The 115,343-nt window shown below is 73.9% G+C and carries 99 protein-coding genes, 1 pseudogene and 1 riboswitch (1 of these 101 running past the window's edge); of the genes and pseudogenes, 70 read left to right on the top strand and 30 right to left on the bottom strand.

The window, feature by feature from the left end:
- Window positions 1–968, top strand: the 3' portion of a protein-coding gene (gene rlmN, locus ABTW87_RS03790; RefSeq protein WP_350648222.1) for a dual-specificity RNA methyltransferase RlmN. Its footprint begins 178 nt before the window's first position; the window shows 968 of its 1,146 coding nt (coding positions 179–1,146); its start codon lies off the left edge, out of view; its stop codon occupies window positions 966–968.
- A 31-nt stretch (window positions 969–999) separates the two neighbouring features.
- Window positions 1,000–2,016 carry a DivIVA domain-containing protein gene (locus ABTW87_RS03785; RefSeq protein ID WP_350648221.1) on the top strand — a complete coding sequence of 339 codons (1,017 nt, stop codon included), beginning with the start codon at window positions 1,000–1,002 and terminating at the stop codon, window positions 2,014–2,016.
- A gap of 66 nt (window positions 2,017–2,082) precedes the next feature.
- Here ABTW87_RS03785 and ABTW87_RS03780 read toward each other — a convergent pair whose 3' ends face one another.
- Window positions 2,083–2,304, bottom strand: a complete 222-nt coding sequence (locus ABTW87_RS03780) for a DUF2631 domain-containing protein (RefSeq protein WP_350648219.1) — start codon at window positions 2,302–2,304, stop codon at window positions 2,083–2,085.
- 92 nt (window positions 2,305–2,396) lie between these two features.
- Here ABTW87_RS03780 and ABTW87_RS03775 point away from each other — a divergent pair, with 92 nt between their 5' ends.
- The 3 genes from ABTW87_RS03775 to ABTW87_RS03765 all read left to right on the top strand — a co-directional run bounded on the left by ABTW87_RS03775 (window position 2,397) and on the right by ABTW87_RS03765 (window position 5,667).
- Entirely contained in the window at window positions 2,397–3,284 is an 888-nt protein-coding gene (locus ABTW87_RS03775) for a hypothetical protein (RefSeq protein WP_350648217.1), read from the top strand.
- Between the two features lie 123 nt (window positions 3,285–3,407).
- A complete protein-coding gene (locus tag ABTW87_RS03770) occupies window positions 3,408–4,988 on the top strand; it encodes a Rieske 2Fe-2S domain-containing protein (RefSeq protein WP_350648215.1) in 1,581 nt (526 codons plus the stop codon).
- Between the two features lie 67 nt (window positions 4,989–5,055).
- Entirely contained in the window at window positions 5,056–5,667 is a 612-nt protein-coding gene (locus ABTW87_RS03765; protein WP_350648523.1) for a TMEM175 family protein, read from the top strand.
- A gap of 66 nt (window positions 5,668–5,733) precedes the next feature.
- On the opposite strand, the gene ABTW87_RS03760 is transcribed toward ABTW87_RS03765, so the two are convergent.
- Window positions 5,734–7,338, bottom strand: a complete 1,605-nt coding sequence (locus ABTW87_RS03760; protein WP_350648213.1) for a phytoene desaturase family protein — start codon at window positions 7,336–7,338, stop codon at window positions 5,734–5,736.
- Between the two features lie 230 nt (window positions 7,339–7,568).
- On the opposite strand from ABTW87_RS03760, the gene ABTW87_RS03755 reads away from it, so the two are divergent.
- The gene (locus ABTW87_RS03755; protein WP_350648211.1) at window positions 7,569–8,726 is read left to right on the top strand and encodes an alkaline phosphatase PhoX; all 1,158 of its coding nucleotides are present in this window, start codon (window positions 7,569–7,571) and stop codon (window positions 8,724–8,726) included.
- Here ABTW87_RS03755 and ABTW87_RS03750 read toward each other — a convergent pair.
- The gene (locus ABTW87_RS03750) at window positions 8,696–9,553 is read right to left on the bottom strand and encodes a YhjD/YihY/BrkB family envelope integrity protein (protein ID WP_350648209.1); all 858 of its coding nucleotides are present in this window, start codon (window positions 9,551–9,553) and stop codon (window positions 8,696–8,698) included. The two genes, ABTW87_RS03755 and ABTW87_RS03750, sit on opposite strands and share 31 nt — an antisense overlap.
- 50 nt (window positions 9,554–9,603) lie before the next feature.
- On the opposite strand from ABTW87_RS03750, the gene ABTW87_RS03745 reads away from it, so the two are divergent.
- The 4 genes from ABTW87_RS03745 to ispG all read left to right on the top strand — a co-directional run bounded on the left by ABTW87_RS03745 (window position 9,604) and on the right by ispG (window position 14,144).
- Window positions 9,604–10,152: a GNAT family N-acetyltransferase gene (locus tag ABTW87_RS03745; RefSeq protein WP_350648207.1), complete on the top strand. Its 549-nt coding sequence runs from the start codon at window positions 9,604–9,606 to the stop codon at window positions 10,150–10,152.
- 348 nt (window positions 10,153–10,500) lie between these two features.
- Complete coding sequence (gene dxr, locus ABTW87_RS03740) at window positions 10,501–11,712, top strand: 1-deoxy-D-xylulose-5-phosphate reductoisomerase (RefSeq protein WP_350648205.1); 1,212 nt, start codon at window positions 10,501–10,503, stop codon at window positions 11,710–11,712.
- Window positions 11,712–12,962 carry a M50 family metallopeptidase gene (locus ABTW87_RS03735; RefSeq protein ID WP_350648203.1) on the top strand — a complete coding sequence of 417 codons (1,251 nt, stop codon included), beginning with the start codon at window positions 11,712–11,714 and terminating at the stop codon, window positions 12,960–12,962. Before dxr ends, ABTW87_RS03735 begins: the two co-directional genes overlap by 1 nt.
- 9 nt (window positions 12,963–12,971) lie before the next feature.
- The gene (gene ispG, locus ABTW87_RS03730; protein WP_350648201.1) at window positions 12,972–14,144 is read left to right on the top strand and encodes a flavodoxin-dependent (E)-4-hydroxy-3-methylbut-2-enyl-diphosphate synthase; all 1,173 of its coding nucleotides are present in this window, start codon (window positions 12,972–12,974) and stop codon (window positions 14,142–14,144) included.
- Between the two features lie 64 nt (window positions 14,145–14,208).
- Here ispG and ABTW87_RS03725 read toward each other — a convergent pair whose 3' ends face one another.
- Window positions 14,209–14,769, bottom strand: coding sequence for a PadR family transcriptional regulator (locus ABTW87_RS03725; protein ID WP_350648199.1), 561 nt, complete (start codon window positions 14,767–14,769; stop codon window positions 14,209–14,211).
- Between the two features lie 162 nt (window positions 14,770–14,931).
- On the opposite strand from ABTW87_RS03725, the gene ABTW87_RS03720 reads away from it, so the two are divergent.
- A complete protein-coding gene (locus tag ABTW87_RS03720; RefSeq protein WP_350648197.1) occupies window positions 14,932–15,771 on the top strand; it encodes a GNAT family N-acetyltransferase in 840 nt (279 codons plus the stop codon).
- 166 nt (window positions 15,772–15,937) lie between these two features.
- Complete coding sequence (locus ABTW87_RS03715; protein ID WP_350648195.1) at window positions 15,938–19,441, top strand: ATP-binding cassette domain-containing protein; 3,504 nt, start codon at window positions 15,938–15,940, stop codon at window positions 19,439–19,441.
- A 26-nt stretch (window positions 19,442–19,467) separates the two neighbouring features.
- Here the strand turns inward: ABTW87_RS03715 and ABTW87_RS03710 are convergent, their stop codons facing one another.
- The 4 genes from ABTW87_RS03710 to ABTW87_RS03695 form a co-directional block, all read right to left on the bottom strand.
- Window positions 19,468–20,535 (bottom strand): NADH:flavin oxidoreductase/NADH oxidase, encoded by a 1,068-nt coding sequence (locus ABTW87_RS03710; RefSeq protein ID WP_350648193.1) that lies wholly within the window; start codon window positions 20,533–20,535, stop codon window positions 19,468–19,470.
- A 125-nt stretch (window positions 20,536–20,660) separates the two neighbouring features.
- Window positions 20,661–21,968 (bottom strand): dicarboxylate/amino acid:cation symporter, encoded by a 1,308-nt coding sequence (locus ABTW87_RS03705; protein WP_350648191.1) that lies wholly within the window; start codon window positions 21,966–21,968, stop codon window positions 20,661–20,663.
- Between the two features lie 314 nt (window positions 21,969–22,282).
- Window positions 22,283–23,020 (bottom strand): DUF998 domain-containing protein, encoded by a 738-nt coding sequence (locus tag ABTW87_RS03700; RefSeq protein WP_350648190.1) that lies wholly within the window; start codon window positions 23,018–23,020, stop codon window positions 22,283–22,285.
- Window positions 23,013–23,978: a glutathione S-transferase family protein gene (locus tag ABTW87_RS03695; protein WP_350648188.1), complete on the bottom strand. Its 966-nt coding sequence runs from the start codon at window positions 23,976–23,978 to the stop codon at window positions 23,013–23,015. Before ABTW87_RS03695 ends, ABTW87_RS03700 begins: the two co-directional genes overlap by 8 nt.
- Window positions 23,979–24,083: 105 nt before the next feature.
- Between ABTW87_RS03695 and pcaF the strand changes: the two genes are divergently transcribed.
- The 10 genes from pcaF (at window position 24,084) to ABTW87_RS03645 (ending at window position 39,570) form a co-directional block, all read left to right on the top strand.
- The gene (pcaF, locus tag ABTW87_RS03690) at window positions 24,084–25,289 is read left to right on the top strand and encodes a 3-oxoadipyl-CoA thiolase (protein WP_350648186.1); all 1,206 of its coding nucleotides are present in this window, start codon (window positions 24,084–24,086) and stop codon (window positions 25,287–25,289) included.
- 253 nt (window positions 25,290–25,542) lie between these two features.
- Entirely contained in the window at window positions 25,543–26,361 is an 819-nt protein-coding gene (locus tag ABTW87_RS03685) for an SAM-dependent methyltransferase (RefSeq protein WP_350648184.1), read from the top strand.
- A 5-nt stretch (window positions 26,362–26,366) separates the two neighbouring features.
- Window positions 26,367–28,523, top strand: coding sequence for a putative bifunctional diguanylate cyclase/phosphodiesterase (locus ABTW87_RS03680; protein ID WP_350648182.1), 2,157 nt, complete (start codon window positions 26,367–26,369; stop codon window positions 28,521–28,523).
- Window positions 28,524–28,611: 88 nt separating this feature from the next.
- Complete coding sequence (locus tag ABTW87_RS03675) at window positions 28,612–29,112, top strand: DUF456 domain-containing protein (RefSeq protein ID WP_350648180.1); 501 nt, start codon at window positions 28,612–28,614, stop codon at window positions 29,110–29,112.
- 355 nt (window positions 29,113–29,467) lie between these two features.
- Window positions 29,468–31,039, top strand: a complete 1,572-nt coding sequence (locus ABTW87_RS03670; RefSeq protein ID WP_350648178.1) for an amino acid permease — start codon at window positions 29,468–29,470, stop codon at window positions 31,037–31,039.
- Window positions 31,040–31,100: 61 nt separating this feature from the next.
- The gene (locus tag ABTW87_RS03665; RefSeq protein WP_350648176.1) at window positions 31,101–31,949 is read left to right on the top strand and encodes a FadR/GntR family transcriptional regulator; all 849 of its coding nucleotides are present in this window, start codon (window positions 31,101–31,103) and stop codon (window positions 31,947–31,949) included.
- A gap of 58 nt (window positions 31,950–32,007) precedes the next feature.
- On the top strand, window positions 32,008–33,372 hold the full coding sequence (locus ABTW87_RS03660; RefSeq protein ID WP_350648174.1) for a glutamine synthetase family protein: 1,365 nt from the start codon (window positions 32,008–32,010) through the stop codon (window positions 33,370–33,372).
- 101 nt (window positions 33,373–33,473) lie between these two features.
- Entirely contained in the window at window positions 33,474–34,829 is a 1,356-nt protein-coding gene (locus ABTW87_RS03655) for an aldehyde dehydrogenase family protein (RefSeq protein WP_350648172.1), read from the top strand.
- A 4-nt stretch (window positions 34,830–34,833) separates the two neighbouring features.
- Window positions 34,834–35,601: a 3-oxoacyl-ACP reductase gene (locus ABTW87_RS03650; protein ID WP_350648170.1), complete on the top strand. Its 768-nt coding sequence runs from the start codon at window positions 34,834–34,836 to the stop codon at window positions 35,599–35,601.
- A 294-nt stretch (window positions 35,602–35,895) separates the two neighbouring features.
- Entirely contained in the window at window positions 35,896–39,570 is a 3,675-nt protein-coding gene (locus ABTW87_RS03645; protein ID WP_350648169.1) for a SpoIIE family protein phosphatase, read from the top strand.
- 39 nt (window positions 39,571–39,609) lie between these two features.
- Here ABTW87_RS03645 and ABTW87_RS03640 read toward each other — a convergent pair whose 3' ends face one another.
- Entirely contained in the window at window positions 39,610–39,924 is a 315-nt protein-coding gene (locus ABTW87_RS03640; protein ID WP_350648167.1) for an STAS domain-containing protein, read from the bottom strand.
- Window positions 39,925–40,019: 95 nt separating this feature from the next.
- Here ABTW87_RS03640 and map point away from each other — a divergent pair, with 95 nt between their 5' ends.
- Both map and ABTW87_RS03630 read left to right on the top strand, forming a co-directional pair.
- Window positions 40,020–40,877, top strand: coding sequence for a type I methionyl aminopeptidase (gene map, locus ABTW87_RS03635; protein WP_350648165.1), 858 nt, complete (start codon window positions 40,020–40,022; stop codon window positions 40,875–40,877).
- Entirely contained in the window at window positions 40,874–41,587 is a 714-nt protein-coding gene (locus ABTW87_RS03630; RefSeq protein ID WP_350648163.1) for a VIT1/CCC1 transporter family protein, read from the top strand. The genes map and ABTW87_RS03630 overlap by 4 nt, the downstream gene beginning before the upstream one ends.
- Before the next feature lie 89 nt (window positions 41,588–41,676).
- On the opposite strand, the gene ABTW87_RS03625 is transcribed toward ABTW87_RS03630, so the two are convergent.
- Genes ABTW87_RS03625 through ABTW87_RS03595 form a run of 7 tightly spaced genes read right to left on the bottom strand, consistent with a single transcriptional unit; the run spans window position 41,677 to window position 48,028 of the window.
- Entirely contained in the window at window positions 41,677–42,405 is a 729-nt protein-coding gene (locus ABTW87_RS03625) for a nucleotidyltransferase domain-containing protein (RefSeq protein ID WP_350648161.1), read from the bottom strand.
- Window positions 42,406–42,446: 41 nt separating this feature from the next.
- Window positions 42,447–42,947 (bottom strand): nitroreductase family deazaflavin-dependent oxidoreductase, encoded by a 501-nt coding sequence (locus ABTW87_RS03620; RefSeq protein WP_350648159.1) that lies wholly within the window; start codon window positions 42,945–42,947, stop codon window positions 42,447–42,449.
- 50 nt (window positions 42,948–42,997) lie between these two features.
- On the bottom strand, window positions 42,998–45,751 hold the full coding sequence (locus tag ABTW87_RS03615; RefSeq protein WP_350648157.1) for an FtsX-like permease family protein: 2,754 nt from the start codon (window positions 45,749–45,751) through the stop codon (window positions 42,998–43,000).
- The gene (locus tag ABTW87_RS03610) at window positions 45,748–46,494 is read right to left on the bottom strand and encodes an ABC transporter ATP-binding protein (RefSeq protein WP_502891524.1); all 747 of its coding nucleotides are present in this window, start codon (window positions 46,492–46,494) and stop codon (window positions 45,748–45,750) included. Before ABTW87_RS03610 ends, ABTW87_RS03615 begins: the two co-directional genes overlap by 4 nt.
- A 14-nt stretch (window positions 46,495–46,508) precedes the next feature.
- Window positions 46,509–47,102 (bottom strand): PadR family transcriptional regulator, encoded by a 594-nt coding sequence (locus tag ABTW87_RS03605; protein WP_350648153.1) that lies wholly within the window; start codon window positions 47,100–47,102, stop codon window positions 46,509–46,511.
- Window positions 47,103–47,156: 54 nt separating this feature from the next.
- Window positions 47,157–47,621: a ferritin-like domain-containing protein gene (locus ABTW87_RS03600; protein ID WP_350648151.1), complete on the bottom strand. Its 465-nt coding sequence runs from the start codon at window positions 47,619–47,621 to the stop codon at window positions 47,157–47,159.
- Window positions 47,618–48,028 (bottom strand): hypothetical protein, encoded by a 411-nt coding sequence (locus tag ABTW87_RS03595; protein WP_350648521.1) that lies wholly within the window; start codon window positions 48,026–48,028, stop codon window positions 47,618–47,620. The genes ABTW87_RS03600 and ABTW87_RS03595 overlap by 4 nt, the downstream gene beginning before the upstream one ends.
- A 267-nt stretch (window positions 48,029–48,295) precedes the next feature.
- On the opposite strand from ABTW87_RS03595, the gene rimP reads away from it, so the two are divergent.
- From rimP to ABTW87_RS03545, 10 genes are all read left to right on the top strand, one after another.
- Complete coding sequence (gene rimP / locus ABTW87_RS03590; protein WP_350648150.1) at window positions 48,296–48,985, top strand: ribosome maturation factor RimP; 690 nt, start codon at window positions 48,296–48,298, stop codon at window positions 48,983–48,985.
- Window positions 48,982–50,025, top strand: coding sequence for a transcription termination factor NusA (gene nusA / locus ABTW87_RS03585; protein WP_350648148.1), 1,044 nt, complete (start codon window positions 48,982–48,984; stop codon window positions 50,023–50,025). Before rimP ends, nusA begins: the two co-directional genes overlap by 4 nt.
- Before the next feature lie 16 nt (window positions 50,026–50,041).
- Window positions 50,042–50,374: a YlxR family protein gene (locus ABTW87_RS03580; protein ID WP_350648146.1), complete on the top strand. Its 333-nt coding sequence runs from the start codon at window positions 50,042–50,044 to the stop codon at window positions 50,372–50,374.
- A gap of 93 nt (window positions 50,375–50,467) precedes the next feature.
- Window positions 50,468–53,458 carry a translation initiation factor IF-2 gene (infB, locus tag ABTW87_RS03575; RefSeq protein WP_350648144.1) on the top strand — a complete coding sequence of 997 codons (2,991 nt, stop codon included), beginning with the start codon at window positions 50,468–50,470 and terminating at the stop codon, window positions 53,456–53,458.
- Between the two features lie 85 nt (window positions 53,459–53,543).
- Window positions 53,544–53,837: a DUF503 domain-containing protein gene (locus tag ABTW87_RS03570; protein WP_350648142.1), complete on the top strand. Its 294-nt coding sequence runs from the start codon at window positions 53,544–53,546 to the stop codon at window positions 53,835–53,837.
- A gap of 144 nt (window positions 53,838–53,981) precedes the next feature.
- Window positions 53,982–54,479 (top strand): 30S ribosome-binding factor RbfA, encoded by a 498-nt coding sequence (gene rbfA / locus ABTW87_RS03565; protein WP_350648140.1) that lies wholly within the window; start codon window positions 53,982–53,984, stop codon window positions 54,477–54,479.
- Window positions 54,476–55,507 carry a DHH family phosphoesterase gene (locus ABTW87_RS03560; protein ID WP_350648139.1) on the top strand — a complete coding sequence of 344 codons (1,032 nt, stop codon included), beginning with the start codon at window positions 54,476–54,478 and terminating at the stop codon, window positions 55,505–55,507. The genes rbfA and ABTW87_RS03560 overlap by 4 nt, the downstream gene beginning before the upstream one ends.
- 74 nt (window positions 55,508–55,581) lie before the next feature.
- Window positions 55,582–55,989: a hypothetical protein gene (locus ABTW87_RS03555; RefSeq protein ID WP_350648137.1), complete on the top strand. Its 408-nt coding sequence runs from the start codon at window positions 55,582–55,584 to the stop codon at window positions 55,987–55,989.
- Window positions 55,989–56,198, top strand: a complete 210-nt coding sequence (locus tag ABTW87_RS03550) for a DUF6186 family protein (RefSeq protein WP_350648519.1) — start codon at window positions 55,989–55,991, stop codon at window positions 56,196–56,198. Before ABTW87_RS03555 ends, ABTW87_RS03550 begins: the two co-directional genes overlap by 1 nt.
- A 497-nt stretch (window positions 56,199–56,695) precedes the next feature.
- A complete protein-coding gene (locus ABTW87_RS03545) occupies window positions 56,696–58,024 on the top strand; it encodes an MATE family efflux transporter (protein ID WP_350648135.1) in 1,329 nt (442 codons plus the stop codon).
- A 32-nt stretch (window positions 58,025–58,056) separates the two neighbouring features.
- Here ABTW87_RS03545 and ABTW87_RS03540 read toward each other — a convergent pair whose 3' ends face one another.
- Window positions 58,057–58,368 carry a hypothetical protein gene (locus tag ABTW87_RS03540; protein ID WP_350648133.1) on the bottom strand — a complete coding sequence of 104 codons (312 nt, stop codon included), beginning with the start codon at window positions 58,366–58,368 and terminating at the stop codon, window positions 58,057–58,059.
- 126 nt (window positions 58,369–58,494) lie between these two features.
- On the opposite strand from ABTW87_RS03540, the gene truB reads away from it, so the two are divergent.
- From truB to ABTW87_RS03500, 8 genes are all read left to right on the top strand, one after another.
- Window positions 58,495–59,397 carry a tRNA pseudouridine(55) synthase TruB gene (truB, locus tag ABTW87_RS03535; RefSeq protein ID WP_350648517.1) on the top strand — a complete coding sequence of 301 codons (903 nt, stop codon included), beginning with the start codon at window positions 58,495–58,497 and terminating at the stop codon, window positions 59,395–59,397.
- A gap of 21 nt (window positions 59,398–59,418) precedes the next feature.
- Entirely contained in the window at window positions 59,419–60,348 is a 930-nt protein-coding gene (locus ABTW87_RS03530) for a bifunctional riboflavin kinase/FAD synthetase (protein ID WP_350648131.1), read from the top strand.
- A 250-nt stretch (window positions 60,349–60,598) separates the two neighbouring features.
- Window positions 60,599–60,868, top strand: coding sequence for a 30S ribosomal protein S15 (gene rpsO / locus ABTW87_RS03525; RefSeq protein ID WP_350648129.1), 270 nt, complete (start codon window positions 60,599–60,601; stop codon window positions 60,866–60,868).
- 233 nt (window positions 60,869–61,101) lie between these two features.
- Entirely contained in the window at window positions 61,102–63,471 is a 2,370-nt protein-coding gene (locus ABTW87_RS03520) for a polyribonucleotide nucleotidyltransferase (RefSeq protein WP_350648128.1), read from the top strand.
- Between the two features lie 89 nt (window positions 63,472–63,560).
- Window positions 63,561–64,904 carry a M16 family metallopeptidase gene (locus ABTW87_RS03515; RefSeq protein ID WP_350648515.1) on the top strand — a complete coding sequence of 448 codons (1,344 nt, stop codon included), beginning with the start codon at window positions 63,561–63,563 and terminating at the stop codon, window positions 64,902–64,904.
- A gap of 484 nt (window positions 64,905–65,388) precedes the next feature.
- Window positions 65,389–65,982, top strand: coding sequence for a hypothetical protein (locus ABTW87_RS03510; protein ID WP_350648126.1), 594 nt, complete (start codon window positions 65,389–65,391; stop codon window positions 65,980–65,982).
- A 147-nt stretch (window positions 65,983–66,129) separates the two neighbouring features.
- Complete coding sequence (dapB, locus tag ABTW87_RS03505; RefSeq protein WP_350648125.1) at window positions 66,130–66,903, top strand: 4-hydroxy-tetrahydrodipicolinate reductase; 774 nt, start codon at window positions 66,130–66,132, stop codon at window positions 66,901–66,903.
- Between the two features lie 41 nt (window positions 66,904–66,944).
- Window positions 66,945–67,421: a GNAT family N-acetyltransferase gene (locus ABTW87_RS03500; protein WP_350648124.1), complete on the top strand. Its 477-nt coding sequence runs from the start codon at window positions 66,945–66,947 to the stop codon at window positions 67,419–67,421.
- 42 nt (window positions 67,422–67,463) lie between these two features.
- Here ABTW87_RS03500 and ABTW87_RS03495 read toward each other — a convergent pair whose 3' ends face one another.
- On the bottom strand, window positions 67,464–69,575 hold the full coding sequence (locus tag ABTW87_RS03495) for an amylo-alpha-1,6-glucosidase (RefSeq protein ID WP_350648122.1): 2,112 nt from the start codon (window positions 69,573–69,575) through the stop codon (window positions 67,464–67,466).
- 172 nt (window positions 69,576–69,747) lie between these two features.
- Here ABTW87_RS03495 and ABTW87_RS03490 point away from each other — a divergent pair, with 172 nt between their 5' ends.
- From ABTW87_RS03490 to ABTW87_RS03475, 4 genes are all read left to right on the top strand, one after another.
- Entirely contained in the window at window positions 69,748–70,710 is a 963-nt protein-coding gene (locus ABTW87_RS03490; RefSeq protein ID WP_350648121.1) for a LacI family DNA-binding transcriptional regulator, read from the top strand.
- 26 nt (window positions 70,711–70,736) lie between these two features.
- The gene (locus tag ABTW87_RS03485; RefSeq protein ID WP_350648119.1) at window positions 70,737–71,984 is read left to right on the top strand and encodes a sugar ABC transporter substrate-binding protein; all 1,248 of its coding nucleotides are present in this window, start codon (window positions 70,737–70,739) and stop codon (window positions 71,982–71,984) included.
- A gap of 80 nt (window positions 71,985–72,064) precedes the next feature.
- Window positions 72,065–73,183 (top strand): carbohydrate ABC transporter permease, encoded by a 1,119-nt coding sequence (locus ABTW87_RS03480; RefSeq protein ID WP_350648117.1) that lies wholly within the window; start codon window positions 72,065–72,067, stop codon window positions 73,181–73,183.
- Entirely contained in the window at window positions 73,180–74,079 is a 900-nt protein-coding gene (locus tag ABTW87_RS03475; RefSeq protein WP_350648115.1) for a carbohydrate ABC transporter permease, read from the top strand. The genes ABTW87_RS03480 and ABTW87_RS03475 overlap by 4 nt, the downstream gene beginning before the upstream one ends.
- Before the next feature lie 12 nt (window positions 74,080–74,091).
- On the opposite strand, the gene ABTW87_RS03470 is transcribed toward ABTW87_RS03475, so the two are convergent.
- Both ABTW87_RS03470 and ABTW87_RS03465 read right to left on the bottom strand, forming a co-directional pair.
- Window positions 74,092–75,060, bottom strand: a complete 969-nt coding sequence (locus ABTW87_RS03470) for a sigma-70 family RNA polymerase sigma factor (protein ID WP_350648114.1) — start codon at window positions 75,058–75,060, stop codon at window positions 74,092–74,094.
- A 38-nt stretch (window positions 75,061–75,098) separates the two neighbouring features.
- Window positions 75,099–75,680 (bottom strand): GNAT family N-acetyltransferase, encoded by a 582-nt coding sequence (locus ABTW87_RS03465; protein WP_350648113.1) that lies wholly within the window; start codon window positions 75,678–75,680, stop codon window positions 75,099–75,101.
- Window positions 75,681–75,715: 35 nt separating this feature from the next.
- Between ABTW87_RS03465 and ABTW87_RS03460 the strand changes: the two genes are divergently transcribed.
- Window positions 75,716–76,996, top strand: a complete 1,281-nt coding sequence (locus ABTW87_RS03460) for a glycosyltransferase 87 family protein (RefSeq protein WP_350648112.1) — start codon at window positions 75,716–75,718, stop codon at window positions 76,994–76,996.
- Here the strand turns inward: ABTW87_RS03460 and ABTW87_RS03455 are convergent.
- Window positions 76,892–77,443, bottom strand: a complete 552-nt coding sequence (locus ABTW87_RS03455; protein WP_350648111.1) for a GNAT family N-acetyltransferase — start codon at window positions 77,441–77,443, stop codon at window positions 76,892–76,894. The two genes, ABTW87_RS03460 and ABTW87_RS03455, sit on opposite strands and share 105 nt — an antisense overlap.
- 77 nt (window positions 77,444–77,520) lie before the next feature.
- Here ABTW87_RS03455 and ABTW87_RS03450 point away from each other — a divergent pair, with 77 nt between their 5' ends.
- From ABTW87_RS03450 to ABTW87_RS03425, 6 genes are all read left to right on the top strand, one after another.
- A complete protein-coding gene (locus ABTW87_RS03450; protein WP_350648109.1) occupies window positions 77,521–78,750 on the top strand; it encodes a winged helix-turn-helix domain-containing protein in 1,230 nt (409 codons plus the stop codon).
- The gene (locus ABTW87_RS03445) at window positions 78,747–79,340 is read left to right on the top strand and encodes a DUF2752 domain-containing protein (RefSeq protein ID WP_502891520.1); all 594 of its coding nucleotides are present in this window, start codon (window positions 78,747–78,749) and stop codon (window positions 79,338–79,340) included. Before ABTW87_RS03450 ends, ABTW87_RS03445 begins: the two co-directional genes overlap by 4 nt.
- A gap of 87 nt (window positions 79,341–79,427) precedes the next feature.
- On the top strand, window positions 79,428–80,171 hold the full coding sequence (gene thyX, locus ABTW87_RS03440; RefSeq protein ID WP_350648512.1) for an FAD-dependent thymidylate synthase: 744 nt from the start codon (window positions 79,428–79,430) through the stop codon (window positions 80,169–80,171).
- Between the two features lie 46 nt (window positions 80,172–80,217).
- Entirely contained in the window at window positions 80,218–81,144 is a 927-nt protein-coding gene (gene dapA / locus ABTW87_RS03435; protein WP_350648108.1) for a 4-hydroxy-tetrahydrodipicolinate synthase, read from the top strand.
- A gap of 52 nt (window positions 81,145–81,196) precedes the next feature.
- A complete protein-coding gene (locus ABTW87_RS03430) occupies window positions 81,197–82,885 on the top strand; it encodes a ribonuclease J (RefSeq protein WP_350648107.1) in 1,689 nt (562 codons plus the stop codon).
- Between the two features lie 141 nt (window positions 82,886–83,026).
- Window positions 83,027–84,190, top strand: a complete 1,164-nt coding sequence (locus ABTW87_RS03425; protein ID WP_350648105.1) for a S1 family peptidase — start codon at window positions 83,027–83,029, stop codon at window positions 84,188–84,190.
- Between the two features lie 25 nt (window positions 84,191–84,215).
- Here the strand turns inward: ABTW87_RS03425 and ABTW87_RS03420 are convergent, their stop codons facing one another.
- Both ABTW87_RS03420 and ABTW87_RS03415 read right to left on the bottom strand, forming a co-directional pair.
- Window positions 84,216–85,856 carry a YbjN domain-containing protein gene (locus ABTW87_RS03420; RefSeq protein ID WP_350648103.1) on the bottom strand — a complete coding sequence of 547 codons (1,641 nt, stop codon included), beginning with the start codon at window positions 85,854–85,856 and terminating at the stop codon, window positions 84,216–84,218.
- Complete coding sequence (locus ABTW87_RS03415; protein ID WP_350648102.1) at window positions 85,853–86,329, bottom strand: type III secretion system chaperone family protein; 477 nt, start codon at window positions 86,327–86,329, stop codon at window positions 85,853–85,855. Before ABTW87_RS03415 ends, ABTW87_RS03420 begins: the two co-directional genes overlap by 4 nt.
- A gap of 111 nt (window positions 86,330–86,440) precedes the next feature.
- Here ABTW87_RS03415 and ABTW87_RS03410 point away from each other — a divergent pair, with 111 nt between their 5' ends.
- Window positions 86,441–88,894, top strand: coding sequence for a DNA translocase FtsK (locus ABTW87_RS03410; protein WP_350648100.1), 2,454 nt, complete (start codon window positions 86,441–86,443; stop codon window positions 88,892–88,894).
- A gap of 117 nt (window positions 88,895–89,011) precedes the next feature.
- Here the strand turns inward: ABTW87_RS03410 and ABTW87_RS03405 are convergent, their stop codons facing one another.
- Window positions 89,012–89,257: a hypothetical protein gene (locus tag ABTW87_RS03405; RefSeq protein WP_350648099.1), complete on the bottom strand. Its 246-nt coding sequence runs from the start codon at window positions 89,255–89,257 to the stop codon at window positions 89,012–89,014.
- A gap of 180 nt (window positions 89,258–89,437) precedes the next feature.
- On the bottom strand, window positions 89,438–89,752 hold the full coding sequence (locus ABTW87_RS03400; RefSeq protein WP_350648097.1) for a DMT family transporter: 315 nt from the start codon (window positions 89,750–89,752) through the stop codon (window positions 89,438–89,440).
- Window positions 89,753–89,815: 63 nt separating this feature from the next.
- Window positions 89,816–89,878: riboswitch (guanidine-III (ykkC-III) riboswitch) on the bottom strand.
- A gap of 82 nt (window positions 89,879–89,960) precedes the next feature.
- Here ABTW87_RS03400 and ABTW87_RS03395 point away from each other — a divergent pair.
- From ABTW87_RS03395 to pspM, 7 genes are all read left to right on the top strand, one after another.
- Entirely contained in the window at window positions 89,961–90,884 is a 924-nt protein-coding gene (locus ABTW87_RS03395; protein WP_350648096.1) for an ornithine cyclodeaminase family protein, read from the top strand.
- A gap of 48 nt (window positions 90,885–90,932) precedes the next feature.
- Window positions 90,933–92,426 carry a 30S ribosomal protein S12 methylthiotransferase RimO gene (rimO, locus tag ABTW87_RS03390; RefSeq protein ID WP_350648094.1) on the top strand — a complete coding sequence of 498 codons (1,494 nt, stop codon included), beginning with the start codon at window positions 90,933–90,935 and terminating at the stop codon, window positions 92,424–92,426.
- 77 nt (window positions 92,427–92,503) lie between these two features.
- Entirely contained in the window at window positions 92,504–93,097 is a 594-nt protein-coding gene (pgsA, locus tag ABTW87_RS03385) for a CDP-diacylglycerol--glycerol-3-phosphate 3-phosphatidyltransferase (RefSeq protein WP_350648092.1), read from the top strand.
- 61 nt (window positions 93,098–93,158) lie between these two features.
- Entirely contained in the window at window positions 93,159–93,704 is a 546-nt protein-coding gene (locus tag ABTW87_RS03380) for a CinA family protein (RefSeq protein WP_502891523.1), read from the top strand.
- Between the two features lie 135 nt (window positions 93,705–93,839).
- Entirely contained in the window at window positions 93,840–94,292 is a 453-nt protein-coding gene (locus ABTW87_RS03375) for a helix-turn-helix domain-containing protein (protein ID WP_350648089.1), read from the top strand.
- 229 nt (window positions 94,293–94,521) lie between these two features.
- Entirely contained in the window at window positions 94,522–95,406 is an 885-nt protein-coding gene (locus ABTW87_RS03370; RefSeq protein ID WP_350648087.1) for a PspA/IM30 family protein, read from the top strand.
- A gap of 23 nt (window positions 95,407–95,429) precedes the next feature.
- The gene (pspM, locus tag ABTW87_RS03365; protein ID WP_350648085.1) at window positions 95,430–96,209 is read left to right on the top strand and encodes a phage shock envelope stress response protein PspM; all 780 of its coding nucleotides are present in this window, start codon (window positions 95,430–95,432) and stop codon (window positions 96,207–96,209) included.
- Between the two features lies 1 nt (window position 96,210).
- Here pspM and ABTW87_RS03360 read toward each other — a convergent pair whose 3' ends face one another.
- Together ABTW87_RS03360 and ABTW87_RS03355 are read right to left on the bottom strand one after the other, a co-directional pair.
- The gene (locus ABTW87_RS03360) at window positions 96,211–99,840 is read right to left on the bottom strand and encodes a hypothetical protein (protein ID WP_350648511.1); all 3,630 of its coding nucleotides are present in this window, start codon (window positions 99,838–99,840) and stop codon (window positions 96,211–96,213) included.
- A gap of 322 nt (window positions 99,841–100,162) precedes the next feature.
- Entirely contained in the window at window positions 100,163–100,963 is an 801-nt protein-coding gene (locus tag ABTW87_RS03355; protein WP_350648083.1) for a DNA-formamidopyrimidine glycosylase family protein, read from the bottom strand.
- A 111-nt stretch (window positions 100,964–101,074) separates the two neighbouring features.
- On the opposite strand from ABTW87_RS03355, the gene ABTW87_RS03350 reads away from it, so the two are divergent.
- Window positions 101,075–102,292, top strand: coding sequence for a DUF8814 domain-containing protein (locus tag ABTW87_RS03350; protein ID WP_350648081.1), 1,218 nt, complete (start codon window positions 101,075–101,077; stop codon window positions 102,290–102,292).
- Window positions 102,293–102,373: 81 nt separating this feature from the next.
- Here ABTW87_RS03350 and ABTW87_RS03345 read toward each other — a convergent pair.
- Window positions 102,374–102,532, bottom strand: a pseudogene (locus ABTW87_RS03345) (SAM-dependent chlorinase/fluorinase); the annotation flags it as partial.
- Window positions 102,533–102,535: 3 nt separating this feature from the next.
- Complete coding sequence (locus tag ABTW87_RS03340) at window positions 102,536–103,033, bottom strand: GNAT family N-acetyltransferase (protein WP_350648080.1); 498 nt, start codon at window positions 103,031–103,033, stop codon at window positions 102,536–102,538.
- 141 nt (window positions 103,034–103,174) lie between these two features.
- On the opposite strand from ABTW87_RS03340, the gene ABTW87_RS03335 reads away from it, so the two are divergent.
- A complete protein-coding gene (locus ABTW87_RS03335; RefSeq protein ID WP_350648078.1) occupies window positions 103,175–103,723 on the top strand; it encodes a hypothetical protein in 549 nt (182 codons plus the stop codon).
- A 12-nt stretch (window positions 103,724–103,735) separates the two neighbouring features.
- Here the strand turns inward: ABTW87_RS03335 and ABTW87_RS03330 are convergent, their stop codons facing one another.
- On the bottom strand, window positions 103,736–108,337 hold the full coding sequence (locus ABTW87_RS03330; RefSeq protein WP_350648076.1) for an ATP-dependent helicase: 4,602 nt from the start codon (window positions 108,335–108,337) through the stop codon (window positions 103,736–103,738).
- Window positions 108,338–108,514: 177 nt separating this feature from the next.
- Here ABTW87_RS03330 and ABTW87_RS03325 point away from each other — a divergent pair, with 177 nt between their 5' ends.
- The 7 genes from ABTW87_RS03325 (at window position 108,515) to mnhG (ending at window position 115,240) form a co-directional block, all read left to right on the top strand.
- Complete coding sequence (locus ABTW87_RS03325) at window positions 108,515–108,913, top strand: hypothetical protein (RefSeq protein WP_350648074.1); 399 nt, start codon at window positions 108,515–108,517, stop codon at window positions 108,911–108,913.
- A 294-nt stretch (window positions 108,914–109,207) separates the two neighbouring features.
- A complete protein-coding gene (locus ABTW87_RS03320; protein ID WP_350648073.1) occupies window positions 109,208–112,042 on the top strand; it encodes a Na+/H+ antiporter subunit A in 2,835 nt (944 codons plus the stop codon).
- Window positions 112,039–112,509: a Na(+)/H(+) antiporter subunit C gene (locus ABTW87_RS03315; RefSeq protein ID WP_350648072.1), complete on the top strand. Its 471-nt coding sequence runs from the start codon at window positions 112,039–112,041 to the stop codon at window positions 112,507–112,509. Before ABTW87_RS03320 ends, ABTW87_RS03315 begins: the two co-directional genes overlap by 4 nt.
- A 22-nt stretch (window positions 112,510–112,531) precedes the next feature.
- Window positions 112,532–114,040 (top strand): Na+/H+ antiporter subunit D, encoded by a 1,509-nt coding sequence (locus tag ABTW87_RS03310; RefSeq protein ID WP_350648071.1) that lies wholly within the window; start codon window positions 112,532–112,534, stop codon window positions 114,038–114,040.
- Entirely contained in the window at window positions 114,037–114,636 is a 600-nt protein-coding gene (locus ABTW87_RS03305; protein ID WP_350648069.1) for a Na+/H+ antiporter subunit E, read from the top strand. Before ABTW87_RS03310 ends, ABTW87_RS03305 begins: the two co-directional genes overlap by 4 nt.
- On the top strand, window positions 114,636–114,899 hold the full coding sequence (locus tag ABTW87_RS03300) for an MrpF/PhaF family protein (RefSeq protein ID WP_350648067.1): 264 nt from the start codon (window positions 114,636–114,638) through the stop codon (window positions 114,897–114,899). The genes ABTW87_RS03305 and ABTW87_RS03300 overlap by 1 nt, the downstream gene beginning before the upstream one ends.
- Entirely contained in the window at window positions 114,899–115,240 is a 342-nt protein-coding gene (gene mnhG, locus ABTW87_RS03295; protein ID WP_350648065.1) for a monovalent cation/H(+) antiporter subunit G, read from the top strand. Before ABTW87_RS03300 ends, mnhG begins: the two co-directional genes overlap by 1 nt.
- Window positions 115,241–115,343 lie beyond the last annotated feature (103 nt).

Genomic DNA, 115,343 nt, shown 5'->3' with positions numbered 1-115,343 from the left:
GGGATCCCCGGCAGATGACCGACCTGCCGGCGGCCACCCGGGAGAAGCTCGCCGGGCAGCTGCTGCCCACGCTGCTGACCCCGGTGCGGGAGCTGGCGTGCGACGACGGCGCCACCCGCAAGGCCCTCTGGCGGCTGCACGACGGCTCCCTGGTCGAGAGCGTGCTGATGGGCTACCCGGACCGGGTCACGGTCTGCATCTCCAGCCAGGCGGGCTGCGGGATGGCGTGCCCGTTCTGCGCGACCGGCCAGGCCGGCCTGACCCGCAACCTCTCCACCGCGGAGATCGTCGACCAGGCGGTCTACCTGGCCGGCGTGGCCGCCTCCGGAGCGGTCGCGGGATCCCCGCCCCGCCTGTCGCACGTGGTGTTCATGGGCATGGGCGAGCCGCTTGCCAACTACAACCGGGTCCTGGCGGCCATCCGGCGGCTGGTCGCGCCGGCCCCCGAGGGACTGGGCCTCTCCCAGCGCCACATCACCGTTTCCACAGTCGGCCTGGTACCGGCCATCCGCCGACTGGCCAGCGAAGACCTCTCAGTGACCCTTGCGTTGTCGCTGCATGCCCCCGATGATGAGCTGCGCGACGAACTCGTGCCCGTCAACCAGCGGTGGAAGGTGTCCGAGGTGCTGGATGCGGCCTGGGAGTACGGGGCCCGCACGGGACGTCGTGTATCGATCGAATACGCGATGATCAAGGACGTGAACGACCAGCCGTGGAGAGCCGACCTGCTCGGGCGGCTGTTGGCCGGCAAGCTGGCCCACGTGAACCTGATCCCGCTCAACCCCACTCCGGGCAGCCGCTGGGACGCGAGCCCGAAGCCGGTCGAGCGGGAGTTCGTCCGGCGGTTGCGCGACGCCGGGGTGTCGACGACGGTGCGCGACACCCGGGGGCGCGAGATCGACGGGGCGTGTGGTCAGCTCGCCGCCACGGAGGGCAGTGAGACCGTTGGGACCGGGGAGACACCGTGACCCGGCGTAGCGAACGAGACCAGGAGACATAGTGGCGAGTCAGGGTCAGCGTTTCCGGCGCAAGGCGCTGCGCCGGGGATACAAGGTCGACGAGGTGGACGCCTTCCTCGACCGCGTCGAGGCCACGCTGGCCGGGCAGCCGGTGGGCGCGCCCGTGTCCTCGCAGGAGGTCCACGACGTCGTCTTCCGGGTCCGGTTCAACGGCTACGACGAGTGGCAGGTCGACCTGCACCTCGACCGGGTCGAGCGGCAGCTCGCCGAGCTGGAGGAGCGCAGTGGCATGGCCGGCCGCGACCCCAGGATGGCCGACCGGCTCGGCCCGCCGGAGCGCATGGGCCCGCCGATGCGCGACGAGCGCGGCATGTCGCCGGTGCCGCAGCCGATGCCGCCGCGGGTCATGCCGGCGCAGCCCGGCCCGCCCGACCGCTACGGCCGGTACGACGAGCCGACCGGCGCCTTCGCCGGTGGCTACGACGCACCCCGGGGCGGCTACGAGCCGCCGCGCGGCCCGGGTGGCCCGGGCGGCCCGGGTGCGCCGATGGGCCACGGCGGCCCGCCGCGCGGCCTGCCGGCCGGTCCCGGCGGCTACGGGGACGAGCAGCGGTTCGACGGCTTTGAGGCCGGCCGGCACGGACACGCAGACATGACGGCCGAGTTCCGGATGCCCGACCGGGGTCGCGGCATGGCTGGCCCGCCCTCCCAGCCGCAGGGCGGCTTCGGCGGTGGCCCGGTGGGTGGCCCGCCGGCCGTGCCCGGCCCGCCCGCGATGGCCGGTCCGCCCATGGCCGGACCGCCCGGCAGCGACCTGTACCGGGTCGACCAGATCCGGCGCAGCTTCCAGGTGCGGCGCTTCGGCAGCGGGTACGACCCGGACCAGGTCGACCGGTTCTTCGAGAGCCTGCTCGGCGGGATGCAGGGCCGCAACCAGATGCCGGTGAACCCTCGTGACCTGGACACGCTGCGCTTCGGCCTGGTGCAGGGCGGCTACTTCGAGGCGGAGGTCGACGCCGCTCTCAAGGACGTACAGGACATCCTGCTCGGCCGCTGACCGCGTACGTGGGAGGGCCCGCTCCCGGCCGGGAGCGGGCCCTCCTGCGTCGCCGGGGCCGCGGACCTACGACCGCAGCCCGTTGCGCCGCAGCACGACGTCGCCGATGACGATGGCCAGCAACAGGACGGCGAGGCCGACCAACCAGAGATCCTCGACCCTGCCCTCGTGGTTGCCGCAGAGCATCGCCAGCAGCGCCAGCGCGACGACAACCGCGCCGATCCGCCCGGACTTGCGGTGCCCCGGCTTGTGCTGGTCCGGAGCGGTAACGGGCTCGCTTCCTGCCACTGTCGGTCCTTCCCTCGCGATCGGATCTCCGGTTAGTCTGGCACGCCCCGCACCGGGCCCGGCGCTGGGTCCGACCACCTGAGGAACAGGCCATGCCGGACGCCGACGACCGCAACCTGCTCAAGCGTGCCTACGAGGCGTGGGACGCCCGGAACTGGCCGGTCGCCGCGGAGGCGCTGGAGGCGCTGGCCCGCCGGCACCCCGAGCACCGCCATGCCGGCGTCTGGTGGTACGACGCCGCCCTCGCCCACAAGTTCCTGCGGAACTGGGCCAGGGCGTACGAGCTTGGCCGGGAGGCGGCGGCCCGCGCCGAGCGCGGGACCGAGGACCCGGCGTTCTGGAACCTGGGCATCGCCGCGACGATCATGGGCGACTGGGCCACCGCGCGGGACGCCTGGCGGGGGTACGGGCTCCCGCTCGCCGACGGCGAGGGCGAGATCGTCGAGGACCTCGGGGTGACCCCGGTGCGGCTCGACCCGGCCGGTCGGGGCGAGGTTGTCTGGGCCCGCCGGTTGTGCCCCGCCCGGGCGGAGGTGCTCAACGTGCCCACGCCGGAGTCGGGCCGCCGGTTCAAGGAGATCGTCGTGCACGACGGCGCCCCGAACGGCGAGCGCGAGGTCGACGGCCGCAGCTTTCCCGTCTTCGACGAGCTGCTGCTGTGGCGGGAGTCCCCGCTGCCGACCACCAGCGTCCAGGTGCGGGCCGCCACCGCCGACGACGTGCACGCCCTCGTCGCCGTCTTCACCGAGCGGGGCTACGGGGCCGAGCCGGCGAGCGGCGTACGGGCGATCTGCGCCTGCTGCAGCGAGGGCAGCGTCGCCAGCGACCCCGACCACGTCGTGCACGGCGAGCAGCGGGTGAGCCTCGCCGCGCCGCCGGAGGAGATCCCCGGGCTGCTGGAGGCCTGGCGGGGCGGCGCGCCGGAGTGGCGTTCCTGGACCCCCGAGGTGCCCGACGGCGAGTCGCCGGCCGGCCGCTGAGCTGCGGCCGGCCACCTCCGGCGGGCTGGTGTGCCGGACTCCCGGCGTCGGCGGGCGGTGGTCCGACGGGCTCCGGTAGCGTTTCGGCGTACACCTTGTTCGTCGTTTTGAGGGGGAACTGCGGTGCGAGTGACCGGTACCGGGCACGCCAGCATGCGGATCGACACGCCCGCGGGCAGCATCCTGTGCGACCCGTGGGTCAATCCGGCGTACTTCGCCTCGTGGTTCCCGTTCCCCGACAACTCCCAGCTCGACTGGGACACCCTCGGCGACGTCGACTACCTCTACGTCTCGCACCTGCACCGGGACCACTTCGACGCGGCGCACCTCAAGCGGTACGTGTCGAAGAAGGCCACCGTGCTGCTGCCCGCCTTCCCCACCTCCGAGATGGAGGACGAGCTGCGGGAGCTGGGCTTCACGAAGTTCCTGAAGGCGCCGAACGAGGAGGTCGTCGAGCTCGACGGCGGCCTGAAGGTGATGATCCAGGCGCTGACCAGCCCGACCGACGGCCCGATCGGCGACTCGTCGCTGTGGGTGGAGCACGACGGCGTACGGCTGCTCAACCAGAACGACGCGCGCCCCACCGACCTGAGCGTCTTCGCCGAGCTGGGTCACGTGCACGCGCACATGCTGCAGTTCTCCGGCGCCATCTGGTACCCGATGGTGTACGAGCTGCCGCAGGCGGCGAAGACGGCGTTCGGCAAGCAGAAGCGGGAGCGGCAGTTCGACCGCACCTGGCGGTACATCAACGACCTGAAGGCCGACCACGTCTTTCCGATCGCCGGGCCGCCGTGCTTCCTCGACGACTCGCTGTGGCAGTTCAACGACATCCACGGCGACGAGGGCAACATCTTCCCCGACCAGTCGGTCTTCATCTCGGAGTACGCGAAGGTCGGCGGCACCAACGGCGTGGTGCTGCTGCCCGGCAGCGTCGCCGAGATCACCACGGAGTCGTGCGCGACCGTCCACCCCGTGCCGGTGGAGGAGTTCTTCGCGAACAAGGTCGCCCACCTGGAGGAGATGCGGGAGCGCAAGCGCCCGATCATCGAGGCCGAGAAGGCGTCCTGGCGGCACCCGGAGGTCGACGTCCTGAAGGAGATGCAGCGCCGCATCGAGCCGCTGCTGGACGAGTCGATCTACATCGCCAAGGGGGTCGGTGGCCCGGTCCGCTTCGACCTGGTGGGCTACGACGGCGAGAGCGTCGAGTCGATCGTGGTGGACTTCCCGGGCAAGCAGGTGCGCCCGTACGCGGACGAGAAGGTGCGCTACCGGTTCCGCACCGACCGGGCGCTGGTCGAGCACCTGCTGCACATCGGCGAGGTCGACTGGGTCAACTCGCTCTTCCTGTCCTGCCGCTTCTCGGCGGCGCGGATCGGTCAGTACAACGAGTTCGTCTACTCGTTCTTCAAGTGCCTGTCCGAGGAGCGCCTGCAGTACTCCGAGGGCTGGTACGACGAGCACGAGCGGGCCGTCGACGCCGAGGACATCACCATCGACGACTGGGTGGTGCAGCGGCGTTGCCCGCACCTGAAGGCGGACCTGAGCCGGTTCGGCATCGTGGAGGGTGACCAGCTCACCTGCCAGCTGCACGGCTGGCGGTTCGACCTGGCCAGCGGGCGCTGCCTGACCAGCGTGGGCCACAAGATCCGCGCCCACCGGGTCGACGAGCAGGCTCCCGCCCCGGCCGGCGAAGCGCTCAGCTGACGGCCGGGGTGTGACGGGGGCCGCGGGGGAGGGCGAGAGGGAGTACCGGTACGGGCCCGGCCGGGAGATGGACCGGGACGCGTCCCGCGTGGAGACCTTCAGCGACGGGATCTTCGCGGTCGTGGTGACCGTGATGGCCGTCGAGCTGCTTCAGAACGGCCCGGCCCGGGCGTCCGGACGGGAGCTGCCGGACGCCCTCGTCCACGCCTGGCCGGCCTACCTGGCGTACGTCATCACCTTCGGGATCGCCGGGCAGATCTGGCTCGGGCACCACAACATGTGGCGGTACGTGGTCCGGGTGGATCAGATGCTGCTCGTGTTCAACCTGCTCCAGCTGCTCTTCGTCGCCACGATCCCGTTCACCGCGGACATGCTCGCGGACAATCTGCGCGGCAGCCCCACCGAGCAGCGGCTGACCGCGGCCCTCTACTTCGGCACGGTGCTCGGCGAGTCGGTTTCCTTCAACCTGAGCTGGTGGTGGGCCCGGCGGCGTCGGCTGCTCCATGCCGAGCTGGATCCCCGGCTGGGCCGGGCGATCGCTTGGCGGCTGCGGCTGCGCCCGCTGCTCTACCTGATCGCGTTCGCCTTCGTCTTCGTCGACCCGATCCTCAGCCTCGTCCTGTACCTCGTTCTCATCGGCCTCACCCTGATCCGTCGGCCCGGCGACCTACCCCGCTAGGCGGCCCGACCGAAGTGTTAAGAGGGGGCCCTTCCTCTACCGGAGGCGTTAACAGGGGGCCCTTCCTTACCGGCCGAGGTCGGCGAGGATGCGTTGGGCGGCGTTGTGGCCCGCCGCGCCGATGACGCTGCCCGCGGGGTGGCAGCCGGCGCTGCCCGCGTACACGCCGTCGACGCCGGTGGCGTACGGCATCCGGTCGTCGAACGAGACCGTGTTGTCGACGTGGTGGATGTGCCCGCCGGTGATGCCGAAGTGCGCCTCGATGCCCGCCGGGGTCAGCGGCACGACGTCGGCGATCAGGTCGCCGGTGCCCGGCGCGTACCGTTCGCAGATCGCCACCAGCCGGTCCACGTACCCGGGCAGCGCCTCGTCCCAGGTGGTGCCGGTCAGCTCGTACGGCACCGACTGCACGAACAGCGCGGACGAGTGGTGCCCGGCGGCGTCGGAGAGCGACGGGTCCACGGTCGTGTGCAGGTACCACTCGATGGTCGGCTCCGCCGGCAGCCGCCCGGCCTGCACGTCGGCCCACATCGCCCGCAGCGCCGCCATCGGCGCCTCGCCGCCCCCGCCTTCGCAGAGGGACGCCGAGCCGGGCAGCAGGTGGATCGTCGACCCGAACGGGCTGGGCGCGTCCGCCGGCAGGCAGGAGAAGCGGGGCAGCCCGGTCAGCGCCAGGTTGACCTTCAGCGTGGTACCGGGACGACGGACCGCCGCCATCCGCTCGGTGAGCGGCGCCGGGAGCGCGCCGTCGGGCAGCAGCTCCATCAGCCGGTACGGGTCGCAGGCGCCCAGCACCACGGACGCTTCGACCTCCCGCCCGTCGGTGAGCACCACCCCGGACGCGGCGTCGCCGTCGAGGGTGATCGCGGTGACCGGCGTGCCGGCGAGGATGGTGGCGCCGGCGGCGCGCGCGGCGTCGGCGAAGGTCCGGGAGACGGTGCCCATCCCGCCCTCGGCGATCATCCAGGTGCCGTCCGAGCCGGGCAGCCGGCACATGTTGTGCACCAGGAAGTTGTGCCCGGTGCCGGGGTCGTCGGGGCCGGCGTTCAGCCCGGACAGCCCGTCGGTGACGGCGTACATGCTGACCAGCAGCTCGGAGCGGAACTCGAAGCGGGCCAGGTGGTCGGCGACCGAGCCGCGGACCAGGTCGACGAAGGCCTGCCGCAGCGCCGGCCGGACGTACCGCTCGGCGGTCTCCTCGACCGGCATCGGCTCGGCCAGCCAGGCGGGTGCCAGGTCCTCGCGCAGGGCGGCCAACTCGGCCTGGAGCGCGTCGTCGGCGGCCACGTCGGCGGGGGAGAAGAACTCCGCGAGCTGCTTGCGGGTCGCGGCCGTGTCGCTGCCGAAGAGCAGGTACGGCGAGCCGAGCCCGCCGGGGGTGGGCAGGAAGTAGTGCGGGTCGCGGCGCAGCACCGGGATCCGGACGTCGAGCGTGGCGAGCAGCTCCGGTGGCATCAGCCCGAGCAGGTACGACCCGGTGGAGTGCCGCAGCCCCGGCACCTTCGGGAACGGCGTCTCGGTGCGTGTCGCGCCGCCGATCACGTCGGCGGCCTCCAGCACGAGCACGTCCAGCCCGGCCCGCGCCAGCAGGATCGCCGACACCAGCCCGTTGTGTCCCGCACCCACCACGACCACGTCGGCCCGCGCGGGAACCCCCTGCTCAACACCCATACCGGAACCCTAACGTGCCCCGGTCCCACCGCCACCCCGTCGATCATGAAGTTGTCGGCGCGACCGCGCCGGGCCGGACCGCTGCGCCGTCCTGATCGACGACGGGGCGCGGCGGTGGGTGGCGGGGAGCGGTGCGTCATCCCGCGTTCACCGAATAGTGGCTTCCATCGATGCCTCGTCGGCCCTAACGTCGACGGGGCATCGACCGTGAAGCCCCGGGAGGTTGTCCGATGGACCGTCGTACCGTCCTGCGCGCCACCGTCGCCGGTGGCGCCGCCTTCGCCGGCAGCCTGTGGGCCGGCGCCGCACTGGCCGCCCCCGCCCAGCCCGGCCCCGGCCCGTACGGCGAGCTGCTCGCCGCCGACGCCAACGGCCTCCAGCTGCCCGCCGGCTTCACCAGCCGGGTGATCGCCCGCTCCGGCCAGCTCGTCGCCGGCTACCGGTGGCACTTCGCGCCGGACGGCGGGGCCTGCTTCCCGGCCGGAGACGGCTGGATCTACGTGTCCAACTCGGAGATCCCGCTGGTCGGAGGCGCGTCGGCGGTGCGCTTCCGGTCGGACGGCTCGATCGCCGCCGCGTACCGGATCCTCGGCGGCACGAACGTCAACTGTGCCGGCGGGGCGACGCCCTGGGGCACCTGGCTGTCCTGCGAGGAGGTGCCGCTCGGGCGGGTCTTCGAGACCTGGCCGGACGGCAGCCGGCCGGGGGAGGAGCGCACCCGGATGGGCCGCTTCACGCACGAGGCGGCCGCCTGCGACCCGGACCGGCGGGTGGTGTACCTGACCGAGGACGAGGACGACGGGTGCTTCTACCGGTTCATCCCGGACACCTGGGGCGACCTGCGTACCGGCCGGCTGCAGGTGCTCTGCGCCCCGGCCGACCAGACGGCCGGGCCGGTGACCTGGCGGGACGTCCCGGACCGGGACGGCTTCCCGATCTTCACCCGGTGGCAGGTCGGCGCCGCGAAGCACTTCGACGGCGGTGAGGGCTGCTGGTACGACCGGGGCACCTGCTGGTTCACCACCAAGGGTGACAACCGGGTCTGGGCGTACGACGCGGTCAACCAGCGCATCGACCTCGCGTACGACGACTCGCTGGTGCCCGCCGGGGCGGCCCCGCTGACCGGGGTGGACAACATCACCGGCACGCCGGGCGGGGATCTCTACGTCGCCGAGGACGGCGGCAACATGGAGATCTGCGTGATCACCCCGGCGGGTGTGGTCGCCCCGTTCCTCCGCCTGCACGGGCACCCCGAGTCCGAGATCACCGGCCCGGCGTTCTCCCCGGACGGCACCCGCCTCTACTTCAGCTCCCAGCGCGGCACGACCGGCGAGCGGACCGGCAGCGCCGGCGTGACCTACGAGGTCCGAGGCCCCTTCCGGCGCTGACCGTTCCGGCGGGTGCGCCAGCGGGACAGGGCCAGGGTGGCCGAGTAGCCGGCCAGGACGATCACGTGGAACAGATAGAGCCACAACAGGACGGCCACCCCGGCCCCGATCTCGGTGAAGCCGCCGAACGGCACCCCCAGGTCGATCGGGAGCGACGCGAAGAGCACGAAGCCGTGCAGGAACCCGGACAGGTTCGCCGCCGTGAACGACCCCACGGCGAGGGTGGACAGCCAGTCCGGCGAGGCCGGCCCGACCACCCGGAACACCCACACCAACACGGGGGTGAGCACCAGCCAGACCGCGAGGAAGGACAGCACCACGCCGAGGGCGCCCAGCCAGCCGCCCCGGCGCACCAGCCCGGTGGTGGTGGGGAGCGCGAGCAGGATCGACAGCAGCAGGGCGGGGGCGGGCGCCAGCAGCGGAAGCAGCAGCAGCCGCCCCCGCCAGCCGACAAGCGACTCGCCGTGGCGCGCGTAGGCCACCGACACGAACGCCCGGCGCAGCCCTTCGCCGTACAGCGACGCCGGCAGCAGCGACGCGAGCGCGAGCACCGGCGTGAGGTTCACCCCGGCCTCGACCAGCGCGGCCACCGCGTGGGGCGCGCCGATCTCGCCCGGCAGCGTCTGCACCGCGTACGACGTGAGCCGGCGCACCCGGTCGGCTCCCGCCACCAGCGAGGTGAGCCAGACGGCCAGCAGCGCCACGGGCACCACGGCGATCGCGCCGTAGAACGTGATCGCGGCGGCGTGCAGCGACAGGTCGCGTCCCCGTACCGGCCGGAAGGCGGCACGGGCGATCCGCTTCACCCGCTGCCATCCGCCGCCCATCGCGTTCCAGTTCCCCGCCGGCCCGCCGCTCAGTCATAGGATCGCCGACCATGACCGTAGTCACGACCGACCGCCTGGTGATCCGGGAGTGGAGCGACTCCCCGGCCGACCTGGCCCGGATCTACGACATCTACTCCCGCGACGAGGTCATGCGCTGGTTGGGTGGGGGCTCGGGCGTCCTGACCGACCCGGCGCAGGCCGCCGAGCGGGTGACCGCCTGGCGGGAGCGCTACGCCCGGTACGACGGCCGGTACGGCCTCTGGGCGATCGAGGTGCGCGGGAGCGGGGTGGTCGCCGGGAGCGTCCTGCTCAAGCCCCTGCCGGGTGCCGACGGCGTGACCCCGACCGAGGATATCGAGGTCGGCTGGCACCTGCACCCGGACTCCTGGGGCCACGGCTACGCCACCGAGGCGGCCCGGGCGGTGCTCGCCCGCGAGTTCGCGTCCGGCAGCCGGGAGATCTACGCGGTGGTGACGCCCGGCAACGACCGTTCGACGGCCGTGTGCCGCCGGCTCGGCATGACGTACGTGGGCCGGCGCACCGACTGGTACGGCGGCACCGAGGTGGAGACGTTCGTGCTGGCCACCCCGCCGAGCTGAGCGGTCGTCCGGCACCCTCGGTGGGCTCGCCGGCCCCGAGGAGGGCCTGCGGGGCGGGTCGTACATCCGACACCCGGTCGTCCGGCGGCCCACCGTCGACCCCGCCTGACCTGCGACGAGGGTGTCCCGGCCCCCGGTTCGGACCAGTCACCCGTCCCCCGGCCGGCCGGTTGCGCACCGCATCTCAAGAACCACTCCGCATCCTGGATGTCGGGTTGTCCGTCGATCGGTGACACCCCGCTTTCAAGGAACACGAGTTGACCTAGCGGGGCAGCACCTTCACGATGACCCAGCCGGTCGGCTGAGGCTCCCGGCGGGCGCAGCGCGCCCCTGGGGAAGAATGGCGGCGTGACTTCTCCCCGGGACCTTGTCCTGCTCGGCTCCACCGGCTCGATCGGTACGCAGGCCATCGACATCGTGCGGCGCAACCCGGACCGGTTCCGGGTGGCCGCGCTGGGCGCCGGCGGCGGCAACGTCGAGCTGCTCGCCGCGCAGGCCCTCGAACTCGGCGTCGAGGCGGTCGGCGTGGCGAAGGCGTCGGCGGCGCAGGACCTCCAGCTCGCCTTCTACGCGCAGGCGAGCCGCCGGGGCTGGGCCAGCGGCGACTTCAAGCTCCCGAAGATCATCGCCGGGCCGGACGCGATGACCGAGCTGGCGCAGTGGCCGTGCGACGTCGTACTCAACGGGGTGGTCGGTTCGCTCGGGCTCGCGCCGACGCTGGCCGCGCTGCGCGCCGGGCGTACCCTCGCGCTGGCCAACAAGGAGTCCCTGGTGGCCGGCGGCCCGCTGGTGCGGGCCGCGGCGGCGCGGCCGGGGCAGATCGTCCCGGTGGACTCCGAGCACTCGGCGCTCGCCCAGTGCCTGCGCGGCGGGGCCCGGGGCGAGGTACGGCGGCTGGTCGTCACCGCCAGTGGCGGCCCGTTCCGGGGGAGGCGCCGGGAGGAGCTGACGCGGGTGACGCCCGAGCAGGCGCTCGCGCACCCGACCTGGAACATGGGGCCGGTTGTCACGATCAACTCGGCGACCATGGTCAACAAGGCCCTGGAGGTGATCGAGGCGCACGAGCTGTTCGACGTGCCGTACGCCGACATCACCGTCATGGTGCACCCCCAGTCGGTGATCCACTCGATGGTGGAGTTCACCGACGGCTCCACGATCGCCCAGGCCAGCCCGCCGGACATGCGGCTGCCGATCGCCCTCGGCCTCGGCTGGCCGGACCGGGTGCCGGAGGCCGCCACGGCGGTCGACTGGACGGCCGGCCACACCTGGGAGTTCGCGCCGCTGGACGACGAGGCGTTCCCGGCGGTCGCGCTGGCCAAGGCGGCCGGCGAGGCCGGTCGCTGCCGGCCGGCGATCTACAACGCGGCAAACGAGGAGTGTGTCGCCGCGTTCGTGGCCGGGCGGCTGCCGTTCCTCGGCATCGTCGACACCCTGGAACGCGTGCTGGCCGACGCTCCCGACTTCACCGAACCAGGTACCGTCGAGGACGTGCTGACGGCCGAGTCGTGGGCCCGGCGGCACGCGCAGGCGATCATCGAGGCGGCGGTGGAAGGAGCTTGATGGCATACCTGCTCGGGGTGACCCTGTTCGCCCTCGCCATCCTGATCTCGGTGAGTCTGCACGAGGCGGGGCACCTGCTCACCGCCAAGGCTTTCAAGATGAAGGTGACGAAGTACTTCGTCGGCTTCGGCCCCACCCTGTGGTCGTTCAAGCGGGGCGAGACGGAGTACGGACTCAAGGGCATCCCGCTCGGCGGCTTCTGCAAGATCGTCGGGATGACCCCGCAGGACGACGACGTCGATCCGGCCGACGAGCCCCGCGCCATGTGGCGGTATCCGGTCTGGAAGCGGACGATCGTGATGTCCGCCGGCTCGGCCACCCACTTCGCGCTGGCGCTGATTGCGCTCTGGGTCATCGCGGTCACCGCCGGCCTGCCCAACCCGAACTTCCCGAGCACCGAGGCGCAGGTCCGGCAGGAGCCGGCGGTGATCCAGGTCGCCGACTGCGTCGTGCCGGAGAACGCCGCCCGGGCCTGCACGCCGGCAGACCCGGCCAGCCCGGCCGGCCAGGCCCAGCTGCGCGACGGCGACCGGATCACCGCGGTCAACGGCACGCCGGTCGCCAGCTACGGGGACCTGCTCGTCACGCTGCGCGCGCTCAAGCCGGGGGAGACGGCGCAGATCGCGTACGTCCGGGACGGCCAGCCGGGCAGCGCCACCGCCACCCTCGCGCAGACCCAGCGCCCGCCGCTGGACGACCCGCAGGGCGCCGTCGGGCCGGTCGCCGCGCTCGGCGTCGGGCTCGTCCCCAGCACGCCCACCCGCATCGAGTACGGCCCGGTCGCCGCGATCGGCGCGACCGGCGACTTCACCGGGATGATGGCGGTGAACACGTACGAGGCGATGAAGCGGATCCCGCAGAAGGTCCCGGCGCTGTGGACCGCGATCACCGGCGGCGAGCGCGACGTGGACACCCCGATCAGCGTGGTCGGCGCGAGCCGGCTCGGCGGCGAGGCGGTGGAGAACAACGCCTGGCTGCTGTTCTTCATGCTCTTCGTCTCGCTGAACTTCTTCATCGGCGTGTTCAACCTGCTGCCGCTGCTCCCGCTGGACGGCGGTCACATCGCCATCGCCTGGTTCGAGCGGGCCCGGTCCTGGGTGTACGCGCGGCTGCGCCGACCCGACCCGGGCCGGGTCGACTACTTCAAGCTCATGCCCTTCACGTACGCGGTGATCCTGATCGGTGGCGCGTTCACGTTGCTGACCATCACCGCGGACGTCGTCAACCCGATCACGCTCTTCTCAAGGTGAGTGCCTGAAGTGACCGCTGTCAGTCTCGGTATCCCCGCCGTACCGCCGCCGCCGCTCGCACCCCGCCGGGCGAGCCGCCAGATCATGGTCGGCTCGGTTCCGGTCGGCGGCGGCGCGCCGGTGTCCGTGCAGTCGATGACCACCACGCTCACCGCCGACGTCAACTCCACGCTCCAGCAGATCGCGGAGCTGACCGCGTCCGGCTGCCAGATCGTCCGGGTCGCCGTGCCCAGCCAGGACGACGTGGAGGCGTTGCCGGCGATCGCGCGCAAGTCGCAGATCCCGGTCATCGCCGACATCCACTTCCAGCCGAAGTACGTCTTCGCGGCGATCGACGCCGGGTGCGCGGCGGTCCGGGTGAACCCGGGCAACATCCGGCAGTTCGACGACAAGGTCAAGGAGATCGCCAAGGCCGCCGGCGATGCGGGCGTGCCCATCCGGATCGGCGTCAACGCCGGCTCGCTGGACAAGCGGCTGCTGGCCAAGTACGGCAAGGCCACCGCGGAGGCGCTTGTCGAATCGGCGCTGTGGGAGTGCTCGCTGTTCGAGGAGCACGGCTTCCGGGACATCAAGATCTCGGTCAAGCACAACGACCCGGTGGTCATGATCCGGGCGTACCGGCTGCTCGCCGAGAAGTGCGACTACCCGCTGCACCTCGGCGTCACCGAGGCGGGCCCGGCGTTCCAGGGCACGATCAAGTCGGCGGTGGCCTTCGGCGCCCTGCTCGCCGAGGGGATCGGCGACACGATCCGGGTGTCGCTGTCCGCCCCGCCGGTCGAGGAGATCAAGGTCGGCGCCGCGATCCTGGAGTCGCTGGGCCTGCGTGAGCGCGGCCTGGAGATCGTTTCCTGCCCGTCCTGCGGCCGCGCGCAGGTGGACGTCTACAAGCTCGCCGAGGAGGTCACCGCCGGCCTGGAAGGGCTGCCGGTGCCGCTGCGGGTCGCCGTGATGGGCTGCGTCGTGAACGGGCCCGGCGAGGCCCGCGAGGCGGACCTGGGGGTCGCCTCGGGCAACGGCAAGGGCCAGATCTTCGTGAAGGGCCAGGTCATCAAGACCGTCCCGGAGGGGCAGATCGTGGAGACGCTCATCGAGGAGGCGCTCCGCCTCGCCGAGGAGATGGGCGCCGAGTTGCCCGAGGAACTACGCGACCTGACCGGCGGCGCCACGGTGACGGTGCACTGAGCCACCCGTACCCGCACGGAGAAGGGGGCGTCCCACCCGGGGCGCCCCCTTTCCGCACGCCAACTCACTCGGACTCGGCGAGAATCGCGTACAGCTTGCGGCGGGTCTCGTCGAGCACCTGGGCGGCGCGTTCCCGCTGCTCGTCGCTGCCGGTCAGCATGACCTGCCGCAGTGCGTGCACCACCTGCGCGCCGGCCTCCCGCACGTCGTGCCAGTTGGTGACCGTGCTCTCGGCGACCTCCGCCCACGGCGGGGTCTGGGCGGCCTCGGCCGCCTCGGGCCGGCCCTGCTCGGTGAGCGCGAAGCGCTTGCGACCGCCGCCGGACTCACTGGCGGCGATGACGCCCTCGTCCTCCAGGAGCTGAAGCGTCGGGTAGATCGATCCGGGGCTGGGCCGCCACGCCCCGCCGGTGCGGGAGTCGATCTCCTGGATCATCTCGTAGCCGTGCATCGGCCGCTCGGTGAGCAGGGCCAGGACGGCGGCGCGGACGTTCGGCCGGCGGCCACGTCCCCGGCCGCCGCGTCCGCGCCCCCCGTGGCCGTGCGGCCCGGGCGGGAAGGGCGGGAATCCGAACCCGCGCATCCGACCCTCGTGCAGCGCGTGCATCCGTCGGTGGAATCCCATGGGTACTCCTCTGTCTGGTTCCTATCGTCGATGCATCAACGATATATCGGCAACACATCATCGACAAGTACCCCGAACGCCCGGTCCGGCGTCCGTACGGGCCGTCGGCCGACTGCGGCGGTCGACCGACGCGGCCCCCGCCGATCTGGCAGGCTGGTAGTCGTGCTGACGGCGCCGGTACGGCAACTGGGGGAATCGGAGCGCCGCGCGGTCGAGCGTCTGCTCGACCTCGACCCGTACGGCGGCGCGCAGGTCGCCGAGCGGGTCGCCGCGCGGGGGCTGGCCTGGTGGCGCGCCGAGGGACGGGTCCTCGGGTACGGGAGCCGCCGGCACCTGGAATCGGTCTGCTGGCTGGGCGGCAACCTCACCCCGGTGCTCGCCACCGAGCCGGCCGTCGCCGCCTTCGCCGACCTGCTCGCCGGTGAGGACCGGCTCTGCTCGTCGATCGTCGGGCGGGCCGACGCCGTGCTCGGGCTGTGGGACCGGCTCTCGCCGACCTGGGGCCCGGCCCGCGACGTACGGCCCAACCAGCCCCTGCTCGCCACCGACGCGATCCCCGCCGTGGCCCCCGACCCGCAGGTGCGCCGGGTCCGCCGCGGCGAGGTGGACCGGCTCTTCCCGGCGGCCGTGGCCATGTACACCGAGGAGGTGGGCGTCTCGCCGCTGGCCGAGGACGACGGGCGCGGCTACCGCCGGCGCGTCGAGGACCTGATCCGGGCCGGCCGGGCGTACGCCCGCTTCGTCGACGGCCGGGTGGTGTTCAAGGCCGAACTGGCGGTCGTGACCCGGCGTACCGCCCAGGTGCAGGGCGTCTGGGTGGCCCCCGAGTGGCGGGGCCGGGGGATCGCCACGGCGGCGATGGCCGCCGTCGTCCGCGACGCGCTGCGGCGCGTCGCGCCCACCGTGAGCCTCTACGTCAACGACTTCAACCTGCCCGCGCGCCGGGTGTACGAGCGCTGCGGCTTCCGCCCGGTCGGCACCCTGGCCACCGTCCTGTTTTGAAAGGAAGGGCCCCTTCTTAACGCCTCCGGTAGAGGAAGGGCCCCTTGTTAACGCGACACGGTGCGTCACCGGGCGGCGACGCATCGACGGGTAAATGCGTTGAGCGACCGGGCCGCGTCGGTGAGGCTGGGCGTACCGCCACCGCCTGCCGTAAGGGGTCCCCGCCGTGCGTCTGCTCCGCGACATGTGGGCCACCGCGCCCCGCCGCATGGCGGTCGTGGCCGTCCTGGTCGTGCTCGGTGCCGGCGGCCAGGCGGCCGCCGCGGCGCTGGCCGGACCGGTCCTGTTGCACCGCTCACGCGGCTACTTCGCCGTCCTCGCGGTGGCGCTGATCGCCGCCGTGGTCAGCGACCTCGTGGTCAGCCTGATGATGGCGGGGGTCACCGCCGACTGGTCCGCCGCCGTCCGGCGCCGGCTCTGCCGGGTCGCCTTCGGGCAGGACCTGCCCACCCTCGAGACGACGCCGGTCGGGGAGCTGCTCGACCGGATCGACGGCGACGTCTACCAGGTCGCCGCCGCGATCCGGGCGCAGGGCGTCCGAATCGCGCAGATGCTCGCGGTGGGTGTGCTGTCGGCGGTCGTCGCGGTGGGTGTCTGGTGGCCGGCCGGCCTCACCATGCTGCTGCTCGCCGGAGGGCTGGCGGTCGGCCTGCGCCGGCCGACGGCGCGGATCGTGCCGGCGCGCATGGCGGAGGAGGAGGCCTGGTCCGACCTGGCGGCGGTGATGGAGGAGGCGATCCACGGCCAGGACGACGTCCGCACCAGCCTCGCGCAGCCGTACGTGCTGCGGCTGTACGCGACGCGGGCGGCGGCCGTGCTCTCCCGCGGAATGCGGGTGTGGAGAATGTCGGCGAAGATCACCACCGTGGCCGCCGGCGTCACCCGCGCCGGCATCGCCGCCGTGGTGCTGACCGGGGCCTGGGCGCTGGCCACCGGACGGATGGACGGCGCCCGGCTCACCGCCGTCTGGCTGCTGGCCATCGCCTTCGGCGCCACCGTCGAGCACGTCAGCCGGATGGTGCCGGAACTCCAGTACGCGCTGGGCGCCTGGGGCCGGGTACAGCTGCTGGAGGACTCCCCGCAGGAACCCGTCGGCGGCCTGGCCCCGGTCGACGGCGACCTGGCGGTGAGGAGCCTGACGTTCCGCTACCCGGCCGCCGACGGCACCCGCGGCCCGGCCCTGCGCGACGTCCACCTGACGTTCACCCGCGGCCGCTCGTACGCGCTGGTGGGCCGCACCGGCTCGGGCAAGTCGACGCTGGCGAAGGTGCTCACCCGGGCGGTCGACGTGCCGCCCGGCACCGTAATGCTCGGTGACCGGGACCTGCGTGACCTCGACGTCGAGCAGCTGCGCCGGTGGGTCGCGGTGGTGCCGCAGCGCACCGAGATCCTGGCCGGCACACTCGCCGAGAACGTCGCCCTCTTCGACCCGGACCTGATCGACGACGCGGCCCGTGCGCTGCACGAGCTGGGTCTCGCCGGCTGGATCGCGGAGCTGCCCGACGGGCTGCACACCCGGCTCGGCGAGGGCGGGCACGTGCTCTCGGCCGGGCAGGAGCAACTGGTCGCGTTCGCCCGGATCCTGGTGCGCGACCCGCACGTGGTGATCCTGGACGAGGCGACCGCCCGGCTCGACCCGGTCACCGAGACGCGGGTGCAGCGCGCCACCGAGCGGCTGCTGCGGGACCGGATCGGCATCGTCATCGCCCACCGGCTCTCCTCGGTGCGGCACTGCGACGAGGTGGTCGTGCTCGCCGACGGGGTGGTGGTCGAGGCCGGGCCGCTGCGGGAGTCGGCGCGCTTCGCCGAACTGCTCGCCACCAGCCACACCGCCGCGTACGCCCGCACCGGTGCCCGCGGCGGCAGCGGCGGCGGCCTGGACCTGCTCGAGGGACCGGACCCGGACGGCACGGCCGACCCGGTCCTGCCGCCGCCGGACCGCGCGCCGTCCGCGCCCGCCGGCCGGCCGGAGAACACGCCACCGCCGGCGGCGAGCCACCGGCGGACGCTGCGGGAGATCGTCCGACTGGTCGGCAACGACCCGAGGTACGGGCTGGCGGCGCTCGCGCTGTTCATGGTGCTGGTTCTTGTGGGGCTGGACGGCCCGCTGCTGCCGTGGCTCTGGGCGGACGTGGTCGACGGCGTCGGGAACCCGTGGCTGCCCGCGCTCGGCATCGCCGCCGGGCTGCTCGTGACGCTGCCGATCCCCTGGTACACGAGCATCTGGTTCCCCGGCTGGTGGGTACGGCAGATGCTGCGGATCAGCCTACGGCTGGTGCACGGGCAGACCGGACCGCGACGGGTCAGCACGCACACCCCGGCCGAGGTGGTCGCCCAGGGCGGCGACACCGAGCGGGTGGTGCAGCTGGCGGACAACCTGCTGGACCAGGCGGCCGCCGTCGTCCTGCTGGTGGCGATGACAGCGATCTCCGGCAGCGTCGTACCGGGGCTCTTCTTCGCCGGGACGATGGTGGTCTCCGGGCTGGCCGCGACGCTGTTCGGCCCGCGCCTGGAGCGCACCGCCCGGGAGACGGTGGCGGCCCGGGCGGCGTTCGCGACGGCGCTGGTGTCCTCGCTGTCCGCCGCCCGGACGGTGAAGCTGGCCGGCGCGACCCGGCCCGTGCTCGGGCACCTCGCCGACCTGGACGTGACCCGCAGTGAACGGCAGCGCCGGGAGATCTCCGTGCAGGTGTGGTCCCGGTCGACGCCCTCGCTGGTCAGCGGGCTGCTGCCGATCGGCGCGTGGGGGTTGTACCTGGCCGGTGGACTGTCGGCCGGCGCGACCCTGGTCGCCGTGGCCACCCTGGCGGCGGCGCGTTGGTTCGCCTGGACCACGGCGTCGCTGCTCTCCCAGGTGCCCTCGGCGCGCGTGTGGACCCACCGGACGGTGGCGATGACCGGGATGCCGGCGTACTCGACGGAGGTGCCGGGCGTGGACCTGGCGGCCGGCAGCGCTCCGGCCCCGCCGGTGCCGCCCCGCCACCCGCTCCGCCGGCTGGAGCTGTCCGGCTTCGGCGTCCGGCACGCCGACGGCGTGCCGGCCGTCCGGGATGTCGACCTGACCGTGCAGCGCGGCCAGCTCGTGCTTGTGGTGGGAAGGGTCGGTTCGGGGAAGTCGTCGCTGCTGCGGGCGCTGGCCGGGATCGTGCCGCACACCGGCCGGCTGACCTGGAACGGCGAGCCGGTGACCGAGCCGGAGCTGTTCCTGCGCCCGCAACAGGTCGGCTACGTCGGCCAGCTACCCCGGGTGCTGTCCGGGACGGTCGCGGACAACATCACCCTCGGCCACCCGGTGGACGCGGCCGCCGCGGTGTCCACCGCCCAGCTCGACCACGACCTGGCGGCGTCCGGGTCCGGCCTCGGGCTGGTCATCGGGCACAAGGGGACCCGGCTGTCGGGCGGGCAGCTCCAGCGCCTCGCGCTGGCCCGGGCGCTCGCGCCGCGTACCGAACTGCTGGTCGCCGACGACGTGTCCTCGGCGCTGGACGTCACCACGGAGCTGGCGCTGTGGGAGGCGCTGCGCCGGCACGGCGTCACCGTGGTGGGCTCGACGTCGAAGCGGGCGGCGCTGGTTCGGGCCGACCACGTCGTGGTCCTGGACAACGGCCGGGTCGCCGCCCAGGGCCCCTGGCGCGACCTGGAACCGGCCTGGTCCCACCTGGCCGGCTGAACCCGCGCCCGCCCGCGGGAGCCGGGTCAGGTGGCGCGGAGGTACTGGGAGGGCCAGCTGGGTGCGGCGCCGAGCTTGGCGGCGGCGCGGTGCGGCCAGTACGGGTCCCGGAGCAGCTCGCGGCCGAGCAGCACCAGGTCGGCCGCGCCGGTCGCCACGATCTGCTCGGCCTGCTCCGGTTCGACGATCAGACCGACCGCGCCGGTCGCGACCCCGGCCTCGCGCCGGATCCGGGCGGCGAGCGGCACCTGGTAGCCCGGCCCGACGGGCACGCTCGCGTCGGGTGACGCCCCGCCGGACGAGCAGTCGACCAGGTCGACGCCGGCGCGGGCCAGCTCGCCGGCGAGAACAACGCTGTCCTCGACGGTCCAGCCGCCGTCGACCCAGTCGGTGGCGGAGATCCGGGCCAGGACCGGCACGTCCTCCCCGACCGTCGCGCGGACCGCGCGCGCCACGGCGAGGGTGAGGCGCATCCGCCCGGCGCGGTCGCCGCCCCAGCCGTCGGTGCGGCGGTTGGTCAGCGGCGACAGGAACTCGTGCAGCAGGTAGCCGTGCGCCGCGTGGATCTCCACGGCGCGGAAACCGGCGTCGACGGCGCGGCCGGCCGCCGCCGCGAACGCCTCGACCACCTCCGCGATGCCGGCCTCGTCGAGCGCGGCCGGCCGGCGGTAATCGGCGACGAAGGGTTCGTCGCCCGGACCGACCGGCGTCCAGCCGCCCTCGGCGTCCGGGACCCCGCCCCGCCGGGGAGCCCACGGTCGGTACGTCGAGGCCTTGAACCCGGCGTGCGCCAGCTGCACCGCCGGCACTGCGCCCTGCGCGGCGACGAACGAGGTCACCGGCCGCCAGGCGTCGACGTGCGCGCCCGACCAGAGGCCGGTGTCCTGCGGGCTGATCCGCCCTTCGGGTACGACCGCGGTCGCCTCGGTCAGCACCAGACCGGCGCCGCCGGCGGCGCGGGTGCCGAGGTGCACGAGGTGCCACTGGGTGGGCAGGCCGTCGGGGCCGGCGGAGTACTGGCACATCGGCGCGAGAGCGACCCGGTTGGGCAGGGTCACCGCACGCAGGGCGAGCGGGGTGAAGAGGGCGGTCATGGGGTCATCCTCCAGGCAACGCGGCGGAGCTGCCCTCCGTCGCGGTCGGGTCGGCGTGGGACGGTGCGTGGGGCGGCGGACCGGTGCGGACACCCGCCGGGTGCCCGCACCGGCGAACGGGTCGCTCAGGCCGGGGCGGGCGCCAGCCTTCCGTCCCGGGCGTCCTGCGGATCACGCTCGACCGCGGTCCGCTCACCGGGGGTCCGCCGGCCGGCCGAGTCGTACGCGGCCCGGTCGAGGGTGCCCTCGCGGGCGGCGACGATCGTCGGCACGAGCGCCTGGCCCGCCACGTTTGTCGCCGTCCGGACCATGTCCAGGATCGGGTCGATGGCCAGGAGCAGGCCGGCGCCGGCCAGCGGCAGGCCGAGCGTGCTCAGGGTGAGCGTGAGCATCACGATCGCCCCGGTGAGGCCGGCGGTCGCCGCGGAGCCGACCACCGAGACGAACGCGATCAGCAGGTAGTCGGTGAACCCCAGGTCCACGCCGAAGACCTGGGCCACGAAGATCGCGGCCAGAGCCGGGTAGATCGCCGCGCAGCCGTCCATCTTCGTGGTCGCGCCGAACGGCACCGCGAACGAGGCGTACTCGCGGGGGACGCCGAGCCGCTCGACCGAGCGCTGCGTCACCGGCATGGTGCCCACCGAGGAGCGCGAGACGAAGGCCAGCTCGATCGCCGGCCAGGCGCCGGCGAAGAAGCGCAGCGGGTTGAGCCGCCCGGCCGCCACCAGCAGCAGCGGGTAGACCGCGAACAGCACGATCGCGCAGCCGACGTACACGGCGGTGGTGAAGCGTGCGAGCGGGGCCAGCAGGTCCCAGCCGTACGAGGCGACGGCGTTGCCGATCAGGCCCAGCGTGCCGATGGGGGCGAGCCGGATCACCCACCACAGCGCCTTCTGGACGATCTCCAGCAGTGCCCGGTTCAGCTCGACGAACGGCTCGGCGGCCTTGCCGACCAGCAGCGCGGCGGCGCCGACGATGAGTGCGAGGAAGACGATCTGCAGGACGTTGCCCTCGACGAACGCGCCGACCGGGTTGGTCGGCACGATGCCGGTCAGGAAGTCCGTCCAGGAGCCTGTCTTCTTCGGGGCGGTGGCGGCCGCGGTGTCCAGCGTGACCCCGCGGCCGGGGTCGGTGAGCAGCCCGAGGCCGATGCCCACGCTCACCGCGACGAGCGCGGTCGCGCCGAACCAGAGCAGGGTCTTGAGCGCCAGCCGGGCGGCGTTGGCCACGCCGCGCAGGCTCACCACGCTGACCACGATGGCGGTGAACACGAGCGGCGGTACGGCCAGCTTGAGCAGCTGGACGAAGACGCCGCCGACGGTGTCGAGGGTGCCGGCCAGCCAGCTCAGCTCGTAGGCGCGGGCGACGAAGCCGAGCGCCACGCCGAGGACGAGGCCGAGCAGGATCTGCACGGAAAAGGGGATCTTGCGCATGAAGGGTCCAAGTCTGGAAGGGAGTCGGTCAGGGCGGCGTCAGGGGTGCAGCCGCGCCGGACAGACACCGCTGGCCTGCAGTCGGAGATCGACGTACAGGCGGACGGTGAGATTCCAGACGTTGGTCATCGCCGGTCGACGCTACGCCGGCAGCAACCGGGAAAGGAAGGAGCGGATCCGGTGACGCTCCTTACATAGAACTGTGTTGGGGGCCTTCGCCCCGCCGCCCGGTCAGGTGCCCACGTCGCGGCACGAGGACGGGAGCGGCCAGGCCCGGGGGAGGTCCAGGCCTGGTCGACCGGCCGGCCGGAGGCTCAACTGCCGCTTCGCCGGGCGAGCGTGGCGGCGGTCGCGGTACCCCAGAGGGCGCAGACCAGCAGGAGGAACCGTTCCAGCAGGGCGAGCAGGCCGCCCCGGCCGACGGCGAGCAGGGCGACCGCCGTCGCGGCGGAGAGCGGCAGCGCGATGCCGGCCGCCACAGCGGCGAGGCGACGCAGGGCACGCGGCGCGTCCCGGGTGAGCGCGGTCGTCAGCATCGCCAGGACCACCGCGCCGACCGCCGCGATGCTCGCGCCGCCATGCACCAGGTCGGCCGGCGTCGCCTGCTCGTACGGCGGCAGCGGGCAGCCCGCGCTGCAGGCCACCGCGCCGGAGATCAGCGCGAACACGCTGCCGGCGGCGAGCAGGCTGGCGGCCAGGCGCAGGACCGGCGGCAGCGCCGCGGCGAGCAGCAGCACCCCGGCGGCCAGGGCGAACACCCCGATCCGGTACGCGGGCGCGTACGCGCTGTCGGTGACGCCCGCCTCGCTGACGTACCCGGTCAGGCCCGGACCGGGACCGGCGACCACCGCGACGGTCACCGCGACCGCGCCCGCCACGATGCTGCCGGCGGCGGCGCCGGCCGCGATCCGGGGCGCTATTGCGGCGGCCCGCCACCTGGTCCCGCCAGCCCGGCGGCCGGGGGCGTCGACGGCCGGACGCGTGCCGCCGTGTGCCTGACGTCGCGGATCGGCGGACGGACGTCCGGCCCCGGTGGCGGGCGGGTCAGCCACGCCCGTGCGGCGTGGTCCAGCCGGAGAGGTCCGGGCCGAGCGGGACGATCCCGGTCGGGTTGATCATCTTGTGGGTGGCGTAGTAGTGCCGCTTGATGTGGTCGAAGTCCACCGTCTCCCCGAAGCCCGGCGTCTGGAACAGGTCCCGCGCGTACGCCCACAGCACCGGCAGCTCGGTCAGCTTGTGCCGGTTGCACTTGAAGTGCCCGTGGTACGCCACGTCGAAGCGGACCAGCGTGGTGAACAGGCGCACGTCCGCCTCGGTGATCGAGTCCCCCATCAGGTAGCGCCGCCCGGCCAGCCGCTCGGACAGCGCGTCCAGCCGCGCGAACAACGCCCGGAACGCGTCGTCGTACGCGGACTGGGTGGTGGCGAACCCGCACCGGTACACGCCGTTGTTGACGTCCCGGTGGATCTCGGCCATCAGGGCGTCCATCTCCGGCCGCAACTCCTCCGGGTACAGGTCCGGCGCGCCGGGCCGGTGCAGCGACCGCCACTGCGTCGACAGGTCGAGTGTGAGCTGCGGGTAGTCGTTGGTGACCACCTGGCCGGTGAGGGTGTCGACAAGCGCGGGGACGGTGACCCGGCCGGTGTAGTCGGGGTCGGTCGCCAGGTACGCCTCGGAGAGGTAGCCGATGCCGAGCACCGGGTCGAACCCGTCCGGGTCGAGGCTGAACCGCCAGCCCTTCTCGTCCCGGATCGGGTCGACGGTGCCGAGCGAGATCGCGTCCGCCAGCCCGAGCAGGCCCCGGACGATCCGGGCCCGGTGGGCCCACGGGCAGGCCCGGCACCAGATGAGCCGGTACCGGCCCGGCTCCAGCGGCCAGCGGCCCTGCGCGTCCGGGCCGCCACCGGGCGGTGAGTCGGAATCCGGGGTGACCCGGCCGGTGAAGCGGTTGCGTTGGCGCACGAACTCGCCGCTGCCGCTGGTCTCTGCGCTGAACTGGGCCCCGGCCATGCCGTCAACCTATCCGTTCCGGGCGTGGATATCCTGTCGTCGAGGCGTCACCCGCGACCCGGCGGACGCCTCCACCCCGCCCTTCCCACCCCCGAAGGACTCGCGATGACCGTGGCATACCTGGTGGCCGGTGTCCGCACCCCGATCGGCCGGTACGGCGGCGCGCTCGCCGGTGTCCGTCCCGACGACCTGGCCGCGCACGTGATCCGCGAGTTGGTCGCCCGGCACCCCTCGGTGGACTGGGCCCGCACCGACGACGTGATCCTCGGCTGCGCGAACCAGGCCGGCGAGGACAACCGCAACGTGGCGCGGATGGCAACGTTGCTCGGCGGGCTGCCCGAAGAGGTGCCGGGCAGCACGGTCAACCGGCTCTGCGGCTCGGGCCTGGACGCCCTCGCCACCGCCGCCCGGTCGATCGTCGCGGGCGAGGCCGACCTGGTCGTGGCCGGCGGCGTGGAGAGCATGAGCCGCGCGCCGTTCGTGCTGCCCAAGGCCGAGACCGCGTTCTCCCGTACCGCGGAGGTCTGCGACACCACGATCGGCTGGCGGCTGGTCAACCCGCTGATGAAGCAGGGGTGGGGCACCGACTCGATGCCGGAGACCGCGGAGAACGTGGCCGCTGAGCACGGGATCGACCGTGCCGCCCAGGACGAGTTCGCGTACCGCTCCCAGCAGCGTGCGGCGAAGGCGCAGGCCGACGGCCGGCTGGCCGAGGAGATCGTGCCGGTGGCGGCGCCGGCCGGCCGGCGGGAGACGAAGCTGGTCGAGGTGGACGAGCACCCGCGGGAGACCTCGCTGGAGAAGCTGGCCGCCCTGCCCACCCCGTTCCGGGCCGGTGGCACGGTCACGGCCGGCAACTCCTCCGGGGTGAACGACGGCGCGGTGGCCCTGCTCGTGGCCTCCGAGGCGGCCGTCGCGCGGTACGGCCTGGTCCCGCTGGCCCGTGTCTCCGGTGCCGCGGCGGCCGGCGTGCCGCCGCGGGTCATGGGCGTCGGCCCGGTGCCGGCCACCCGGCGGCTGCTCGACCGGCTCGGCCTCGGGTTGGGGGAGGTCGACGTGATCGAGCTGAACGAGGCGTTCGCCGCGCAGGCCGTGGCGGTGCTGCGCGAGCTGGGCCTGCCCGAGGACGCCGAGCACGTCAACCCGAACGGCGGCGCCATCGCGCTGGGTCACCCGCTCGGCGCGAGCGGAGCGCGGCTGGCCCTGACCGCCGCGCTCGAGCTGCGCCGACGCGGCGGCCGGCGGGCGCTGGCCACGATGTGCGTCGGAGTCGGCCAGGGGATCTCGCTCCTGCTGGAGTCCGCCGACTGACAGCCGCCGCCCGCCGTGCCGCTGCTCGCCATCGAGCGGCCACTGTGGTCGATCGACTTCGGACGGTCACCCTGGGTGGTCGGCCATCCGGCGGCGGGGGGAAGTGGCGCGCTCGACTCTCCCGTCCGGGGTGCGGCGCGCCTAGAGTGGTGTGGACCACACGATCCGCGGGTCGGCCGGTGGGCCTCCGCGTGTCCGCACGCTCGACACCGGTTCCCTCCCGCACCGCGGCGACGACTTGGGGTGCAGCACAGTGCAGATGCCGGACGGACTTCCCACCGAGATCGACCTCTCCCGGCCGAGCGCGGCCCGGGTGTACGACTACTTCCTCGGCGGCGCCCACAACTTCGAGATCGACCGGCAGCTCGCCGAGCAGATCGCGAGCATGACCCCGAACCTCGCGGCCACGATGCGTGCCGGACGCGAGTTCCTGCGCCGTGCCGTTCGGGTGCTGCTGGACGCCGGCATCGATCAGTTCCTCGACATCGGCTCCGGCATCCCCACGGTCGGCAACGTGCACGAGGTGGCCCAGTCCGCCAACCCGAAGGCGCGGGTCGTCTACGTGGACATCGACCCGGTCGCGGTGGCCCACAGCCGGGAACTGCTGGCCGGCAACGACCTGACCGGCGTCCTCCACGCCGACCTGCGCGAGCCGGAGCGGATCCTCGCCGGGGCCCGGGAGTCCGGGCTGATCGACTTCGACCGTCCGCTGGGCATCCTGCTCGCCGGGGTGGTGCACTTCATCCCGGACGCGGACCGTCCCGGCGACGTCCTGGCCACGCTGCGGGCCGCCGCCGCCCCCGGGAGCCATCTGGTGATCTCCCACTCGACGTACGAGGACCAGCCGCAGGAGATGCTCGACGCTCAGCGGCTGTCGGCGCGGACCGACACGGAGATCACCCTGCGTTCCCGTGCCGAGATCACCGGCTTCTTCGGGGACTGGACGATCCTGGAGCCGGGGGTCGTGCACATGCCGCTGTGGCGGCCCGACTCGCCGTCCGACGTGGACGACAAGCCGGAGCAGTTCGGCGCCTTCGGCGGCGTGGCCCGGTACGACCGACCGGCCGGCTGATCGAGGTGGCCGCCGTCCGGAAGCCGGGCGGGCGCGACGTCGGCGGCGCCCAGGGGTACGCGGCCGAGTGGGCCCGCGCGGTGCGCCGGCTCGGCTTCGTGCCGCTCAGCGCGGGCGAGACCGAGCGGCTGCTGCACCTGCACTCCGTCCGGCTGGCGGCGGCGCTGCTCGCCGAGCCGTTCACGGCCGGCCCGGCGGACGAGGTCGGCCGGGCGCTGGTCGAGGCGCACCTGACCGAGCCGGGCGTGCTCGACTGGTCGGTGCGGGCGCTCGGCGAACGCTTCCTCGACCGCGTGCTGCCCGACCATCCGCGTACCGCGCGTACGGCGGAGCGCGTCGCGGCGCTGCAGGGCGCGCTCGCCGCCGGGTTCGCCCGGGCGCTGCGCGACCGCACCTTCACCCAGCAGGAGCGGATCGCGCGGTCCGCCTGGCAGGCGCGGGACGAGGTGGAGCAGGCCCTGCGGGACAGCGAGGCGCGCTTCCGGGCGGTGTTCGCCGGCGCGGCCATCGGGATCGGCATCGCCGGGGTCGACGGCCACGTCCTCGACGTCAACCAGGCGTTCTCCGACATGCTCGGTTACTCGATCGAGGAGCTGCGGCAGATCAACGTGGCGTCGCTGTTCCATCCGGACGACGCGGTGGGGATGTGGGAGCTGTACCAGGAGCTGATCGAGGGCAAGCACGACTCGGCCCGGGTGGAGAAGCGCTACTACCGCAAGGACGGCAGCGTCGTCTGGACCGATCTGGCCGTCTCGCTGGTCCGGTACGACGACGGGCGGCCCCGGTTCACCGTCGCGATGATCGAGGACATCACCCAGCGGTACGAGCTTCAGCAGCGGCTCCGCTTCCAGGCGCTGCACGATCCGCTCACCGGCCTGCCGAACCGGACCCTGTTCTTCGAGACGCTCAACCTGCTCTTCGAGACCGCCGGTCCCGAGCGTCGGGTCGGCGTCTGCTTCCTGGACCTGGACGGGTTCAAGGCGGTCAACGACAGCCTCGGGCACGACCTGGGGGACCGCCTGCTCGTGGCGATCGCCGACCGGCTGGCCGACTGCGTCGCGGCCCGCGGCCACCTGGTCGCCCGGATGGGTGGCGACGAGTTCGTCATCCTGGTCGAGGACGGTGAGGAGATCGACGACGTGGTGGGGGTCGCCGAGGCGGCGCTCGCCGCGGTCTCCGCGCCGGTCCGCGTCGGCGACCACCAGCTCGCGGTCTCGGCGAGCGTCGGCATCGTCGAGTGTCCGGTGGGCACGACCGACGCGTCGGAGCTGATGAAGGCCGCCGACACCACGTTGTACTGGGCCAAGGCCGAGGGCCGGGGCCGCTGGGCGGTGTGGGACCCGGAGCGCAGCGCGCAGGACATCGCGCGCTCGGCGCTGGTCGCCGGGCTGCCGGCGGCCCTGGAGCGGGGCGAGTTCGTGCTGCACTACCAGCCGATCGTGTCCCTCCTGGAGGGTTCGATGCTGGCCGTCGAGGCGCTCGTCCGCTGGCAGCATCCGGAGTTGGGCCTGGTCGGTCCGGACCGGTTCATCGGGCTGGCGGAGGAGACCGGCCTGATCGTCCGGCTCGGCGAGTGGGTGCTGCGGCAGGCGTGCCGGGACGCGGACGCCTGGCGGCGCGAGTTCCCGGACGCCCGCCTCGTCGTCAGCGTCAACCTGGCGGCCCGGCAGGTGGAGGACCCGGCCATCGTGGACACGGTGGCGGACGCTCTGGCGCGCAGCGGGCTCCCGGCCGAACTCCTGCAGTTGGAGCTGACCGAGAGTGCCGTGATGGGCACCGCCGGGGAGCCGCTGCGGTCGTTGTACCAGCTCGCGGGGCTCGGGGTACGGCTGGCGATCGACGACTTCGGCACCGGGTACTCGAATCTGGCGTACCTGCGGCGGTTGCCGATCCAGTGCTTGAAGCTGGCGGGCCCGTTCGTGGAGGGGATCCGCGAGGACGGTCCGGAGGCGGCGACCGGGCACCGGGACGAGCGGATCGTGGACGCCCTGGTGCGGCTGGCGCACGCGCTGGAGCTGTGGGTCACCGCCGAGGCGGTGGAGACCGAGGTGCAGGCCGAGCGGCTGCGGGCGTTGCGCTGCGACACCGGCCAGGGCCGCTGGTTCGGCCCGCCGGTGCCGGCCGGCGAGATCACCGCCCGCCTCCGCGGGGCGGCGACGTGACCGGCGTACGGTCGGACGGCCGGGTGTGGTGGCCGACCGGCCGCGGTGGTCGGCCGGCGAGCGGGCACGCGATCGGAGGGGCGGCGGCGTGGGTCTGACCGATACGCAGGCGGTGGTGTCGCTTGTCGCCGGGCTGGCCATCGTGGCGGGGCTGGCGGGTGTGGTGGTGCCGGGGCTGCCGGCGCTGCCGCTGTGCTGGGGCGGTGTGCTGGTCTGGGCGCTGTTCGGCGGGGCCGGCCCGGGGCGGTGGTTGGTGCTCGCCCTCGCCACGGTGGTGGTGGCCGGTGGGGCGGTGGTCAAGTACGCCTGGCCGGGGCGCAACCTCAAGCAGAGCGGGGTGCCCACGTCGTCGCTGCTCGCCGGCGGGCTGCTCGGCCTGGTCGGCTTCTTCGTGGTGCCCGTGGTGGGGCTGGTGCTCGGCTTCGTGGGCGGGGTGTGGGGCGCCGAGCGGCTGCGGCTGGGCAGCAACCGGCTCGCCTGGCCGTCGACCGTGCACGCGCTCAAAGCGGCCGGGCTCTCGATGCTGGTGGAGTTCCTCGCCGGGTTGACCGTGGCCGCCCTGTGGGTGGCCGGCCTGCTGTTCGCCTGACGGCCGGGCGGGGCCGGCGGACGGGCGGCGGCGCGGGGGGACCGGTCGGGCACGGCGGAGCGCCGTGCGTGAGAGAGAGATGGTCGATGCCCCGCGCCGCCGCGGGCCGGGCGTTGCCGAGCGCCCGGCGCTGGCCCGTCGCGATCGGGCCTGGCCACGAGGTCAAGGATGCGCTCGGGCCGGGCGGGCCCGCAACGCATTTCGGGCCGGAGGCGCCGACGCCGACATCGGTTAATGGTCTGGTCCGGAACGATTTTCGGTCGATCTCCATTGACCTGCGTGAGTCGGCGGGCTCATCATCCCGTCAGGCGGTGACGCAGGTCACAGTCACACCCTTCGTCCAAGGGAGACACCGATGGGCTCGACGATTCAGGACGGAGTACCCCGACCATCCGCGGTGACGGACGAGGAGCGGCTCGCGCAGCTGGGCTACCGGCAGGAGCTGCGCCGCAAGCTGTCCGGCTTCTCCAACTTCGCGGTCTCATTCTCGATCATCTCGATCCTGGCCGGCGCGATCACGTCGTACGGCATCGCCATGACCGCCGGCGGCCCGATGGCGATAACCCTGGGCTGGCTCTTCGTCGGCGGCATGGTGATCTTCGTGGCGCTGGCCATGGCCGAGATCTGCTCGGTCTACCCCACGGCCGGCGCCCTGTACTGGTGGGCCGCCGCGCTGGCCAAACGGAACAAGGCCGCCTGGGCCTGGTTCGTCGGCTGGTTCAACTTCCTGGGCGAGGTGGCGGTGACCGCCGCGATCGACTTCGGGGCGGCGATCACCACGTCGGCCTTCCTGAGCCTCACGTTCGACATGGAGGTGACCGCCGAACGCACCTTCCTGATCTTCCTGCTGATCATCACCGCCCACGGTCTGCTCAACACCTTCGGCGTCAACCTCGTCCGGGTCCTCTCCGACATCAGCGCCTGGTGGCACCTGGTCGGCGTCGCCGTCATCGTCGCCGTGCTGGCGATCGTCCCGGACCAGCACAAACCCGTCTCCGAGGTCTTCCTCGAGGTACGCAACGAGACGGGCTTCACGTTCGCCGGAGCGGCCGGGTACGCCGTCCTGATCGGTCTCCTGATGGCCCAGTACACGTACACCGGCTACGACGCCAGCGCCCACGTGGCGGAGGAGACCCACGACGCCTCCCGCTCCGCGCCGCGCGGGATCGTGATGTCCGTCGTCGCCTCGGTCGCCGCCGGTTTCGTGCTCCTCTTCGCGATCACGTGGTCCATCCAGGACTACGACGCGCAGCGGACGACGGAGCTGGGCCTGCCTCCGGCGCAGATCTTCATCGACGCGGCGGGACGCGACCTCGGAACGTTCCTGCTGTTCATCTGCGTGGTCGCACAGTTCTTCTGCGGCATGGCCTCGGTCACGGCGAACTCCCGCATGGCGTACGCGTTCAGCCGGGACGGGGCGCTGCCCGGCTCCCGGGTCTGGAAGCGCGTCAACCCGCGTACCGGCACGCCGACGAACTCGATCTGGCTCTGCGTCGGGTGCTCGTCCCTGCTGGTCGTGCCGTCGCTGTGGAACACCACCGCCTACCTGGCGGCCACCTCGATCGCGGTGATCGGCCTCTACATCGCGTACGTGGCGCCGGTCTTCCTGCGTCGGCGCACACCGGAGTTCCAGGTCGGGCCGTGGAACCTCGGTCGCTGGAGCGGGCCGGTCGGGTGGATCGCGATCGTCTGGGTCGCGCTGATCTGCGTCCTGTTCGTGCTGCCGACCAGCAGCCCGATCACGCCGAGCACCTTCAACTACACGATCGTCGCGGTCGGCGTCGTCCTGGGCGGGGCGTGGCTGTGGTGGATGCTCAGCGCCCGGCGCTGGTTCACCGGCCCCCGTCACAACGTGCCGGACCCGGTGATCCCCAAGCCGGCGACGGGTGCCGAGCCCGTCACCGGGCCGACCGCCGACCAGAGCTAGGTTGCCCGGGTGGCGGTCGCCGACGGGCGTCCGCCACCCGGACGCAGGGGAAGGACGGCCGATGACGATCCGTGCCGCCGAGCGGGGTGACGCCGGCCCCGGGCCGATGCCCGCCGGTACGGGTGCCGGAGCGGCCCGGGCCGACGGGCTCCGGACCGGGGACGGGCCGCGGACGCCGCCGACGGGGGTGCCGGCGCTGCCGGCGTGGCGACCGGTGCGGGGCGGCAACGCCTTCGAGATCACCGTCGCGCGGCTGGCGCAGGCGATCAAGCTCGGCATGGTCCGGGCCGGCGAGCGGTTGCCCGCGGAGCGGGAACTGGCCGAGCGCCTGCAGGTCAGCCGGGTGACCCTCCGGGAGGCGATCGGGGCCCTGCGGGACGCGGGCTACCTGGAGTCCCGTCGCGGGCGGTACGGCGGAACCTTCGTACTCTCGCCCCGGCCGGGGCACGGTGCCGGGCTGGGACGCCCGGACGCCGGTGAACTGGCCCGCGAGATGGGCGAGCGGTTGCACGACGCGCTGGACTTCCGCCGGGTGCTGGAGTCGGGCGCGGCGGCCCTGGCGGCGGACCGGAGCCTGCCGGCCGGGGAGCGGCAGCACCTGGTCGCGGCGCTGGCCGCCTCCCGGGACCGCGACCCGCTCACCCGTCGCGTGTCGGACTCACGCCTGCACCTGCTGATCGCCGCGGCCAGCGGCTCCCCGTCGCTCGCCGCGGCCGTCGCCGACGTGCAGTTGACCCTCGACCGGCTCCTCGCCGCCATCCCGGTGATCACGAGGAACCTCGACCATTCCGACGAGCAGCACGCCCGCGTCGTCGACGCGATCCTGGCCGGCGACCCGGACGGTGCGCGCGCGGCGATGGAGGAGCACTGCGACGCGACGGCGGAGCTGCTGCGCGGCCTGCTCACCTGAGCCGGCCATTGACGGGTACAAAGGTTTGGTAGTAGACCTTTCGCATGGAGGCTCGCAGATGAGGAAGGCTCCGCTCACGCTGGAACAACTGCGGGTCGCCGTCGCCGAGCGCGTGATCGACACCGTGGTGCTCGCCCTTGTCGACATGCAGGGGCGCCTGCAGGGCAAGCGGTTCCACGCGCCCTACTTCCTGGAGCAGGTGGTCACGCACGGCAGCGAGGGCTGCAACTACCTGCTCGCCGTCGACGTCGACATGAACACCGTCGACGGCTACGCGATGGCCGGTTGGGACCGCGGCTACGGGGACTTCGCGATGGTTCCCGACCTGGCCACGCTGCGCCGGGTGCCGTGGCAGCCGGGCACCGCGATGCTCCTGGCGGACCTCGAGTGGCTGGACGGCGCCGGTCCGGTCGTCGCCTCGCCCCGGCAGATCCTGCGCCGCCAGCTGGACCGGTTGGCCGCGCACGGGCTGACCGCGTACGCCGGCACGGAGCTGGAGTTCGTGCTCTACCGGGACTCGTACGAGGAGGCGTGGCGGCGCGCGTACCGGGACCTCACGCCGGCCAACCAGTACAACGTGGACTACTCGCTGCTCGGCACCGCGCGGGTGGAGCCGCTGCTGCGCCGGATCCGCACGGAGATGGCCGGCGCGGGGCTGACCCCGGAGAGCGCCAAGGGTGAGTGCAACCTCGGCCAGCACGAGATCGCCTTCCGCTACGACGAGGCGGTGGCCTGCGCCGACCATCACGTCATCTACAAGAACGGCGCGAAGGAGATCGCCGCGCAGGAGGGTATGTCGATCACCTTCATGGCCAAGCCGAACGCGCGCGAGGGCAATTCCTGCCACATCCACTTCTCGGTGCGGGACACGGAGGGGCGGTCGGCGATGCCCGGCGACGACCCGGCGCACCTGTCACCGACCGGGCAGCGGGTGCTCGCCGGGCTGCTCGCCACGATGCGGGAGTTCAGCCTGTTCTTCGCCCCGAACGTCAACTCGTACAAGCGCTACCAGCCCGGGTCGTTCGCCCCGACCGCGCTGCGCTGGGGCACCGACAACCGCACCTGCGCCCTGCGCCTGGTCGGCCACGGCGAGGGGATGCGGGTGGAGAACCGGGTGCCCGGCGCGGACGTCAACCCGTACCTGGCGATCGCCGCCCTGGTGGCGGGCGCGGTGCACGGCCTCGAACAGAAACTGGAGCTGGGGCCGGAGTGCACCGGCAACGCGTACGACGACATGCGCGCCGAGCGCGTGCCCGGCACCCTGCGCGAGGCGCACACCCTGTGGCGCGACTCGGCGCTGGCCCGCGACGCCTTCGGTGACGAGGTGGTCGACCACTACGCCAACCAGGCACGGGTGGAGCTGGCGGCCTTCGACGCGGCGGTGACGGACTGGGAGCTGATCCGTGGCTTCGAACGCCTGTGACAGTCCCGCCAGGTCGATCATGGACTTGTGGTGGGCGGTTCACGGTGGTTCGCGGCTCTTGTGGGGCACCACGACTCCATGATCGACGGAGAGGGGGGCGGGTGAGCGAGGTTGTCAATCCGGCTACCGGGGAAGTCGTCGCCAACGTGCCGGCGACGTCGGCCGGGGATGTCGATGCCGCCATCGGGCGGGCTGCCGTCGCGTACGAGGACTGGCGGGGGATCGCGCCGGGGGATCGCGCGAAGCTGCTGCGGCGGTTCGCCGTCCTCGTCGACGAGCACCTGGAGGAGTTGGCGCGGCTGGAGGTGCGCAACTCCGGGCACACGATCGGCAACGCCCGCTGGGAGGCGGGCAACGTCCGGGACGTGCTCGACTACTACGCGGGCGCCCCGGAGCGGCTGACCGGCCGGCAGATCCCGGTGCCCGGCGGCCTGGACGTGACGTTCCACGAGCCGCTCGGCGTGGTCGGGGTGATCGTGCCGTGGAACTTCCCGATGCCGATCGCCGCCTGGGGTTTCGCCCCGGCCCTCGCCGCCGGCAACACGGTGGTGCTCAAGCCGGCCGAGCTGACCCCGCTCACCGCGCTGCGCCTCGCCGAGCTGGGCCGCGCGGCGGGCCTCCCCGACGGTGTCTTCACGGTGCTGCCGGGTTCGGGTCCGGTGGTGGGGGAGCGGTTCGTCACCCACCCGGCGGTGCGCAAGATCTGCTTCACCGGCTCGACCGAGGTCGGCACGCGGATCATGGCCGGCTGCGCGGCCCAGGTGAAGCGGCTGACCCTGGAACTGGGCGGCAAGTCCGCGAACCTGATCTTCGCCGACGCCGATCTCGAACAGGCCGCCGCCACCGCGCCGTACGCGGTCTTCGACAACGCCGGCCAGGACTGCTGCGCCCGGTCGCGGATCCTGGTCCAGCGCCCGGTGTACGACCGGTTCCTGGAGTTGCTGGAACCGGCCGTGCGTGCCCTGCGGGTGGCGGACCCGGCCGCCGAGAACTCCGAGATGGGTCCGCTCATCTCGGCGGGCCAGCGCGACCGGGTGGCCGGGTACGTGACCGGCGCCCGGGTGGCCTTCACCGGCTCCCGCCCGGACGGCCCCGGCTTCTGGCACGCCCCGACGGTGCTGCTGGCCGACTCGCCGGCGGACCGGCACTGGCGGGAGGAGATCTTCGGCCCGGTGGTCTCGGTGCTGCCCTTCGACGACGAGGCCGAGGCGGTCCGCCTCGCCAACGACACCGAGTACGGGCTCTCCGGCTCGATCTGGACCCGGGACGTGGGGCGGGCGGTCCGGGTGGCCCGGGCGGTGGAGTCGGGCAACCTCAGCGTCAACTCGCACTCCTCGGTGCGGTACTGGACCCCGTTCGGTGGGATGAAACGCTCGGGCCTGGGCCGCGAGCTGGGCCCGGACGCGCTGCACGCCTTCACCGACGTCAAGAACGTGTTCATCTCGACGAAGGAGTGAGAGGGTGCGGGGTCGGTTGCAGGACCGGGTGGCCGTGGTCACCGGAGCGGGCAGCGGGATCGGGCTGGCCACGGTGCGGCGGTTCGCCGCCGAGGGGGCCCGCGTGGTCTGCGTGGACATCGACCCGGAGGCCGGGAAGCGAGCCGCCGACGAGGTCGGCGGCGAGTTCGTCGGCGCGGACGTGTCCGACGAGGCGGCCGTCCGGGACCTGTTCGACGGCGTGGCGGCCCGGCACGGGCGGGTGGACGTGGCGTTCAACAACGCCGGGATCTCCCCGCCGGACGACGACTCGATCCTGGCGACCGGCCTGGACGCCTGGGAGCGGGTGCTGCGGGTCAACACGACAAGCGTCTACCTGTGCTGCAAGTACGTCCTCCCGCACATGCGGCGGCAGGGCAAGGGGTCGATCATCAACACCGCGTCGTTCGTGGCGCTGATGGGCGCGGCCACGTCGCAGATCGCGTACACGGCCAGCAAGGGTGGCGTGCTCGCGCTGACCCGGGAGCTGGGCGTGCAGTTCGCCCGGGAGGGGATCCGGGTCAACGCGCTCTGTCCCGGACCGATCGCCACGCCACTGCTGCTCGACCTCTTCGCGAAGGACCCGGAGCGGGCCGCCCGGCGGCTGGTGCACGTGCCGATGGGCCGGTTCGGTGAGCCGGCCGAGATCGCCGCCGCGGTGGCCTTCCTGGCCAGCGACGACGCCTCCTTCATGACCGCCGCGCAGTTCGTCGTGGACGGCGGGATCACCGGCGCGTACGTGACCCCGCTGTGACCCGGCCGGTGACCGGCGTCACCGCGTCCGTCGCGGCGGCGACCCGGGCGGTGTGGCGGGGCGCTGCCACGCCGGTCGCGAGTGGAGACCGGCCCGTGTGGCGTGACGGACGCCACAGTCGCGGGCGCGCCGACCCCCGGCCGCGCTGCCCGGGCATGGGGTCGGCGTCGGCGAGAGCCAGCTAAGCAGCGCACAACCTCGCCGATGCGTTACGTTGCTGGTCCGTCGGGGTACAAGGCGGGCACGCCGATGGTCATCGGGCCGAGGCGGGGAACGGCCGGACCGGGAGGCTGCATGAGCTCGGCCCAGGAGGGCACGCAGGGGGCACGCCCGTCGGGCGGTCCCGTTGACGGGACTCTTCCCCCGCTGCTCGAAGCTGCCTTCGACAGCGGTGGCGAGATGGGCGAACGGCTCCGCGCGTTCGACTGGTCCACCACCTCCATCGGCCCACCGCACACCTGGCCGGCCGCGCTGAGCCACGCGGTCAGCACGATGCTCGCGTCCCGGTCGCAGCTGGTCCTGTTCTGGGGCGAGGAGAGCCTGGCCTTCTACAACGACGCCTACCGCCCGACCATCGGCACCAAGCACCCGCACGCCATCGGGCAGCCGGCCCGGGAGCACTGGGCGGAGACGTGGGACGTCCTCGGGCCGGTGCTGACCGGCGTACGCCGGACCGGGACGCCGTACTACGGGCAGGACCACCCGTTCCTCATCGACCGGCACGGGTTCCTCGAGACCGTCTACTTCGACGTCTCCTACGACCCGGTCCGGGACGCCGACGGGCGCGTCGGCGGGGTGTTCTGCATCGTCTCGGAGACCACCGGCCGGGTCCTGGGCGAGCGGCGGCTGCGGGCGCTCGCCGAGCTCGGCGGCGAACTGACCGAGGTGACCGGCACGGTCGAGCTCGGTCGCAGCGCGGCCCGGGTGCTCGACCGGCACCGGGCGGACGTGCCGTTCGCGCTGATCCACCTGCGGGAGGCCGGCGGCCGGCTCGCCCTCGCTGGGCACAGCGGCCTCGACCCGGCGCCGGTCACCCTGCCGTCCCCGGTGCTCCTCAACGAGCTGGCCGCCGGCGACGGTCCGACCGGCGTTCCGGTCACCGACCTGCTCGACTCGCCGGTCGGCGCCGAGCGGGCGCTGGTCCTGCCGATCACCGCGACCAACGAGCAGTTCGGGACGCTAACCGTCGGCGTCTCGCCCCGCCTCGCCTTCTCTGACGAATACCGCAACTTCTTCTACCTGCTCGCCGCACAGATCTCCCGCGCGGTCGACCGGCAGCAGGCGTACGAGCAGGAGCGGGCCCGCGCCGCCGAGCTGGCCGCGCTCGACCGGGCCAAGACCAACTTCTTCGCGAACGTCAGCCACGAGTTCCGTACGCCGCTGACGCTGGTGCTCGGCCCGCTGGAGGACCTGCTCGCCGATCCGCGGCTGCCGGAGGCGTACACGGACCGGCTGACCATGACGCACCGCAACGCGCTGCGGCTGCTCAAGCTCGTCAACACGGTCCTCGACTTCTCGCGGCTGGAGTCCGGTCGGCCGGCCGCCCACTACCAGCCGACCGACCTGGCCGGCTACACCGCACGGCTGGCCAGCACCTTCCGGTCGGTCACCGAGCGGGCCGGGCTGCGGCTGGTGGTGGACTGCCCGCCGCTGCCCGCGCCGGTCCACGTCGACCGGGACATGTGGGAGAAGATCGTCCTGAACCTCGTCTCCAACGCGGTCAAGTTCACCTTCGACGGCGAGATCCGGGTCACCGTCCGGGCCGCCGGTGACTCGGCCCGGCTGGACGTCGCCGACACCGGCGTCGGCATCGTGCCGGAGGAACTGCCACACGTCTTCGAGCGGTTCCACCGGGTTCCCGGGGTCCGCTCCCGCACCCACGAGGGCACCGGCATCGGTCTGGCGCTGGTCCGGGAACTGGTCGAGATGCACGGCGGGCGGGTCGAGGTGCGCAGCGCGGTCGACGCGGGCAGCACGTTCACCGTGACGGTGCCGTTCGGGTCCGCGCACCTGCCGGCCGAGCGGGTCGCCGAGGCGGCGGACACCCTGCCGGGCGAGCTGGCCCAGGCCGAGCTGCACGTGGCGGAGACCGAGCTGTGGGCCGGCACGTCCGGCCGGAACGGCGCCGCCGCGGCGGTCGGCGGGGCCACCGGCGGGCCCAGTGCCGCCGGCCGCATCCTGGTCGCCGACGACAACCCCGACCTGCGCGAGCACGTGACCCGCCTGCTTGCGCCGTCCTGGGAGGTGGTGACGGTCAACGACGGCGTCGAGGCGCTGCGGGCCGCCGTCGAGAGCCCGTACGACCTGGTGCTGACCGACGTGATGATGCCGCGGCTGGACGGGTTCGGCCTGGTGGCGGCACTGCGCGCCGACCCGCGTACCCGGCACCTGCCGATCGTGCTGCTCTCCGCGCGGGCCGGCTCGGCCGAGGCCGTGGCGGGGCTGTCGGTCGGCGCGGACGACTACCTCACGAAGCCCTTCTCCGGACAGGAACTGATCGCGCGCGTCCGGGCGAACGTGGAACTCGGCCAGCTGCGCGGCCAGGCGATCCGCCGGCTGCGGGCCCTCGCCGACGCGGCCGTCGCGGTCAACACCGCCCGCTCCACCGGCGACGTGCTCCGGGTCGCCGCCCGGCACGCGCTCAGCCTCGCCGAGGCCGCCCGGGTCGTGATCAACGCCGCCGGCGCCCGCTTCGAGGCCGACGCCGGCGGCACCACCGCGGCCGACCCGTCGCTCGTGCTGCCGCTGACCGGCTCCACCGACGAGCGACTCGGCGAACTGCGGGTCTGGTACCCGGGCGGTGACCGCGCGGAGACCGACGACACGGCGCTCACCCAACTCGCCCGCCTGGTCGGCGTCCGGCTGGAGAACGCCCAGCTCTACGAGGCCGAGCACCGCATCGCCACCACCCTCCAGCACAGCCTGCTGCCCCGCTCGCTGCCGCAGCTGCCGGGTGCCGTCGTGGCCAGCCGCTACCTGCCCGGCACCACCGACGTCGAGGTCGGTGGCGACTGGTACGACGCGATCGCACTCGGCGACGACACCCTCGTGCTGGTCATCGGCGACGTGGTCGGCAAGGGCGTCCGGGCCGCCGCGGCGATGGGCGAGCTGCGCAACGCGCTGCGGGCCTACGTGCTTGAGGGTTTCGATCCCGGCGCCTCGCTGACCCGGCTCAACCGCCTCGTGGACTCCACCGAGGGGCGCTCCTTCGCCACGGTCGTCTGCCTCGCCTTCAGTCCCCGCACCGGCCGGCTGCGCTACGCGAGCGCCGGCCACCCGTCCCCGCTGCTGATCCGAGGAGACGATGTGGCCTTCCTGCACGACCGGGCGCTCGGCCCGCCGGTCGGTGCGATCCCCGGCACCGCGTACCGGACGGTCGAGGGGGAGCTGACCCCGGGCAGCCGACTGCTGCTGTTCACCGACGGCCTCATCGAGGACCGGAATCAGGGCATCGATGCGGCGCTGGAGCAGCTCCGCCGGGACGCGGTGACGCCCCGTGAGCACGTCGCCGACCTCGTCGACACGGTCGTCCAGCGGGTCGCCGAGCAGCCGCGCCGGGACGACGTGGCGGTCCTCGCGGTCGAGGCGACCGAACTCAACCGGTTCGCCCTGCGGCTCCCCGCCGACCCGACCCGGTTGAGCGTGCTGCGCAAGCGGCTGGAGGACTTCCTCGTCGCCCACGACGTCGGTGAGACCGACCTGTTCGATCTGACCGTGGCCGTCTCCGAGGCGGCGGCGAACGCCATCGAGCACCCCGTCGACCCGGCCGAGACGACGATCGGCGTCGAGGTCACCATCGAGGACCGCACGGTGGTGGCCACGGTCCGCGACAGCGGCCGGTGGCGCGAGTCCAGCGGCTCCGGATTCCGGGGGCGCGGGTTGACGCTGATCCGGGCGTTGGGGGAGCTGTCGGTCCGCCGTACCCCGGACGGGACGGAAGTGACGCTGCGCCGGCGGCTGCAGAGCTGAGCCCGCCCGCGGTGGCGGCCCGGCGCGGCTCCCGGCCGCTCAGGCGGGCCGGAGCCAGGCCTGGTCGCCGAGCCCGGCGATCTCCAGCACCCGGGCGACCTGGCGGGACGGCAGCACGACGAGCGCGCCGGGAAGCTGCTGGGCCAGCCGGACCACCGCGTGGATCGCGGCCGAGTCGAAGAAGGTGACCCCACGTAGGTCGAGCGTGACCCGGTCGGCCGGCTCCCGGAGGGCGGTCTGGAACATCGTGTCGGCGGTCGCCATGTCGACCTCGCCCGTCACCACGACGCGAAGGTGGTCGTCCTCGAGCTCCGCGCTGGCGGAGAACACGGGAGGCGGGCCCTCTTGATCCACGGAGAAACCATGGCACAGCGGACCTGGCGGAGCAACAATCGACGGTGACCGGCCGTGACGCGGGTCACCCCGGGCCGCGGCGATAGGCTTGCGGCATGACCGTCCGTGCGCCGCTGACCCCAGGCACACTCTCCCCGTGGCGGCAGGTGCCCGCCCACATCCCACGACCGGAGTACGTGGGCAAGAAGCGTCCCCAGGAGTGGCGTGGCTCGCACGTGCAGACGCCGGAGACCATCGAGAGGATGCGGATCGCCGGCCGGCTGGCGGCGCAGGCCACCCAGCTCGCGGGCGAGCACTGCAAGCCGGGTGTCACCACCGACGAGATCGACAAGGTGGTGCACGAGTTCCTCTGCGACCACGGCGCCTACCCGTCGACGCTTGGCTACAAGGGCTTCCCCAAGTCCTGCTGCACCAGCCTCAACGAGGTGATCTGCCACGGCATCCCGGACTCGACCGTCCTGCAGGACGGGGACATCGTCAACGTCGACGTGACCGCGTACATCAACGGGGTGCACGGCGACACCGACGCCACCTTCTGCGTGGGTGAGGTCAGCGAGGAGGCCCGGCTGCTCGTCGAGCGCACCCACGAGGCGATGATGCGCGGCATCCGCGCGGTGGCCCCCGGCCGGCAGATCAACGTCATCGGCCGCGTCATCGAGTCGTACGCGAAGCGCTTCGGCTACGGCGTGGTGCGCGACTTCACCGGTCACGGCATCGGGGAGTCCTTCCACAGCGGGCTCTACGTGCCGCACTACGACAGCCCGCGCCCCACCGAGGTGATGGAGCCCGGGATGACCTTCACCGTCGAGCCGATGATCACCCTCGGCACCTACCAGTACGACATGTGGGACGACGGCTGGACGGTGGTGACCAAGGACCGGAAGTGGACCGCCCAGTTCGAGCACACCGTCGTCGTGACCGAGGACGGCCACGAGATCCTGACGCTGCCGTGACCGCGACGCCGGCGGCGCTGCGCGAGGCGCACCACGCGGATGTCTCCGGCGGCTGGCTCCGCCCAGCCGTCTTCGGCGCGATGGACGGCCTGGTCACCAACATCGCCTTGATCGCGGGCGTCGGCGGCGGCGGCGTGTCGCCCCGCACCATCGTCCTCACCGGCACGGCCGGCCTGGTGGCCGGCGCCATCTCGATGGGGCTGGGCGAGTACACGAGCGTCCGGTCCGCCAACGAGCAGGTGGCCGCCGAGGTCGCCAAGGAGCGGCGGGAGCTGGAGCGGCACCCCGAGGCGGAGGCGCGGGAGCTGGCCGACGCGTGGGTCGCCCGGGGGCTGCCGCGCGACCTGGCCGTACAGGTCGCCGAGGCGGTGCGCCGCAACCCCGAGGAGGCGCTGCGGGTGCACGTCCGGGAGGAGCTGGGCGTCGACCCGGACGACCAGCCCAGCCCGTGGGCGGCGGCGGTGTCGTCGTTCCTGTGCTTCTCGGTCGGCGCCCTGGTGCCGCTGTTGCCCTACCTGGTCGGTCTGTCCAGCCTCTGGCTGGCGCTGGGGCTCGGCGGCCTCGGGCTCTTCCTGGCCGGTGCCATCGTCGCCCGGTTCACCAGCCGGCCCTGGTGGTCGACCGGCCTGCGCCAGCTCCTGCTTGGCGGCCTGGCCGCCGCCGCCACGTACGGCATCGGCACCCTGATCGGCATCCAGGGCGGGTTGTAAGGAAGGGCCCCCTGTTAACGCCTCCGGTAGAGCAGGGGCCCCCTCTTAACAGCACGGGCCGCTACGCACGTCACGGGCCGCTCAGCACGTCACGGGCCGCTCAACAGCTCCTCCACGGTGCCGTCGACCGGGCGGCCCCGGGCGGCCAGCTCGTCGGCCTGCCGGGTGAGCACCGCCCCCACCTCGGTCATGTCGGCGCCCGCCAACCCGGTGCGCCGCACGGCGTCACCCGGGTCCCGGAAGTAGGTGCGGCTGAGCAGGCCGCTCACCGTCGCCGCCGCGAGCCGCGCCTCGCCGAGCATGAGCAGGGCCTGGTCGGTCTCGTACCACTCGGCCAGCCGGGCCGCCCGGGCGTGCGCCGCGCTGCCCCGGTACCACGCCTGCCGGGCGGCGGCGCTGAACTCCGCCGGCCGGGCCCGGGCCAGCCGCCCCAGGTGCTCGTCGCGCAGCGTGCGCAGCCAGCCGGTCGGGTCGTGCAGGGCGCAGGTGGTGACGTACCGGTCGGCGGTCAGCGGCCAGCTCGGCGTGAGCGACCGGGCCCGCTGGAGGTGATCGTCGGCGGCGACGACGGTCAGCTCGACCAGGACACCGTCGACCCGCCGGGTCGCCGGGGCCGGCCCGCAGCCCGGTCGGTACGTCACGACCAGCAGCCCGACCTCGCGGTCTCCACCGCCGTCGTCGTCACCGTGGGCCAGCGGCCCGTGCACCGCGACGGCGAGCACGTCCGCCGGGAAGCGCCGCCGGGCCGCCTCGGCCACCCGCTCGGCGACCGCCCACCGTGGATCGTCCCGGTACGCCTCGCCGTCATCGGAGTGCACGCCGCTCACCTCACGCCCCGCCGGACCGCCCGCACCGCAGGCTAGTCCAGCCGGGGCGGGTCGGCCGGTGCGGCGCGCCCGTCCGGAACCAGCCGGAAGACGCGGATCTCGCGGCCGCCGGCCCGCTGCACGTACGTGCGGTACGCCGGCCACTCGGTGACCAGCAGCTGCCAGAGCCGGTCCCGCTCGGCGCCCTCGGCCACCTCGGCCCGCACCGGGACCCGGCGGCCCTTGACGTCGACCACCGCGGCGGGTTCGGCGAGCAGGTTCAGCGCCCAGCCGGGCTGGTGCGCCTGCCCCCAGTTCGACCCGATCACCACGTACGCGTCGCCGTCCGGCACGTACAGCAGGGGGTTGCTGCGAGGCTTGCCGGAGCGCCGGCCGGTGGTCGTGATGACAAGCGACGGAATGAGGCCCAGGGCGACCACCCGCCCCCGGGTGATCCGCCCCACCACGCGGTCGGCGGGAACGAGCAGGCGGGCGACGGCGCCGAACCACCGGTGGTGACCGACCCGGCGGGTGATGGTTCCCAGTACGGACACGGGGACAGTCTGCCGGCTCGCGGCCGGCGACGGCACCCCCCGCGGTGCCCCTAGTCGAGGCGGCGCTCCACCGGCAGCCGGGAGCGGGTGAACAGGCCCGCCCCGAGCATCGCCACCAGTGGCACCACCACCAGCACGGCGACGGTGGCACCGGGTACGACCAACGGGTACGGCTCCGCGACCGGCCAGCTCGTCGCGTACTTGCGATTGGTGGCGGCCATGATGATGACGGCGGAGCCGAGACCGGCGAGGATCCCCAGCGTCGAGCCGACGACGGCGATGACGCCGGCCTGGCAGAGCGAGAGGATCCGCCGTACCCCCGGCCCGGCGCCGACGGCGGCCAGGGTGGACAGGTCGGCGCGTCCCTCGGCGGCCGCCAGACCGGTCGCGACGCCGGCGGCGCCGAGCGTGATCGCGCCGGCGGCCACCGCGAGCAGCAGCAGGACCGGCCTCGTGTCGCTCGCCGGCCGGCCCTGCTCGTAGCTGACCGCGACCGGGCCGTGCGGCCACAGCGCGGCGACGAACCGGTCCAGCCGGTCGCGGTCGCCCGCACCGTCCGCGTGCAGGGCCCACCCGAGCGGCCGGGACGTCAGCCCGAGTCGGACGGTCGCCGCGGGGGAGAGCAGCAGCTGGTCGGTGGCGAGCCGGCTGCTCACCGCGTAGCCGGGAACGGTGACCCGAGCCGCGACGGTGTCGTCCGGGCCGACCCGGGCGAGCAGCTCCAGCCGGCCGTCCACCACGTAGCGCGGGTCGGTGACGACCGCCCCGCCGGCGCGCAGCACCGCCGCGGCGGCCGCGGCGTCGGCCGGTGCGGCACCGGTGAGCAGCGGCAGCGCCGGGCCGTCGTCCACGGCCACGGCGAGGTACGGCCCGGCCTGGTCGTCCGGTCCGCGCCGGCAGCGCTCGTCCGCCCGGGCCCGGCGGCGCTCCGCCTCGGTGAGCGTGTCCTGGTACGACCACGGGCAGGCCCGGCCGGGCGGGATCCCCGGGCTGACCCGGCAGGTGTCGTCACCCGCCACCGGGCACCCGAGCTCTGCCAGCGGCACCAGCCCGCCGGCGCCGAGGTGCGTCCGCGCCGCCGCCGCGACCGCGTCCACGGGCGGGAGCGCCGGTCCGTCCGGGGTGCTCGGCCCGGTCATCCGCGTGCTGAACCAGGCGTGCGAGTCGGTCCGGGTGACCAGCACGGTCCCGGTCGGCAGGCCGGGCCGCCACGCGTCGTCGCTGCGCGCGGCGTCGCTGGCCAGCCAGATACCCAGGCCGACGCTGCCGGCGACCGCCGCCATCACCGCGGAGATCGCCGGGGCCGCCGACGAACGGTTCCGGCTGGCGTCGCGCAGCGCGATCCGCGGGGCCAGCGGCAGTACCCGACCGGCGCGGGCGAGCATCCCGATCAGCGTGGGCGTGGCGAGCACCAGCCCCAGCTCCCCGAGGACGAGGCCGGCGAGGATCACCGTCGGGCTGGTCCACACGGCTCCCGTGGCCGCCAGGGCCGCACCGACCGTCGTGAGCGCGATGCCCGCCGCCAGCCAGCGGCGCCGGTACGCCGGGGGTGTCCGCCGGCCGGCCAGCCCGGCCACGACGTCCTGCCGGGCGGCGGTCCAGGCCGGCACCAGCGCGGCGAGCACCCCGGCCAGCACGGCGACCGCCGCGATGGCCGCCAGCAGCAGCGGCGGGGTCCGGTAACCGGCGAAGCGCTCGCCGAACAGGTACTCCTCGGTCAGCGGCCGGGCGGCGACCGCCGCGGCGACGCCCAGCACCAGGCCGGCGGCGGCGCCGACCGCCCCGAGGACCACCCCGTCGGCCAGGACGATCCGCCGCAGGTGGGCGTGGTCACCACCGGCCACCGCGACCAGTGCGAGGTCCCGGCGCCGCCGCCGGACGCCGACGGCGAAGGCGGGCCCGACCAGTAGCACCACCTCCAGCAGGGCGAGCCCGCCGACGAGCACCGGACCACCGGCATCCGCCATGCTCACCGAGGAGATCCAGGAGTACGCGTCGGGCGCGAAGCCGTCCCTCGGCGCCGGCCCGGGCGTACGCGCCTGAACCAGCCAGCCGTGTGCGTTGAGGTGCCGGAACAGGTCGTGGTCAGCGGCGGCCGGCAGGTCCACCAGCCAACTCGCCCCTTCGTCCGGTTGCCGTCCCGGCGGCAGCGTGACCAGGGCGTTCAGGTGGTCGGGGAACTCGACCACGCCGACCACGGTCCAGGTGCGGCGGCCGTCGGCGGAGGTCACCGTGCCGCCGAGGCGGGTGTCGAGACGCCGCAGGGCGGCCGGGTTGGCCGCGATCTCGCCGGCGGCGGTCGGTGCGCGACCGGCGTGGAACCGGGTCAGGCCGCGTCCGAGCGGATCGGTGAGGTCGACGGCCCGGGCGTCGACGCCGTCCTCGACCCGGTCGGCCAGCCGGGCCTCGAACCGGGCCCAGCGCTGCACCGGCAGGACCCGCGAGCCGGGCGGCAGCAGGCCGGTGACCTCCGCCGCGGTGGTCCGGCCGGGCGGGAACGGATCGTCGCTCGGCGAACTCCAGCCGTCGCCCCACGGGGTCTGCTCGACCGGACCGCGAGCCACCCGGGTGAGCTCCGCGTCCGCGACGCCGAGCTGCCGTGCGGCCCGTTCGGTCCGGGTGAGTTCGGACATGTCCCACGTGGTGGCCGCGAAGGCGAGCGCGAGCACCGGCAACGCGATCATCGCGAGCACCAGGGCGGTGCGGCCCCGCGCCCGCCGCGCCTCCCGTCGCGCGATACGCAGCGCGACCCACCACGAGCCGGCCGCCGTCGCCAGGCGCGCGCCCGGCCGGGCGGGGTTCACCGGCCGCTGCCGGTGAGCAGCTGTTCGACGTCACCCAGCGGCGCCGTCGAGTCGACAAGTACCCCGTCGCGCAGGAAGACCACCCGGTCGGCCCAGCCGGCGTGCCGGGCCTCGTGGGTGACCAGCACCCCGGCGGCACCGGCGTCGACCCGGCGGCGGAGCAGGTGCAGCACGGCCTCCCCGGTCTGCGAGTCGAGCGCGCCGGTCGGTTCGTCGGCCAGGACCAGCCGGCGGTCGCCGACCAGCGCGCGGGCGATGGCCACCCGTTGCTGCTGGCCGCCGGAGAGCTGGTCGGGAAGGCGGTCGCCCAGCTCCGGCAGGCCGACCTCGGCCAGGGCCGCCAGCGCCGCCCGGCGGGCCCGGCGTACGCCCGCACCGTCGAGTTCGAGGGGAAGCGCGACGTTCTCCACCGCGGTCAGGCTGCCCAGCAGGTTCAGGTTCTGGAAGATGTAGCCGATGCGGCGGCGGCGCAGCCGCGCGAGTTCGCGTCGGTCCAGCCCGCCCAGCCGCTGCCCCTCGACGTGGATCTCCCCGGCCGTCGGGCCGTCCAGCCCGCCGGCGAGGGCGAGCAGCGTGGACTTGCCCGACCCGGACGGGCCCATCACCGCGACCAGTTCGCCGGCGTGCACAGTGAGGCTCACGCCGCGCAGCGCGTGCACTGCGGTCGGCCCGCTGCCGTGGGTGCGGTGCGCCTCGCGTACGTCGAGCACCGGAGCGGGCGCCTCGTCCGCCGCCGTGCTCACCGCACGGGCCTCGTTCACCGGCGAACCTCCTCGTCGGCCCCCTCCACCGCCTCGGCGTCCGACGCGGTGCCGCCGGCCCGGGTCGCTCCCGGTGACCGGTGTCGCACCAGGCTGCTCTCGCAGTGGTCCAGCCAGCGGACCTCCGCCTCGGTCTGGAAGACCATCGCGTCCAGCACCAGCCGCCAGGGCAGGTCCTCGGGCCGGTCGCTTGCGTACTTCAGGCGGGTCAGCTCCTGGAGGGTACGCATCGTGGCGGCCCGCTGGGTCTGCACCACCGACCGCACGTCCACCCCCGGTGTGGTGAGCGCGAGCGCGAGCTTGATCGCCAGCTCGTCCCGGGGCCGGTCGCTACGGCTGATCGGCGTGGCGAACCAGAGCGCCAGGTCCGCCCGCCCGGCGTCGGTGATCTCGTACGGGCGCTGCCCGGCCTCGCTCTCCGGTAGCGACCGCACCAGCCCGTCCCGCTCGAGGCGGGACAGGGTCGTGTAGACCTGCCCGATGTTCAGCGGCCAGGTCGACCCGGTCGACTCCTCGAACGCCGAACGCAGCTGGTAGCCGTACATCTGGCCGCGTTCGAGCAGGGCGAGCAGCCCGTGACGGATGGACATGGCTCCGGAGTATGCATACCTGGTATGGCATCGGCAACTGGAGGGGGGCGCTGGTCAGGCCGGCCGACCCGGGTACGGCACGGTCAGTGGGGTCGTCCCGGCCGTGCGCCGCCAGCGGGTGGCCCGGACCGCGCAGTCGACGAGCGCGGCCAGCGCCCGCTCCCGGTCGGCGCCGGTCGTGGCGGCCACCGCCGCCCGCCAGTACGCCGCCGTCCGCTCCTCGACCTCGACCGCGAGCCGCAGGGCCCCTGCCCGGTCGGTCACCGGGAAGGGCAGGGCGTAGCCGGCGCGGTCGGCCGGAACCTGCCCGCCGCCGGTGCTGAGCTGCAGCACGAGTTCGTCCCGTCGCCGCCGGTGCGCCGCCTCGGCGTCGCGGGCCGCCTTCCGGGCGGCGTCGGTGAGGCGCACCCCGATCGGGCCGTAGGCCCAGATGGCGGCGTACTCGGCGGCCAGCGCCGCGCCGAGCGCGGCGGCGGCGCCGCCGGTGGTCGGGGTGGGGGTGGGGGTGGGGGTGCTCACCGCAGCGCCTCCAGGTGGGTGGCCCGGGCGGCGGCGACGGAGGCGAGCAGCGCGGCCCGCTCGGCCGGCGCCGCGACGCACGCCCGGGTGGCCGTGTCGCGGGCGGTCGTCTCGCGCTCGCGCAGCGCGGCGAGCGCGGTGTCGGGGTCGGCGGCCGGGGCGGCGGAGGCCGGTGCGGCGGACGCCGACGGCAGGGTCACCCGGGCGATCCGGGCCAGCTCCGCCGCGTGTGCGGCGTGCGTCTCGGCGATCGGGGCCAGCCGGTCGGCCAGGGCGGGGTGGGCGGCAGCGGCGTCCCGGTATGCCCCGGCGAGCGCGAGCGCCTCGTCCACAAGCGGTGCGAGCGGGTCCGGGCCGGGTGCCGGGTCGTCGGGGCCGAACGGATCACAGCCGGCGAGCGGCGCCACGGCGCCACCGAGCGCCAGGAGGGCACCCGCCCGTAGCACCTTCCGCCGGGAATGCCGGATTGTCCCGTCGCGCTGGGTCGTTCTGCCGGTCGCCACCGCACAAGTCAACACCATCGTGGCCGGCCACGCGGCCACCGGCGTCGGTGCGCCGCCCGGGCCGGCGGGCGGACGGCGCGTTACGCTCTGCGCAACCACCGGTGCGTCCGCCCCGGTGGCGTATGGCTATGGCGACCGGACGGGCGCCGTCGACAGCAGAAGGGGCGCCAGATGACCCAGCGTGGCCGTGCCACCAGGCCGACCGGGCCGACGGGGCGACCGCGGCGCGCGGCCGGCCAGCGCGGCGCCGACCGGGTCGGCCGCGGTGGCGACCGGGTCGGCCGCGGTGGCGACCTCGCCGCGCGGCGCGCCCGGCTGCGGGAGGTCATCGAGCCGGTGGTCACCGACGCCGGGTACGACCTGGAGGACCTGTCGGTGTCCCGGGCCGGCCGGCGGCACGTGGTGCGGGTGATCGTCGACGCCGACGGCGGGATCAACCTCGACGCGGTCGCCGACGTGTCGCGGGCCGTCTCGGCCGCGCTCGACGCCGCCGAGGAGGCCGGCGGGGACATCGTCGCCGGGGAGTACCAGCTCGAGGTCAGCTCGCCGGGCGTGGACCGCCCGCTCACGCTGCCCCGGCACTGGCGGCGCAACGCGGGCCGGCTGGTGAAGGTGACCGTACGCGGCGGGCCGGAGGGCGGCGACCGCCAGCTCACCGGGCGGGTTGTCGACGCCGACGACGAGCGGGTGGTGCTGGAGACCGACGCCGGCCGCGCGGAATGGAGCTACGCCGACCTGGGCCCGGGACGGGTGCAGGTCGAGTTCAACCGCCTCGACGAGATCGGCGGAGCGGACGAGTTCGACGAGGCCGGCGACGACGCGGACCTCGACGACGACGATGTGGAGGACGAGGAGAGGTGAACATCGACCTCGCGGCGCTGCGCGCACTGGAGCGCGAGCGGGAGATCCCGTTCGACACGATCCTCGCGGCGATCGAGACCGCGCTGTTGACGGCGTACCGGCACACCGAGGGCGCCGAGTCGCACGCGCGGGTGGAGATCGACCGCAAGACGGGCGCGGCCCTGGTGTACGCCCAGGAGGTGGACGCCGACGGCACCGTGGTGCGGGAGTGGGACGACACCCCGCACGACTTCGGCCGGATCGCGGCCATGACCGCCAAGCAGGTGATTCTCCAGCGGCTGCGGGAGGCCACCGACGAGGCGCACTTCGGCGAGTACGTGGGTCGCGACGGCGACCTGGTGACCGGTGTGGTCCAGGCGCACGAGGCGCGCGCCGAGAAGGGCATCGTCACCGTCGACCTGGGCAAGCTCGAGGGCGTCCTGCCGCAGTCGGAGCAGGTGCCCGGCGAGCGGTACGCGCACGGCGAGCGGATCCGCTGCGTCGTCGTGCACGTGGCCAAGGGAATGCGCGGCCCGCAGATCACGTTGTCCCGGTCGCACCCGGCGCTGGTGAAGAAGCTCTTCGCCCTCGAGGTGCCGGAGATCGCCGACGGGACGGTCGAGATCAGCGCGATCGCACGTGAGGCAGGTCACCGTACGAAGATCGCGGTCCGGTCCACCGCCGCGGGCGTGAACGCCAAGGGCGCCTGCATCGGGCCGATGGGACAGCGGGTGCGGGCGGTGATGAGCGAGCTGCACGGCGAGAAGATCGACATCATCGACTGGTCGGAGGATCCGGCCACCTTCGTCGGCAACGCGCTCTCGCCGGCCAAGGCGCTGCGGGTCGAGGTGGTCGATCTGGCCACGCGTACCGCCCGGGTGACGGTTCCGGACTTCCAGCTCTCCCTGGCCATCGGTCGGGAGGGGCAGAATGCCCGGCTTGCCGCCCGGTTGACCGGTTGGCGGATCGACATCCGTTCCGACGCCGAGCCGGCCGGTCCGGCCGGGCGGGGCGGAGCCGATCACGTACCGGAGCCGGGCGGCGCGATCTCCGGGAGCTAGGGGTAGACTTTCTCCAGTGGCACGACGCGCGCTGCCGGAGCGCACCTGTGTGGGTTGCCGGCGTCGGGCGCCGGCCAGTGAACTTCTGCGGATCGTCGCGATCGGTGACGAGGCTGGTCACAGCCTCCGGCCCGATCCGGCCCGCAGGTTGCCGGGTCGGGGGGCGAACATGCACCCGGATCCGGCCTGCTTCGCGCAGGCGGTGCGGCGTCGCGCCTTCGGGCGGGCGCTGCGCGTCACCGGGGTCCTCGACCACGGTGAGCTCGCGGAGCACCTCGATGCGCCATCCACGACGTCCGGTCAACCCGACCGGGCGCGGGTCGCTAGCAAGGTAGGACGACCGACATGAGCACACGATGAAGTCGCAGAAATGACCAGGCTTCAAGTGCACGAGTGAGGTCGCTGCGGGTGCTGCCCGCACGACCTCGGAGTGAGGAGTGCAGTGGCAGGAAAGGCCCGCGTACACGAGCTTGCCAAGGAGCTCGGGGTCGAAAGCAAGACCGTTCTCGCCAAGCTCAAGGAGATGGGCGAGTTCGTGAAGTCCGCGTCCAGCACGGTCGAGGCGCCGGTCGCCCGACGGCTGCGTAGCGCGTTCGTCAACAACGCCGGCTCCCCGGCGCCGGCCGCCCCGCAGGCGGCCGCTCCCTCGGCGCCGGCGTCGACCCCGACCCCGTCGCCGACTCCGGGCGCGCCCCGCGTCTCGGCCAAGCCCATGCCGCCACGGCGGCCGGGTGCGCCGTCGCCGGGTCCGAAGCCCAAGGGACCGGTCCCGGGCCCGCCGCAGACCGCGGCGCCGGTGGCCAAGCCGGCGAGCGCCCACGACATCGAGGTGGCGGCCGCCGAGGCGCGTGCCGCCGCGCTGAAGGCCGAGCAGGAGGCCGCGGTCAAGGCCGCGCAGGCTGCCCGGCAGCAGCAGCGGGAGAACGTCCGGCGGGAGCCGCCCACCGAGGGTGGTCCGCGTCCGGGTCCGCGCCCCGGCCCCGGCGCGATGCCGTCCCGGCCGGGCACCCCGGCCGCCGGTCGTCCCGGCGCGCCCACCCCGGGCCCCGGTGCCCGGCCCGGTGGGCGTCCGCCGGCGCGCGGCGCCGGTAACAACCCGTTCGGTATCCAGGGCGGTCAGCAGCGGCCGCCGGCGGCGGGCGCGGGTGGTCCGCGGCCGAGCCCGGCGTCGATGCCGCCCCGGCCGAGCCCGGCCTCGATGCCGCCCCGACCGAGCCCGGCCTCCATGCCGAGCCAGCGTCCGGGTCGTCCCGGTGGCCCCGGCGCCGGTCGTCCCGGCACGGGTGCCGGCCGTCCGGGTGGTGGCGGCGGCTTCCGCGGCGGTCCCGGCGGCGGCGGTGGCGGCGGCGGTGGTTACCGCGGCGGTCCCGGCGGCGGCGGTGGCGGCGGCGGTGGTTACCGCGGCGGTCCCGGTGGTGGTGGTGGCGGCGGTGGCGGCTTCCGCCCCGGCGCTCCGGCCGGCGGCGCCGGTCGCCCCGGTGGTGGCGGTCGCGGTCGCGGCGGCGGTGCCGCGGGCGCCTTCGGGCGTCCGGGTGGCAAGCCGACCCGCGGTCGCAAGTCCAAGAAGCAGCGCAGACAGGAGTTCGACAACCTGTCGGCCCCGACCATGTCCTCGGGTGCTCCCCGCGGTCAGGGTCAGGTCGTCCGGCTGTCCCGTGGCGCCTCGCTGTCGGACTTCGCCGACAAGATCAACGCCAACCCGGGTTCGCTGGTCCAGGAGATGTTCAACCTGGGCGAGATGGTGACCGCGACCCAGTCCTGCTCTGACGACACCCTGCTGCTGCTGGGTGAGCACCTCGGCTTCAACGTGCAGATCGTCAGCCCGGAGGACGAGGACCGCGAGCTGCTCGCGCAGTTCAACATCGACCTCGACGCCGAGGTCGCGGAGGACCGCCTGGTCAGCCGTGCGCCGGTGGTGACCGTCATGGGTCACGTCGACCACGGTAAGACCAAGCTGCTCGACGCGATCCGCAAGGCGAACGTCGTGGCCGGTGAGGCGGGTGGCATCACCCAGCACATCGGTGCGTACCAGGTCCACGTCCCGCACGAGGGCGAGGACCGGGCGGTGACCTTCATCGACACCCCGGGTCACGAGGCGTTCACCGCCATGCGTGCCCGTGGTGCCCAGGTGACCGACATCGTGGTGCTGGTGGTGGCGGCCGACGACGGCGTGATGCCGCAGACGATCGAGGCGTTGAACCACGCCAAGGCGGCCGACGTGCCGATCGTGGTGGCGGTCAACAAGGTCGACAAGCCGGAGGCCAACCCGGACAAGGTCCGCCAGCAGCTGACCGAGTACGGGCTGGTCGCCGAGGAGTACGGCGGCGACACCATGTTCGTCAACGTGGCGGCCAAGCCGGGCATCGGCATCGAGGACCTGCTCGAGGCCGTCCTGCTCACCGCGGACGCGTCGCTGGAGCTGACCGCTCCGATCGACGGGCCGGCGCAGGGTGTGGCCATCGAGGCGCACCTGGACAAGGGTCGCGGTGCGGTGGCGACGGTGCTGGTGCAGAAGGGCACCCTGCGGGCGGGCGACTCGATCGTCGCCGGTGGGGCGCACGGCCGGGTCCGGGCGATGCTCGACGAGAACGGCAACCAGGTCTCCGAGGCGGGCCCGTCCCGTCCGGTGCTGGTGCTGGGTCTGACCGCGGTGCCGGGGGCGGGCGACACGTTCCTGGCGGCCGAGGACGACCGCACCGTGCGGCAGATCGCCGAGCAGCGGCAGGCGCGGCGGCGGGCGGCGGCGTTCGCCAACTCCCGTGGCCGGGCCACCCTCGAGACGCTCATGGAGCAGCTCAAGGAGGGCGAGAAGACCTCGCTCAACCTGGTGCTCAAGGGCGACGTCTCCGGTTCCGTGGAGGCCCTCGAGGACGCGCTGTTCAACCTCGACATCCCCGAGGAGGTCCAGCTCAGGATCATCCACCGGGGCGTCGGCGCGATCACCGAGAGCGACGTCATGCTCGCGAGCGCCTCGTCCGAGGCGGTCACGATCATCGGCTTCAACGTGCGGGCCTCGAACAAGGTCCGTGAGATGGCCGACCGCGAGGGCGTGGAGATCCGGTACTACACCGTCATCTACCAGGCCATCGAGGAGATCGAGGCGGCGCTCAAGGGCCTGCTCAAGCCGGAGTACGAGGAGGTCGAGCTGGGCTCGGCGGAGGTCCGCGAGGTCTTCCGCTCGTCCAAGATCGGCAACATCTCCGGCTGCATCGTCCGGTCGGGCCTCATCCGGCGCAACGCCAAGGCCCGCCTGCTGCGCGACGGCACGGTGGTGGCGGACAACCTCACCATCAGCTCGCTCAAGCGGTTCAAGGACGACGCGACCGAGGTGCGCGAGGGCTTCGAGTGCGGTCTGACCCTGGCTGGTTACAACAACGTCCAGGTCGGCGACGTGATCGAGACCTTCGAGATGCGGGAGAAGGTTCGCGCCTGATCCGGTAGGACACGATCGAGGGGTTTACGCCACACCGGCGTAAACCCCTTGATCGTTTCTGGGCCGGTCCGTAACGTCCGGGGCGATGTTCACCGGAACCGCGGTATTCGACCTGCTGCTGCCGGGTGACTCCCGGTCGCTCAAGGCCAAGAGATCCTACGTCCGGCCGATCGTGGCGGCGCTGCGCCGCTTCGAGGTGTCGGCCGCCGAGGTGGGCGCGCTCGACCTGCACGGCCGGGCGAGGATCGGCGTGGCCGTGGTGGCCGCGGAGGCGGCCCACGTGCGGGAGGTGCTGGACTCGTGCGAGCGCCTCGTCGCCGCCCGGCCGGAGACCGAGTTGCTGTCGGTGCGCCGCCGCCTGCACGGCGAGGACGACTGAGCCGCTGGCCCCGGGGCCACCCCCGCCGGCGGCGTACGGCCGGGCGGGTGGCGCGGGTAGTGTTCGAGGTGTTGGCCGGCCGGCCCGGGTGACGTTCCGCGTCCCCGGCGGCGGCCGGGAGCGGGACGCCGTGGAGGTGGCGAGATGTCGGATCCGGCCAAGGTACGCCGGCACGCGGAGCGGGTGCGTGAGCTGGTCGCGTCGGTGGTGCGCAGCCAGATCAAGGACCCCCGGCTCGGCATGATCACCATCACCGACGCCCGGATCACCGCGGACCTGCGGGACGCCACGGTCTTCTACACGGTGCTCGGCGACGCGGCCGCCCAGTCCGGCACCGCCGCGGCACTGGAGAGTGCCAAGGGCATGCTGCGCAGCACCGTGGGCAAGGCGCTGGGGCTGCGGCACTCGCCGACCCTTACCTTCGTCCTGGACGACGTGCAGGACCAGGTCAAGCACATCGACGACCTGCTCGCTCAGGCGCGCAACGCGGACGCCGAGGTGCAGCGGCTCGCCGCCCGGGCCGAGTACGCGGGCGACGCCCAGCCGTACCGGCTGGACGACGAGACCGACGACGAGGCCGGGAACGACGAGGACGAGGACGCCGAGGACGAGGTCCCGCCCCGGGGCGGGGACCGCCGGTGACCGATCCCGCCGGGCCGGCCGAGACCGACTGGGCGGCGGCGGTCGCCGCCGTACGGGGGGTGCCGGGCGATGGGCGGGTGCTGTTGATCTGCCACGTCAACCCGGACGGTGACGCCCTCGGCAGCATGCTCGGGTTCGGCCTCGGCCTGCGGCGGATCGGCGTCGGGCGGGTGCAGGCCACCTTTCCCGGCCCGCCGGAGGTGCCGGAGACGCTCCGCGGGCTGCCGGGCGAGGAGCTGCTGGTGCCGGCCACGGACGCGGACCCGCGTCCGGACCTGGTGGTCTGCTTCGACGCGGCCAGCGAGTCCCGGCTGGGGGAGCTGGTCGACCGGCTGGGGACCGCCGCCACCAGCGTGGTGCTCGACCACCACGCGTCCAACACCCGGTTCGGAGCGGTAAACCTGGTCGATCCCCGCGCGGCGGCCACGTCGGTGCTCGTCGACGGGCTGCTGACCCGTCTCGGGGTGCCGCTGGACGCGGCGATCGCGGAGTGTCTGTACGTGGCGTTGAGCACCGACACCGGCTCGTTCCGGTTCGAGGCCACCACGCCGGAGGTGCACCGGTTCGCGGCCCGGTTGCTGGCCACCGGCATCCGCCCGGGCGACATCTCCCGTCGGATCTTCGACACCCGGCCGTTCGGGGCGGTGCGGCTCTTCGGCGAGGTGGCCGGCCGGGCCCGACTGGAGCCGGACGCGGCCGGTGGCCGGGGTCTGGTGTGGACCTGGGCGACCCTGGACGACCTGGCCCGGTACGGGCAGCGGCCGTACGTGCTGGAGGCGCTCATCGATTCCGTGCGGTGCACGGCGGAGGCGGACGTGAGCTGCGTGGTGAAGCAGACCGGGGCCGGGGAGTGGGCGGTCTCGCTGCGCAGCAAGGGTGCCGTGGACGTGAGCCGGGTGGCGGTGGCGCTGGGCGGCGGCGGGCACCGCTTCGCGGCCGGCTTCACCGGGCGGGGCAGCGCCGACCAGGTGGTCGACGCCATCCGCCGCGAGCTGGACGGGGCGCTGCTCGACGTGACGGGTGGCTGACCGAGCGAAGATCAGGGTCGGCTCCGGGGAGTGTCCACCTTCCGGCCGTCGGTGACCATGGGCAGAATTGCGGGATGGAGCAGCCCCGCGACCTCACCGTCGAGGCGCCCCGCGCCTGGGACCGTCCCGCTTTCGCCGTGCCGGTGCTCGTCTGCCTGTCGCTGGTCGGCGGTCGGTTCCCGTCCTTCTCGGTCGAGGCGAACCTCTGGACGCTCGGCACCGGCGGCGTGCTGATCTGGCTCGGCCTGAGCAACCGGGTGCCCCGGCGCCCGGCCCCGCACCGGCTGGATTCCGGCGCGGTGTGGTGGGCGCTTCCGGTGACGGTGTTCGTGGTGTTCGAGGGAGCCACCTTCGTGGCCGCGGCGGGCGACGACTTCCCGACCTTCTCCCGGCTGGCCGATCCGCTGCTGGAGGACCGGCTGGTCCGCTCCGCGGCCTGGCTGGCCTGGCTGTCCGCGTTCTGGGGGTTGGTGCGGCGATGATGCGGGTGCTGGCGATCGGCGGTTTCCTGGCGGCGTTGGCGCTGTTCGCCCTGGTCGAGTGGGCGGCGCGGCGGGAGGGCTCCCGGATTCCGACTCTCGGTGAGCTCTGTGCGTACGTCATGCGCTACGAGGTGGGGTCGGTGCCGGTCGGCCGGATCGGTGTGTTCGGCTTCTGGTGGTGGCTGGGCTGGCACTTCCTGGCCCGTTGAGCCCTCGCGCCGGGGCGCCCAGATGGTGGGAACCCTCGGCAGTATGCGGACCTGAACGATAACTTGGGAATTGGCCGGTGCCACCGGATGGCGCTGGTCGTGGGGGTGGGGCCGCACCCGGCACCGCCTCCCTCCAGGGTCGGACCGACCCGGGCTCGCCGTCCCATGAGCCGCTCCGGTGATCCCGGACCGCCACGGGCGTGCAGACACCGCCCGTGAGTTCCACCGCCGTGCCGGTGGCTCGCGCCCTGGAAGGATCTCACCGCCATGCCGAACAAGCCCAAGCCCGACACCACCGACGAGGCCCGCGAGCAGATGCGCCGCGCCCTGCAGACGTCGATGGACACCCGCCAGTGATCCTCGCGCCGATCGGCTGACGCCGGCTCGCGGCACTCGCGTGCCGTGACCGAGCGCCGACCGGGCCGGACGGGGTGACCCGTTCGGTAAGTGACGCACGCGATTGCATCCCTTACTTCCGCGTGCCAGGATCGGCGGCGATGAGCCAGTCCGTCGCCACCGCGCCCCCTTCCGCGTCGCCACGCCGGATCGCGGCGCTCGCCCTGCCGGCCCTCGTGGTGCTGGCCGCCGAGCCGCTCTACGTGCTGGTCGACACCGCGGTCGTGGGGCACCTCGGCCGGATTCCGCTCGCCGCGCTCGCGATCGGCGGCACCGTGCTGACGCTCATCGCGTGGCTCGGCACCGTCGTCGCGTACGGCACGACCGGCCGGTCCGCGCGGCGGTTCGGGGCCGGTGACCGCGCCGCCGCCGTCGCCGAGGGCGTCCAGGCGTCCTGGCTGGCCCTCGCGGTGGGTGTGTCCGTCGCGGTCGGTATGCAGATCGGCGGCGGGGCGCTCGCACGTACGCTCGCCGGTTCCGACGGCGTCGTCGCCGACGCCGCGGCCCAGTGGCTGCGCATCGCGGCGCTCGGCGCGCCGGGCCTGCTGCTCGCCGCGGCCGGCAACGGCTGGCTCCGTGGGATCCAGGACACCCGCCGCCCGCTGTGGTTCGTGCTCGGCCCGAATCTGCTTTCCGCGGTGCTCTGCCCGCTGCTGGTCTACCCGGCCGGTCTCGGCCTGCCCGGGTCCGCGGTGGCGAACGTGATCGCCCAGACGATCTCCGGTGCCCTGTTCGCCGGTGCGCTGGTCGCCGAACGGGTGGCCCTGCGACCGCAACCCCGGATGATCGCGCAGCAGCTCGTGCTGGGCCGGGACCTGTTGATCCGCGGCGTCGCGTTCCAGGCGAGCTTCCTGTCCGCCACCGCGGTGGCCGCCCGGTTCGGCGCGGCGGCCGTCGGCGCCCACCAGATCGCCCTGCAGCTGTGGTTCTTCACCGCCCTGGTGCTCGACGCGCTCGCCATCGCCGCCCAGGCCCTCGTGGGCGCGGCGCTGGGCGGCGGCGACGCCGTGGCGGCCCGCGGCCTGGCCCGCCGGATCGGGCTGCTCGGCGGCGCCTGCGGCGTGGCGTTCGCGCTGCTCGTCGCCGCCGGCGCCGGCGTGGTGCCCGGGTGGTTCAGCTCCGACCCGCAGGTACGCGACCAGGCGATGGTGGCGTGGCCGTGGTTCGTGGCGATGCTGCCGCTGGCCGGCGTCGTCTTCGCCCTGGACGGGGTGCTGATCGGCGCCGGGGACGTTCGCTACCTGCGCAACCTCACAATCGTGGCGGCGTTGGGCGGGTTCCTGCCGGCGATCTGGCTGGCGTACGGGCTCGACCTGGGACTCGGCGGGATCTGGGCCGGGCTCACGCTGTTCGTGGTGCTCCGGCTGGTCGCCCTGCTGCTGCGCCTGCGCTCCGGTGGCTGGGCGGTGGTCGGCGCCGTGCGGGCCTGACCCGGCGCGTGCCCGCGCGACGGCCGGCCGGCTCAGGACATCCCGTAGAGGGCGTTGGCGGCCAGCACCAGGGCCAGGGCCACCACGAAGCAGAGGACGAGGGCGGTCACTTTCGCCGCGTTCGGGAAGCGCTGGTAGAGCCGCTGCCGGCGCTGCCAGGCCCACCAGCGGTGGCGGAGCGCCGTGGCGCCGGGCAGCGACCAGAACGCCGCGGCGACGCGGTCGCCGACGGTGCGGCGCGGTGGCGGCGGATCGAGCATCCAGTCCGGCAGCGTGCTGGCCGGCTGCGGTGTGCGCAGGAAACCTTCGGCCTGGTCCGTCCGGTCGTCGTGCCGAGTGCCCATCGATTTCTCCCCGTGGTCCGGACGCCCGGTGGCGACGGGCGTCACTGTGGACATGATGGCAGCCGGAGGCGAAGGTCACAGTCCGGTTTTCGGGCGGCGGCCCGTCGCCGTACCGAACCGCGGCGTCTGGCAGGCTTGGCGCACGTGAGCGCAGACGGACTGATCGTGGTCGACAAGCCCGGTGGCATGACCTCGCACGACGTGGTGGCCCGGGTGCGCCGGCTGGCCCGGACCCGGCGGGTCGGGCACGGCGGCACGCTCGACCCGATGGCCACCGGCGTCCTGGTGATCGGCGTGGGCCGGGCCACCCGCCTGCTGACGTACGTGATCGGGGCCGGCAAGAGCTACGCCGCGACGATCCGGCTCGGGCAGGCGACCGTCACCGACGACGCCGAGGGCGACGTGATCGCCAGCACGCCGGCCGGGCGGGTGACCGACGACGCGGTCCGGGCCGCTCTGGCGGCGCTCACCGGCGAGGTCGACCAGGTGCCGAGCGCGGTCAGCGCCATCAAGATCGACGGGCAGCGGGCGTACAAGCGGGTCCGGGAGGGGGAGAGCGTCGACCTGCCGGCCCGGCGGGTCACCATCGCCCGCCTCGACGTGCGGGCGGTCCGGCGGGACGAGCCCGACCTGGTCGACGTGGACGTCGACGTCACCTGCTCGTCCGGTACCTACGTCCGGGCGATCGCCCGCGACGCGGGCCTGGCGCTGGGCGTCGGGGGCCACCTCACCGCGCTGCGGCGTACCGCGGTCGGCGGTTTCAACCTCGCGGAGGCCGCCACCCTCGACGACCTGGAGCGTCGCGCTCCCGAGGTGGTCACGCTGCCGCTCGCCGCGGCGGCCGACCGGTACTTCCCGCGCCGGGACGCGACCGCCGACGAGGAGCGGGTCCTCTCCCACGGCGGCCCGCTGGATCCGGTCGGGATCGACGGCCCGTACGCCGTGTTCGGCCCGGCGGGCGGGTTGATCGCTATCGTCAGCGAGCGGGACGGTCGGGCCCGCGCGGAGATCGTGCTGGCGCCGGCCTGACGGCGGCAGGGGAGGAGCAGCATGCAGCGGTGGCGGGGGTACGACGCGGCGCCCGGTGGCTGGGGGCGGTCGGTCGTCACCATCGGCGTCTTCGACGGCGTGCACAAGGGGCACCAGGCGACGATCGGGCACGCCGTGGCGCGGGCCCGGGAGCTGGGCGTCAAGTCGGTCGTGGTCACCTTCGACCCGCACCCGGCCGAGGTGGTGCGCCCGGGTTCGCACCCGGCGGTGCTCACCGAGCCGGCCCGCAAGGCGGAGCTGATCGAGGCGCTGGGCGCGGACGTGCTCTGCGTGGTGCCGTTCACACCCGAGTTCTCCCGGCTGCCGGCGGAGGCGTTCGTGCACGACGTCCTGGTCGAGCACCTGCACGCCGCGCTTGTGGTGGTGGGGGACAACTTCCGGTTCGGGCACCGGGCGGCCGGGGACGTTCCGCTGCTGGAACGGCTCGGCCGCACGTTCGGCTTCGCCGTCGAGGGCGCGCCCCTGGTCGCCGAGGCGGGGACGGTGTTCTCCTCCACGTACATCCGCTCCTGCGTCGACGCCGGCGACGTGGTGGCCGCCGCCAACGCGCTGGGCCGGCCGCACCGGCTGGAGGGTGTCGTCGTGCGCGGGGACCAGCGCGGCCGGGAGTTGGGCTTCCCCACCGCCAACCTGCTGTGCCACCGCTACGCGGCGGTCCCCGCCGACGGCATCTACGCGGCCCGGCTGGTTCGCCGCGGGCAGCGGGAGCCGCTGATGGCGGCCGTGTCCATCGGCACGAACCCGACCTTCTCCGGGCGGGAACGGCGGGTCGAGGCGTACGTCCTGGACTTCGACGGTGACCTGTACGGCGAGCGGCTCGCCCTGGACTTCGTGGCGCACCTGCGGGGGCAGGTCCGCTTCGACGCGATCGAGCCGCTGGTGGCCCAGATCGCCGAGGACGTCGAGCGCACCCGCCGGGTCCTGGGCTGAGCGCGACGGGACCGGGCGACGGGCGGTACGCGGTGCCCGGCGGCGGTCGGCGGCGCGTGGCGGCCCTTGACCGGCCGGCCCGGCGGAGTGCTGGTAAGCTGGCGGGGACGTCGGCTGACCGACGTGGGGCCTCGCGTGCCTGCACGACGCCGCGGGTGCGAGGACCGTCCGCTCCGGGCACACGGCTCGGCCGCTCGGGTGAGACCGACACGGCGGACACCACCGAACAACCCATCGAAACAGGGAGAACATGGCGCTCGACCAGGAAGCCAAGGCCCAGATCCGCGCGGAGTACGCGACCGCCGAGGGCGACACCGGTTCGCCGGAGGTGCAGGTCGCGGTCCTCACCAAGCGGATCGCGGACCTGACCGAGCACCTGAAGGTGCACAAGCACGACCACCACAGCCGCCGCGGGCTGCTGCTGCTGGTCGGCCGCCGCCGTCGGCTGCTCAACTACGTGCAGAAGAAGGACATCAACCGCTACCGGTCGCTCATCGAGCGGCTCGGTCTGCGCCGGTGACGTGACGGGGGAGTGGCCGACCGGGCCGCTCCCCCGTTCCACTTCACCGGGAACCCGAACAACCAGGACCGCGCGACCACCCGACACCCAGGGAGCCGGTCAGCGTACCGGTCTCCGGTAGTGGCCCCCGGGCATCCGGCACGACGCCGTCCCGCCCGGGCGCTTCGATCGAAGACCGGCCGTCTGAGCAGCTCCGCGTCGCGGGTCCGTTACGCGAAGGAGCACAACCGCAGATGACCGAGAGCAACCTCGGCACCGAGTCCCGCACCGCCGTGATCGACAACGGGGCCTTCGGCACCCGTGAGATCACCTTCTCCACCGGTCGGCTGGCCCGCCAGGCCGCCGGCTCCGTCGTCGCCCAGCTCGGCGAGACGGTCGTCCTCTCCGCCACCACCGCCGGCAAGCAGCCGAAGGAGCAGTTCGACTTCTTCCCGCTGACCGTCGACGTCGAGGAGCGGATGTACGCCGCGGGCCGCATCCCCGGCTCGTTCTTCCGCCGGGAGGGCCGGCCCAGTGAGGACGCGATCCTCACCTGCCGGCTGATCGACCGGCCGCTGCGCCCGTCGTTCGTCAAGGGCCTGCGCAACGAGGTCCAGGTCGTCGAGACGATCCTGGCCCTCGACCCGCAGCACCCGTACGACGTGGTGGCGATCAACGCCGCCTCGATGTCGACCAAGCTCTCCGGCCTGCCGTTCTCCGGCCCGATCGGGGCCACCCGGATGGCCCACGTCGACGGCCAGTGGGTCGCCTTCCCGACCCACGAGGAGCTGGGCCGCGCCACCTTCGACATGGTGGTCGCCGGTCGCGCCCTGCCCGACGGCGACGTCGCGATCATGATGGTCGAGGCGGAGGCCACCGAGCACACCGTGAAGCTGGTCGCCGACGGCGCGCCCGCGCCGACCGAGGAGGTCGTGGCGAGCGGCCTGGAGGCCGCCAAGCCCGCCATCCGCGAGCTGTGCCGGGCGCAGAGCGAGCTGGCCGAGGTGGCCGCCAAGCCGGTCGCCGAGTTCCCGGTGTTCCTCGACTACTCCGACGACGCCTACGAGGCGGTTGCCGAGCTGGCCCGCGCCGACGTGGCGGAGGTTCTGAAGATCGCCGGCAAGGCCGACCGCGAGGAGGCCCTGGACCGGATCAAGGCGAAGGTGGCCGAGGAGCTCGGCCCGCGCTTCGAGGGCCGGGAGAAGGAGCTGTCCGCCGCGCTGCGGTCGCTTACCAAGTCCGAGGTGCGCAACCGGGTGCTCCGCGAGCAGGTCCGCATCGACGGTCGCGGCCCCCGCGACATCCGTCCGCTGTCCGCCGAGGTCGGCGTGCTGCCGCGGGTGCACGGCTCGGCGCTCTTCGAGCGCGGCGAGACCCAGATCCTGGGTGTCACCACGCTGAACATGCTCCGGATGGAGCAGGCGCTGGACACGCTCTCCCCGGAGAAGTCCAAGCGCTACATGCACAACTACAACTTCCCGCCGTACTCGACCGGTGAGACCGGCCGGGTGGGCTCGCCGAAGCGGCGCGAGATCGGCCACGGCGCGCTCGCCGAGCGGGCGCTGATCCCGGTGCTGCCGGCGCGCGAGGAGTTCCCGTACGCCATCCGGCAGGTCTCCGAGGCGCTCGGCTCCAACGGCTCCACCTCGATGGGCTCGGTCTGCGCGTCCACGCTCGGCCTGCTCTCCGCCGGTGTGCCGCTCAAGGCGCCGGTCGCCGGCATCGCCATGGGCCTGATCTCCGACGAGGTCGACGGCAAGACCCAGTACGTGACGCTTACCGACATCCTCGGCGCCGAGGACGCCTTCGGCGACATGGACTTCAAGGTCGCCGGCACCCCGGACTTCGTCACCGCGCTCCAGCTCGACACCAAGCTCGACGGCATCCCGTCCGACGTGCTGGCGGCCGCGCTCCAGCAGGCGCACGAGGCCCGGCAGACGATCCTCGACGTGATGCAGTCGGCGATCGAGGGTCCGGCCGCGATGAGCGACTACGCCCCCCGGGTCACCACCGTCAAGATCCCGGTGGACAAGATCGGCATGGTGATCGGCCCGAAGGGCCAGACCATCAACGCCATCCAGGACGAGACCGGCGCCGAGATCTCCATCGAGGACGACGGCACCATCTACGTCGGCGCGACAAACGGCCCGTCGGCGCAGGCGGCGGTCGAGCGGATCAACGCGATCGCGAACCCGACCCTGCCGAAGGTGGGCGACCGGTTCCTCGGCACGGTGGTCAAGACCGCCGCGTTCGGCGCGTTCGTCTCGCTGCTGCCCGGCCGCGACGGCCTGCTGCACATCTCCAAGGTGGGCGACGGCAAGCGGGTCGAGAAGGTCGAGGACTTCCTCAACGTCGGGGACAAGGTCGAGGTGGAGATCGCCGACATCGACCAGCGCGGCAAGATCTACCTGGACAAGGTGCGCCCGGAGGGTGCCGAGGCTCCGGCCGAGGCCGGCGGTGAGCGGCCGGCCGGCCGCGACCGGGGCGACCGGGGTCCGCGTGACCGCGGTGACCGCGAGCGTGGCGGTGAGCGCGGCAGCCGGGGCCCGGACCGCGGCGAGGGCGGCGAGGGCGGTGAGGGCGGCGGCGACTCGCGCCCGCGCCGCCGGACCCGGCACAGCTGACGTCTGACCATCGCACCACCCACCCCTCGTCGAACCGGGAGCACCTCGTGAGTCGCGCCTCCGCGCCGTTTCCGCCGGGTCGACGGGGGGTGGCGGCGTTCCGGAGCCCTTCGGGCAGCGGCTCCGGCCGCGCCGTCACCCGCACGCTCAGCGACGATCCGCTGGGCGGCACGGTCCGCCGTACCGTCCTGCCCAGCGGGCTGCGCGTGCTCACCGAGGCGATCCCGACGATGCGCAGCGTCTCGTTCGGCATCTGGGTCTCGGTCGGTTCCCGGGACGAGACCGGCCCGCAGTCCGGCGCCGCGCACTTCCTGGAGCACCTGCTGTTCAAGGGCACCAACAAGCGGGGCGCGCTGGAGATCTCCTCGGCGATCGAGGCGGTGGGCGGCGAGACCAACGCCTTCACCACGAAGGAGTACACCTGCTACTACGCGCGGGTCCTCGACGAGGACCTGCCGCTCGCCATCGACGTGATGTGCGACCTGGTCGCCGACTCGGTGCTCACCCCGGCCGACGTCGAGACCGAGCGGGGCGTGATCCTCGAGGAGATCGCCATGCACGACGACGAGCCCGGCGACGAGGTGCACGACCTCTTCGCCCGGGCCGTCTACGGGGAGCACCCGCTGGGCCGGCTGATCTCGGGGACCGAGGCGACGGTCACCCCGATGACCCGTCGGCAGATCCAGAGCTTCTACCGGCGGCACTACACCGCGCCCCGGATCGTCATCGCCGCCGCTGGCAACCTCGACCACGCCGCCGTGGTCAAGCTGGTCCGGCAGGCGCTGCGCGGCAGCCCGCTGGACACCGATCCGGCCGTGCCGGCGCCGCACCGGGCGGCCACCCCGACGGTACGCACGAAGCCCGCCACCACCGTCGTCGAGCCGAAGGAGACCGAGCAGGCGCACGTCGTGCTCGGCGGTTCCGGCATCGACCGGCTCGACGACCGGCGCTTCGCCCTCGGCGTGCTGAACAACGTCCTCGGCGGCGGCATGTCCAGCCGGCTGTTTCAGGAGATCCGCGAGCAGCGCGGCCTCGCCTATTCGGTCTACTCCTACGCCAGCCAGTACGCCGACAGCGGCCTGTTCGCCGTCTACGCCGGCTGCGCGCCCGGCAAGGTCGACGAGGTGCTGGAGCTGACGCGTACCGAGCTGGCCCGGGTGGCCGCCGACGGGCTCACCGAGGCCGAGGTGGCCCGGGGCAAGGGCATGAGCAAGGGCTCCTTCGTGCTCGGCCTGGAGGACACCGGCTCCCGGATGAGCCGGCTGGCCAAGGGGGAGTTGCTGTACGGCGACCTCATGCCGGTCGACGAGCTGCTCGCCCGGGTCGACGCCGTCACCGTCGACGACGTCAACTCGCTCGCCGCGGAGCTGCTGACCCGCCCGATGTCCCTCGCGGTGGTCGGCCCGTTCGGCGAGTCCGACTTCAGCGCCTGACCTGTCCCTGTCTGGGTGGTCCGGCCCCGCCCGTACGGTCGTTGCGTAACGCCGGCGGGTTGCCCCACGGGCAAGATCGCGCTGCGACGCAGATGTAGTGGCCTCCCAGCGCGCAGCAGGCCACTACATCCGCCATCCAGCGTGATCGCCGCTGCCTGCCCGGGTGGCGGTGTCCCGCCCTGCGTCGGGTGTCCGGTTCCGGGGTGTGGTCGGGGGCACCCGGTCGTTGGAATGATGGCGGGCTCGGGGTCGTTACATCACGTGGACGATCGAGCAGGACCGCGCGGGCTTCGGGCCCGTTGGCGGTGGGCCGGAATGATGCCGGCCGGTCGGTCGTTACATCTGGACCCGGCGCCGTGAGGCAGTCCCCCCGCCCCGGCCGGGTGTCCATCCCCCAAGTCTTGTGAGCGCCTCGGATGGTGCTTGCACCACCACGCCCGTCCCCCCGGGTGGTGGTGCCAATCCCCCGAATGGAGCCTCCGTCATGAACACGATCATTCGTAAGAGCGTTCTGGGTATCGCTGGTCTGGCCTTCGCCGGTGGCATGGCCGCCGGCCCGCTGAACCACGACACCACCACCGCCGCGATGGCGAGCAGCCCGGCCGCCGCTGTGGCGGTGCAGGCCGACAAGCCGGACATGGGCAAGCTGATCCCGCATGGTGTGCAGGGTGCGCAGTCGCGGATCGACCTGTCCGATGAGCAGGTCGCCAACGTGAAGGCGATCATCGCGGCGACGAAGAAGGCCGGCATGGACGAGCGGGCCGCGGTGGTCGCGATCGGCACGGCGTTGCAGGAGTCGAAGCTGGAGAACCTGGGTCATCTGGGTGAGCGCAACGACCACGACTCGCAGGGCCTGTTCCAGCAGCGCCCGTCCAGCGGGTGGGGCACGGTCGAGCAGATCACCGACCCGGAGTACTCGACGATGGCGTTTCTGAAGGGTCTCAAGCAGGTCGACGGGTGGCAGGACATGCCGCTGACCGTGGCCGCGCAGACCGTGCAGGTCTCGGCCTACCCGGACCACTACGCCCAGTGGGAGCAGCAGGCCGCCGACCTCGTCGCCGAGCACTGGAACAGCTGACCACAGACCTTCCTCACAGGGGGAACCATGCCGCTGGCCGGCACCCGAACCCGGGTGCCGGCCAGCGGCATCTCCGTGGGACCACGTTCCGCCGACGACCGCCGACCGCGAGGGTGTCCGCGTACCGGTTGGGATAGGTTGTGGGCCGTGACTGACGAGCAGGACAAGAGCGCGGACGAGCCGATCCGGGTCGGTGTGCTCGGCGCCCGGGGCCGGATGGGCGTCGAGGTGTGCCGGGCCGTGGACGCGGCGCCGGACATGGACCTGGTGGCGATGGTCGACCAGGGCGACTGGCTGTTCAACGCCTCCGACGCGGGCGCCGAGGTGGTCGTCGACTTCACCACCCCCGACGTCGTCATGGACAACCTGCACTGGTGCATCGACCAGGGCATCAACGCGGTGGTCGGCACGACGGGCTTCACCGAGGCGCGGCTCGACCGGGTGCGTGGCTGGCTGGCCCGCAAGCCGGGGGTGGGCGTCGTCATCGCCCCGAACTTCGGCATCGGTGCGGTCCTGATGATGCAGTTCGCCGCCCGGGCCGCTCGGCACTTCGAGTCGGTCGAGATCGTCGAGCAGCACCATCCCCGCAAGCTCGACGCGCCGAGCGGCACCGCCACGTACACCGCGCGCCTGATCGCGGCGGCCCGCGCCGAGGCCAACATGGGACCGGTGCCGGACGCCACCAAGGATGAGGTGCCCGGCGCGCGCGGCGCCGAGATCAACGGGGTACGCGTGCACGCCGTCCGCGCCACCGGCCTGGTCGCCCATCAGGAGGTGCTCTTCGGCACCACCGGCGAGACGCTTACCATCCGGCACGACTCGTACGATCGGGCCTCCTTCATGCCCGGCGTGCTGCTCGCGGTGCGCGAGGTACGCAGGCGGCCCGGCCTCACCGTGGGCCTGGACGCCCTGCTCGACTGAAACCGCTCGGCGGATCACCCGGGTGGCTCTAGGCTGCCCGGGTGATCGACTCAGACCTGACCGACCGGATCGGGCGCCGGGTGACCCTGCGCCCGGTCGACGACGACAACTGGCGGGCGGTGGCGGACGTCGCCCCGCGCGACGACCAGCGCGCCTGGGTGCCCGCCCTCGCCGCCCGCTACCTGCTGCTGACCGAGCGCTCCGACGTCTGGAACTCCCTGGCCGTGTACGCCGACGAGACCGTCGTCGGTCACGTCATGTGGGGCGTCGACGACGACGGCTCCCGGTGGCTCGGCGGCATGCTCGTCGACGCCGCCGAGCAGGATCACGGCGTCGGCCGGGCGGCCGTGGTGACCCTCGCGCGGTGGCTGGCCCGGGAGGGCGGCGGGAACCCGGTGCGATTGTCCTACCACCCCGACAACACCGCGGCGGCCCGCCTGTACGTGAGTCTCGGCTTCGTCCCGACCGGCGCGATGGAGGACGACGAGATCGTCGTCGAGCTCACGGCCCCCGTCTGAGGTCAGGCGTCCTCGGCCTCCGGCGCCGGGCGTACGCGCTCGTCACGTCCGCCCGAGTGTCCCTGCGGGCGCGGAGCGCGGGGCGGGGACCACCGCGCCATCGGCGCCGGTCAGGCGCAGGCCGGCGGGTAGGCCGGTGAGCGAGGCGGCACCGGTCCGGTCGACCGTGACGGTGACCGGTGCGCCCGCGACGTGCAGGCCGGCGACCGAGACGCCGCCGAGGTCCGGGCCGGCGAGCGGGGCGAGTCGCACCGTGCCGGCGGGCACGTCAGGGTAGAGGCCGGTGGCCGCCTGGAGGAGCAGCACGGCGGCCGACGCGGACCACGCCTGCGGGTGGCACGCGGCCGGGTACGGCACCGGGCGGCCGAGCAGCGCCCGGTCGTCACCGCCGTACAGCTCGGGGAGCCGGTAGTCGAACGCCTCGGCGGCGGCGAGCAGGCCGTCGACGAGGCCGAGCGCGGCTTGGCGGAAGCCGGCCCGGGCCAGCCCGGCGAGCACGATCGCGGTGTCGTGGGTCCAGATCGACCCGCAGTGGTACGACAGTGGGCTGAAGCCGGCGTCGTCGGCGGACATGGTGCGCAGCCCGAACCCGTCGGTCATCGCCTCGGTGGTGAGCAGCCGGGCCAGCTGCGCCTCCTCCTCGCCGGTGAGCAGCCCCGTGCCGAGCAGGTGACCGATGTTGCTGGTCAGCGAGTCGACGGGACGCTTGTCCCGGTCCAGGGCGAGGGCGGGCTGCGGCCCGTACCGGCCGTCCACCCAGAACACCGCACGGAACCGGTCGGCGAGCCGGCCCGCGTACGCGCGCCACCGGTCGGCACCGGGGCGGTCGAACGCCTCCAGCAGGGCCGCCCCGTTGATCGCGGCCTCGTACGCGTACCCCTGCACCTCGGCCAGCACGATGGGCGCGTCGGCGATCCGCCCGTCACGGAACCGCACGGCGTCGCCGGAGTCCTTCCAGCCCTGGTTGGACAGGCCGTGGCCGGTGGTGTCGACGTACTCCACGAGCCCGTCGCCGTCGGCGTCGGCGTGCTCCTCGAGCCAGCCGAGGGCGGCCTCCAGGTGGGGCAGCAGCGGCTCGACCTGGTCGGCGGGCAGGCCCCAGCGCCACGCGTCGTGCAGCAGGTTGACCCAGAGCATGGTGGCGTCGACCGTGCCGTAGTACGCCGGTGGAAGCTTCAGCCCGTCACCGGCCAGGGCGAACTCGTGCCGCCGCAACTCGTGCAGGATCTTCCCGGGTGCCTCGCCGGTGCCGGGATCGACCCGGGTGCCCTGCCGGCGGGCCAGCACCCGGAGCGTCCCGGCGGCGAGGTCGGTGCCGAGTGGCAGCATCATCCGGGCCGCCCACAGACTGTCACGGCCGAACAGGGTGAGGAACCACGGCACGCCCGCGCCGAGGAAGACGTCGTGCGGGGCCCGCGGGTCGGCCAGGCGCAGCCCGCGCAGGTCGGCGAGGGACCGGTCGAGCAGCCGGACCAGCCGGCGGTCGTCGGCCAGTGTTCGGGGCTCGGACCAGGACGCCTCGGCGGTCGGGGTGACGACGACGGCGCGCGGGTCGGTGACGGAGAGCCGCCAGCGCAGTGTGGCGCTGCCGCGCGGCGGCAGCCTGACCGGCCAGCGCAGGCCGGGGGTGTCGGTGCGCACCTCGGCCCCGTCGGCGGTGACCCGGACCGTGACGTCCGCACCGGAGAAGGTCAGACCACCGGCGGGTGCCGCGGTGGCCGCCACCGGGGTGGTCGACCGGCCGGACTTGACCAGTTCGATCGGCGCCAGGTCGCAGGCGAGGTCGACGTCGACGGTGGCCCGCACGGGTACCGAGGCGGTGGAGACGATCCGTACCTCCTCGGTCAGCCCGCCGGTGAACACCTGGCGGGTGCGCTCCACGCGTACCGTCGGATCGGGGCCCGGATCGCCCAGCCAGCGCGCGAGGCCGACGAACCGCACGCCGTGCGGGCCCGCCGCCCCCCGCGCCAGCGCCTCCGGTTCCCGGCCGTCCACGCGCAGCTCGGCCCGGCTCAGCACCCGGGTGTCGGCGTGGAAGACGCCCTGGACGCCGGCCGGGCGGATCTGCCCGGCCGCGTCCCCCAGCGCGCTGGTCGGGGCGAGCACCACCCCCACCAGGTCGTGCAGCAGGGGTTGCAGGTGGGGTTCGGTCACGGTGCGGCTCCAGGTCGTCTCGGCGGGAACGGATGTCTTGACAGACCGTCCCCGGGCGGTGCAGAGTGCGAAACATTCCAGCAACTTGAACGATCTAATCCTGCCCTATCCAAATTGGATCGTTCAAGACGGCGAGAGGGATCAAGTGGCCGAAAAGGTAACCATCGCGACGGTGGCCCAGCGCGCTCGAGTCAGCCGGCAGACGGTGTCCAACGTGCTCAACGCGCCGCACATCGTGCGCGAGGAGACACGGCTGCGGGTGCAGGAGGCGATCGCCGCGCTGGGCTACCGGGCCAACCAGGCCGCCCGGCAGATGCGCACCGGCCGGTCCCGGCTCATCGCGGTGCGCATCGAGCCCACCCGCGACGGGATCAACGGCTCGGTGCTCGACCGGTTCCTGCACGGCCTCACCGAGACCGCCGAGGCCGCCGGTTACCGCGTCATGCTCTACACCGCGCACGACACCGAGCGGGAGATCGCGACGTACGACGACCTGCTCGGGTCGTACGACCTCGACGCCTTCGTGCTCACCGGCACCGACCACGGAGACCCCCGGACCGCCTGGCTGGCGCGCCGGGGCGTGCCGTTCGTGACGTTCGGCCGGCCCTGGGACGCTCCGGACGCGCACCCCTGGGTCGACGTCGACGGCGCGGCCGGCACCGCCGAGGCCACCACCCACCTGCTCACCGCCGGGCACCGCCGGATCGGCTTCCTCGGCTGGCCGGCCGGCTCGGGCGTCGGCGACGACCGGCGATCCGGCTGGCACCGCACGCTCGTCGCGGCCGGGGTGGACCCGGTCGGGCTGGACCGCGAAACCGTGGACGGCATCGCCGAGGGGGAACGGGCCGCGGGTGGCCTGCTCGCCGAGGCGGCGCCGACCGCGCTGCTGTGCGCCAGCGACTCGCTCGCCCTGGGCGCGCTCCAGGCCGCCCGCGCCACCGCCCCGGAGGTGGCGGTGATCGGTTTCGACGACACCCCGGTCGCCGCCGCCGTCGGCCTGACCAGCGTCAGCCAACCGCTCGGCGAGGCGGCGGCCCGCTGCGTCGACCTGCTCACCGCCGTCCTCGACGGCCGGCACCACACCACCGGCCACGTGCTGCTCCAGCCCGCGCTGGTGCGGCGCCACACCGCCTGACCCCCCGTCCCCCCACAGGAGAACCGATGACACCTCGCTCGCTCACCCGGGCGGCGCTGGCCGGCCTCACCGCCGCCGCGCTGCTCGGCTCCGCCGCCTGCGGCAGCGGTTTCGACGACAACCCGGGCGACACCGCCCAGTCGAGCGGCCCGGCCAACCTCCAGATCCTGATCGGCTCCTCCGGTGAAGCCGAGACCACGGCCGTCCAGGACGCCGCCGCGAAGTGGGCGTCCGCCTCCGGCAACCAGGCCACCGTCACCCCCGCGCAGGACCTCACCCAGCAGCTCGGGCAGGCCCTCGCGGGCGGCACCCCGCCGGATGTCTTCTACGTCGACGCCGCCCGGTTCGCCGACTATGCCAGCGTCGGCGCCCTCGAGCCGTACGGCGACAAAATCAGCGACACCGGGGACTTCTACGAGAGCCTGCGCACCACGTTCACGTACGACGGCAAGCTCTACTGCGCGCCGAAGGACTTCTCCACCCTCGCCCTCCAGATCAACACGGACCTGTGGACGAAGGCCGGTCTCACCGATGCCGACGTGCCGACCACCTGGGACCAGCTGACCGCGACCGCGCGCAAGATCAAGGCAACGGGAATGGTGCCGCTTGCCCTCGGTGACACCCGGGACCGGATCGGCGCGTTCCTGGTGCAGAACGGCGGCTGGCTGATGAACGAGGACGGCAAGCAGCCCACCGCGGACAGCGCCGAGAACGTGGCCGCCCTGACGTACGTCAAGTCGCTGCTCACCGAAGGGCTGGCCCGCTTCCCGAAGCAGCTCGACGCCGGCTGGTCGGGTGAGGCGTTCGGCAAGGGTGCCGCGGTGATGACCATCGAGGGCAACTGGATCAAGGGCGCGCTGCAGAACGACTTCCCGACCGTGAAGTACCGGGTCGTCGAGCTGCCCGCCGGCCCGAAGGGCAAGGGCACGCTCTCCTTCACCCAGTGCTGGGGCATCGCGGCGAAGTCGAAGTACAAGGAGGCGGCGATCAAGTTCGTCGAGGCGATGACCGCCGGCGAGCAGCAGATGACGTTCGCGAAGGCGTTCGGCGTCATGCCGTCGCGCCAGTCGGTGCGCGAGCAGTACACGGCCGCCTTCCCGGCCGACAAGCCGTTCATCGACGGCGCCGCGTACGCCCAGGGTCCGGTCAACGCGCCGAAGATGGACAGCGTCCTGCGGGACCTGGAGGCCAGCCTGCAGGGCCTCGCCACCGGCGACCCGAAGACGATCCTGGCGAACTTCGACAAGAACGCCAAGGCGGCGCTCGGCGGCTGAGGTGCAAGGAAGGGTCCCTTGTTAACCCTATGCGTTAATAAGGGGCCCTTCCTTTCACCTCCGACCCGGAGGGAGGGGAGATGGCAGTTCACGCCACGGTCACGCCGGCCACCACTACCGCCCGGCCGCCGCACCGGCGCGGCCGCGGGCCACGGGGCAACGAGGCCGTCGCCGGGTGGCTCTTCGTCGCGCCGGTCATCGCCATCCTCGGGCTGTTCCTGCTGCTGCCGATCCTGATGGCGCTCTGGGTGAGCCTCACCGACTGGAACGGGCAGGGCAGCCCGTTCACGTCGCAGGTGCCGTTCGTGGGCACGGAGAACTACACCCGGCTCTTCACCGAGGACGGGCTGGAGCGCCGCGACTTCATGACCAGCATCCGGAACAACCTCTACTACGTGGTGATCGTGGTGCCGGCGCAGACCGCGCTGGCCCTCGGCCTCGCGTTGATCGTCAACAACCGGCTGCTCAAGGGCAAGTCGTTCTTCCGTAGCGCCTTCTACTTCCCGTCGGTGACCAGCTCGGTGGCGATCAGCGTGGTGTTCCTCTTCCTCTTCGCCAACTCCGGAGCGGTCAACAAGCTGCTCGCCGTCCTCGGAGTCGACGGGCCGCAGTGGTTCGCCGACTCCCGTGGGGTGCTGCACCTGCTGTTCGGCGTGGTCGGTGTGGACGGCCCGCCGGCCCCGCTGGCCGATGGTGGCCCGTTCGGGCTGAGCTGGTGGGACTGGTTGTCCGGGCCGAGCGTCGCGATGACGTCGATCATCGCGCTGGTCGTGTGGACCACGTCCGGGACCTTCATGCTGATGTTCCTCGCGGCACTGCAGAACGTCCCGGTCGTCCTGGACGAGGCGAGCAGCCTCGACGGCGCCACCCGCTGGCAGCGGTTCCGGCACGTCACCCTGCCGCTGATCAAACCGACCATGTTCCTGGTGCTCACCCTCGGCCTGATCGGATCCTGGCAGGTCTTCGACCAGGTGTACGTGATGAGCCAGGGCGACCCGGCGAAGACCACCCTCACCCCGGCGTACCTGTCGTACCGCACCGCGTTCCGGGACTTCGACTACGGCTCCGGCGCCGCCATCTCGTTCGTGCTGTTCCTGATCATCATCGCGCTCACCCTGGTCCAGCGGCGGATCATGGCGGACCGCGACGGCCGACGTGGCGCCTGGCGTCGGCTGCCGGGGCGAGGAGGCCGGTCGTGACCACGCTTACCAACCGACCCGCGGCGGCGCCCCCCGCGCCGGCCGGCCGCCGCCGCGCCGGCACCGGCCGTGTCCTCGCCAGCCGCATCCTCGGGTACGCGGTCCTGATCTTCTTCGGGCTGGTCTTCCTCTACCCGTTCGTGATCCAGATCGGCAACTCGTTCAAGACCGAGCCGGACGCGGCTGCCAACCCGCTCTCGCCGATCCCGGACCCGCTGACGTTCGACGGCTTCGAGCGGATCTTCGCCGGCACCAACTTCCCGCTCTGGCTGGGCAACTCCCTGCTGGTCACCGTGCTGGTCACGCTCGGCCGGGTGTTCTTCGACTCCCTCGCCGGGTACGCCCTGGCCCGGCTGAGGTTCCCCGGGCGGCGCTGGCTCTTCGCCGCGGTCGTCGCCGTGATGGCGGTGCCGCCGGTGGTCCTGCTGATCCCGAAGTTCCTGGTGCTGAACCAGTTGGGCATCTACAACAGCTATCCCGGGCTCGTCGTGCCGCTGCTCGCCGACGCGGCCGGCATCTTCATCATGAAGCAGTTCTTCGAGTCCGTCCCGGTGAGCGTGGAGGAGGCCGCCCGCATCGACGGGGCCGGTGTCTTCCGCACCTTCTGGTCGGTGGTGCTGCCGATGGCGAAGCCGGCGCTGATCACGTTGACCATTCTGTCGTTCCAGGGCTCGTGGAACGAGTTCCCGCACAGCCTGGTATCGGTGCAGGACCCGGACCTGTTCACTTTGCCGCGTGGCCTGGCCGACCTGGTCAGCGGCTCGCTCGGCAAGGGCACGCAGTATCCGCTCAAGCTGGGCGCGGCGCTGCTCGCCACCATCCCGGTGGCGGTGATCTTCGTGATCTTCCAGCGCTACTTCGTCCGCGACGAGTCGGCCGGCGCGGACAAGGGCTGACCCGGCCGGCTGTCAGGGCAGCCGGGTGGGCAGCCCGAAGAGCGGGAACAGGCGGGGCTCCAGGAAGGTCGTGATGCGGCTGATCCGTCCCTCGGCGACCTCGAGGACGTGGATGCCGAAGGCCCGGTGCCCGCCGGCCGGGTCGGCCCGGTGCTGCGCGAAGGCGGGCCCACCGCAGGCCTGCAGCGGCGTCACCCGCGAGCCCCGGCACTCCGCCCCCGGCCCGGTGAACCAGGCGGCGATGTCGTCCCGCCCGCGCAGCCACAGCGCGTACGGCGGCATGCACTGCACCGCGTCGTCGCGCAGCAGGGTGACCAGCGCCTCCACGTCGTACCGCTCGAACAGTGCGACGTAGCGTTCCAGCAGCTCGCGGTGGGACCGGTCCAGGTCCGGCGTCGGTGCGGCGTCGCCGCGGGCAGCCATCGTGGCCCGGGCCCGCTGCAGGGCGCTGTTGACCGAGGCGACCGTGCCGTCGAGCAGCCCGGCCACCTCGTCGGCGCGCCAGCGCAGCACGTCGCGGAGGATCAGCACGGCCCGCTGCCGGGGCGGCAGGTGCTGCAGGGCGGCGAGGAAGGCCAGCCGGACCGACTCGCGGGCGACGGCCAGCTCCGCCGGGTCGCCGGCCGCCGGGAGGACCGCCGCGTCCGGCGCGGGCTCGACCCAGCCCGGCTCGGGCGCGCCGAGGGAGGCGAGCACCGGCGGGGAGGGCTCGCCGAGATCCACCGGAAGCGCCCGGCGGGCACGCCCCCGGAGCAGGTCCAGGCAGACGTTCGTGGCGATGCGGTAGAGCCAGGTGCGCACGGACGCCCGGCCGGCGAAGTCGTCCCGGGCCCGCCATGCCCGCAGCAGCGTCTCCTGGACCGCGTCCTCCGCGTCGAAGATCGACCCGAGCATGCGATAGCAGTAGCCGGTCAGCTCGACCCGGTGCGCCTCCAGGTCGTCGGGGGTGGTCGGTGCCGCGTTCGCCGTCCCTGCGGTCATGGGCCCACCGTAGGTGACCCCACCGACAACACCGGCGGTCAGCCGGCCGGCACCGTGCTGGCGGGGATCGCCACGTGCAGCCGCGACTGGGGAACAAGCATGTCGTCCACGTCCAGGGCGCGGGCCGCCCCGTCCGGTTCCCAGCCGGTGCCGGTGAGGAACTTCCGGGTCGCCGCGTCCGCGTCGAACGCCCACGCCACCGCCCGGCCGAACCCGTCGTCGCGCCAGTGGTCCACGCACGCCGCGAGCAGCCGGCTGCCGTGCCCTCGCCGGCCCCAGCGCGGCTCCACCAGCAGGTCGGTGACCGCGGCGACGTCCGTGCCCAGCGCCTCGGCGGGCTCGCCGGGGGCCAGTGCCTCGGCGTCGGCCGGACCGGAGGCGGCGAACCCCACCAGATACGATTGCTCGGCCTGTTCGACGGCGACCAGCACCCGGTGGGCGGCGGAGGGTGGTTCCTGAACCGCCGCGGTCCACCGCCGGGCCAGCCACGCCTCGTCCAGGTTGTCGAGCACGTGCCGGGGCAGGATCCGGCGGTACGCGACCCGCCAGGTCGCGAGCTGGATGCGTGCGATCTCGCCGGCGTCCTCCGGACGCGCCGGGCGGACGTACCCGAGAGCCATGGAACGGAAGCCTACGCAGGGCGGAGGAGGCGGCGGTGGCGCAGGGTGCCGGACGGACGCTCGGGCAGGTCGCCAGCGTGGTCGGGCTCGCCGTCGGGGTGGCCCTCTTCCTCTCCGTGGCGGCCGTGCGGCACGGCTTCTTCGACCTGCAGGTCTACTACGGTGCGCTGCGCCACTGGGTGCACGACGGCGGGGAGATCTACGACTACCTGCGGCCGTTCACGCAGTACGGCTTCACCTACCCGCCGTTCGCCGCCCTGGTGATGCTGCCGATGGCGTACCTGCCGTGGAACGCGGCGATCGTGGTGAGCGTGACGGCGAGCGTGGTGGTCACCGCGGTCCTGTTCTGGTGGCTGGTCGACCCGATCTCCCGGCGCGCGGGCTGGACCCGCTGGTACGCCCTCGCGGTGGCGCTCTGCCTGGCCGCCGCGTACGAGCCGATGCGCGAGACGGTGAACTTCGGCCAGGTCAACATGCTGCTGCTGTTCCTGGTGGCGGTCGACCTGCTGCGGCTGCTGCCGGCCGGCAGCCGGTGGGCCGGCGCCGCCGTCGGGCTGGCGACCGCGATCAAGCTGACCCCGGGCATCTTCATCGTCTACCTGCTGGTGACCGGGCGCTGGCGGGCGGCGGTGACCGCGATGGGCACCGCCGCCGGCGCGACCGTGCTGGCCGGTGCCCTCTTCCCGGACGCCTCCCGGGAGTTCTGGACCGAGGCGCTGTGGAACACCAACCGCGTGGGCGAGCTGGCGTTCGTCTCCAACCAGTCGCTGCGCGGGGTGGTGGCCCGGCTCAACCCGGAGGAGCCGAGCACCGTGGCCTGGCTCGTGCTGGTGGCGGCCACGCTGGCGCTCTGGGTGTGGCGGTCCCGTGCCGCGGCGGCGGTCGGTGACGAGGCGACCGGGCTGGCGCTGACCGGCGCGGTGATGTGCCTGGTCAGCCCGGTCACCTGGGTGCATCACCTGGTCTGGCTGCTGCCGGCGCTCATCCTGCTGGTCGACAACGCGATGGCGGCGTCCGCGGGCAGCCGCCGGCGCCGCGTCCTGCTGGCCGCCGCGACCGTCGCGTACGCCTTCCTGATCAGCCGCATCGTGTGGGCCTGGGAGCGGGACTTCACCGGCGTGGACGGATTCCTCGGCAGCAACACCTACGTCTGGATCAGCCTGGCGCTGCTCGTCCTCCTGCCGGTGCGGTCGCCGTCGGCACCGGCCCGGTCACCCGTCGGTGCGACCGACGTAGCGCAGCTCGGCGAGGTCGACCGGCGGGCGTCCGCCGGCGAGCGGCACCGGGTAGGTCGAGCGTTCACCGTCCGCGGCTAGCCCGGCCCGCTCGTAGAACCGGCGGGCCCGGTGGTTGTCCGCAAGCACCCAGAGCCGGTACTCCGTCCAGCCCCGGGTCACCAGACCGGTGCGGGCCGCGGCCAGCAGGGCCCGCGCGGTCCCGTCGCCCCAGTGCCGGGGCTCCACGAACAGGGAGACGATCTCGCCGTAGGCCGGGTCCAGGTCGCCGCGGTCCTGGTTGTTCCGGTACGGCCCGAAGGTCACGAAGCCGGCCGCCGCCCCGTCGTGCTCGGCGAGCAGGGTGGTGAACGGGTGTTCGGGATCGGCGGTGCCGAGGCCACGGCGGCGCTGGGCCCAGGCGGCCACGTTCAGCCGGTCGAGCACCTCGTCCGGGATGATGCCGGCGTAGCCGCTCCGCCAACCGTGGACGTGCACCCGGGCCACGCTCTCGGCGTCGTCGGGCGCCTCGCGGCGGATGGTGAGCATGCGTCCGTTCTAGGTCAGGACCGGGGACGGGTCCAGTCGCCGCTCCGGTGTCGTACCCGGGCAGTAGGGTGCCGGCGATGGCCGCACCGGAATCGCTCTCGCTCGCCCAGGCCCGGCGCGTCGCGCTGGCCGCCCAGGGCTTCACCGACCCCGCGCCGGCCGGCGTGCCCACCCGCCGGCACCTGCGCCGGGTGCTCGACCGGGTCGGGCTGATCCAGATGGATTCGGTGAACGTGCTCCAGCGTGCGCACTACCTGCCGCTCTACAGCCGGCTCGGGCCCTACCCGACCGCGCTGCTCGACACGGCCGCCTACCGCCGGCCCCGCGACCTCTTCGAGTACTGGGGGCACGAGGCGTCGCTGGTGCCGGTCCCGCTGCAACCGGCGCTGCGCTGGCGGATGGCCCGCGCCCGCACCGAGGCCTGGGGCGGGATGCGCCGCATCGCGGAGGAGCAGCCCGGCCTGGTGGCGTGGGTCCGCGACGAGGTGGCCGCCCGGGGCCCGCTCACCGCCGCCGAGATCGAGCACGACGCGCCGCGGGAGACGGGCAACTGGGGGTGGAACTGGTCGGCGGTGAAGAGGGCGCTTGAGTTCCTGTTCTGGTCCGGCGAGGTGGCCGCCGCCGAGCGCACGACGTCCTTCGCGCGCCGCTACGACCTTCCGGAACGGGTGCTGCCGACCGCCGTGCTGGACGCGCCGACCCCGACCGACGCCGAGGCGTACCGGACGCTGGTCGCCGTCGCCGCCCGGTCGCTCGGGGTGGCCGCCGAGCCGGAGCTGCGCGACTACTTCCGCCTGCCGGTGGCCGGGGCCCGGACGGCGATCGCCGAGCTGGCGGAGGCCGGTGAGCTGCGGCCGGTGACGGTGCCGGGCTGGCGGCAGCCGGCCTGGCTGCACGCGCAGGCCCGGTTGCCCCGCTGGGTGCGGGGCAACCGTCTGGTCAGCCCGTTCGACCCGCTGGTCTGGGAGCGGGGCCGCACCGAGCGGCTGTTCGACTTCAGCTACCGCATCGAGATCTACGTGCCGGCGCCGCAGCGGGTGTACGGCTACTACGTGCTGCCGTTCCTGCAGGGGGACCGGTTCACCGCCCGGGTCGACCTGAAGGCCGACCGGAAGAACGGCGTGCTCCTCGTGCCGGCGGCGTGGCTCGAGCCCGGCGCCGACCCGGGAGAGACGGCGGTCGCGCTCGCCGCCGAGCTGTACCGGCTCGCCGGCTGGCTCGGCCTCGACGCGGTGGCGCCTCCGGCGGCCGGCGACCTGGCGGCGCCGCTGGCGGCCGCGCTGACGGGCGTGGCCGGTGTACCGTGATCGGCGTGAGGAGCGTTGACGGGCCGCGCGACGACGCCGCTCCGCAGGCGGCTGGGCTGCCGGCGGCCGGCGGGCCGGGCGTGCAGGTCGATCCGAGCGGGGGATGGCCGGCCGGGCAGGTCCCGCCGTACCCGGCGCCGGAGCCGGACCGGCTGACCCGCCTGGTGCTCGGGCTGCACGCACGGGCACCGCGCTGGGCGGTGCCGTTGGCCGCTCTCGGCTGCGTCGCGGCGGGCATCGGTTACACGCTGATCAGCGATCCCACCCGGTCCGCGCCGGACGCGGCCCCCACCTGCCTGCTCAAGCTGACCACCGGCCTCGACTGCCCGGGCTGCGGCGGCACCCGGGCCCTGTGGTACGTGCTGCACGCCGACCTGCCGGCCGCCGCCCGGCACCACTTCCTCCTCGTCTTCGCGCTGCCCTTCCTGGCCTACCTGTTCGTGGCCTGGGCGGGGAAGCAGGCGTTCGGCTGGCGGCTGCCCGAGCTGCGCATCGACACCAGGGTCATCGGCGTCTTCCTGGCCGCCTGGTTCGCGTTCTCGGTGGTGCGCAACCTGCCCTGGGCGCCGTTCACCGCGCTCTACGTCTGACCCGGCCGTTCCGGTGGGGTCCGATCCCACCGCGAGCCCGATTTCACCGGTGCGTGCCGCACGGCTACAGTCGCAGGAATGCCGGACATGGTGCAGCCCCAGGTCAAGCTCATCGCGTGGACCCACTTCGAGGCCCCGGACGACGTGCCGTGGTCGACCGACGCCGACGGCGGCCAGGCGCTCGCCGAGTTCGCGGGCCGGGCCTGCTACCAGAGCTGGAAGAAGCCGAACCCGGCGACCGCGACGAACGCCGGCTACCTGGCGCACATCCTGGACGTCGGCCACCTGAGCGTGCTGGAGCACGGCTCGGTGAGCTTCTACTTCACCGGCGTGTCCCGGTCGTTCACGCACGAGCTGATCCGGCACCGGCACTTCTCGTACTCCCAGCTGTCCCAGCGCTACGTGCCGGAGCGGGACGCGGCGATGGTCGAGCCCTCGGTCATCGCCGAGGACCCGGAGCTGCACAAGAGGTTCGTCGAGGCCGCCGAGGCGAGCGTCCGGGCGTACACCGAGCTGCTGGAGGGGCTGGAGCAGCGGTTCGCCGACGAGCCCAACCCGACGCTGCGGCGCAAGCGCGCCCGGCAGGCGGCGCGGGCGGTGCTGCCGAACGCCACGGAGACGCGGATCGTGGTCACCGGCAACTACCGGGCGTGGCGGCACTTCATCGCCATGCGGGCGACCGAGCACGCCGACGTGGAGATCCGTGAGCTGGCCGTCGAGTGCCTGCGCCAGCTCCAGGGCGTCGCCCCGAACGTGTTCAACGACTTCGTGATCTCGACCCTGCCCGACGGCACCGAGGTGGCGGCGAGCCCGCACGCCGAGGTGTCCTGAGCCCTTCCCCGGCTGGGCCTCGCCGGTCGTCCGCTAGGTTGGAATGATGACGCACGACCACCCTGACACCCCCGCCCGGGCGGCGTCCCGGCCGTTCGGACGGGTGCTCACGGCCATGGTGACGCCGTTCACCGGCGACGGCTCGCTCGACCTGGACGGCGCGGCACGGCTGGCCACGTACCTGGTCGACGAGCAGGGCAACGACGCGCTGGTGGTCAACGGCACCACCGGCGAGTCGCCGACCACCACCGACGGGGAGAAGGAACAGCTCATCCGGACGGTCGTGGAGGCCGTCGGCGACCGCGCCAAGGTGGTGGCGGGTGTCGGCACCAACGACACCCGGCACACGATCGAGCTGGCCGCCGCCGCCGAGAAGGCCGGCGCGCACGGCCTGCTGGTGGTGACGCCGTACTACAACAAGCCGCCGCAGGCGGGCCTGCTGCGGCACTTCACCGCGGTGGCGGACGCCAGCGGCCTGCCGGTGATGCTCTACGACATCCCGCACCGCTCCGGCGTGCCGATCGAGACCGAGACGCTTGTCCGCCTGGCCGAGCACGGCCGGATCGTCGCGGTGAAGGACGCCAAGAGCGACCTGACCGCCACCAGTTGGGTGACCAGCCGGACCAGTCTCGCCTTCTACAGCGGCGAGGACTCGCTCACCCTGCCCGCGCTGGCCGTGGGCTCGGTCGGCGTGGTCGGCACCTCGACCCACTTCACCGGGGTGCAGACCCAGGAGATGATCAAGGCGTACGACGCGGGGGACAACGCCACGGCGCTCGCCCTGCACCGGCGGTTGCTGCCGCTGTACACCGGCATCTTCCGTACCCAGGGCACGATCCTGGTCAAGGCGGGCCTGGCGGCCAAGGGCCTGCCGGCCGGTCCGGTCCGCCCGCCGCTGGTGGACGCCACCGCCGAGCAGCTCGCCCAGCTCCGCGCCGACTGCGCGGCGGCGGGCCTGGACCTCCCCGAATGATCGAACGACACGACGGACGCCGGGTGACGGCGTCGCAGAATGAGGTGGAAGCGTGACCGAGGCGCACTTCGACGCGGAACTCCCGCCGCCGCTGCCGGACGGCGGACTGCGGATCATCCCGCTCGGCGGGCTCGGCGCCATCGGTCGGAACATGACCGTCTTCGAGTACGACGGCAAGCTGCTGATCGTCGACTGCGGTGTGCTCTTCCCCGACGTGGAGCAGCCCGGCGTCGACCTGATCCTGCCCGACTTCGGCCCGATCCTGGACCGGCTCGGCGACGTGCAGGCGATCGTGCTCACCCACGGTCACGAGGACCACATCGGCGCGGTGCCGTACCTGCTCGCGCACAAGCCGGACATCCCGCTGGTCGGCTCGCAGTTCACCCTCGCCCTGGTCGAGGCGAAGCTCGCCGAGCGGCGGATCCAGCCGTACACGCTCACCGTCCGGGAGGGCGGCCGGGAGCGGCTGGGCCCGTTCGAGTGCGAGTTCTTCGCGGTCAACCACTCGATCCCGGACGCGCTCGCGGTCGCCATCCGCACCCCGGCCGGCCTGGTGCTGCACACCGGCGACTTCAAGATGGACCAGCTTCCGCTGGACGGCCGGATCACCGACCTGGCCGGTTTCGCGCGGCTCGGCGCGGAGGGCGTGGACCTGCTCCTGTCGGACTCCACGAACGCCGAGATCCCCGGCTTCGTCACTCCGGAGCGGGAGATCGGGCCGGTGCTCGACTCGATCTTCCAGAAGGCCCGGGGCCGGATCATCGTCGCGTCGTTCGCCTCGCACGTGCACCGGGTGCAGCAGGTCTTCGACTCCGCCGTCGAGCACGGCCGCAAGGTCGCCCTGATCGGCCGCTCGATGGTGCGGAACATGGGCATCGCGCGCGACCTGGGCCTGCTGAACATCCCGTCGGGCCTGGTCGTCGGCATCGAGGAGGCGACCGCGATGCCGCCCGACCAGATCGTGCTGATGTCCACCGGCAGCCAGGGCGAGCCGATGAGCGCGCTGGGCCGGATGGCCAGCGGCGACCACCGGCACATCACGATCGCGCCCGGCGACACCGTGGTGCTCGCCTCCTCGCTGGTCCCCGGCAACGAGACCTCGGTCTACCGGGTGATCAACCGGCTGGCCCGGGCGGGTGCGGTCGTCGTGCACAAGGACGTGGCGAAGGTGCACGTCTCCGGGCACGCCCCCGCCGGTGAGCTGCTCTACCTGCTGAACGTCGTCCGGCCGAGCAACCTCATGCCGGTGCACGGCGAGTGGCGGCACCTGCGCGCACACGCCCGCCTCGGCATCGAGTCCGGCGTCGCGCCGGACCGGGTGGTGCTCTGCGAGGACGGCGACGTGGTCGACCTGGTCGAAGGTCGGGCCAGCCTGGTCGGCCACGTCAAGAGCCGGTACGTCTACGTCGACGGCCTCGCCGTCGGCGACGTGTCCGAATCACTGCTCACCGAGCGCCGGATCCTCGGCGACGGCGGGTTCATCGCCGCGACGGTCGTGGTCGACTCGGTCACCGGGAAGGTCGTCGGCGGGCCGACCGTCTCCGCCAAGGGCTTCTCCGAGGACCCGGAGGCGTTCAACCCGGTGGTGCCCCTGATCACCGAGGCGCTCAACCGGGCCGCGTCGGACGGCATCACCGACCCGCACCAGCTCCAGCAGATCGTCCGGCGGACGGTGGGACGCTGGGTCAACGACGCGTACCGCCGCCGGCCCATGATCGTCCCGACCGTCGTCGAGGTCTGATTTCCGTCACTGAGCGACGCCCGCCGGTCACTCTCCGGCGGGCGTCGCCATTGTTTTCCGTCGATCCTTCAACCGTCGCCGGTCCGGCCCCGTACTCGAACGTGGCGGGCGTGACCGCGCCGGCCGGGAGGAGCGTGACGGATGGACCGCAGACGGTGGACAGCCATCGGGGTGATGGTGGCGACGGTGGGCGCGGTGGCGGCGGTGACCCTGCCGTCCTTCGCCGGGGAGGAGACCGCACCGAGATCCGGTGCGGTGCCGGCGGCCGACGGCGTCGCGCCGGAGGTGGCCGACGCGATGCGTCGCGACCTGTCGCTGACGCCGGAGCAGGTCACGGCACGCATCCGGACCGAGCGCTGGGCCACGGGTGTGGTCGGCCAGCTGCGCGGTGAACTCGGCGCCGACTACGGCGGCAGTTGGCTCGGCGCTGACGGCCGGACCCTCAACGTCGCGGTCGCCGACCCGGCGGAGGCCGACCGGGTACGCGCCGCCGGCGCGGTGCCGAAGGTGGTCGCCCGGGGCGTCCGGCAGCTCGACACGTTCAAGACCCGGCTGGACCGGGCCGGCGCGTCCACCTCCGACGCCGTCGCCGGCTGGTACGTGGACGTCGCCGACAACGCGCTGGTGGTGCTCGCCCGGCCTGGCGCGGAGGACGCCGCCTGGCGGCTGGTGGACCGGACCCGCGTACCCCGCCAGGCGGTCCGGGTGGACGCGTCGGCCGAGGCGCCCCGGCTGCTCTTCGACGTACGCGGCGGCGACCCGTTCATCATCAACGGCGCCGGCCGCTGCTCGGTCGGCTTCTCGGTGGTCGGTGGCTTCGTCACCGCCGGGCACTGCGGCCGGGTGGGTTCCCGCACGGCGGGCGCGAACGGCGTCGCCCAGGGCGTGTTCCGGGCGTCGTCGTTCCCCGGTGACGACTGGGCGTTCGTCCAGGTCAACAACGCCTGGACGCCGCAGCCCGTGGTGAACGACTTCAACGGCGGGACGGTGCCGGTGGCCGGCGCCCAGGAGGTGCCGGTCGGCGCGTCGATCTGCCGCTCCGGCTCCACCACCGGCGCCCGCTGCGGCATCGTCCAGGCCCGTAACGCCACCGTCCGCTACCCGGAGGGGACGGTGACCGGGCTGGTCCGGACGAACGTGTGCGCCGAGCCCGGTGACTCCGGCGGGTCCTGGATCTCCGGCGACCAGGCGCAGGGGGTCACCTCGGGCGGCTCCGGCGACTGCCGGCGCGGTGGCGTCACCTTCTTCCAGCCGCTACGCGAGATCCTCGAGGTCAACCGCCTGACCCTGGTCACCACCCGGTAGGCGGTCCGCTGACGCGGTGGCCGCCCTACGGCAGGGCCGCCACCGGCTCGGCGTACGCCGAGCCGGTGCGCACCGCCGCCTCCAGCAGCACGTCGAGCTGGGTCGGGGCGACCCCGTGCGACAGATCGGTGCTCACGTCCCCGGCCAGCACCAGCTCGGCACCGGAGTCGTGCACGTACGCCGTCGGCAGCAGCCGGTCGTGGTTCCACGAGTTGCAGAACGCGTACGCCTCGGGCCGCCGGTCGGCCGGGAGCCGGCGGCTGGCGACGGTGCGCACGTGCAGGATCTCGCCGCGCTCGCCGGCCCGCCGCACCTGGATGAGCGCCTCACCCCAGCGTCCGACCACGGTGTCGCCCGCGTCCACCACGTACCGGTCGCCGCGCCGGTCGAGGGCGGCGGTGATCAGCGCCAGGCTGAGCGGGACGGGCACGTCCTCCGCCGGTGCGTCGCCCGGCCCCTCGTCGGCCGGCCAGTCGCCGTCGGCGACATCGAACGGCAGCGGGACCGGGTCGGCCAGGGCCTTCTCCGCCGGCGCCCGATCGGCCAGCCAGGACGCGACCCGCCCGGACTGGTGACCGGTGCCGTTGCGCGCGTCGAAGCTGCCGGCCAGGCCGGTGGCCAGGTCGAGCAGCACGGCACCGAGGGCCGCCACGTCGAGGTCCGCGGCCGGCCGCGTCCCGTACCCGGGCCGGTGGACCGGCCGGCCGCCGAGCCCCGCGTCCACCGCCGTGACGCACACCAGCGCGCCGGCGGCGGCGAACTCCATCGCGGACAGCTCGTCGTCGGCGTGGTCGAGCCGCGGCAGCTGCGCGGACAGGACGTCCAGCCCGCGCACCGGGTTGCCGCTGAGCGCGCAGAAGCGCAGGTGGGCGGCCAGGTACGGGAACGCCGCGCGCTCGTGCCGGTGCCGCCGGTACGCGCGCACGTGCGCCGCCGCGGCCGCGTGCGACTCACCGGCCCGCAACCGGGGCAGCATCGCCGCGGCGAGGCCCCGCTCGGGCGCCTCCGTGCAGTCGCCCGGGCCGACGCCGGCCAGCACGTCCAGCGCGGCCCGCCAGTCGCCCCAGCCGGCGAGCAGCTCGGCCCGCCGTACGGCGGCGCACTCCGGGCACCCGTCGGCCGGTGCCGGGGTGGCGGCTGTCCACCGCTCGTACCAGGAGCGGGCGGCCGGCTCGTCGCCGAGGTGGTCGGCGATCCGGCAGCGCAGCTCGGCGACCACCGCCCCATCGCCGGTCGGGAGGTCGTCGAGCAGGGCGCGGGCCTGGTCCAGGCCGACGCGCGGGCTGCCGAGCAGCGCCTCCACCGCGTACCGCTGGTAGCGCGACAGCAGCTCGCGACCCCCGGCCGGCAGCAGGTCGGGCCGGCGGTCGACGGCGGCGAGGCAGCGGCGGACCGGCTCGACCAGGCGCCACCGCTCGCCGTGCAGCAGGTACGTCTCGATCAGCGCGAGGCGGGCCCCCAGCGCCGAGCGGTCGTCACCGGTGGCGTCGGCGCGCGCGGCGATCCGCTCCAGCTCGGCGCTGCGCGCCTCGCCGTCGGGGGAGTCCCGGGCGTCGGCCAGCTCCTCGGCGAGCGCGCGGGCGTCCCGGGCGGGCCGCCGCCGGCGGGGCGGCCACCCCGACCAGCCGACCTCGTCCGGCCACCGGCCGCCGTGCGGCCCCGTCACGGCAGCATCCCGCCGGGCAGGCGGGCCACCTCGGCGGCCAGCTGGCAGCCCGTGGAGATGCCGCAGTCGAGGAGCCGGTCGAGCTGGTGCGGGGTCACACCGTGCTCCAGGTCGGTGATGACCTCGCCGCAGATCCGCGCCCGCCCGTCGTCCTCGACGTGCACGAACGCCTTCGGCCAGAGCCGGTCGTGGTTCCAGGCGTTGCAGAAGGCGTGCAGCGCGGGCACGTACTCGATGGCGAACGTCGGCGCCACCACGGTGCGCACCTGGAGCAGCTCCCCGGCGGCGCCCGGGCGCAGGAACCAGATCAGGCTGTCGGCCCAGCGGCCGACCAGGTCGCCGGCCGGGTCGGTCTCCACCGCGTACCCGCGACCGGCGAGCACGGTGGCGATGAGCTCGCCGGTCAACGGGCGCAGGGCGCCCGGGTACCCGCCCAGGGGGCGGTCCGGACCGTCCGCGGTCGGCGACGCCATGCGGCATCCCTTCTGAGGCGGATATCACGATCGGCGGCGGATTCGCGCACGACGCGCGGACACGACCCGGAAAAGCGGCGATCTGCCGGGTGCCGCCGTTAAGTTGATGCTATGGCGGGCCGTACCTCTCAGGCGAGCCGGCGGCGCGGCGCGTCGCCGCGTGGCACCACGAACAGCCGTGCCCGCCAGCCGGCGAAGAAGACCCGCACTCCGGCCCGCCGCCGCACCGCGGCCCGTCCGGGGCCGGCCGTCTACGTCGGCCGCGCCGTCGGGGCACTGTGGATGGGTCTCGCACACGGGGTGGGCTGGGCGGTGCGTGCCGCCGGCCGGCAGGCCGCGTCGGCCCGCGACCTCGACCCGGAGCACCGGCGCGACGGCGCCGGGCTGCTGGTGCTCGGCCTCGCCCTGCTCAGCGCGGCCGGCATCTGGTTCTCCGGCGCCGGGCCGGTCGGCGAGCGGTTGGCCGACAGCGTACGGCTGTTCCTCGGCGCGATCGCCATCGTGGTGCCGGTGCTGCTGATGATCGGCGCCTGGCGGCTGATGCGGCAACCCGGCGACCCGGAGCACCGCGGTCGGGGCCTGGTCGGCTGGGGGTCCATGCTGGTCGCCACCGCCGCGCTGCTCCACATCGGGCAGAACCCGGTGGACCCGGTCCAGCGGGACTACGCCGGCGGTCTGGTCGGCGCGGGTGTCGGCAGTCTGCTCGAACGCGCGGTGACCGCCTGGGTGGCCGTCCCGCTGCTGATTCTGCTGCTGGTCTTCGGGTTGCTGGTGGTCACCGCGACGCCGATCAACAAGATCCCCGAGCGGCTGGGCCTGCTGGCCGGCGCGGTGACCGGCGGCCCACCGACCGAGGAGGCGGAGGAGGAGGGCGCTGAGAAGCCGGCCCGCAAGCGTCCCGCGAAGCGGTTGCCGCCCCCGCTGGACCCGGACGACTTCGACGACGACCTGGCCGGCGCGGACCTCCAGGAGACGCTCGTCCTGCCCCGCAAGCCGCCCGCCAAAGTGCCGGCCAGCCGCAAGCCGGCCGAGCCGCCCGAGCACTCGCCGCTGCCCACCCGGGCTGAGCAGCTCGCACTGACCGGGCTGGCCGGCGACTACACGCTGCCGCCGGCGAACCTGCTGAGCAGTGGCGCCGCCCCCAAGAAGCGGAGCAAGGCCAACGACGAGGTGATCGCCGCGCTGACCGGCGTCTTCGAGCAGTTCGACGTGGACGCCGCGGTCACCGGCTTCACCCGGGGCCCGACCGTGACCCGGTACGAGGTCGAGCTCGGTCCGGGCGTCAAGGTCGAGCGCATCACCCAGCTCTCCCGCAACATCGCGTACGCGGTGAAGTCGCCGGACGTGCGCATCCTCAGCCCGATCCCGGGCAAGAGCGCGGTCGGCGTGGAGATCCCGAACACCGACCCGGAGAACGTCGCGCTCGGCGACGTGCTGCGGTCCCGGGCGGCCACCAGTGACCACCACCCGATGGTGGTCGCCCTCGGCAAGGACATCGAGGGCGGCTACGTGGTGGCCAACCTGGCGAAGATGCCGCACATCCTGATCGCCGGGGCCACCGGCGCCGGCAAGTCGTCCTGCCTCAACTCGCTGCTGGTGTCGGTCCTGACCCGCGCCACCCCGGACGAGGTGCGGCTGCTGCTGATCGACCCGAAGCGGGTCGAGATGACCGGCTACGAGGGCATCCCACACCTGGTCACGCCGATCGTGACAAACGCCAAGAAGGCCGCCGACTCGCTGGAGTGGGTGGTCCGCGAGATGGACATGCGGTACGACGACCTCGCCGCCAACGGGGTCCGGCACATCGACGACTTCAACCGCAAGGTCCGCAACGGCGAGATCAAGGCGCCGCCGGGCAGCGAGCGGGAGATCCGGCCGTACCCGTACCTGCTGGTGATCGTCGACGAGCTGGCCGACCTGATGATGGTCGCCCCGCGTGACGTGGAGGATTCGGTCGTCCGGATCACCCAGCTCGCCCGGGCCGCCGGCATCCACCTGGTGCTCGCCACGCAGCGCCCCTCGGTCGACGTGGTGACCGGTCTGATCAAGGCGAACGTGCCGTCCCGGCTCGCCTTCGCCACCTCCTCCCTCGCCGACTCGCGGGTCATCCTCGACCAGCCGGGCGCGGAGAAACTGCTCGGCCGCGGCGACGGCCTCTTCCTGCCGATGGGCGCGTCGAAGCCGATCCGGATCCAGGGCGCCTGGGTGACGGAGCGCGAGATCACCGACGTGGTGAAGTTCTGCAAGGACCAGCGCGAGCCGGAGTTCCGGCCGGACGTGCTCTCGGTCGCCCAGGAGGGCAAGAAGAAGATCGACGAGGACATCGGCGACGACCTCGACCTGCTGGTGCAGGCGGTCGAGCTGGTGGTGACCTCGCAGTTCGGCTCGACCTCGATGCTCCAGCGCAAGCTGCGGGTCGGCTTCGCGAAGGCCGGCCGGCTGATGGACCTGATGGAGACGCGCGGCGTGGTCGGTCCGTCCGAGGGCTCGAAGGCCCGCGACGTGCTGGTCAAGCCGGACGAGCTGGAAGACGTCCTGGTGGGCCTGCGCGGCGGCGATAAGTGACGAGCCGCGTCGTCGCGGCGGGCGGCGCGCGCGGACGAGCTGATCCCCATCCTCGTGGCACGCCACGGGCCCGCCGTGCGACCGGCGGGCCCGTGGCGTGCGGGGGAGCGGAGCGGGTCAGGAGCTGTAGAGCGCCGCTCCGAGCAGCATGCCGATGATCATGCCGGCCAGGCTGGCGCCGGCCGCGTACCAGCCCAGCGGCTTGTCGCCGAGCACGGCGCCCACGACGCCGAGGGCGATGCCGGCCAGGCCGAACAGCGGCGGAAGGAAGAGAATCGCGAGAACCGCGAAGACGAAGCCCAGGATGGTGCAGATGCGCGCGGCGCCGCTGCGGGGACGGGCGGTGCTGTGGATGTCGGCCATGGGTGTCCTCCGTGGTGGGTGAGATGTCGTTCGGTGCCGGCCGATCTCTACCCAATGTGGTCGGCAGTCACGCCTTGCCCTCCGCGCAAGATCGTCCTGGTATCTGCGAAGTAGTGGCCTCGGGGCGAGCCGGAGGCCCCCAACTTCGTCGTTGCGGTGCGATCTCGGGGGCGCGGGGCGTCAGTGGTAAATCTTCAGGCCGACCACGCCGGCGACCACCAGCAGCAGGCAGATGATCCGGGGAAGGCTGGCCGGCTCGTTCAACGCGACCATCCCCACCAGGGCGGTGCCGACGGCGCCGATGCCCACCCAGACGGCGTACCCGGTGCCGACGGGGATCTCGCGCAGCGCGTACGCGAGGCCGGCCATGCTGAGCACGAGGGTGACGGCGAAGACCACCGACGGGACGAGACGGCTGAAGCCGGCGCTGCGGTCGAGGGCCACCGCCCACGCGGTCTCCAGGAGTCCGGAGATCACCAGCACGATCCAGGCCATGGTGAGTCACCTCTGCGGGATGTCCGGGTCGCGGAGGGCCGGGACGAGTCGATTCTGCGGGCCACGGGGGCGTCTTGCCTGACCGGGTACGCCCACCACTCGTCCGGGACGGCCGGGGCCGCCGTCGCCGACGGTAGCACCGTCGCGGGCGGTGATCCGAGCCACGCCGGGTGGACCTCAACCTCACTTCAGCTTGCAGTATTGGCCCATGCCGCTGCTCTTCTCCGACCCCGAGGTCGCCGCCGCCCTCGACGCCCCGACGACGGTCGCGGCGATGCGGGACGCGCTGCGCGCCGCCCACGACGGCCGGCTGGTCGCACCGCCCCGGGCCGCCGCCGCGCTCGGCGGGGGCCGGATGGTCCTGACCGCCGGGCACCTGGTCGGCGAGTGGTACGGCTTCCGGTCCTACGACACGTTCGGGCACCCGGGCGGCGAGCAGGTGGTGGTGCTGCACGACGGCCGTACCGGCGCGGTGCTGGCCGTCGCGGTCGGCGACGAACTGGGGTCGCGGCGCACCGGCGGGCTGGGCGGGGTGGCCGTCGACGCGCTGGCCCGCCCCGACGCGGCCACGCTCGGCGTGGTCGGCTCCGGGCGGCAGGCATGGACCCAGGTGTGGGCCGTCGCGGCGGTCCGGCCGCTGCGCGAGGTCACCGTGTACAGCCGCTCCGCCGCCCGCCGGGAGGCCTTCGCCGCCCGGGTCCGCGCGGAACTGGCCGTCCCGGCCCGGGCGGTCGGCTCGGCCCGGGCGGCCGTGGCGCACCGCGACGTCGTGGTGCTCGCCACCACCAGCACCGAGCCGGTGCTCGACGCCACCGACCTGGCCCCGGGCACCCACGTCAACGCGGTGGGCTTCAAGCAGGTCGACCGCCACGAGTTCGGCCCGGACCTGCTGGACCGGGCGGACCTGCTGGCCACCGACTCGCCGGCGCAGGCGACCGCGTACGTCCCGCCGATGCTCGCCGCGCTGCCCCCGTACGCCGACCGGCTGCGCGACCTGGGCGCGGTCCTGGCGGGGGCGGTCCCCGGCCGGACCGACGCGGACCAGATCTCGGTCTTCTGCTCGACGGGCCTCGCCGGCACGGAGGTCTTCCTGCTCGACCGCCTGGCCCGGGTGGGCGCGGCCACCGGCTGACGCCCGCCCGCCGTTGTCGGGCACCGGTCACCGGCCCGGTACCCTCGGATGGTGTCTGCCACCTCCCCTGAAACCGCTGACGGTCGCCGCGTCGCCCTGCTGACGCTGGGCTGCGCCCGCAACGAGGTCGACTCGGAGGAGCTTGCCGCGCGCCTGCACGCCGACGGCTGGCAGGTGACCACCGACGGTGAGGGCGCCGACGTGGTCGTAGTGAACACGTGTGGGTTCGTCGAGAAGGCCAAGCACGACTCGATCCAGACGCTGCTGGCCGCCGCCGACACCGGCGCGAAGGTGGTCGCGGCCGGGTGCATGGCCGAGCGGTACGGGCGTGAGCTGGCCGACAGCCTGCCCGAGGCGCAGGCGGTGCTGAGCTTCGACGACTACCCGGAGATCTCCACCCGGCTGGACGCCGTGCTCGCCGGCCGGCCGGTCGACGCGCACACCCCCCGCGACCGCCGCGAGCTGCTGCCGCTCACCCCGGTCAAGCGCCGGGAGGCGGCGGTGTCGCTGCCCGGCCACGGCACCCGCGTCACCGCCGAGGCCGACGAGCACACGCCGGCACACCTGCGCCCCGTGCTGCGACGCCGGCTCGACACCGGCCCGGTCGCGTCGCTCAAGCTGGCCAGCGGCTGCGACCGGCGCTGCGCGTTCTGCGCCATCCCCGCCTTCCGCGGCGCCTTCGTCTCCCGTACCCCCGACGAGCTGCTCGCCGAGGCCGAATGGCTGGCCAAGACCGGGGTCCGCGAGCTGGTGCTGGTCAGCGAGAACTCGACCTCCTACGGCAAGGACCTGGGCGACCCGCGGGCGCTGGAGAAGCTGCTGCCGCAGCTCGCCGCGATCGACGGCATCGTCCGGGTGCGGGCCAGCTACCTCCAGCCCGCCGAGACCCGGCCCGGCCTGGTCGAGGTGATCGCCACCACGCCCGGCGTCGCCGCGTACTTCGACCTGTCCTTCCAGCACTCCAGCGAGCCGGTGCTGCGCCGGATGCGCCGGTTCGGCTCCACCGACCGGTTCCTGGAGCTGCTGGCCGGCGCCCGCGCCCTGTCCCCGGAAGCGGGCGCGCGGAGCAACTTCATCGTCGGCTTCCCGGGCGAGACCCGTGCCGACGTGGCCGAGCTGGTCCGGTTCCTGACCGAGGCGCGGCTGGACGCGATCGGCGTGTTCGACTACAGCGACGAGGACGGCACCGAGGCCGCCGGTCTGCCCGGCAAGGTCTCGGCGGCCACGATCAAGCGCCGGTACGACAAGCTCTCCGCGCTCGCCGACGAGCTGTGCGCCCAGCGGGCCGAGGAGCGGCTCGGCTCGACCGTGGAGGTCCTTGTCGACTCGGCCGACGAGGGCGTGGTCGAGGGGCGTGCCGCGCACCAGGCGCCGGAGGTCGACGGCTCGACCACGCTCGTCGCGCCGCCCGGGGGCGGCGTCGACCTGGCCGCGCTGCGCCCGGGCGACCTGGTCCGGGCCACGGTCACGGCGACCGAGGGCGTCGACCTGGTCGCCGTTCCGGATGAGATGATCTCGGCGGCGCCCGGCGCGGCACGGTGACGGCGGGCCCGGACAAGGCGAGGGAGCCACGTGGTGAGGTGCCAGGTCCGCCACCGCGGCCGGAGCGGAGCGCGGCGATGACCGGAGCGGCGGAGCCGGCCGCGGCCCCGGTCGCCACCCGGGTGTCCGTGCTCAACGCGGCCAACGCGCTGACCCTGCTGCGGCTGGTGCTGGTACCGGTCTTCGGGGTCTCGGTGGTGGCCTCGGCGATGACCCACCCGGGCTGGCGGATCGCGGCCTGCCTGATCTTCGCGGTGGCCTCGGTCACCGACCTGGTGGACGGGTGGATCGCCCGCCGGTTCGGCCTGGTCACCTCGGTGGGCAAGGTCGCCGACCCGATCGCCGACAAGGCCCTCACCGGCGCCGCCCTGCTGCTTCTCTCCTGGTACGACCAGCTCTCCTGGTGGGTGACCGCGGTGATCCTCGTGCGGGAGCTGGGCATCACCGCGCTGCGGTTCTGGGTGATCCGACACGGCGTGATCGCCGCCAGCCGGGGCGGCAAGGCCAAGACGGCGCTGCAGATCCTCGCGATCGTCTGGTACCTCTGGCCCATGCCCGCCGCTCTCGCCGCGGTCGGCCCCTGGATCATGGGCGCCGCGGTGGCGGTGACGGTCGTCACCGGTTTCGACTACGTGGCCCAGGCGCTGCGCCTGCGCCGGCCCGCCGGCTGACCGGCGCCGGTCCGGGGACGAGTAGCACGGCCGGCCGGTGAGAAGGGAACTGACCATGGGGATGGGAACGGACGCCGAGGGCGAGCGGCCGGTCGGCAGCCCGGCGGCGGGCGTGGTGCACAGCCTCTCGGAACGGCGGGAGACCCTGGCCACGGTCGAGTCGCTGACCGGTGGCCTGCTCGCCGCCGCGATCGTGGAGATCGCCGGGGTCAGCAGCGTCTACCAGGGCGGGCTGGTGGTCTACGCCACGGAGATGAAGTCGCGGCTGGCGGGCGTACCGGAGGATCTCCTCGCCGAGCGCGGGCCGGTCGATCCGGACGTCGCCGTGGCGCTCGCGGAGGGCGGCCGGCGCCGGTGCGGGGCCGACTGGGGCCTGGCCACGACCGGGGTGGCCGGCCCCGAGCCGCAGGACGGCAAGCCGGTCGGGCTCGTGTACGTGGCGGTCGCCGGCCCGTCCGGCAGCGAGGTCCGGCGGCTTGACCTGGACGGTAGCCGCGAGCGCATCCGGTCGGCCGCCGTGGTGGAGGTGCTCCGGCTGCTCGCCGAGCAGCTGACCGTTGATCCCCGGGACGCCGACCGGGACCCGGCCGGCACCGGCCGTCGGTGAGGGATCATCCGATTTCGACGGGCGGGGCGGGATGTCGGGCGGGCCGGCACCGGGTACGGTTGCGGGAAGGCTCCGTTGGCCGGTCCGCTGGGTCCGGGTGGTCGGAGCGGAGTGGTGTCCCCCAGGGGAGGTGCGATGGTCCTGCTACGCCGGGTGATCGGTGACGCGCTGCGGGCACGCCGGCAGGGGCAGCACCGCACCCTGCGCGAGGTCTCCTCCGCCGCGAACGTCAGCCTCGGCTACCTGTCCGAGATCGAGCGGGGCCAGAAGGAGCCGTCGAGCGAGCTGCTGGCCGCCATCTGCGACGCGCTGGGTGCGCGCCTGTCCGAGCTGCTGCGCGAGGTGAGCGACACGGTCGCGCTCGCCGAGCAGATGCCGGGCGTGCTGGTGCCGATCCAGGACGAGCCGGTCGAGCAGCAGCCGGCCGCGGTGCAGCCGGCCGTTGCCAAGGCCGCCGGCCGGAGTGTCCGCCAGGTCTCCTCGGACGGCACGGTCTCGGTGCAGGTCCGGCAGGACTCCCCGCTCAAGGCGACCCTGCGCAGCACCCGGGTGCGTCCCGCCGACCGCGACGTGGTCTGCGCCGCCTGAGCCGCCCCGACCGCGTCTCCCGGGGCAGGGATGTCCCTGAGTTCGCCCTGGTTCCGTCGTGCTCGTCGTGGTCGGTGAGCGCCGCGCCGCGTAGGGTTGATCGCGACGGTGGCCACGCTGTGCCGGTACGGATGCCGGGCTGGCGCCCGCCTGGGACGATGGAGCCACTGCCGTACCGTGGCCGGCCGGGTCGCGGGCGGCGCGACGCTACTGAGGGGATACCGCGGAGATGGCGAACCCGTTCGTCAAGGGTTGGAAGTATCTGATGGCGCTCTTCGGCGCCAAGATCGACGAGCACGCCGATCCGAAGGTGCAGATCCAGCAGGCGATCGAGGAGGCCCAGCGCCAGCACCAGGCGCTCGTCCAGCAGGCCGCCGCGGTGATCGGCAACCAGCGGCAGCTGGAGATGAAGCTGTCCCGGCAGATGTCCGAGGTCGAGCGGCTGCAGGGCAACGCCCGCCAGGCCCTGGTGCTGGCCGACCAGGCCCGCGCCAAGGGTGACGAGGCCGAGGCCGCGCGCTACGAGCAGTCCGCCCAGACCCTCGCCACCCAGCTGGTCTCCGCCGAGCAGGCCACCGAGGACCTGAAGACCCTGCACGACCAGGCGCTCGGCGCGGCGGCGCAGGCGCGCAAGGCCGTCGAGAACAACTCGATGATCCTCCAGCAGAAGCTCGCCGAGCGGGCGAAGCTGCTCAGCCAGCTCGAGCAGGCGAAGATGCAGGAGAGCGTCGCCGCTTCCCTGGAGTCGATGTCCGCGATCACCGCGCCGGGCACCACCCCCACCCTCGACGAGGTGCGGGACCGCATCGAGCGGCGGTACGCGAACGCGATGGGCCGGGCCGAGCTGGCCGGCAACTCGGTCGAGGGGCGGATGCTGGAGATCCAGAAGGCGACGCTCGATTCGGCCGGTTCCGCCCGGCTGGAGCAGATCCGCGCCAGCATGGCCGGTGAGCAGCTCGGCGGTGCCGCCGAGCGGCAGGCCGTCGGGCGCACCGATCAGCAGGCCGCCCCGGCCACCCCGGCCGCCGACCCGGCGGCCGCCGCCCGGCTCGACGAGATCCGGGCCAGCATGAGCCGGGAACGGGGCACCGGGGACACCACCGCCGCCGGCTGACCGGCGCGGGTCGAGGAGGCGACGTGACAGACGAGCGTACGCGGTACTTCCGGCGGTTGGGCCGGTTGCGGCGGTCCGCCCGCCGGTGGAGCGTCACGGCCGGAGGGCTCGGCGGCGCTGCGGCGGTGCTGACGCCGTACGCCGGTCTCGGTCTTGCGGACGCGGCCTGGGCCGCCGGTGCGGGCGGTGCGATCGCGCTGGCCGCGTGGCGCTGGATCGACCTGCGTGCCCTGGCCGCGCAGCCGGCGCCGCCTGCGCTGGACCCGGCCGAGGCGGCGGCCCGCTCACGGGCCCGGCTGGTCGCCGCCGTCGAGCGACTCCCCGCCGGTCCCGGCGTGCTCGCGGAGGTCCGCCGGATGCGGTCCCGGGTCGCGCTGCGGGGCACCCGCGCCGCCGAGCCGTGGGCCCGGCTGGATCGGGCCTCGCTGACCTTCGCCGGCATGCGGAGCCGCCTGACCGGCCTGGCGGGGCCGGCCGTCACCGAGGCCGCCACCGCCGACCGGTCACTGCGGGACCTCGCCGCCCGGGTCGCCAACGTCGAACGCGCACTGCGGCTCGCGTCGCCCGAGGCCCGGCCGCCACTGGTGGAGGCCCACACGGCCCTGGTCGCGCAGCTCGAGAGTGGCGTCGCCGCGTACGAACGGCTGGTGGTGGCCGCCGCCGGCTACGTCGCCGAGAACGCCCGGCCCGACGGCGAGCACCCGGCGGCGGCCCGGCTCACCGAGGCGACCGACCTGCTGCACGGGGTGGCCTCGGCCCTTGCCGAGCTGCGTGGCGTCGGGCCGACCCTGCGCACTCCCTGACTCAGTCCGGCGTCCGCACCGCGACCGGGACGGTGAACGGGGAGGTGCCGACCACGTTGAACGCGCGGATCCGGTAGTGGTAGGTGACCCCGCGGGCCAGCCCGGTGTTCGTGAAGCCCCGGCCGGTCACCGTGAAGGTGGCCACCTCCCGGGTGAACGCCGGGTCGAGGGCCCGCTGGACGGTGAATCCGGCGCCGGGCCCGGCCGGCGAGCCGGCCACCCAGCCCAGGATCACGGTCGCGGTGTCCGGTGCGGGCGCGGTCGCCGTCACGGTGACCGACGTCGGCGCGGCGGGCCGCGGCGGGGTGGTCACCTGCGCCACCGTCGACCACGGTGACGCCGCACCCAGGTACGTGGTGCGCACCCGGTAGTAGTAGATGGTGTCCGGGGCGACGGACGCGTCCAGATGGTTGTCCCCGACGCTTATCGCGGTGGTCCCCGGCCCGCTGGTGAACGTCGGGTTGGTGGCCCGCTGCACGTCGATGCCGGTGGCGAAGGAGCGGTTCCGCCAGCGCAGCGCCACCCGCAGCGGCGCCGCCGGCGGCACCGTCGCGGCGAGCCCGGCCGGGGCGGTGAGCTGCACCGAGGCGGGCGCGCTGTTCGACCACGCCGAGCAGCTGACCGCGTTCTCCGCCCGGATCCGGTAGTGGTAGGTGACGCCGGGGATGACGCTCGCGTCGGTGTAGCGGGTGACGGCGGCGGCCACCGTGATCGCGGTCAGCCCCTCGGTGAACGTCGGGTCGGTGGCCCGCTGGAGCAGGTGACTTGTGGCGGCGGGCCGGCTGCCGTTGCCGGTCCAGGCCAGGCTGATCGCCGGGAGCGCGGTGGCGGACCCCGGGGCGGATGCGGCGGTCAGGCCGGTGGGCGCCTTCGGGGCGACCCGCAGCACCAGCGGACGGCTCATGCCCTGGTCCCGGTGGCCGGCGAGCTGGCTGTGCCAGCGGTACTCCCAGCCCAGGTTGGCGAGCTGGTTGACCACCAGCGCCGGCCGACCGTCGACGGGGCTGACCGGCGTCGCGCCGGTGCGGGCGCCGGCCGGCCGGTCCGGGTCCAGCAGCCGCACGCTGTCGCCGATCTTGAACGGCAGGGGCGGTGCGACCGGGCGCAGCGCCACCACCACATCCTCCCGCGGGTTGACGCGGACGACCTGCTTCCAGCCCAGCTCGTTCGGCTCCGGTGGGCGGAGCGTGCCGTCCCACCCCGCCCGGTTGACAAGTTGCAGGTCGACGCCGTCGAGCCGGATCGGCTGAGTCTGCCGGCTCGCGCCGCGGATCCGCCACAGCTGGGTGCCGTCGGTCGGTGCTCCCACCGGCGTCGCGGGATCGCTGACGTGCACCACCTCCGTGGCCGGATCGGTCGGTCCGAGCGGCAGGGCGACGGGGGCGAGCGGGCCGCCGTGCGGATGCCCGACGCCGAGCCGCCCGGCGAGCCGGCCGTGTGCGGGTTCGAAGACCTGCTGGACGGCCTTCACCGCGAGCGGGAGCAGGACCGGGGCGGCGCCGCCGGCCGGGGTGAAGCCGACCGTGGTGGCGTGCACCGGAACCGTGGTCTCGCCGGGGGTGCGGGTGCCGAACGCCGGGTCGTACGCGGGTTGGGGCACGATCGGCGGCCGCTGGCTGGCCGCGTACGCGCGGGGCAGCCGCTCCCGCAGCCGGGCCAGGTCGTAGCGGGGCGCCGGTGCGCCGGCCACCCGGAACTGGAGCAGGGTCCTCGTGTTCGGCCCGTAGCCGGGGCGGCTCGGCGGCGTCCCGCCCTCGGCGGTGAGGTCGGGGGCGTCGGTGTGGTGGTCGTACCGGGGGTCGACGCCGGGAAGCGGTGCCGGGGCGTCGTTGTAGAGGATCACCGTCGTGCCCGGGGCGATCGTGGCGAAGTCGACAAGCACGTCGGCCTGCTCGCCGGGAGCGAGCAGCAGCGCGTGCCGGTCAACGTTGAGCACGGTGGGGTCCCGCCGGTCGTACCGGTAGGTCACCGGCTGGTTCGGGATCACCACGGGAGCCGGCAGGAGGCCGGCCTCGTTGCCGATCTGGACCAGTTCCGGGCCGGCGGCACGCGGGTCCGGCACCCCGCCCTCCCGCCCGTCGGTCGGCCAGCCCGCCGGTCGGCCCGGTGCCCGTACCGCCTCCACCATGGGGACCTCGCCGGCCCCCGGGTCGGCCGGCCCGCCGCCGGCGTCCCACATCGGCCCGGCGGCGCGGGCCCGGTAGAGCTGGAGGTTCAGGCTGCGGTCCAGGCACGCGTTGAGGATGCGGAACCGGTAGGTCCGTGGCTCCACCGCCAGCCACGGGTACGCCACACCGTTGACCAGCACCGTGTCGCCGTACGCGTCCGGCACGGCCGACGGGTGTGGCACCCCGGGCGTCATCGGCGGCTCGTCCGGTGCGCCGACCGGGTCGTGGTGCGGGTTCGGCACCGGCCCGGGGCCGGGCGCCGGCGCCGGGCCGTTCGGCCCGGACGCGTCGGGCGCGGCCCCCTCGGCGGTACGCGACCATGGCCCGTAGTCCCAGCGTCCGGTCGGATTGCCGCCGTCGTCCCGGTACGGGTTCTGCCGCGGCTGGTAGACGTGGGGGTGCCAGAGGCTGCCCCGGGCGCCCCACCGGTCCCGGTCCCAGGTCGGGTCCTCGCGGGCCAGCTGGCTGTCGTCGGGCACGAACGTCTTGTCCTCGAACACCAGCGGAACCTGGTCGGCGGGCAGCACCCCGTCGGCGACGAGGCGCTCCTCGGCCGGGTCGGTGAGCAGGTACAGCCCGATCTGACCGGAGTAGACGGTCAGCCGGGCCAGCCCGGCCGTGTTGTCGTGGAACGTGAGCAGCCGCCCGCTCTGCTCGTTGGGGTAGTAGAGGGTGGTGGCTCCCGCACCCGGGTGCGGCATGTCCGGCACGTGGGTCAGGCCGGGGCCCGTCGGGTATGGGGTGATCTCCCCGGCCGGGGTGATCCACTGCCACGGGTTGCCGGCGCTGATCCAGGCGGTCTGCGCGCCCGCGAGGTGCAGCACGGCCCGGTTCTGCGGGTACGGGGCCGGCCCGTCGAGCGGCCCGGTCCCCGCCCCGTCGACGGTCGGGTCGACCGGCAGGAACAGCTCGCCGGCCCGACCCGTCGGCAGTTGATTGATGAACTTCACCCGGACCGGCCGGCCGCGCCGCGCGACGACCACCGGGCCGAGGTGCACCGGGCGTTCCGGCGGGGCCACCGTGTTGTGGCCGGCCGGGTCGGTGCCGAGGTTGAGTTGCCGGTAGCCGCGCAGCCGGGTCGCGGGCAGGTCCCGGTGGAGGCGTTGGGTGTACTCCCGTAGGCCGATCTCGTAGTAGTCGCACCCGGGGTGGCTGATGGTGTCCGGAACGGCCAGCGGCAGGCCGCCGTCGGTGCCGAGCGTGGGCAACGGGTCGGCGAACTTGCGGAGGCCGGTGCCGGGCACCACCCGGCCCTCGGCGTCCAGGACCGGCAGCGGGCTGTGCGCGTGGTTCGGCACCGGCCCGAAGCAGCGGGGGAGCGCGGCGGGGTCGAGGCTCGCCGGCGCGGGCAGGGCGTCGGCGCTCCGGGCCGCCGGTACCACCGCACCGTTGCCGTCGGGAGAGCCCGCCCTGCGGTCGGGTCGCTCGGCCCACGGGATCCGGAGTCTGCGGAACAGGTCCATGGCTCTCCCGGCGTCGGGCGCGGCGCCGGCCACGTCGGCGTGGCCGGCGGACGCGCTGAACTGACGGTGTGTGAGCACTCAACCGCAGCATGCGACCCGGGTGGGTGGGTTAGGAAGTACCCAATCGTCCCTATCTGGCCCGCCGCTTGAATCCGACACCGCGATCCCGGCGCGTCCCGCCCGACACGCCGGCCCGCTCGGGGCCTTGCTCGACGGTCGGGAGCATGTATCGCCATTGCGCGGTATGCCGGAGAGGCACAATTATGCCTCTCCGGCATACCGCTCGTGAGCGGTTGTCTGTGCCGGGCCAGCACGCGCCGCGCTACCCCGGAAGCGGTTGGCAGACCGGACACCAGTAGGTGACCCGCTCGCCGAGTTCCTCCTTGCGAACGGCGGTGCCGCAGCGGCGACAGGCCTGGGCCCGCCGGCCGTACACGTAGCTGGTCTGCCCGCGGTGCAGCGACCCGGTGGTGCTCTGCGTCCAGCGCCCCCGGTTGGCGGCGAGCAGCCGCTGCGCCAGGGCGACCGTGCCGGCGAGGTCGGGTACGGCGCGCACCGGCGTCCACGGTGACAGCCCGCGCAGGAACAGCACCTCGCACTTGTAGAGGTTGCCGATGCCGGCCAGGTTGCGCTGGTCGAGCAGCGCCTCGCCGATGGTGGCGTCCGGGTGGGCGGCGAGGCGCCGCACGGCCTCGGCCTGGTCCCAGTCCGGGCCGAGCAGGTCCGGGCCGAGATGGCCGACGAGTCGGTCCTCCTCGGCGGTGGGCACCAGCGCCAGCTCGTGCAGGTGGTAGCCGACGGCCACCGCCCCCGGGCTGCGCAGCACCACCCGGATCAGGTGCGCCGGGCGTGCCGCCCAGCGCTCGCCCGGCGCGTACGCCCGCCAGGCGCCGTCCATCCGCAGGTGCGAATGCAGCGTCCGGCGCTCGCCGCCGTCCGGTCCGGGGGATCCGAGCCGCAGCAGCAGGTGCTTGCCGCGGCTGGCCGACTCGCGCACCGTCCAGCCGGTCAGGTCGGTGGTGGCCAGCTGTGGCACCCGGAAGTCGCTGCCGGTGAGCCGGGCGCCGGCCAGCGCCCGCTGGAGAACGCGGGCGGTGTTCCAGACGGTGTCGCCTTCGGGCACCTCTCCATCCTCCCTCACGACGAGCGATATTCGCATGTATCGCTATTTGTACCGAGCTTCCTCTGGATCGTCCGACAACTGCACTATCGGGGAGTTCTGAGGAGAATGCCCATGAGTCGTCATCGACGTCCCGTCCGATCCGCCCTCGCCGCCGTCCTCATCCTCACCCTCCCGCCCCTGGCCACGCCCGCCGTCGCCGCCGCACCGGCCGTGGCCGAACAGCGCGACGCCGACCGGTGGAACGTCGACCTCGCGCTCGTCGACGCCGACGACGTCAACGTCCGGCACACCCCGACCGGGCTGCGCCTCGCCGATCCCCGGCCCGCCGCGACCGGCCGCAGCGCGGTCGCCGCGGGGCTGCTGCTCGCCGTCCCGCGCACCCTGGCCCGGCCCGCGAACCGCGTCCGGGCCCAGGTCGACGCGCGGGTGCCGCGCGGCGCGGCCGTCGAGATCCAGGTACGCGGCTGGCGCGCCAGCGGCTGGACCGAGTGGCGGGAGGCCGCCCCGCAGGTCCGGTTCGACGCGCCCGTGACCTCCGTCCAGGCCCGGGTGGTGCTCACCGGCGCGCCCTCGGCGCAGGTGCGGTCGGTGTGGCTCACCGCCGACCGGGTGGACGTCGCCGCCGTCGCCGCGGCCACCCCGGGCCTCACCTACCGGGTGTACGCCACCCGCATCGGCCTCGTCGGCCAGACCACCGCCAACGGCCACACCATCCGCACCCGCGACCACTTCGTCGCGCTCCCCTCCCGGCGCGGCCTGGCCCCGCGCAACGCCGGGGACTACACCGTACGGGTCTGCACCACCACGGGCAGCCGCTGCGAGTACGCACCGGTGTGGGACGTCGGCCCCTGGAACACCCGCGACGACTACTGGAACCTCAGCTCAGTCCGGGAGAACTGGAAGGACCTGCCGCGCGGGCTCCCGCAGGCCCAGGCCGCCCACCAGTCCGGCTACAACGGCGGCCGGGACCAGTTCGGCCGTACGGTGCTCAACCCGGCGGGCGTCGACCTCGCCGACGGCACCTTCTGGGACGGGCTGCGGCTCACCACCAACGCGTGGGTCGACGTCGCGTACCTGTGGACCGGTTCCGGGCCGCGCGGTGTCGTCGGGGACGGCCCGCTCAACATCCGCTCCGGGGCGGGCACCGGGTACCCGATCCGCGGCCTGGCCGCCCGCTACGCCCACGTGCCGGTCCAGTGCTGGGTGACCGGGCAGACCGTCACCGGCCCGTACGGCACCACCAGTCGCTGGAACCGCCTGGCCGCGGGGCAGTACGTGAGCCACGCGTACCTCTCCGCGGTGTACGGCGGCGCCGTGCCACGCTGCTGACCGCGTACCCCGCGCACCGCCGGCCGGTCCCCGCGCCGGTGGTGCGCGTCGTCAGCCGGCGGCGACGCGCAGCAGGTCGCCCGCCCTCACCGCCAGCCGGGCCGCGACCGGCGCGAAGACGTCCCGGCCGTGGAACGTGGCGGACACCCGCTCCCCGTGCCACTCGGGATTCGTCAGCTCCACCGCCGCGCGTACCCCGCCGAGCGCCGTCGCCGCCTCCAGGAGCAGCCCGTTGTCCGGAGGTCAGTCCGCCGCGGTGAACCGGCGTTCCAGGACCAGCTCGTCGTGCAGCGGGATGCCGTCCTCCCCGACCTCGGGGATGGTGGGCTTGAGCCGGCGGGCACGGTCCACCGCACCGGGATCGACGCCCACCAGGCGCAGCCCGCGTCGCTGGTAGAAGCGCAGCGCCCGCAGGTTGTCGTTCGTCGTGATCAGCCACAGCCGGCCCCGGCCCTGAGCCTGGGCGACCTGCGCGGCGGCGTCGAGCAGCGCGGTGCCCACCCCGCCGCCCGGTGTCGCCGCGACGATGCTCACCACCTCTAGGCCGTCGCCGTCGCCGTGGTGCACCAGCGCGCCGACGACGCCGCCGGAGCCGTCCACCGCCACCAGCGTCGGAAGGGTACGCAGGTCGTAACGGGTGTCGTGGGCGATGACGTACGGGCCGCCCCACTCCCGCTCGTGCAGCGCGTCCACCGCCGTCCGGTCCCGGGTCGCCGCCGGCCGGATGGTGAGCCCGTCCATGTCCCGTCCTTCCGCCGGTGCCGCGCCGGATCGTACCGGCCCGGGCCGCTGACCTGGGGCGCGCCGGAACCGGCGGATGTCGGACAGTCCACTGGCCGACCGGCCCATACCGCCCTGGGCGGGGGTTGGCAGACTGCCAGGGTGACCAACCGGACCCTGCCCGCCGTCGCGGTGCTCGCCATCGCCGCCGCCCTCACCGCCGCCTGCGGCGACGACAACGACAAGTCCTCCGGAGGCGCCTGGGGGGACGGTTCCCGCCCGCCGTCCGCCGGCGCCAACCCGCCGCCGGCACCCGGTCCGGGTGAGCCGGCCGGGCCGGAGGCCACCGGCAGCACCGAGCGCCGGCCCACCGCCAAGCCGAAGGCGCCGCTGCCGTCCCGCTCGAAGGGTGCGCCCGCCGCCCGGGAGGTCGTCGCCGCGTTCAAGGCCGCCGGGCTGAAGGTGACCAACGCGAAGGACCGGTCGGTCGACTGTGGCCCGGACGGGCTCGGCCTGGGCTGCTCGGAGCTGATCGCCACCGACGGGGTGACCGTGTACGTGTTCCCGGACGAGGTCGCCGCCCAGGAGATCGCCGAGACGTGGAGCGGCCAGTCGTTCCAGCGCGGCGCGGTGGTGCTCAACTACCTCGACGCGAAGACGCCGGCCGCCCAGCGCCCGAAGTACGAGAAGGCGCTCACCGAGCTGAGCTGACACACGCTCGCCTCAGCCGCGCAGGCGCAGACCGCGCGGGGTGGTGCGGAAACCGGCGGCGGTCAACGCGTCGCGCAGCGGCGACGAGTGCACGGCCTCGCCGTCGGCCCGCTCCACCGAGATCGCCCCGAGGGCTCCGCTGTGGACCGCGTCGGCGAGCGCCTTGCCGGCCGCGGCGAGAGCGTCCGCGTCGTCGGTGAAGGAGAGCAGCGTCCGGCCGCCCCGCTCGACGTAGAGCACGAGGTCACCGGCGGCCAGCACGACCAGTGCGCCGGCCTTGCGACCGGCCCGGTGCCCGGTCGCCGGTGCGGCGCCGTCGCCCGAGTCGACCACCCGTTCCGGCCAGGGCAGCGCCGCGCCGTACGGGTTGGCCGGATCGGTGGCGGCGAGGACCAGGGCGGGCCCGCCGCGGGTGCGCCCGCCGTCGGCCGGGTCGGCCAGCGCGCGCAGCCGGTCGACCGCCCCGGGCACCGCGAACTGGGCGGCTCCCAGCCCTTCCACGAAGTAGCCCCGGCGGGCGGCGCCCCGCTCCTCAAGTGCGGACAGCACGGGGTAGACCGCGGCGAAGCCGCCGGCCACCTGCTCGGCGACAACGGCGCCCCGGGTCACCACGCCGTGCCGCTCCAGCAGGACGTCGGCGAGGGCTGCCGCGCGCCGGGTCGGGTCGGTGTCCCGCTCGGGGAGGCGTGACCACCGGCCGGCGACCGTCGGCGGGCCACCGCGTGACGGCAGCGCCACCCGGCCCGGGCGCCGGTAGCGGGTGCGGCCGGCGACCGGGCGGGACCGGTGCGCGCCGCCGCCACCCAGTGCCGCCCGCAGCGGGGCGAGGGTGTCGTTGGTGAGGTGACCGGCCCAGACCAGATCCCACACGACCGCGGCGAGCGCCGCGTCGTCGGTTGCGCCGACCCGGTCCGACAGTGACCGGAAGAACAGCGCCTGGCCGTCGCCGAGGGCGTCGAGCACCGCGTCGTGCAGCGGCGTGCGGGCGAGCGACCCGTCGGGCGGCGGGAGCAGCAGCGGCGCGGCGTCCGCGTACGCGAGGGTGACCCAGCCGTCCCCGCCGGAGATCGCCCCGGAGCCGGCCCACACCACCTCGCCACTGGCGCACAGCTCGTCGAGCTGCGCGGGGGAGTAGTCGGCGACCCGGGCCGGCAGCACCAGCCGCTCCAGCGCGGACCCCGGCACGGCGACGCCCTGCAGCTGCTCGACCGCCGCGGCGACCGCCTCCACGCCGCGCGCCGACGAACCGACCTGCTGCCACCTCGGCAGGAACGTCGCCAGCGCCCGGGGCGGCACCGGCTCGATCTCCCGGCGCAGCGCGGCAAGCGAGCGGCGGCGCAGCATCCGCAGCACCTCGGCGTCGCACCACTGGGTGCCGACCGTGTCGGGCGCGAACTCCCCGGAGACCACCCGCCCGGCGGCGGCGAGCCGGCGCAGCGCCTGCTCGACCACGAACACCCCGAGCCCGAACCGGGCGGCGCAGGTCGCCGCCGCGAACGGGCCGTGGGTGCGCGCATACCGGGCGACGAGGTCGCCGAGCGGGTCGGCCACCGGTGCCAGGTACGCCTCGGCCACACCGACCGGCAGCGCCACGCCGAGCGCGTCCCGCAGCCGGGCGGCGTCTTCCACACCCACCCAGCGCTCCTCGCCGGCGATGCGGACCCGCAGCACCCGCCGGGCCGCCGCCAGCCCGGTCAACCACTCCTCCGGTGCCCCGCGCTCGGCCAGCTCGCCGGCGCTGAGGTCACCGACCACCCGGAGCAGCTCGACCACGTCCTCCGCGTCCCGGGGGCGGCGCTGCTCGGTGAGCCACCGGAGCTGGCGCTCGGTCTCGGCGAGCACCGCGGGGTCGAGCAGTTCCCGCAGGTCGACCCGGCCGAGCAGCTCGCCGAGCAGCGCGGAGTCCAGCGCGAGGGCGGCGGCCCGCCGCTCGGCGAGGGGAGCGTCGCCCTCGTAGAGGAACGCCCCGACGTAACCGAAGAGCAGGGAGCGCGCGAACGGCGACGGCTGCGGCGTCTCGGCCTCGACCAGGCGCACCTTCCGGGCGGCCAGGTCGCGCATCAGCGCGGCCAGCGCGGGCTGGTCGAAGACGTCCTGCAGGCACTCCCGGGCCGCCTCGAGGGTCACCGGGAAGTCCGCGTACTCCCGGGCGACGTCCAGCAGCTGGGCGGCCCGCTGCCGCTGCTGCCAGAGCGGCTGGCGGCGGCGCGGGTCGCGGCGGGGCAGCAGCAGCGACCGGGCGGCGCACTCCCGGAACCGGGCCGCGAACAGCGCGGAGGTGCCGACCGACTCCTCCACCAGTTGGGCGATCTCGTCGGGCTCGAAGATCACCACGTCGGCGCCGGGCGGCTCCTCCGCGGTGTCCGGCAGGCGGACGACGATGCCGTCGTCGGACGGCATCACCTGCGCGTCCACCCCGTACCGCTCGGTGAGCCGGCGGCCGATCGCGAGGGCCCACGGCGCGTTGACCCGCGCGCCGAGGACGCTGTGCACGGCGAGCCGCCAGTCGCCCAGCTCGTCGCGGAACCGCTCGACCACCACCGTGCGGTCGTCCGGCAGGGAGCGGGTGGCCGCCTGCTGCTCCCGCAGGTACGCCATCAGGTTGCCGGCGGCCCAGTCGTCCAGCCCGCCGGCGCGCAACGTGGCCACGGCGGCGTCGTCGCCCTGCCGCAGCAGGGAGCGGACCCGGGCGCCGATGGCCCGGCCCAGCTCCACCGGCCGGCCCGGCTGGTCGCCCTTCCAGAAGGGCATCTTGGCCGCCTGGCCGGGCGCGGGCGAGACCAGCACCCGGTCGGGGGTGATGTCCTCGATGCGCCAGGACGACGACCCGAGCAGGAACACGTCCCCGACGCGCGACTCGTAGACCATCTCCTCGTCCAGCTCGCCGACCCGCGCCGCCCGCTCCGCCCCGGCCAGGAAGACGCCGAACAGACCCCGGTCGGGGATGGTGCCGCCGCTGGTCACGGCGAGCCGCTGGGCACCGGGCCGGCCGGTCAGCAGGTCGGCGGCCCGGTCCCACACCAGGCGGGGACGCAGCTCGGCGAAGGCGGTCGACGGGTAGCGCCCGGAGAGCATGTCGAGCACGGCGTGCAGAGCCGTATCGGGGAGCTCGGCGAACGGCGCGGCGCGCCGGACCACGGTCGCGAGGTCGGCGACGCGCCATGGATCGAGCGACACCATCGCCACGATCTGCTGGGCCAGGACGTCCAGCGGATTGCGGGGGTGGTGCAGCTCCTCGATCGCGCCCTCGGCCATCCGTTCGGCCACCACCGCGCAGGAGAGCAGGTCGCCACGGTGCTTCGGGAACACCACGCCCCGGGACACGGCACCGACCTGGTGCCCGGCGCGGCCGACCCGTTGCAGCCCGGCCGCGACGCTCGGCGGGGCCTCGATCTGCACGACCAGGTCGACCGCGCCCATGTCGATGCCCAGCTCGAGGCTGGAGGTGGCCACCACCGCGGGGAGCTGCCCCGACTTGAGCGCCTCCTCGATGTGCTTGCGCTCCTCGCGGGAGACGCTGCCGTGGTGGGCCCGGGCGATCACCGCCGGCGCACCCGCGACCGCGCCGGCCTGCGCCATCAGCTCGGCCGGTGGCCGGGTGGCGGGCACGGCACCGGCGGCCGGCGTGGCATCGGGGTCGGCGAGCTCCTCGGCGGCCAGCTCGTTGAGACGGGCGCAGAGCCGCTCGGCGGAGCGCCGGGAGTTGGTGAAGACGATTGTCGAGCGGTGCGCCCGGATCAGCGCGAACACCCGCTCCTCCACTGCCGGCCAGATCGAGGCGCGACGCGGGCCGGGACCGCCGAGGTGATCCTCCGGCGGCTCCTGCTCGTCGAGGCGCGTCATGTCCTCCACCGGGACCTGGACACCGACCTCGATGGTCTTGGGAGTCGGCGGGGCGACCACGTCGACCGGCCGAGCACCGCCCAGGAACCGGGCGCACGTGTCGACCGGCCGGACCGTGGCGGACAGGCCGATCCGCTGAGCCGGCGCGGGCAGCAGCTCGTCGAGGCGCTCCAGCGACACCGCGAGGTGGGCGCCCCGCTTGGTGCCGGCGACCGCGTGCACCTCGTCGACGATGACCGTCTCGACGCCCCGCAGCGAGTCGCGGGCGGCGGAGGTGAGCAACAGGAACAGGGACTCGGGTGTGGTGATGAGGATGTCCGGCGGGGTGCGGGCGAAGGCGCGTCGCTCGTCGGCGGGCGTGTCGCCGGTGCGCATGCCGACGGTGATCCCGGGCGGGGTGTGGCCGAGGCGGGTGGCGGCCTGCCGGATGCCCGCGAGGGGAGTGCGCAGGTTGCGCTCGACGTCGACGGCGAGCGCCTTGAGCGGGCTGACGTAGAGGACCCGGCAGCGCCGGCGGGGATCGGCCGGAGCGGGCTGGCGGGCCAGCCGGTCCAGCGACCAGAGGAACGCGGCGAGCGTCTTGCCGGAGCCGGTCGGTGCCACCACCAGCGCGTTGCGGCCGGCGCCGACGGAGCGCCAGGCGCCGGCCTGCGCCGCGGTGGGCGCGGCGAACGCCGCGGTGAACCATTCCCGGGTGGCCGCGCCGAACGCGGCGAGCGCCTCGCCCGTCACCGGCTCATCGGCCGCCCGGCCGCCCGTCCCCTTCGCCACGCTCCCATCCTGCCCCGATGGTCCGACAACCGTCCGCGACGGAGGTGGGTCTGTCCCGCTCAGAGCCAAAAGCGACGGATATGGCGATGAATGCGTTAAGTCTTACTTAACTGCTTGCTTGTGACCCACAACATAAAGTAACTTCACTCGCGACGCGGCGCGGGGTGGAGGGGTCGGATGACGGTCGAGAAGCGGAGCGAGCCCGGCACCGACGTGCTCATCCGCAAGGTCGACAGTCATCTCGCCGCCGTCCGCGCCGGACTGACCGGTCCCGAGCTGGAGCTCGCCGAGCGCCTCGCCCACGCGCTACGGGAGCTGGTCGTGTCCACCGCCCGGGCCAGCGCCGCCGACCGGGGCCGGGTTCGCGCGGCCGTGCACTACTTCGTCCTGCGTCGGGAGAGCCGCGGCCGGCTGCTCTCGGTGCGCTCGCTCGCCGCCGCCCAGCGGGTCGTCAACCGGGTCGTGCTCCAGCTCGGCCGCCCCGACCTGCTTGTCGAGTCCCGCCGCGACCGTCCGGCCCCCGAGCCGGCTCCGCTCGCCGGCGACCTCGCCGACGCCGAGGTCGCCGCCCGCTGACCGCGCGGTCCACCGAAACCGACGACCACGCCGTCGTCGGCGGCGCCCGCACCGAGGATCTCGCCGTGGACGAGGGGCCACCCCGGCGAAAGGCACCAATTCCGGCAAAACAACCCCGGGTGCCGGTGATCTGACGTCTGATCGCACCTGGGGCACGGTTCGTCAGTCTCGGTCCACCCGGAGGCCGCCGGGCGGGCCGTCGACCACGCCCCAGATCCGACGCCGCCCACGCCGGGCGGTTCGCGTGGGGCGGACCGGCCCGGCGTGCCGCCGCCACCTCGACCGGGAGTGTGGGTGCTCGTACTGCTGATCCTCCACCTCGTGGCGGCGCTCGTCGCGCCGTCGCTCGTCCGGCGGTGGGGACCACGCGCCTGCTATCCGCTCGCCCTCGCGCCGGCCGCCGCCTTCGGCTGGGCGCTGGCCCGTACGCCCGCAGTCGCGCACGGCGGCGCGGTCGTCGAGACGTACCCCTGGATCCGCCAGCTCGGGCTCGACCTGGCCCTGCGGATGACCACCCTGTCCTGGCTGATGACCCTGCTCGTCGGCGGCGTCGGGGCGCTGGTGCTGGTCTACAGCGCCCGGTACTTCGGGCCCGGCTCGCTCGGCGTCGGCCGCTACGCGGCCGTCCTGGTGGGATTCGCCGGGGCGATGCTCCTGCTGGTCCTCGCCGACGACCTCCTGCTGCTCTACGTCGGCTGGGAGCTGACCACGATCTTCTCGTACCTGCTCATCGGGCACAGCACCGAGCGCCGGTCCAGCCGCTGGGCGGCGGCCCAGGCCCTGACCGTCACCACGCTCGGCGGGCTGGCCATGCTTGTCGGGTTCGTGATGCTCGGTGAGCACGCCGGCACGTACCGCTGGTCCGAGCTGTCGGCCGCCCGGCTGCCGGACGGTGCGACCCTGGTGACCGCGGTCCTGCTGATCCTGGTCGGGGCGCTGTCCAAGTCCGCGGTACTGCCGTTCTCCGCCTGGCTGCCGGCGGCGATGGCGGCGCCGACGCCGGTCAGCGCGTACCTGCACGCCGCCGCGATGGTGAAGGCCGGTGTCTACCTGATCGGGCTGCTCGCGCCGGTCCTGGCCGTCGTCGGGCCGTGGCGCCCGGTGGTCACGGTCGCCGGGCTGGTCACCATGGTCGTCGCCGGTTGGGCGGCGCTGCGACAGACCGACCTGAAGCTGCTCCTGGCGTACGGGACGGTGAGCCAGCTCGGCCTGCTCGTGGTCGTGGTCGGGGCGGGCACTCCGGAGGCCGCGCTGGCCGGCGTGGCGATGCTGCTCGCGCACGCCCTGTTCAAGGCGGGGCTCTTCCTCGTCGTGGGGATCATCGACCACGGCGCCGGCACCCGGGACCTGCGGGAACTGTCCGGCCTGGGCGGCCGGGCACCGCTGCTCGCCACCGTCGCGGTGCTCGCGGCCGCCTCGATGGCCGGCCTGCCGCCGCTGTTGGGCTTCGTGGCCAAGGAGAGCATCTTCGCCGCGTTCCTCGACCAGCCCGTCGTGCTCGCCGGGCTGGTGGCCGGCACCGCGCTGACAGTCGCCTACAGCGCCCGGTTCGTCTGGGGGGCCTTCGGCGGCCGCCCCGGCCTCGCGCCGACCGACGTCGGCCGGATCGCCGTGCCGATGCTGGCCCCGCCCGCGGTGCTCGCCGGCGTCGGGCTGATCGCCGGTCCCGCCGCCGGCCTTCTCGACGGCGCGCTGCGCCCGTACGCCGAGCTGTCCGGGCCGCTCGGCTCGCATCTCGCGCTCTGGCACGGCCTGAACCCGGCGCTCGCCCTCTCCGCGCTCGCCGTGGCCGGCGGCGCGGCGCTGTTCGCGCTGCGCGGTCCGCTCGCCCCGGTCCTGGCCCGGCTGCACGTGCCGGTGACCGGCAACCAGGGGTACGAGTGGGTCATCGGGCGGTTCGACCGGCTCGCCATCGAGGTCACCGGCGCCACCCAGCGTGGCTCCCTGCCGCAGTATCTGGGCACGATCCTGCTCGCCGTCGTGGTGGTGCCCGGCGGCTCGCTGCTGACGACCCGCCCGTGGCAGGAGCCGATCGCGCTGTGGGACACCCCGTTCCAGGTCGTCGTGGTGGCGGTGGTCTGCGTCGCGGCGGTGCTCGCGGTGGGCGCGCGGCGGCGGCTCACCGCGATGTTGCTGGTGGGCGTGACCGGCTACGGCAGCGCGCTGCTCTTCATGCTGTTCGGCGCCCCGGACCTGGCGCTTACCCAGTTCCTGGTGGAGACCGCCACCATCGCCGTCTTCGTGCTGGTGCTGCGCCGGCTGCCCCGGCGGTTCTCGGTCCGCCCGCTGCGGCGCAGCCGGTGGGTGCGTCGGGCCATCGGGGTCGTCGCCGGGCTGGTCGCGGCGGGCCTGGCGGTGGCCGCTGGGACCGCCCGGACCGCACCTGCGGTCTCCGACGAGTTTCCCGAGGCCGCGGTCACCGAGGGGTACGGGCGCAACGTGGTGAACGTGACCCTTGTGGACATCCGCGCCTGGGACACCATGGGCGAGTTGGCGGTGCTCGTGGTGGCCGCGACCGGGGTGGCGAGCCTCGTCTTCCTGCGCGGCCGTACCGGCCCCCGTCCCCGGCGACCGGACCCGTCCGCCGGGCCGGAGCAGCCGGGCCAGGGGGTCTGGCTGCGCGGCGGCAGCACGCTGAGCGAACGGCGCCGCTCGCTCGTGCTGGAGGTGGTCACCCGGCTGATCTTCCACACCGTGGTGGTCTTCTCGCTGTTCCTGCTCTTCTCCGGGCACAACGCCCCGGGTGGTGGCTTCAGCGGGGGCCTGGTGGCCGGGCTGGCGCTCGCGGTGCGCTACCTCGCCGGCGGCCGGGACGAGCTGGCCGAAGCGGCCCCGGTGAGCGCCGGCGTCGTGCTGGGCGCCGGCCTCGGGGTCTCCGTCGGCGCCGGCGTGGTCGCCCTGCTCGTCGGCGCCCCCGTGCTGTCCAGCACGAAGGTGGACCTCTGGCTGCCGCTGATCGGCGACTTCTACGTGGTCACGTCGCTCTTCTTCGACGTGGGGGTCTATCTGGTCGTGGTGGGGCTGGTGCTGGACATCCTGCGCAGCCTCGGCGCCGAGGTGGACCGGCACATCGAGGCCGCCGGCCGGGCCGGCGGCCTCACCGTGGACCGCGCCGAGGAGGGGTCGTGAGCGGGCCCTCACTGGTGCTGGTCGTCTTCGTCGGCGTGCTCGTCGCCTGCGGGGTCACCCTGTTGCTGGAGCGCAGCCTGACCCGGATCCTGCTCGGGATCATCCTGCTCGGCAACGGTGTCAACCTGCTCATCCTGCTCGGCGGCCGGTCCGGCGCCCCACCGGTGGTCGGCGCCGCCCCGACCGCCGAGATGAGCGACGTGCTGCCGCAGGCGATGGTCCTCACCGCCATCGTCATCACGTTCGGCCTGACCGCGTTCCTGCTCGCGGTGAGCTACCGCAGCTGGTACCTCACCGGGGACGACGAGGTGCCCGACGACATCGAGGACCGGCAGGTGGTCCGCCTGGCCGAGCGCAACGAGGCGCCCACCACCGACCTGGGCGGCGAGGGGTCGGGCGGCGACCCGGAGCAGGTCGACCCGGGGCTCGCCCGCCGCCGGGACCGGGGCGCGGAGGGCCCCGGATGACCGGGTACGCCGGGGGGACCCGGTGAGCCGGCTGGTGCCGCTGCCGGTGGTGGTCCCACTGCTCGGCGCCGCGCTGACCCTCCTGCTGGCCGCGTGGCCCCGGGCGCAGCGGGCGGTCAGCGTGACCTGCCTCGCCGCCACGCTGGCGGTCGCGGTGGCGCTGCTGGTGCAGACGTACCGTCAGGGGCCGATCGTCGCGGAGGTCGGCGGCTGGCCCGCCCCGGTGGGCATCGTGCTCGTCGCCGACCAGTTGGCCGCGCTCATGCTCGTGGTGTCGGCGGCGGTGACGCTGTGCGTGCTGCTCTACTCGATCGGGCAACGGCAGTGGGAGACCGGAACGACGGCCACGCCGGTGGCCATCTTCCACCCGACGTACCTGGTGCTCACCGCGGGCGTGACCAACGCCTTCCTCGCCGGCGACCTGTTCAACCTCTTCGTCGGCTTCGAGATCCTGCTGGCGGCGAGCTTCGTGCTGATCACGCTGGGCGGCACCGAGACCCGGATCCGCACCGGCTCCACGTACGTCGTGGTCAACGTCCTGTCGTCGATGACCTTCCTGACCGCCGTCGGGCTCGTGTACGCGGCGACCGGCACGGTCAACATGGCCCAGCTCGCGAGCCGCCTGGACGCGTTGCCCGACGGCGTACGGCTCAGTCTCCAGCTGATGCTGCTTGTCGCCTTCGGCGTGAAGGCGGCGGTGTTCCCGCTGTCGGCGTGGCTGCCGGACAGCTACCCGACCGCCCCGGCACCGGTCACCGCGGTCTTCGCCGGCCTGCTCACCAAGGTCGGCGTGTACGCGATCATCCGCACCGAGACCCTGCTCTTCCCGGACGGTCGGGTGGCCGGGCTGCTGATGGTGGTGGCCGGCCTGACGATGCTGATCGGCATCCTGGGCGCGGTCGCCCAGTCCGACATGAAGCGGCTCTTCTCGTTCACCCTGGTCAGCCACATCGGGTACATGATCTTCGGGGTGGCGCTCAGCACCGTCGCCGGGCTCTCCGGATCGATCTTCTACGTGGTGCACCACATCACCATCCAGACCACGCTGTTCCTGGTCGCCGGGCTGGTCGAGGTGCGCGCCGGCAGCACCGACCTGCGCCGGATCGGTGGGCTGTCCCGGGTCGCCCCACTGATCGGGGTGCTCTTCTTCGTCTCCGCGATGAACCTCGCCGGCATCCCGCCGTTCTCCGGCTTCCTCGGCAAGCTGGGGCTGTTCCAGGCGGGCGTGGCGGTCGGCGGCGTGCTGCCCGCCGTCCTCGTCGCCGCCGGCGCGTTGACCAGCCTGCTCACCCTCTACGTCGCATCCCGGGTGTGGAACGTCGCCTTCTGGCGGGCGCCCCGGCTGGACACCCGCGAGCCGACGGTGCGCCTGCCGGCGCTGATGGTCGGCGCGACCGTCGCCCTGGTGGTGCTCGGCCTGACCCTGACCGTGGTCGCCGGGCCGATCTTCGACGTCACCGCGGACGCGGCCGCCGACCTGCTCGACCGCACCCCGTACGTGCGGGCCGTCTACCCCGAGGGCACGCCGTGAGCGCGTGGAGCGACCCGGGCGGGTCGCGACCGGCGGGGTCGCCGACCCGCAACCGGGTCGCGCGGTGGCGCGACCAGTTGGTCACGTACGGCTGGCTGGTGCTGGTCTGGAACCTGCTGTGGGGCGCCTTCTCCTGGGTGAACCTGATCGGCGGGCTGCTCGTGGCCGCCGTGGTGCTGCTGTTCTTCCCGCTGCCGCCGGTCACCTTCGGCGGCCGGGTCCGTCCCCGCGCCCTGCTGGCGTTCCTGCTCCGGTTCGCCGCCGAACTGGTCGCCGCCAGCCTGCACGTGGCCCGCATCGCGGTGCAGCCCGGCTACGTCCCGTGCGGCGCGATCATCGCGGTGCGGCTGCGGGTGCGGACGGACCTCAACCTGGCGCTCACCGCCGAGGCGATCTCGCTGGTGCCGGGCACGCTGATCGTCGACGTGGACCGCGGCCGGGGCGTGCTCTACGTCCACCTGCTCGACGTGCACGGCCCGCGGGACCTGGCCGCGGGCCGGGAGCAGGTGCGCACCATCGAGCGGCGGATCGTCCGGGCGGTGGGCTCCGCCGCCGAGGTGCGCCAGCTCGACCTACCCGATGAGAGGGAAACCTGATGACCGTCGTCCTCGCCATCGTGCTCGCCGCGCTGTTGTCGTTGACCGCGCTGTTCACGCTGATCCGGCTCTACCGGGGCCCGTCCCTGCTCGACCGGGTGGTGGCAGCGGACATGCTGCTCGCCACGATGGTCGGCGCGGTCGGCGCCGAGGCGGCGGTCAACCGGCACGCGACCACGCTGCCGGTGATGGTCGTGGTGTCGTTGCTGGGCTTCATCGGTTCCGTCGCGCTTGTCCGTTTCGCCGTGCGGGACGAACGTTGATGCTCGCCACCGTCGCCGACTGGCTCGGGGCGGCCTTCCTGGTGGCCGGCGCCCTGCTCAGCCTCGCCGCCGGGATCGGGGTGCTCCGCTTCCCGGATGTGCTGGACCGGATGCACGCGGCCACCAAGCCGCAGACGCTCGGGGTGCTGCTGGTGCTGGCCGGTGTGGCGCTGCGGCTGCGTTCCCCGGACGACCTGGGGATGGTCGCGCTCGTGGGGCTCTTCCAGCTCGCGACCGCTCCGGTGGCGGCCCAGATGATCGCGCGCACCGCGTACCGCACCGACCACGTCGACCGCACCCGCCTGCAAGCCGACGAGCTGAAAGGAAGGGCCCCTTATTAACGCCTCCGGGGTGGTTTCAAGGGGTCGTTGCAACACGGTGGTTAGTTGGTGACGGCTAGGAGAGTAGCGAGGCGCTCGGCTGGGGTGTCCCAGCCGAGCGTTT

This window comes from Micromonospora sp. NPDC126480 (genome assembly GCF_040302465.1).
GTDB lineage: Bacteria > Actinomycetota > Actinomycetes > Mycobacteriales > Micromonosporaceae > Micromonospora.
The sequence above is the reverse complement of the archived record's forward strand: the minus strand, read 5'-3'. Positions and strand labels throughout refer to the sequence as shown.

Excerpts from the sequence above, each read along its gene's own strand:
- ABTW87_RS03775 (WP_350648217.1), top strand. The coding sequence starts at position 2,397 with ATGCCGGACGCCGACGACCGCAACCTGCTCAAGCGTGCCTACGAGGCG.
- ABTW87_RS03765 (WP_350648523.1), top strand. The coding sequence starts at position 5,056 with ATGGACCGGGACGCGTCCCGCGTGGAGACCTTCAGCGACGGGATCTTC.
- ABTW87_RS03760 (WP_350648213.1), bottom strand. The coding sequence starts at position 7,338 with ATGGGTGTTGAGCAGGGGGTTCCCGCGCGGGCCGACGTGGTCGTGGTG.
- ABTW87_RS03755 (WP_350648211.1), top strand. The coding sequence starts at position 7,569 with ATGGACCGTCGTACCGTCCTGCGCGCCACCGTCGCCGGTGGCGCCGCC.
- ABTW87_RS03750 (WP_350648209.1), bottom strand. The coding sequence starts at position 9,553 with ATGGGCGGCGGATGGCAGCGGGTGAAGCGGATCGCCCGTGCCGCCTTC.
- ABTW87_RS03745 (WP_350648207.1), top strand. The coding sequence starts at position 9,604 with ATGACCGTAGTCACGACCGACCGCCTGGTGATCCGGGAGTGGAGCGAC.
- ABTW87_RS03735 (WP_350648203.1), top strand. The coding sequence starts at position 11,712 with ATGGCATACCTGCTCGGGGTGACCCTGTTCGCCCTCGCCATCCTGATC.
- ABTW87_RS03725 (WP_350648199.1), bottom strand. The coding sequence starts at position 14,769 with ATGGGATTCCACCGACGGATGCACGCGCTGCACGAGGGTCGGATGCGC.
- ABTW87_RS03710 (WP_350648193.1), bottom strand. The coding sequence starts at position 20,535 with ATGACCGCCCTCTTCACCCCGCTCGCCCTGCGTGCGGTGACCCTGCCC.
- ABTW87_RS03705 (WP_350648191.1), bottom strand. The coding sequence starts at position 21,968 with ATGCGCAAGATCCCCTTTTCCGTGCAGATCCTGCTCGGCCTCGTCCTC.
- ABTW87_RS03695 (WP_350648188.1), bottom strand. The coding sequence starts at position 23,978 with ATGGCCGGGGCCCAGTTCAGCGCAGAGACCAGCGGCAGCGGCGAGTTC.
- pcaF (WP_350648186.1), top strand. The coding sequence starts at position 24,084 with ATGACCGTGGCATACCTGGTGGCCGGTGTCCGCACCCCGATCGGCCGG.
- ABTW87_RS03670 (WP_350648178.1), top strand. The coding sequence starts at position 29,468 with ATGGGCTCGACGATTCAGGACGGAGTACCCCGACCATCCGCGGTGACG.
- ABTW87_RS03665 (WP_350648176.1), top strand. The coding sequence starts at position 31,101 with ATGACGATCCGTGCCGCCGAGCGGGGTGACGCCGGCCCCGGGCCGATG.
- ABTW87_RS03660 (WP_350648174.1), top strand. The coding sequence starts at position 32,008 with ATGAGGAAGGCTCCGCTCACGCTGGAACAACTGCGGGTCGCCGTCGCC.
- ABTW87_RS03645 (WP_350648169.1), top strand. The coding sequence starts at position 35,896 with ATGAGCTCGGCCCAGGAGGGCACGCAGGGGGCACGCCCGTCGGGCGGT.
- map (WP_350648165.1), top strand. The coding sequence starts at position 40,020 with ATGACCGTCCGTGCGCCGCTGACCCCAGGCACACTCTCCCCGTGGCGG.
- ABTW87_RS03605 (WP_350648153.1), bottom strand. The coding sequence starts at position 47,102 with ATGTCCATCCGTCACGGGCTGCTCGCCCTGCTCGAACGCGGCCAGATG.
- rimP (WP_350648150.1), top strand. The coding sequence starts at position 48,296 with ATGACCCAGCGTGGCCGTGCCACCAGGCCGACCGGGCCGACGGGGCGA.
- ABTW87_RS03570 (WP_350648142.1), top strand. The coding sequence starts at position 53,544 with ATGTTCACCGGAACCGCGGTATTCGACCTGCTGCTGCCGGGTGACTCC.
- rbfA (WP_350648140.1), top strand. The coding sequence starts at position 53,982 with ATGTCGGATCCGGCCAAGGTACGCCGGCACGCGGAGCGGGTGCGTGAG.
- ABTW87_RS03555 (WP_350648137.1), top strand. The coding sequence starts at position 55,582 with ATGGAGCAGCCCCGCGACCTCACCGTCGAGGCGCCCCGCGCCTGGGAC.
- ABTW87_RS03550 (WP_350648519.1), top strand. The coding sequence starts at position 55,989 with ATGCGGGTGCTGGCGATCGGCGGTTTCCTGGCGGCGTTGGCGCTGTTC.
- ABTW87_RS03545 (WP_350648135.1), top strand. The coding sequence starts at position 56,696 with ATGAGCCAGTCCGTCGCCACCGCGCCCCCTTCCGCGTCGCCACGCCGG.
- ABTW87_RS03540 (WP_350648133.1), bottom strand. The coding sequence starts at position 58,368 with ATGGGCACTCGGCACGACGACCGGACGGACCAGGCCGAAGGTTTCCTG.
- ABTW87_RS03530 (WP_350648131.1), top strand. The coding sequence starts at position 59,419 with ATGCAGCGGTGGCGGGGGTACGACGCGGCGCCCGGTGGCTGGGGGCGG.
- rpsO (WP_350648129.1), top strand. The coding sequence starts at position 60,599 with ATGGCGCTCGACCAGGAAGCCAAGGCCCAGATCCGCGCGGAGTACGCG.
- ABTW87_RS03520 (WP_350648128.1), top strand. The coding sequence starts at position 61,102 with ATGACCGAGAGCAACCTCGGCACCGAGTCCCGCACCGCCGTGATCGAC.
- ABTW87_RS03510 (WP_350648126.1), top strand. The coding sequence starts at position 65,389 with ATGAACACGATCATTCGTAAGAGCGTTCTGGGTATCGCTGGTCTGGCC.
- ABTW87_RS03485 (WP_350648119.1), top strand. The coding sequence starts at position 70,737 with ATGACACCTCGCTCGCTCACCCGGGCGGCGCTGGCCGGCCTCACCGCC.
- ABTW87_RS03480 (WP_350648117.1), top strand. The coding sequence starts at position 72,065 with ATGGCAGTTCACGCCACGGTCACGCCGGCCACCACTACCGCCCGGCCG.
- ABTW87_RS03470 (WP_350648114.1), bottom strand. The coding sequence starts at position 75,060 with ATGACCGCAGGGACGGCGAACGCGGCACCGACCACCCCCGACGACCTG.
- ABTW87_RS03465 (WP_350648113.1), bottom strand. The coding sequence starts at position 75,680 with ATGGCTCTCGGGTACGTCCGCCCGGCGCGTCCGGAGGACGCCGGCGAG.
- ABTW87_RS03455 (WP_350648111.1), bottom strand. The coding sequence starts at position 77,443 with ATGCTCACCATCCGCCGCGAGGCGCCCGACGACGCCGAGAGCGTGGCC.
- ABTW87_RS03450 (WP_350648109.1), top strand. The coding sequence starts at position 77,521 with ATGGCCGCACCGGAATCGCTCTCGCTCGCCCAGGCCCGGCGCGTCGCG.
- thyX (WP_350648512.1), top strand. The coding sequence starts at position 79,428 with ATGGTGCAGCCCCAGGTCAAGCTCATCGCGTGGACCCACTTCGAGGCC.
- dapA (WP_350648108.1), top strand. The coding sequence starts at position 80,218 with ATGACGCACGACCACCCTGACACCCCCGCCCGGGCGGCGTCCCGGCCG.
- ABTW87_RS03425 (WP_350648105.1), top strand. The coding sequence starts at position 83,027 with ATGGACCGCAGACGGTGGACAGCCATCGGGGTGATGGTGGCGACGGTG.
- ABTW87_RS03415 (WP_350648102.1), bottom strand. The coding sequence starts at position 86,329 with ATGGCGTCGCCGACCGCGGACGGTCCGGACCGCCCCCTGGGCGGGTAC.
- ABTW87_RS03410 (WP_350648100.1), top strand. The coding sequence starts at position 86,441 with ATGGCGGGCCGTACCTCTCAGGCGAGCCGGCGGCGCGGCGCGTCGCCG.
- ABTW87_RS03405 (WP_350648099.1), bottom strand. The coding sequence starts at position 89,257 with ATGGCCGACATCCACAGCACCGCCCGTCCCCGCAGCGGCGCCGCGCGC.
- ABTW87_RS03400 (WP_350648097.1), bottom strand. The coding sequence starts at position 89,752 with ATGGCCTGGATCGTGCTGGTGATCTCCGGACTCCTGGAGACCGCGTGG.
- ABTW87_RS03395 (WP_350648096.1), top strand. The coding sequence starts at position 89,961 with ATGCCGCTGCTCTTCTCCGACCCCGAGGTCGCCGCCGCCCTCGACGCC.
- rimO (WP_350648094.1), top strand. The coding sequence starts at position 90,933 with ATGGTGTCTGCCACCTCCCCTGAAACCGCTGACGGTCGCCGCGTCGCC.
- pgsA (WP_350648092.1), top strand. The coding sequence starts at position 92,504 with ATGACCGGAGCGGCGGAGCCGGCCGCGGCCCCGGTCGCCACCCGGGTG.
- ABTW87_RS03380 (WP_502891523.1), top strand. The coding sequence starts at position 93,159 with ATGGGAACGGACGCCGAGGGCGAGCGGCCGGTCGGCAGCCCGGCGGCG.
- ABTW87_RS03375 (WP_350648089.1), top strand. The coding sequence starts at position 93,840 with ATGGTCCTGCTACGCCGGGTGATCGGTGACGCGCTGCGGGCACGCCGG.
- ABTW87_RS03370 (WP_350648087.1), top strand. The coding sequence starts at position 94,522 with ATGGCGAACCCGTTCGTCAAGGGTTGGAAGTATCTGATGGCGCTCTTC.
- ABTW87_RS03360 (WP_350648511.1), bottom strand. The coding sequence starts at position 99,840 with ATGGACCTGTTCCGCAGACTCCGGATCCCGTGGGCCGAGCGACCCGAC.
- ABTW87_RS03350 (WP_350648081.1), top strand. The coding sequence starts at position 101,075 with ATGAGTCGTCATCGACGTCCCGTCCGATCCGCCCTCGCCGCCGTCCTC.
- ABTW87_RS03340 (WP_350648080.1), bottom strand. The coding sequence starts at position 103,033 with ATGGACGGGCTCACCATCCGGCCGGCGGCGACCCGGGACCGGACGGCG.
- ABTW87_RS03325 (WP_350648074.1), top strand. The coding sequence starts at position 108,515 with ATGACGGTCGAGAAGCGGAGCGAGCCCGGCACCGACGTGCTCATCCGC.
- ABTW87_RS03300 (WP_350648067.1), top strand. The coding sequence starts at position 114,636 with ATGACCGTCGTCCTCGCCATCGTGCTCGCCGCGCTGTTGTCGTTGACC.
- mnhG (WP_350648065.1), top strand. The coding sequence starts at position 114,899 with ATGCTCGCCACCGTCGCCGACTGGCTCGGGGCGGCCTTCCTGGTGGCC.